General features: G+C 72.4%; 94 protein-coding genes and 5 pseudogenes (2 of these 99 running past the window's edge). 39 read left to right on the top strand and 60 right to left on the bottom strand.

Annotation, left to right across the window (positions count from 1 at the left end; translation table 11 throughout):
• Together FH609_RS08785 and FH609_RS08780 are read right to left on the bottom strand one after the other, a co-directional pair.
• Window positions 1-401 carry the 5' end (the start) of an AtzH-like domain-containing protein gene (locus FH609_RS08785; protein ID WP_139666319.1) on the bottom strand. The gene continues 1213 nt to the left of window position 1, outside the view, so only the first 401 of its 1614 coding nucleotides appear in the window; the start codon lies at window positions 399-401; its stop codon lies beyond the left edge, outside the window.
• The gene (locus FH609_RS08780) at window positions 398-1645 is read right to left on the bottom strand and encodes an acetamidase/formamidase family protein (protein ID WP_139666320.1); all 1248 of its coding nucleotides are present in this window, start codon (window positions 1643-1645) and stop codon (window positions 398-400) included. The genes FH609_RS08785 and FH609_RS08780 overlap by 4 nt, the downstream gene beginning before the upstream one ends.
• A 298-nt stretch (window positions 1646-1943) precedes the next feature.
• Between FH609_RS08780 and FH609_RS08775 the strand changes: the two genes are divergently transcribed.
• Entirely contained in the window at window positions 1944-2639 is a 696-nt protein-coding gene (locus FH609_RS08775) for a FadR/GntR family transcriptional regulator (protein ID WP_139666321.1), read from the top strand.
• A 280-nt stretch (window positions 2640-2919) separates the two neighbouring features.
• Window positions 2920-4731: pseudogene (locus FH609_RS08765) on the top strand (transposase).
• A gap of 78 nt (window positions 4732-4809) precedes the next feature.
• On the opposite strand, the gene FH609_RS08760 reads toward FH609_RS08765, so the two are convergent.
• Window positions 4810-5469 (bottom strand): hypothetical protein, encoded by a 660-nt coding sequence (locus FH609_RS08760; protein WP_139666322.1) that lies wholly within the window; start codon window positions 5467-5469, stop codon window positions 4810-4812.
• The gene (locus FH609_RS08755) at window positions 5466-6296 is read right to left on the bottom strand and encodes an ATP-binding cassette domain-containing protein (RefSeq protein ID WP_226961498.1); all 831 of its coding nucleotides are present in this window, start codon (window positions 6294-6296) and stop codon (window positions 5466-5468) included. The genes FH609_RS08760 and FH609_RS08755 overlap by 4 nt, the downstream gene beginning before the upstream one ends.
• 250 nt (window positions 6297-6546) lie before the next feature.
• On the opposite strand from FH609_RS08755, the gene FH609_RS08750 reads away from it, so the two are divergent.
• Both FH609_RS08750 and FH609_RS08740 read left to right on the top strand, forming a co-directional pair.
• Window positions 6547-7083 (top strand): hypothetical protein, encoded by a 537-nt coding sequence (locus FH609_RS08750; RefSeq protein ID WP_139666323.1) that lies wholly within the window; start codon window positions 6547-6549, stop codon window positions 7081-7083.
• Window positions 7084-7397: 314 nt separating this feature from the next.
• Window positions 7398-7925 (top strand): hypothetical protein, encoded by a 528-nt coding sequence (locus tag FH609_RS08740; RefSeq protein WP_193317797.1) that lies wholly within the window; start codon window positions 7398-7400, stop codon window positions 7923-7925.
• A 159-nt stretch (window positions 7926-8084) separates the two neighbouring features.
• Here FH609_RS08740 and FH609_RS08735 read toward each other — a convergent pair whose 3' ends face one another.
• From FH609_RS08735 to map, 6 genes are all read right to left on the bottom strand, one after another.
• A complete protein-coding gene (locus FH609_RS08735) occupies window positions 8085-9689 on the bottom strand; it encodes an alpha-amylase family glycosyl hydrolase (protein WP_139666324.1) in 1605 nt (534 codons plus the stop codon).
• 151 nt (window positions 9690-9840) lie between these two features.
• A complete protein-coding gene (locus FH609_RS08730) occupies window positions 9841-10677 on the bottom strand; it encodes a carbohydrate ABC transporter permease (RefSeq protein ID WP_139666325.1) in 837 nt (278 codons plus the stop codon).
• Entirely contained in the window at window positions 10674-11633 is a 960-nt protein-coding gene (locus FH609_RS08725) for a carbohydrate ABC transporter permease (protein WP_139666326.1), read from the bottom strand. The genes FH609_RS08730 and FH609_RS08725 overlap by 4 nt, the downstream gene beginning before the upstream one ends.
• Window positions 11630-12904 (bottom strand): ABC transporter substrate-binding protein, encoded by a 1275-nt coding sequence (locus FH609_RS08720; protein ID WP_193317798.1) that lies wholly within the window; start codon window positions 12902-12904, stop codon window positions 11630-11632. Before FH609_RS08720 ends, FH609_RS08725 begins: the two co-directional genes overlap by 4 nt.
• Window positions 12905-13119: 215 nt before the next feature.
• Window positions 13120-13782: a heme oxygenase (biliverdin-producing) gene (locus FH609_RS08715; protein ID WP_226961497.1), complete on the bottom strand. Its 663-nt coding sequence runs from the start codon at window positions 13780-13782 to the stop codon at window positions 13120-13122.
• A 146-nt stretch (window positions 13783-13928) separates the two neighbouring features.
• Entirely contained in the window at window positions 13929-14795 is an 867-nt protein-coding gene (gene map, locus FH609_RS08710) for a type I methionyl aminopeptidase (protein WP_139666329.1), read from the bottom strand.
• A gap of 34 nt (window positions 14796-14829) precedes the next feature.
• Between map and FH609_RS08705 the strand changes: the two genes are divergently transcribed.
• The 3 genes from FH609_RS08705 (at window position 14830) to FH609_RS08695 (ending at window position 16196) form a co-directional block, all read left to right on the top strand.
• Window positions 14830-15132, top strand: a complete 303-nt coding sequence (locus FH609_RS08705) for a hypothetical protein (RefSeq protein ID WP_139666330.1) — start codon at window positions 14830-14832, stop codon at window positions 15130-15132.
• Window positions 15133-15217: 85 nt separating this feature from the next.
• On the top strand, window positions 15218-15919 hold the full coding sequence (gene npdG / locus FH609_RS08700) for an NADPH-dependent F420 reductase (protein ID WP_139666331.1): 702 nt from the start codon (window positions 15218-15220) through the stop codon (window positions 15917-15919).
• Between the two features lie 79 nt (window positions 15920-15998).
• Window positions 15999-16196, top strand: coding sequence for a hypothetical protein (locus FH609_RS08695; RefSeq protein WP_139666332.1), 198 nt, complete (start codon window positions 15999-16001; stop codon window positions 16194-16196).
• Between the two features lie 22 nt (window positions 16197-16218).
• Here the strand turns inward: FH609_RS08695 and panB are convergent, their stop codons facing one another.
• The gene (gene panB / locus FH609_RS08690) at window positions 16219-17100 is read right to left on the bottom strand and encodes a 3-methyl-2-oxobutanoate hydroxymethyltransferase (RefSeq protein WP_139666333.1); all 882 of its coding nucleotides are present in this window, start codon (window positions 17098-17100) and stop codon (window positions 16219-16221) included.
• A gap of 280 nt (window positions 17101-17380) precedes the next feature.
• Here panB and FH609_RS08685 point away from each other — a divergent pair, with 280 nt between their 5' ends.
• Together FH609_RS08685 and FH609_RS08680 are read left to right on the top strand one after the other, a co-directional pair.
• On the top strand, window positions 17381-18409 hold the full coding sequence (locus tag FH609_RS08685; protein WP_139666334.1) for an endonuclease/exonuclease/phosphatase family protein: 1029 nt from the start codon (window positions 17381-17383) through the stop codon (window positions 18407-18409).
• The gene (locus FH609_RS08680; RefSeq protein WP_139666335.1) at window positions 18406-19329 is read left to right on the top strand and encodes a phosphotransferase family protein; all 924 of its coding nucleotides are present in this window, start codon (window positions 18406-18408) and stop codon (window positions 19327-19329) included. The genes FH609_RS08685 and FH609_RS08680 overlap by 4 nt, the downstream gene beginning before the upstream one ends.
• Before the next feature lie 40 nt (window positions 19330-19369).
• Here the strand turns inward: FH609_RS08680 and FH609_RS08675 are convergent, their stop codons facing one another.
• Window positions 19370-19939: a TetR/AcrR family transcriptional regulator gene (locus FH609_RS08675; protein ID WP_139666336.1), complete on the bottom strand. Its 570-nt coding sequence runs from the start codon at window positions 19937-19939 to the stop codon at window positions 19370-19372.
• A 102-nt stretch (window positions 19940-20041) separates the two neighbouring features.
• Between FH609_RS08675 and FH609_RS08670 the strand changes: the two genes are divergently transcribed.
• The 3 genes from FH609_RS08670 (at window position 20042) to pspAB (ending at window position 22641) form a co-directional block, all read left to right on the top strand.
• Window positions 20042-20953, top strand: a complete 912-nt coding sequence (locus tag FH609_RS08670; protein ID WP_139666337.1) for an alpha/beta hydrolase family protein — start codon at window positions 20042-20044, stop codon at window positions 20951-20953.
• Between the two features lie 142 nt (window positions 20954-21095).
• On the top strand, window positions 21096-21992 hold the full coding sequence (gene htpX / locus FH609_RS08665; protein ID WP_139666338.1) for a zinc metalloprotease HtpX: 897 nt from the start codon (window positions 21096-21098) through the stop codon (window positions 21990-21992).
• A gap of 43 nt (window positions 21993-22035) precedes the next feature.
• Window positions 22036-22641, top strand: coding sequence for a PspA-associated protein PspAB (gene pspAB / locus FH609_RS08660; protein ID WP_139666339.1), 606 nt, complete (start codon window positions 22036-22038; stop codon window positions 22639-22641).
• A gap of 67 nt (window positions 22642-22708) precedes the next feature.
• Here pspAB and FH609_RS08655 read toward each other — a convergent pair whose 3' ends face one another.
• A complete protein-coding gene (locus FH609_RS08655; RefSeq protein ID WP_139666340.1) occupies window positions 22709-23872 on the bottom strand; it encodes a S1 family peptidase in 1164 nt (387 codons plus the stop codon).
• Between the two features lie 184 nt (window positions 23873-24056).
• Window positions 24057-25811, bottom strand: a complete 1755-nt coding sequence (locus tag FH609_RS08650) for an NAD+ synthase (protein WP_139666341.1) — start codon at window positions 25809-25811, stop codon at window positions 24057-24059.
• Window positions 25812-26058: 247 nt separating this feature from the next.
• Between FH609_RS08650 and FH609_RS08645 the strand changes: the two genes are divergently transcribed.
• Complete coding sequence (locus FH609_RS08645; RefSeq protein WP_139666342.1) at window positions 26059-27276, top strand: terpene synthase family protein; 1218 nt, start codon at window positions 26059-26061, stop codon at window positions 27274-27276.
• Here FH609_RS08645 and FH609_RS08635 read toward each other — a convergent pair.
• The 5 genes and pseudogenes from FH609_RS08635 to FH609_RS08615 all read right to left on the bottom strand — a co-directional run bounded on the left by FH609_RS08635 (window position 27170) and on the right by FH609_RS08615 (window position 31762).
• Entirely contained in the window at window positions 27170-28657 is a 1488-nt protein-coding gene (locus FH609_RS08635) for a cytochrome P450 (RefSeq protein ID WP_226961496.1), read from the bottom strand. The genes FH609_RS08645 and FH609_RS08635 overlap by 107 nt on opposite strands.
• A 122-nt stretch (window positions 28658-28779) precedes the next feature.
• A pseudogene (locus FH609_RS08630) lies at window positions 28780-29409 on the bottom strand (GTP-binding protein); the annotation flags it as partial.
• A complete protein-coding gene (locus FH609_RS08625; protein WP_226961495.1) occupies window positions 29390-29785 on the bottom strand; it encodes a DUF742 domain-containing protein in 396 nt (131 codons plus the stop codon). The pseudogene FH609_RS08630 and the gene FH609_RS08625, both read right to left, overlap by 20 nt.
• The gene (locus tag FH609_RS08620; RefSeq protein WP_122400016.1) at window positions 29782-30171 is read right to left on the bottom strand and encodes a roadblock/LC7 domain-containing protein; all 390 of its coding nucleotides are present in this window, start codon (window positions 30169-30171) and stop codon (window positions 29782-29784) included. Before FH609_RS08620 ends, FH609_RS08625 begins: the two co-directional genes overlap by 4 nt.
• A gap of 97 nt (window positions 30172-30268) precedes the next feature.
• The gene (locus tag FH609_RS08615) at window positions 30269-31762 is read right to left on the bottom strand and encodes an ATP-binding protein (RefSeq protein WP_139666344.1); all 1494 of its coding nucleotides are present in this window, start codon (window positions 31760-31762) and stop codon (window positions 30269-30271) included.
• Window positions 31763-32291: 529 nt separating this feature from the next.
• On the opposite strand from FH609_RS08615, the gene glnA (FH609_RS08610) reads away from it, so the two are divergent.
• The 3 genes from glnA (FH609_RS08610) (at window position 32292) to FH609_RS08600 (ending at window position 38321) form a co-directional block, all read left to right on the top strand.
• The gene (glnA, locus tag FH609_RS08610; protein WP_139666345.1) at window positions 32292-33653 is read left to right on the top strand and encodes a type I glutamate--ammonia ligase; all 1362 of its coding nucleotides are present in this window, start codon (window positions 32292-32294) and stop codon (window positions 33651-33653) included.
• A 154-nt stretch (window positions 33654-33807) separates the two neighbouring features.
• Complete coding sequence (locus FH609_RS08605; RefSeq protein WP_139666346.1) at window positions 33808-35199, top strand: FAD-binding oxidoreductase; 1392 nt, start codon at window positions 33808-33810, stop codon at window positions 35197-35199.
• A gap of 122 nt (window positions 35200-35321) precedes the next feature.
• Entirely contained in the window at window positions 35322-38321 is a 3000-nt protein-coding gene (locus FH609_RS08600; RefSeq protein WP_139666347.1) for a bifunctional [glutamine synthetase] adenylyltransferase/[glutamine synthetase]-adenylyl-L-tyrosine phosphorylase, read from the top strand.
• A gap of 123 nt (window positions 38322-38444) precedes the next feature.
• On the opposite strand, the gene FH609_RS08595 is transcribed toward FH609_RS08600, so the two are convergent.
• Window positions 38445-39329: a phosphatase PAP2 family protein gene (locus tag FH609_RS08595; protein WP_139666348.1), complete on the bottom strand. Its 885-nt coding sequence runs from the start codon at window positions 39327-39329 to the stop codon at window positions 38445-38447.
• 141 nt (window positions 39330-39470) lie between these two features.
• The gene (locus tag FH609_RS08590) at window positions 39471-40496 is read right to left on the bottom strand and encodes a LacI family DNA-binding transcriptional regulator (RefSeq protein WP_139666349.1); all 1026 of its coding nucleotides are present in this window, start codon (window positions 40494-40496) and stop codon (window positions 39471-39473) included.
• A gap of 317 nt (window positions 40497-40813) precedes the next feature.
• On the opposite strand from FH609_RS08590, the gene FH609_RS08585 reads away from it, so the two are divergent.
• From FH609_RS08585 to FH609_RS08565, 5 genes are all read left to right on the top strand, one after another.
• On the top strand, window positions 40814-42073 hold the full coding sequence (locus tag FH609_RS08585) for an extracellular solute-binding protein (protein ID WP_139666350.1): 1260 nt from the start codon (window positions 40814-40816) through the stop codon (window positions 42071-42073).
• A 32-nt stretch (window positions 42074-42105) separates the two neighbouring features.
• The gene (locus tag FH609_RS08580) at window positions 42106-43143 is read left to right on the top strand and encodes a carbohydrate ABC transporter permease (protein ID WP_139666351.1); all 1038 of its coding nucleotides are present in this window, start codon (window positions 42106-42108) and stop codon (window positions 43141-43143) included.
• Window positions 43144-43145: 2 nt separating this feature from the next.
• Window positions 43146-44072 (top strand): sugar ABC transporter permease, encoded by a 927-nt coding sequence (locus FH609_RS08575; RefSeq protein ID WP_139666352.1) that lies wholly within the window; start codon window positions 43146-43148, stop codon window positions 44070-44072.
• Between the two features lie 114 nt (window positions 44073-44186).
• A complete protein-coding gene (locus FH609_RS08570; protein ID WP_139666353.1) occupies window positions 44187-45884 on the top strand; it encodes a glycoside hydrolase family 13 protein in 1698 nt (565 codons plus the stop codon).
• Window positions 45872-46930: a LacI family DNA-binding transcriptional regulator gene (locus FH609_RS08565; RefSeq protein WP_405378835.1), complete on the top strand. Its 1059-nt coding sequence runs from the start codon at window positions 45872-45874 to the stop codon at window positions 46928-46930. Before FH609_RS08570 ends, FH609_RS08565 begins: the two co-directional genes overlap by 13 nt.
• 41 nt (window positions 46931-46971) lie before the next feature.
• On the opposite strand, the gene FH609_RS08560 is transcribed toward FH609_RS08565, so the two are convergent.
• Window positions 46972-47406: a RidA family protein gene (locus tag FH609_RS08560; protein ID WP_139666354.1), complete on the bottom strand. Its 435-nt coding sequence runs from the start codon at window positions 47404-47406 to the stop codon at window positions 46972-46974.
• Window positions 47407-47527: 121 nt separating this feature from the next.
• Here FH609_RS08560 and FH609_RS08555 point away from each other — a divergent pair, with 121 nt between their 5' ends.
• Window positions 47528-49120 carry an N-acyl-D-amino-acid deacylase family protein gene (locus FH609_RS08555; protein ID WP_226961493.1) on the top strand — a complete coding sequence of 531 codons (1593 nt, stop codon included), beginning with the start codon at window positions 47528-47530 and terminating at the stop codon, window positions 49118-49120.
• Window positions 49121-49201: 81 nt separating this feature from the next.
• Here the strand turns inward: FH609_RS08555 and FH609_RS32380 are convergent.
• The 10 genes and pseudogenes from FH609_RS32380 to glnII all read right to left on the bottom strand — a co-directional run.
• Window positions 49202-49633 (bottom strand): annotated as a pseudogene (locus FH609_RS32380) (AbfB domain-containing protein); the annotation flags it as partial.
• Window positions 49634-49681: 48 nt separating this feature from the next.
• Window positions 49682-51988: pseudogene (locus tag FH609_RS08550) on the bottom strand (AbfB domain-containing protein); the annotation flags it as partial.
• Between the two features lie 130 nt (window positions 51989-52118).
• The gene (locus FH609_RS08545) at window positions 52119-54698 is read right to left on the bottom strand and encodes an MGH1-like glycoside hydrolase domain-containing protein (RefSeq protein WP_139666357.1); all 2580 of its coding nucleotides are present in this window, start codon (window positions 54696-54698) and stop codon (window positions 52119-52121) included.
• A gap of 292 nt (window positions 54699-54990) precedes the next feature.
• A complete protein-coding gene (locus tag FH609_RS08540; protein ID WP_139666358.1) occupies window positions 54991-56988 on the bottom strand; it encodes a hypothetical protein in 1998 nt (665 codons plus the stop codon).
• Between the two features lie 1083 nt (window positions 56989-58071).
• Entirely contained in the window at window positions 58072-58719 is a 648-nt protein-coding gene (locus FH609_RS08535) for a response regulator (RefSeq protein ID WP_122183593.1), read from the bottom strand.
• A gap of 180 nt (window positions 58720-58899) precedes the next feature.
• Window positions 58900-59970 carry a phosphatidylinositol-specific phospholipase C domain-containing protein gene (locus tag FH609_RS08530; protein ID WP_139666359.1) on the bottom strand — a complete coding sequence of 357 codons (1071 nt, stop codon included), beginning with the start codon at window positions 59968-59970 and terminating at the stop codon, window positions 58900-58902.
• Window positions 59971-60234: 264 nt separating this feature from the next.
• Window positions 60235-62331, bottom strand: coding sequence for a serine/threonine-protein kinase (locus tag FH609_RS30985; protein WP_226961514.1), 2097 nt, complete (start codon window positions 62329-62331; stop codon window positions 60235-60237).
• A 216-nt stretch (window positions 62332-62547) separates the two neighbouring features.
• Window positions 62548-63123, bottom strand: a complete 576-nt coding sequence (locus FH609_RS08520) for a GrpB family protein (protein ID WP_139666361.1) — start codon at window positions 63121-63123, stop codon at window positions 62548-62550.
• Window positions 63124-63210: 87 nt separating this feature from the next.
• The gene (locus tag FH609_RS08515) at window positions 63211-64509 is read right to left on the bottom strand and encodes a sensor histidine kinase (RefSeq protein WP_139666362.1); all 1299 of its coding nucleotides are present in this window, start codon (window positions 64507-64509) and stop codon (window positions 63211-63213) included.
• 773 nt (window positions 64510-65282) lie between these two features.
• Window positions 65283-66305, bottom strand: coding sequence for a glutamine synthetase (gene glnII, locus FH609_RS08510; protein ID WP_139666363.1), 1023 nt, complete (start codon window positions 66303-66305; stop codon window positions 65283-65285).
• A gap of 409 nt (window positions 66306-66714) precedes the next feature.
• Between glnII and FH609_RS08505 the strand changes: the two genes are divergently transcribed.
• Complete coding sequence (locus tag FH609_RS08505) at window positions 66715-67623, top strand: Gfo/Idh/MocA family protein (protein WP_139666364.1); 909 nt, start codon at window positions 66715-66717, stop codon at window positions 67621-67623.
• A 35-nt stretch (window positions 67624-67658) separates the two neighbouring features.
• Here the strand turns inward: FH609_RS08505 and FH609_RS08500 are convergent, their stop codons facing one another.
• From FH609_RS08500 to FH609_RS08475, 6 genes are all read right to left on the bottom strand, one after another.
• Window positions 67659-68657, bottom strand: a complete 999-nt coding sequence (locus FH609_RS08500; RefSeq protein WP_139666365.1) for a helix-turn-helix domain-containing GNAT family N-acetyltransferase — start codon at window positions 68655-68657, stop codon at window positions 67659-67661.
• Between the two features lie 165 nt (window positions 68658-68822).
• The gene (locus FH609_RS08495; protein ID WP_139666366.1) at window positions 68823-69224 is read right to left on the bottom strand and encodes a DUF2795 domain-containing protein; all 402 of its coding nucleotides are present in this window, start codon (window positions 69222-69224) and stop codon (window positions 68823-68825) included.
• A 291-nt stretch (window positions 69225-69515) separates the two neighbouring features.
• Window positions 69516-70094: a TetR/AcrR family transcriptional regulator gene (locus FH609_RS08490; protein WP_226961492.1), complete on the bottom strand. Its 579-nt coding sequence runs from the start codon at window positions 70092-70094 to the stop codon at window positions 69516-69518.
• Between the two features lie 243 nt (window positions 70095-70337).
• Window positions 70338-70907 (bottom strand): hypothetical protein, encoded by a 570-nt coding sequence (locus FH609_RS08485; protein WP_139666368.1) that lies wholly within the window; start codon window positions 70905-70907, stop codon window positions 70338-70340.
• Window positions 70908-71071: 164 nt separating this feature from the next.
• Window positions 71072-72223: a ribosome small subunit-dependent GTPase A gene (gene rsgA, locus FH609_RS08480; RefSeq protein ID WP_139666369.1), complete on the bottom strand. Its 1152-nt coding sequence runs from the start codon at window positions 72221-72223 to the stop codon at window positions 71072-71074.
• A 353-nt stretch (window positions 72224-72576) separates the two neighbouring features.
• Window positions 72577-73404: an alpha/beta fold hydrolase gene (locus tag FH609_RS08475; protein WP_139666370.1), complete on the bottom strand. Its 828-nt coding sequence runs from the start codon at window positions 73402-73404 to the stop codon at window positions 72577-72579.
• Window positions 73405-73701: 297 nt separating this feature from the next.
• Here FH609_RS08475 and FH609_RS08470 point away from each other — a divergent pair, with 297 nt between their 5' ends.
• On the top strand, window positions 73702-74607 hold the full coding sequence (locus tag FH609_RS08470) for a transglutaminase-like domain-containing protein (protein ID WP_139666371.1): 906 nt from the start codon (window positions 73702-73704) through the stop codon (window positions 74605-74607).
• A 115-nt stretch (window positions 74608-74722) separates the two neighbouring features.
• On the opposite strand, the gene glnA (FH609_RS08465) is transcribed toward FH609_RS08470, so the two are convergent.
• Window positions 74723-76138 carry a type I glutamate--ammonia ligase gene (gene glnA, locus FH609_RS08465; RefSeq protein ID WP_139666372.1) on the bottom strand — a complete coding sequence of 472 codons (1416 nt, stop codon included), beginning with the start codon at window positions 76136-76138 and terminating at the stop codon, window positions 74723-74725.
• A 197-nt stretch (window positions 76139-76335) separates the two neighbouring features.
• On the opposite strand from glnA (FH609_RS08465), the pseudogene FH609_RS08460 reads away from it, so the two are divergent.
• Window positions 76336-76797, top strand: a pseudogene (locus tag FH609_RS08460) (RDD family protein); the annotation flags it as partial.
• 212 nt (window positions 76798-77009) lie between these two features.
• On the opposite strand, the gene FH609_RS08455 reads toward FH609_RS08460, so the two are convergent.
• The 4 genes from FH609_RS08455 to lipB form a co-directional block, all read right to left on the bottom strand.
• Entirely contained in the window at window positions 77010-77723 is a 714-nt protein-coding gene (locus FH609_RS08455; RefSeq protein ID WP_122183579.1) for a DUF4191 domain-containing protein, read from the bottom strand.
• Window positions 77724-77765: 42 nt separating this feature from the next.
• Window positions 77766-77993, bottom strand: coding sequence for a hypothetical protein (locus FH609_RS08450; protein WP_139666374.1), 228 nt, complete (start codon window positions 77991-77993; stop codon window positions 77766-77768).
• A 190-nt stretch (window positions 77994-78183) separates the two neighbouring features.
• Window positions 78184-79125 (bottom strand): lipoyl synthase, encoded by a 942-nt coding sequence (gene lipA, locus FH609_RS08445; protein WP_139666375.1) that lies wholly within the window; start codon window positions 79123-79125, stop codon window positions 78184-78186.
• A 72-nt stretch (window positions 79126-79197) separates the two neighbouring features.
• Entirely contained in the window at window positions 79198-80040 is an 843-nt protein-coding gene (lipB, locus tag FH609_RS08440; protein WP_264372752.1) for a lipoyl(octanoyl) transferase LipB, read from the bottom strand.
• Window positions 80041-80206: 166 nt separating this feature from the next.
• Between lipB and FH609_RS08435 the strand changes: the two genes are divergently transcribed.
• Window positions 80207-81748 carry a regulator gene (locus FH609_RS08435; RefSeq protein WP_139666377.1) on the top strand — a complete coding sequence of 514 codons (1542 nt, stop codon included), beginning with the start codon at window positions 80207-80209 and terminating at the stop codon, window positions 81746-81748.
• A gap of 23 nt (window positions 81749-81771) precedes the next feature.
• Here FH609_RS08435 and FH609_RS08430 read toward each other — a convergent pair whose 3' ends face one another.
• The 3 genes from FH609_RS08430 to FH609_RS08420 form a co-directional block, all read right to left on the bottom strand.
• On the bottom strand, window positions 81772-83046 hold the full coding sequence (locus FH609_RS08430; RefSeq protein WP_139666378.1) for an FAD-dependent oxidoreductase: 1275 nt from the start codon (window positions 83044-83046) through the stop codon (window positions 81772-81774).
• Between the two features lie 716 nt (window positions 83047-83762).
• Window positions 83763-84758 (bottom strand): TIGR01777 family oxidoreductase, encoded by a 996-nt coding sequence (locus tag FH609_RS08425; RefSeq protein WP_139666379.1) that lies wholly within the window; start codon window positions 84756-84758, stop codon window positions 83763-83765.
• Between the two features lie 17 nt (window positions 84759-84775).
• Window positions 84776-85345: a DUF4240 domain-containing protein gene (locus FH609_RS08420; protein ID WP_139666663.1), complete on the bottom strand. Its 570-nt coding sequence runs from the start codon at window positions 85343-85345 to the stop codon at window positions 84776-84778.
• A 271-nt stretch (window positions 85346-85616) separates the two neighbouring features.
• Here FH609_RS08420 and FH609_RS08415 point away from each other — a divergent pair, with 271 nt between their 5' ends.
• Window positions 85617-86546 (top strand): SDR family oxidoreductase, encoded by a 930-nt coding sequence (locus tag FH609_RS08415; protein WP_226961491.1) that lies wholly within the window; start codon window positions 85617-85619, stop codon window positions 86544-86546.
• Between the two features lie 7 nt (window positions 86547-86553).
• On the opposite strand, the gene FH609_RS08410 is transcribed toward FH609_RS08415, so the two are convergent.
• On the bottom strand, window positions 86554-87195 hold the full coding sequence (locus FH609_RS08410) for a TetR/AcrR family transcriptional regulator (RefSeq protein ID WP_139666381.1): 642 nt from the start codon (window positions 87193-87195) through the stop codon (window positions 86554-86556).
• A gap of 213 nt (window positions 87196-87408) precedes the next feature.
• Between FH609_RS08410 and FH609_RS08405 the strand changes: the two genes are divergently transcribed.
• Window positions 87409-88398, top strand: a complete 990-nt coding sequence (locus FH609_RS08405) for a TIGR03620 family F420-dependent LLM class oxidoreductase (protein ID WP_139666382.1) — start codon at window positions 87409-87411, stop codon at window positions 88396-88398.
• A 548-nt stretch (window positions 88399-88946) separates the two neighbouring features.
• Here FH609_RS08405 and FH609_RS08400 read toward each other — a convergent pair.
• The 7 genes from FH609_RS08400 to FH609_RS08370 form a co-directional block, all read right to left on the bottom strand.
• A complete protein-coding gene (locus FH609_RS08400; RefSeq protein WP_139666383.1) occupies window positions 88947-89432 on the bottom strand; it encodes a nuclear transport factor 2 family protein in 486 nt (161 codons plus the stop codon).
• A gap of 33 nt (window positions 89433-89465) precedes the next feature.
• Window positions 89466-90464, bottom strand: coding sequence for a helix-turn-helix transcriptional regulator (locus tag FH609_RS08395; protein ID WP_139666384.1), 999 nt, complete (start codon window positions 90462-90464; stop codon window positions 89466-89468).
• Window positions 90465-90813: 349 nt separating this feature from the next.
• A complete protein-coding gene (locus FH609_RS08390; RefSeq protein WP_139666385.1) occupies window positions 90814-91437 on the bottom strand; it encodes a GntR family transcriptional regulator in 624 nt (207 codons plus the stop codon).
• A gap of 112 nt (window positions 91438-91549) precedes the next feature.
• Complete coding sequence (gene sucB, locus FH609_RS08385; RefSeq protein WP_139666386.1) at window positions 91550-93340, bottom strand: 2-oxoglutarate dehydrogenase, E2 component, dihydrolipoamide succinyltransferase; 1791 nt, start codon at window positions 93338-93340, stop codon at window positions 91550-91552.
• A gap of 65 nt (window positions 93341-93405) precedes the next feature.
• Complete coding sequence (lpdA, locus tag FH609_RS08380; RefSeq protein ID WP_139666664.1) at window positions 93406-94794, bottom strand: dihydrolipoyl dehydrogenase; 1389 nt, start codon at window positions 94792-94794, stop codon at window positions 93406-93408.
• 282 nt (window positions 94795-95076) lie between these two features.
• Window positions 95077-96600, bottom strand: a complete 1524-nt coding sequence (locus tag FH609_RS08375; RefSeq protein ID WP_139666387.1) for a leucyl aminopeptidase — start codon at window positions 96598-96600, stop codon at window positions 95077-95079.
• A gap of 119 nt (window positions 96601-96719) precedes the next feature.
• On the bottom strand, window positions 96720-97568 hold the full coding sequence (locus FH609_RS08370) for an adenosylcobinamide-GDP ribazoletransferase (protein WP_139666388.1): 849 nt from the start codon (window positions 97566-97568) through the stop codon (window positions 96720-96722).
• 35 nt (window positions 97569-97603) lie between these two features.
• On the opposite strand from FH609_RS08370, the gene FH609_RS08365 reads away from it, so the two are divergent.
• Window positions 97604-98356 (top strand): hypothetical protein, encoded by a 753-nt coding sequence (locus FH609_RS08365; protein WP_139666389.1) that lies wholly within the window; start codon window positions 97604-97606, stop codon window positions 98354-98356.
• An 801-nt stretch (window positions 98357-99157) separates the two neighbouring features.
• Here FH609_RS08365 and cobT read toward each other — a convergent pair.
• Entirely contained in the window at window positions 99158-100276 is a 1119-nt protein-coding gene (gene cobT / locus FH609_RS08360; RefSeq protein WP_139666390.1) for a nicotinate-nucleotide--dimethylbenzimidazole phosphoribosyltransferase, read from the bottom strand.
• A 103-nt stretch (window positions 100277-100379) separates the two neighbouring features.
• Here cobT and FH609_RS08355 point away from each other — a divergent pair, with 103 nt between their 5' ends.
• Both FH609_RS08355 and FH609_RS08350 read left to right on the top strand, forming a co-directional pair.
• Window positions 100380-100778 (top strand): VOC family protein, encoded by a 399-nt coding sequence (locus tag FH609_RS08355; protein WP_193317799.1) that lies wholly within the window; start codon window positions 100380-100382, stop codon window positions 100776-100778.
• Between the two features lie 102 nt (window positions 100779-100880).
• Window positions 100881-101093 carry a hypothetical protein gene (locus FH609_RS08350; RefSeq protein WP_122183775.1) on the top strand — a complete coding sequence of 71 codons (213 nt, stop codon included), beginning with the start codon at window positions 100881-100883 and terminating at the stop codon, window positions 101091-101093.
• Window positions 101094-101115: 22 nt separating this feature from the next.
• Here the strand turns inward: FH609_RS08350 and FH609_RS08345 are convergent, their stop codons facing one another.
• Window positions 101116-102168, bottom strand: a complete 1053-nt coding sequence (locus FH609_RS08345; protein ID WP_139666391.1) for a S1C family serine protease — start codon at window positions 102166-102168, stop codon at window positions 101116-101118.
• A gap of 110 nt (window positions 102169-102278) precedes the next feature.
• On the bottom strand, window positions 102279-102872 hold the full coding sequence (locus FH609_RS08340) for a DUF3043 domain-containing protein (RefSeq protein ID WP_139666392.1): 594 nt from the start codon (window positions 102870-102872) through the stop codon (window positions 102279-102281).
• A 303-nt stretch (window positions 102873-103175) separates the two neighbouring features.
• Between FH609_RS08340 and FH609_RS08335 the strand changes: the two genes are divergently transcribed.
• Both FH609_RS08335 and pspAA read left to right on the top strand, forming a co-directional pair.
• On the top strand, window positions 103176-103973 hold the full coding sequence (locus tag FH609_RS08335) for a PspA/IM30 family protein (protein WP_122183778.1): 798 nt from the start codon (window positions 103176-103178) through the stop codon (window positions 103971-103973).
• A 65-nt stretch (window positions 103974-104038) separates the two neighbouring features.
• The gene (gene pspAA / locus FH609_RS08330; protein ID WP_122183797.1) at window positions 104039-104317 is read left to right on the top strand and encodes a PspA-associated protein PspAA; all 279 of its coding nucleotides are present in this window, start codon (window positions 104039-104041) and stop codon (window positions 104315-104317) included.
• Between the two features lie 98 nt (window positions 104318-104415).
• Here the strand turns inward: pspAA and nadA are convergent, their stop codons facing one another.
• Complete coding sequence (gene nadA, locus FH609_RS08325) at window positions 104416-105603, bottom strand: quinolinate synthase NadA (protein ID WP_139666393.1); 1188 nt, start codon at window positions 105601-105603, stop codon at window positions 104416-104418.
• Between the two features lie 276 nt (window positions 105604-105879).
• Between nadA and FH609_RS08320 the strand changes: the two genes are divergently transcribed.
• Window positions 105880-106233, top strand: a complete 354-nt coding sequence (locus FH609_RS08320) for a HesB/IscA family protein (protein ID WP_122183780.1) — start codon at window positions 105880-105882, stop codon at window positions 106231-106233.
• Between the two features lie 139 nt (window positions 106234-106372).
• Here FH609_RS08320 and FH609_RS08315 read toward each other — a convergent pair whose 3' ends face one another.
• On the bottom strand, window positions 106373-107995 hold the full coding sequence (locus FH609_RS08315) for a hypothetical protein (protein ID WP_139666394.1): 1623 nt from the start codon (window positions 107993-107995) through the stop codon (window positions 106373-106375).
• 116 nt (window positions 107996-108111) lie between these two features.
• Between FH609_RS08315 and FH609_RS08310 the strand changes: the two genes are divergently transcribed.
• Window positions 108112-109086, top strand: coding sequence for a carbohydrate kinase family protein (locus FH609_RS08310; RefSeq protein ID WP_139666395.1), 975 nt, complete (start codon window positions 108112-108114; stop codon window positions 109084-109086).
• Window positions 109087-109134: 48 nt separating this feature from the next.
• Here the strand turns inward: FH609_RS08310 and FH609_RS08305 are convergent, their stop codons facing one another.
• Window positions 109135-110583: a cysteine desulfurase/sulfurtransferase TusA family protein gene (locus FH609_RS08305; protein ID WP_139666396.1), complete on the bottom strand. Its 1449-nt coding sequence runs from the start codon at window positions 110581-110583 to the stop codon at window positions 109135-109137.
• Window positions 110584-110790: 207 nt separating this feature from the next.
• Between FH609_RS08305 and coxB the strand changes: the two genes are divergently transcribed.
• From coxB to FH609_RS08285, 4 genes are all read left to right on the top strand, one after another.
• Window positions 110791-111756: a cytochrome c oxidase subunit II gene (gene coxB / locus FH609_RS08300; protein ID WP_139666397.1), complete on the top strand. Its 966-nt coding sequence runs from the start codon at window positions 110791-110793 to the stop codon at window positions 111754-111756.
• 86 nt (window positions 111757-111842) lie between these two features.
• Window positions 111843-113489 carry a cytochrome c oxidase subunit I gene (ctaD, locus tag FH609_RS08295; RefSeq protein ID WP_226961490.1) on the top strand — a complete coding sequence of 549 codons (1647 nt, stop codon included), beginning with the start codon at window positions 111843-111845 and terminating at the stop codon, window positions 113487-113489.
• Window positions 113486-113884: a cytochrome c oxidase subunit 4 gene (locus FH609_RS08290; RefSeq protein WP_139666399.1), complete on the top strand. Its 399-nt coding sequence runs from the start codon at window positions 113486-113488 to the stop codon at window positions 113882-113884. Before ctaD ends, FH609_RS08290 begins: the two co-directional genes overlap by 4 nt.
• Before the next feature lie 108 nt (window positions 113885-113992).
• Window positions 113993-114788, top strand: partial view of a L,D-transpeptidase gene (locus tag FH609_RS08285; RefSeq protein WP_139666400.1) — the 5' portion only. 464 nt of this gene lie beyond the right edge of the window; 796 of the gene's 1260 nt are visible here — the first part of the coding sequence; the start codon lies at window positions 113993-113995; its stop codon lies beyond the right edge, outside the window.

Raw genomic sequence — 114788 nt, 5'->3', positions numbered from 1 at the left:
GCCGTGACATGGGCCGCCGCCACCCGCCACCGGCCCTCGACCCGTTGCCACAGCTGCGTCTGGAGCCCGGGCGCCCCGGTCGGCGACGCGACCTCCGCCACCAGCAGCGCCACCCCATCGGCCGGCAGCCGCACATGCACCCGCACCAGCCGCCGGTCGGGCGCCGCCGGCCGGGCGGCCCGGAACGCGGCGATGGTGGCGTGCCCGCGCGACACCCCGGTCCCGTCGGCGCGCAGCGTCGCGTCGCCGGGCGCGAAGGCCGCGTCCAGCGCGGGCACGTCGTTGCCCAACAGGGCCCGGTCATAGGCGAGGAACGCCTCCCACAGCCCCGGCGGCAGCGGCCCGTCACCGAGCACCTCGGGATGCGTGGAGGTGCGGTCGGGATGCCACAGCGTGCTCATCGCGCACGCTCCAGAATTCGCCGCGCCACCGGGCCCGGCGCGTTCTCGACCGCGAAGTCCGCGACCCGCAGCTCCCCGTGCACCCCGGCGACCAGGTCCACGGCCTGCGAGACCTGGAAGTCGGCCGCCGCGCTCAGATACAGGTACGCCTGCCGCGCCTCCAGGCCGGAGACCGCGCCCAGCAGCGCCACCGCGTTGCGCACACAGCGCCGCAGCGCCTCGTTCAGGTCGGCGTCCAGGCCGGTCGGCACCAGCAGCCCGTGCCCGGCGGCGAACGGGCCCGCCACGCCCGCGAGTTCCTCGGCCACCAGCTCGCGCGGCAGCAGGTCCACGCCGAGCTGGGCGCGCAGCGGCGCCTCGAACGCGGTCAGCGCCACCTCGCCGTTGCCCTGCGCGTAGTGCGGGTCCCCGACGTAGAGCAGCGCCTCGGGCACCTGCACCGGCAGGAAGAGCGTGGACCCCGGGGTGAGCAGCCGAATGTCGACATTGCCGCCGTGCGGCCCGGGCGGAACCGAGTTGGCCCGAGTCGGGGTGTCCGTCGCCACGCCCACGATGCCCAGAAACGGAGCCAGCGGGAAACTCACCTGCCCGGTCCGGGCGTTCGGGTCCCGCCGCTCGGGCAGCGTGCCCAGCCAGCGGCCGTCCGGGCCCGCCGTCACCGAGCAGAACGTGTGGTAGTCGCCGCCCAGTTGAGGGTCGTCGGCCAGCACCCCGCGCCCGTGGCGGGTGGAGATCACCCCGTAGGGCGCGCGCAGTTCGAGCCGTTCGGTGCGCACCGCCAGCAGGTCTCCGGGGCGCGCGCCGGCCACGGCGATCGGTCCGGTCACCACGTGCGGTCCGTCCCCGGGGGAGCGGCGCCCGCGCGCGGTGATCTCGACGGCGTCCGCGAGCACCTGCCCCGGCTCGACCCCGTACCGGCCGAAGAACGCCACCGGGTCCGAACCCTGGTCGGCGAGGATGCCCTCGTGGCTGACGGTGTCCACCACGATCCGCTCGCCCGGTGCCACCACCGCGACCGGCTTGTCGCCGGCGCACGGCAGCCGGCCCCAGAGCACGTGCTCGGGGTCGGCGGGCAGGTAGTCGATGCCCGAGGGGAGCCGTTCGCCCCGCTGGAGAACGGGGAACGCCCCCGCTGCCGCTGTCGCCGTCACCGCTGCTCGTGCCCCCTGAAGTCCCGCTGAAGTCCCGCTGAAGTCCCGGTTGAAGTCCCGGTGCTGGATGGCCGTGGTGATTGGTCTGACCATCCGATGTCCTGGCCACAGTGCGGGGCGCGGCCGGTCGAAGTCCAGGGTGGGCGGGTAGACGTCACGCCTCTTTTACGTGGCTTTACCTGGCCGAAACGCCGCCCCCGGAACGGGCGTTGTGGCAGCTCAGCGCGAAACACGCCGGATACGGACGCTTCTCGGCCAACCCCGGACGGGTCCGTCAACACGCCTTGCGGCGCGCCGAATCGGGGTGGTACTCATTGGTCAGACCACCGGGCCGACCCGGCTCCGCTGGTTGGGGCCCGAGGGGTCCGACTCTCGAAGGGGGGAGCCGCCGATGAGCTTCGCTTCCATTCCGCCGATGGTGCGCCGCTCGCGCAGCGTGGGCGCCGAGGTGGCCGCCCACCTGGAGCGGCTGATCACCAGCGGCGAGCTGCGGGCCGGCGACCGCCTGCCCGCCGAGCGGGACCTGGCGGCCAGCCTCAACGTCTCCCGGGCCTCGCTGCGGGAGGCCATGTTCGAGCTGGAGTCCAAGAAGCTGATCGAGCGTCACCAGGGGCGCGGCAGCGTGGTCGCCGAGCAGCCCGAGGGCGTCAGCCAACTCTACGAGGGGCTCTCGGAGTTGGACGTGGAGATCGCCAACGCCACGGAGCTGAGGGATCTGGTGGAGCCCCGGATAGCCCAGCTGGCGGCGGTGCGGGCGGCCGACTCCAACCTGCTGTCCCTGGAGGAGGTGCTGGCCCGCTCGCACGAGGAGCTGAGCCCGGAGGAGTCGCTGGCGCTGGACGTCGAGTTCCACACGCTGCTGGCCCACGCCGCGCAGAACCCGCTGCTGGTGACACTCTGCACCATGACCACGGACTGGACGCGGCGGACCCGTGAGCTGTCCCACCGGACGCTGGAGGGCCGGCGGATATCCGTGCGCGGCCACCGCGCGATCTTCGAAGCGGTGGTCGCCCGCCGGGCGGTGCCGGCCGGTGCGGCGATGGAACGTCACCTGCGGGAGATCCGCGAGGTCAGCACGCGTGCCTGAGGCTCGCGTGTAGGTACTCAGAATCTGCGTCATGTTCTCGCGAGCGATGACCTCTGAATAGCACTTATGACGCGGTATTGAGATTCCCAGATCGGAATGACCACCCTTTCGAGTTATCGAAAGTGCGTGTGATCGTTCGCACCCCAGTGCCCGTGCAACTGTCCTGTGATCAAGGTCAGTTACACGGGCACTGGGGTGGACGGTGGATGTAGAGGTGTGTGTTCGGCTTGCCGAGGATGAGGCGTCTGAAGGTCTCGTCTGGGGGTCGGTGCCGTTGGAGATGCTGTACGCGGCCGAGCCGTGGCGGACGTTCCGCTGGTACGCCGGGCAGAAGCACTACTCGGGTTCGTACTGGTCGAGTACGCAGTCGGATCACGTGATCTACGAGTCGCGGCTGGAGCTGGCGCGGTTGCTCTACGCGGACTTCGACCGGGATGTGACCGCGATCGTGGCCCAGCCCTTCTTGCGGGCCGGGGCCGGCCTCCGACGATCCGCAGGAGATGGCGGCGGTCGTGCTGGACCGGCTGGACGCCGGTGAGCGGGAGCGGGTCCTGGAGCGGGCCGCGCATGTCAGGGAGGTGCTCACTGGGTTCCGCAGCGGCAGCGAGGAACTGCCGGCCGCAGGGGAGCCTCGTGGTGCCTACGCGGCGGGTGAGCCGATGGAGAGCAGGTACGCGGCGAAGGCGGCCGAGCTCGAGGTGGCGACCCGCACGGTCAAGCGGTGGGTCGCGGCCTTCCGCCAGGACGGCGAGGCGGGGCTGGTGCCGGCCCGCAGCGGACCGCGCTCGGGGCACCGGAACGCGGAGGTGTGGTCGGAGGCAGCGCTGGAGGTGATGGTCGAGCACACGGGCCAGTCCAAGCCGTCGCGCAAGATGGTCATCGAGCGGACGCGGGCCCGGCTGCTGGCCAGGGGTTTCGACGAGGAGGACCTGCCCAGCCGGGCGACGTCCTATCGCCTCCTGGAGGATCTGGAGCGGCGTCATCCGACGTTCCAGCTGAGTACGAAGCGAAACCGGGACATCGCCGCCCGGCCCGGCGGGGTCTACGGGAAGCTGCGGCCGACCCGGCCAGGCGAGTACCTGCTGATGGACACCAACCGGCTGGACGTCTTCGCCCTGGACCCGGTCACGTTGCAGTGGCTGCAGGCGGAGCTGACCGTCGCGATGGACTGGTACACGCGCTGCGTCTTGGGGATCAGGATCACACCGGTGTCGACGAAGGTCGTCGACGCCAGCGTCGCCCTTTACCAGGCGTTCCGTCCCCGGCCCGCTGGGGAGGACTGGCCGGTGCACGCTCTCTGGCCTGAGCACGGCATTCCGCGGGCGGTGCTGATCGATGTCACCGCGTTGGAGGGGCCGATGCGTTCGGCTGCGTCGCCGGCGCTGGTGCCGGAGACGGTGCTGGTCGATCACGGCAAGGTGTTCGTCTCGGAGCATCTGACCAGCGTCTGCCGCCGGTTGGGGATCTCGGTGCAGCCGGCCCGGCTGCGGACGGGCCGCGACAAGGGCCCGCTGGAGAGGTTCTTTCTGACCCTGCGCGAAGATCTGCTGCAGGCCCTGCCCGGTTACAAGGGTCCTGATCTGCACTCGCGCGGCGAGCGTCCCGAGAGGGAGGCGTTCTTCTTCCTTCTGAGCTTGAGGCGATCATCCGGGAGTGGGTGGCCTGCGTCTATCACCACCGGCCGCACACGAGTCTGGTCGATCCGTGGGTGCCGGGGCTGCGGATGTCGCCGGCGGCGATGTTCGAGCACGGGCTGAACCGGGCCGGTTACATCGAGGCCCCGCGCGATCCGGACCTGGCATTTGAGTTCCTGCGGGTGGAATGGCGCAGGATCCAGCACTACGGCATCGACCTGGACGCCCGCCGCTACAACGGCGCCGCCCTGGACCCCTACCGCGGTCTGCTCAGCGGCAAAGCGACCCGCTGGCGGCAGATCGATCTCGACTGGCTCCGTGACCAACGCGCCGCTGGACGCACCTGCCGCGAACTCGCGGCGGAGACCGGCTTCTCACCCGGAATGATCAGCTACCTGGGCCGGCAGCACGACCTGCCTGGTTGCCGGACAAGGGCCGAACCGCCCGTCAGTAGTTGATCAGGAAGCGTCCGACAGGCCCGCCACGGTCACCACGTGCCCAGCGGCAGGCCCCTGGGGCGGATGAGAGCCGGCGGTCTATTCCCTGCGCCCGGCGACGAACTGCGCGGCGGCGGTGAACACGGCAAGGATCAGCGCGGAGATCGCCAGCATGACGCCGGTGGGGGCGAGCAGTTTCGTCGCGTCGGGGGTGGTGGCCATCAGGGTGAACAGACGGTTGACCGGAGGCATGCCCTTGGTGAAGAGGGCTCCCATCACCAGCGCGAGGGCGGCGGCCAGCGCGTACCCCTGCCGTTTGAAGACCAGCCGTGAGCACAGCACGCCGATGGCGGTGCCGACGAGGGCGCAGGTGAGCTGGGCCTCGATGCCCAGCAAGAGGTCGGTTGTGGTGACCACGTAGTCGCCCATCCACAAGGGGAAGAACAGTCCGAAGACCATCAGGACGAGACAGCTCAGTAGGGCCGTGCCGATCGCCGCGAGCAGCACCGTGAGCGACCGGCCGCCCGCGGTGACGACGACGATCGCCCGCTGCGGCGGGTCGTCCAAGCTCATCAGCGCGATCGTCAGCCAGGTCGAGCAGACGAACAGGGCGCCGGCGGAGGAGGCGTAGGCGGGGGGCAGCGGGCCGCTGCCGTTGACGGTCAGCACGCCCATGAGGCCCATGAACAGGAGCAGCGGGGCGAGGTAGCGCTGCGTGTGCAGCACAGTGGCGAAGGTGTAGCGGATGAGCGCGATCACCGCATGTCTCCGTTCGTCGCGGCGTTCGGCGTCCGGTGGTGGTCCGTGGTCGTTTCGGTGACGCGTTCGACGGACCAGCCATGCTGGAGCGCGGTGAACAGCAGGGCGTCGGTGGACTCGCGTCCCACGCGGACCTTGACGCCCGTGACGTTCCGGCTCACCGCCAGTACGCCGTCCAGCTTTTCCCAGGCAAGGCCCTGCGGTACGCGGCCGTCCCGGCCCGCGGTCAGGACGACGTCGGACGCGGGCCGCTGCTCGGTGGTCCACGGCTCCGGTCCCTGCAACGAAACGCGGCCCTTGCCGACCGTGTAGGTCCGGGTGGCACGGGCCCGGGTGACCGACTCGCGGTGGTCAGTGAACACGACTGTGCCGCCGGAGGCCGCGACCTCGGTCATGATCTCGGCGAGCACGCCGTGGGCGTCGGCGTCCAGCCCGGACCATGGCTCGTCCAGGACGAGCAGTCCGGGTTCCACCAGGAGGGCCTGGGCCAGCGCGACCTTCTGCGCGTTGCCCTTCGACAGGCTCCGCAGGGGGGCGTGCTTGCCGCCCACCAGGGCGAGTCGGTCCAGCAGCTGGCCGGCCCGCGCCGAGGCGACCGAGGTGGTCAACCCGCGGACGCGGCCCATGTGCGTCAGGTACGCCGCGGCCGACATGCGTTCTTGGGGGGAGAAGCGGTCCGGGACGTACCCAACAACGGGTGGCCGGGCGGCCACTGTGCCGCGGGTCGGCCGGGACAGGCCCACCGCGATCCGCAGCAGCGTCGACTTCCCCGATCCGTTCCCGCCTGCGAACGCCACGACCTCGCCGGCCGGGGCCTCCACGTCCACGTCTCTCAGGATCCAATCGCCACGGCCATAGCGCTTGCTCACTGATTGAAGACGTAACAACTGATCTCCTTCGTCCGGCACAACACCCCCAGATGCTCGCAGATCCCGGGGCCCGTCCGCTCCGCATCCAGGATGCCGACTGTCCTCTGCAAGAAGGCCGTGATACCCCGTTACAACGGGGATGCATGGTATGCGCTGAATGGGCTGCCTCAGCCATTCCGGCCACGAGGCAACCTCGCAGGGAGGCGCGATGATTCAGATCACTCTCGGCAAGCAAAAGGACGTCGACCCGAACAGTGATCCCCTCCAGCGCTCGCAGATCGGCTGGAGCGACGGGCTGCCCGACCAGCAGCTGTACGAGATCGCCCGCGGAGTCTGGGTGATGCCCGGAACGCGCGTTGAACGTGAGCGATTCGCGGTCGTCAATGGCGGCGGAGTCATCCGCCTGGCCATGGAGATCGAACGGGTTGTCGACGTCCCTGGTGGGCGCCGGTCCTTCGAAGGCCGCATCCTCGGACCTGGGCATTCGGTTCACGACTACTACGTTGGCAAGCCCGCCCCGAACGGCGCCCAGCAGAACCCGATCACCTACCTCAAGTCCCCACTGGACAACCGGAAGTGCAACTGTGGCTGCGGCAAACTGATCGAACGCGGTGACTTCCTCCCCGGACACGACCAGCGGGCCATCCACGAGAGAATCGCCCGCATCGGAACCGTGAAGGACTTCATCGCCTGGTTCGACCAGACCTGGACGCCCGACGAAGCCCAGCAAGGCGAAGCCGCGTGAGGAAATGCCACCGAACTGAGACGGAAACTGCGGGACATCTGGTGAGACAGCAATACAAGCAGCAGGTCACCGCGGTCCGTAATGACACTGGCGGCGCGAACCTACAGCTGGCAGGCGGGGCACGGTGGGCGCCGGCCCAGCAGCAGAGGTGGGCAGCGGGGGACCGGTTCGGCTTCGCCGTCCTCGCAGCACAACTCCGGTCCGGTGCGCCTCGTTCGAAGTGAGCCCCGGCACGGACCAGAGCGACGCGGTGGGGTACGTTCACAGCCCGCCAGCGGGCCTGGGCCGCCCCACCCCGACCGGAGGTCATCTCGATGTTCCCCGCGCGTGTGCTCGCCATCGCCCGGCCGGCTCTGGTGGTTCTCGCCCTGTCCGGCTGCTCTTCGTGGATCTGCTCGGACACGACGGCGGAGCGCGGTAGGGCCGACGTCAGGGTGCAGGTCGTGGGCACGGACGGGCAGCCTCTCGGATTCACCGCCGCGATCGTTGACTGGAGCCTTGAACCCCACCCGCAGGTGCCCTCCGAAGGTGACCAGGTCCACTTCCGCTTCCGCTTCGACGGCGTCGACGAGTTTTCCGACCCCGTAGTGGACGCCTGCGCGGTCGACAGCGAGCGCGTGACGTTGGGGTGTCAGACGGTCTCCTCGTCCCAGGCGTTCGGGCCGGCCGACGATCCCCTCACGGGCGACGACTGGCTCGCCGTCGAGCACCCTGGGCAGGTTGACGGAGTGCTGTTGATCCCCAATGACCAGTCCTACGCCCGACGCACCTGCGAAGAGGACATGAAGGACGGCGGCGGGACGCATCCTCCGGAACCACCCGGCAGGGGGGACCAGCTGTAGGGACGTCAGGGCGGTCGAGCGCGCGAGGCACAGGCTGCCGGCGCCCCGGCGTTCGCGCGGTTCGGTGGTCTGGTGGGGCGTTGGTCAGCGTGCGCCCGGATGTCCCGTGCCCCGGGGCCTCGCGGCCCCCAGGGCCGCGGGCCCCTCCCGTTCGCCCGGCTAGGGCCGCAGGTCGAGGACGCCGTAGCCGAAGCCGGCGGCCGCGACCCCGTCGGGTCCCACCGTCACGCCGTCGCCCAACACCAGCCGCGCCGTCGCCATGTCCGGCCGGGGCAGCGGGTGTTCCGCGCGCTCGCGGCGCGGGTTGACGACCACCAGGAAGCGGTCACCCCGCAGATACACCAGCGGATAGCCGGTGTGGAACACCTCGACGCCACACCGCGCGCCCAGCTCCGCGTGCGAGCGGCGCAGCGCGATCAGCCGCCGCACCAGGTGCAACAGCGAGCCCTCGTCGGCCCGTTGGGCCGCCACGTTGGGCCGCTGCGGGTCCGGGTCGATCGGCAGATACAGCTTCTCTGCCGGCGCGGTGGAGAAGCCGGCGTTGGGGGAGCCGTCCCACTGCATCGGGGTGCGCGAGCCGGCCCGGTTGTAGCGCGGGCCCAGCCGGCTGCCCTCGTGGTCCGGCAGGTCAGGGATGAAGCGCATCCCGATCTCGTCGCCGTAGTAGATCGCCGGCAGCGTCGGCCAGGTCAGCTGGAACGCGAACGCCGCCGGCAGCTGCTCCGCTGTCCGCGTGCCGCAGGCCAGCCGGGAGAAGTCGTGGTTGGCGCTGGGCAGCGTGACGAAGCCCTGGTCGCCGACGACCGCGTTCACCGACTCGAAGGCGCTGACGAAGGTGCCGGCCGAGGCCAGGCCCTGCTCGTCGAAGTAGCAGTGTTCCTGCGTCCAGTGCTCGGCCACGGTGCCCTGGCCGTTGTTCCACAGCGAGCGCAGCGGCAGCCCGTCCGAGGGCCCGCCGAACTGGAGGAAGAAGTCGGAGTGGAAGCCGGCCGGCACCGAGACCGAGGGGTCGCCCCACTCGGCGAGCAGCGCCGCGTGCGGGTGGGCGTCGTCCAGCCAGCGGCGCAGCTCGGTCCACAGGATGCCGGTCTCCTTCATCCCCGGGTCGTCCTTGACCAGCGAGTGCGCCATGTCCACGCGGAAGCCGGCCAGCCCCAGGCCCAGCCAGTGGTCCATCACCTCCCGCAGCGCGGCCCGGTTGGCCTTCGGGCCCGGCGCGTCCACGGGCTGCCGCCAGGGCTCGTTCGGATCGGTGCGGGCATAGCCGAAGTTCAACGCGGGCTGGCTATCGAAGAAGTTGGGCAGGTAGCCGCCGGGCCGGCTGCCCGGCGAGGTGACGAAGCCCTTGGGCAGCTCCTCGTCCATCCGCTCGGTCCAGATGTAGCGGTGGTCGTCCGGGTCGTCGACGGCCCGCTGGAACCAGGGGTGCTGGTCCGAGGTGTGCCCGGCGACCAGGTCGAGCATGACCCGGATCGAGCGCCGCGCCGCCGCCTCGACCAGCTCGGCCAGCTGCTCCTCCGTGCCGTAGCGCGGCGCGACGCTCAGATAGTCCGAGACGTCGTAGCCGGCGTCGTTGAACGGCGAGGCGAAGCACGGGTTGAGCCAGACCGTGTTGACGCCGAGCCACGCCAGATGGTCCAGGTGCTCGGTGACCCCGGCGAAGTCGCCGATGCCGTCGCCGTTGGAGTCGGCGAAGCTCTGCGGATAGATCTGGTAGAGGACGGCGTCGGCCAGCCAGCTGGGAGCGGGGCGGAACGGCGACATGCGGGACGACCTTTCTTACGGGTCATACGGCTCATGCGGGTACGGGCCGCGTCGCGCGGCGGTCTCGGACGTTCGACACGGTTTCAGACGTTCCATGGAAACCCGACGATCATCGCCGAACAAGCCACCACCCGATCAACCCGCCGCGACGTCAGCCCTTGACCGCGCCCGAGGTCAGCCCCGAGACGACGGCCCGGCGGAACACCAGCACCAGCAGCGCGATCGGCAGCACCGAGACCGTCGCGGCGGCGAAGATCGTGCCGTAGGGGACGGTGAACGTGGAGCCGAAGAGCGCCACGCCGACCGGCATCGTCCGGTAGTCGTCGGCGGTGTTGAGGGTCAGTCCGATCAGGAACTCGGTCCAGCACGCCGTGAAGGTGAAGATCGCCGCCGTGAACATCCCGGGCAGCGCCTGCGGCAGGATCACGCCCAGCACGGTCCGCACCGGGGAGGCGCCGTCCACCCAGGCGACCTCCTCCATCTCCTTGGGGATCTGGAGGAAGAAGTTCCGCAGAATCCAGATGGCGAACGGGATGTTGAGCGCCGTGTAGACGAGGATCAGGCCCTGGTAGCTGTTGAGCCAGCCGATCTCCCGCATCAGCAGGAACAGCGGCGCGGCCAGCGCGATCGTCGGGAAGAGCGAGATCATCAGCAGCGCGATCATGATCGGCGACTTGCCGCGCAGCGGCAGTCGCGCCAGCGCGTAGCCGGCGAACGCGCTCAGGCTCAGCACCAGGGCGGTCGCTAGCAGCGAGACCAGCGCCGAGTTCAGCAGGTAGCGGCCGAAGTTGTTGTCGGCGAACGCCTGCCGGTAGTTCTCGAAGGTCAGGCTCTCCGGCCAGGCCGTCGGCGGGTTGGCGCCCACCTCCTCCATCGGCTTGAGGGAACTGACGGCCATCCAGTAGAGCGGCGCGGCCACGAACAGCGCGACCAGCAGCGCCGCCAGGTGCACCCAGCGGAAGTGGAAGTGGATACGGGGTCGGATCATGCCTGCGTCTCCTCGTCGCCCACCCGGGCCTTGAAGGCCCGCAGGAAGATCAGACAGCCCACCAGCACCAGCGCCGCCGTGCTGGCCGCCACCGCCGCGCCGGGGCCGAAGTCCAGGTTGGTGAACATCACCTGCCAGCCGAGCAGCGCCAGCGACTCGGTGGCGTCGCCGGGGCCGCCGCCGGTGAGCACGAAGGGCAGGTCGAAGATGCCGAACGCCTGGAGGATGCGGAACAGCACCGCGATGACCAACGCCGGCCGTAGCAGCGGGAGTCGGACCTTCCAGAACGCGGTCCACGCGTTGGCCCCGTCCACCCGGGCCGCCTCCACCACGTCGCTGGGCAGCATCATCAGCCCCGCGAGCACGATGATCGCCACAAACGGAGTGGTCTTCCACACGTCGGCCGCCGCCATCGAGAGCACGGCCGGCGTCGGCGTGCCGAGGAACTGGAACGGTGTTCCGGTCAGCCCCTCGGTCAGCGCGGTGAGCACCCCGTAGACGCCGTTGTACATGTACGCCCACAGCTGCGCCGAGACCACCGTGATCATGGCCCAGGGCAGCAGCAGCAGCGCCATCATCCAGCCCCGGCCACCGGAGAGCTGCTCCAGTACGAGGGCGATCAGGGTGCCCAGCACCAGCTCGGCGACCACCGTGCCGATGGTGTAGAGCACGGTGAAGACGAGGGCGTGGCGCCAGCGGTCGGACTTCAGCAGCAGCTCGTAGTGCTCGCCGGTGGTGCCGGAGAGCTGGAACCCGTCGGCGGAGACCGTCACATGGCTCAGGCTCATCGCCACCGAGAAGGCGATGGGGAAGAGGGTGATGGCGAGCACCACCAGCAGCGCCGGCGTGGCGAAGCCCCACCCCAGGCGCGCGAACTTCCGGTCCAGACTGGAGCGCCCGTCCGTTTCCTGGGGCGTCGCCCGTCGGGGCTCGGTCCGCGCTGTGGCTCCGCTCATAGGGCCCGGTCCTCCAGTGCGCGTTGGATGTCGGCCGCCGCCGCCCGCAGCGCGCTCGCGGTGGAACCGGAGCCGGCCAGGGAGCCGTTGATGTTGGTGTAGATGCCGTGGCTGATCTGCGGGTAGCGCGGGGTGTGCGCGGGCCGGGCGACCATGTCCAGGTCGGCGGCCACCTCCAGCACCGGGTTCTCCCGCTGCAACTCCTCGTCGTGCAGGACCTCTTCGTTGGCCGGCAGGACGGAGTTCTGCGCCATCATCCGCTGGGCCTCGGGGCCGGTCATCCAGTCCATGAAGACCAGCGAGGCGCCGATCCGCTTGCTGTGCGGGTTGACCATCAGGTTCCAGCCGCCGGCCGCCGAGGGCCCGACCTCCTCGCCGCCCTCGAAGCCGGGCAGCGGCATCACGCCGACCTTGTCGACGATCCCCGAGGCCAGCGGGTCGTTGGCCATGCCCCAGCCGTGCGACCAGTTGCGGTGGAAGGCGGCCTCGCCCTCCACGAACGTCTGGAGGGACTGCTGCTCCTGGAAGCTGGTGGAGGCCGAGGGCACGACGCCGCTGTCCAGCAGCTGCCGCATGAAGTCCAGCGCCTCGCGGTTCTCGGGCGAGTCGATGGCGGCCTCGGAGTCGTCCGCCGAGACGCTGCGGCCGCCGGCGGCGGCGGACAGCTCGGTCCAGTTGACCGTCAGGCCCTCGTAGTTGGCCCACTGCCCGACATAGCCGTAGTCGACCTCGCCGTCGTCCTGGAGCCGCTTCGCCGTCTCGGCCAGCTCCTGCCAGGTCTTCGGGACCGGCAGGTCGTGCTTCTCCAGCAGGTCCTTGCGGTAGTAGAGGAAGCCGGAGTCCACATAGAGCGGCGCCGCCAGATGGGTGTCGCCGTACTCGGTGAGCCGGGCGCGCTCCTCCGGGTAGCGGTCCCAGAAGTCGTCGGGCAGGTGCTCGTCCAGTGGCATCGCCAGCTGGGCGTCGCCGAACTGCGCCGGCCACACCAGGTCGCCGTTGTAGACGTCGATCGCGTCCGAGCCGCCGGTGATCTCGGTGGTGAGCGTCGCCCGCATGGTGTCGGTGTTGTTGGGCGCCGGCTGGAAGTCCACGTTGATCTCGGGATGGGCCTTCTCGAAGGCCGCGATCAGCTGCTCGGGAAAGCCCTCCGGTCCGAAGTTGATGGCGTACCAGGTGATGTCGCCGCTGGCCGGACCGACCCTTCGGGGATCGACCGATGCCGCGTCGGCACCGGCCGATCCACAGGCGGTGGTGGCCAGTAGAACGGACACGGCCCAGAACGCCCTTGCGCTGCTGCCGATCGACGTACTCAGGACGTGCTCCCTCAGAAGACCCCGCGTTCCAAGGGCCTCAGAGTCCCGTGTCCTCCAGCACACACCAAGCTAAAAACGCGCTTATCGGAAATATTCACCGGAAAGGTCTCCGCGCGGTGGCGAACCGCGCGGAGAGGTGCTCCGGATGTTCTCGGGGTTCCCGGGTGGGTGCCTCAGCGGGCGACGGCGTCCAGCTCGCTCAGCAGCGCGATGTTCAGCCCGAACGCCAGCCGGCACTCGCCCACCACGCGCTCCCGCTCGGCCTCGTCCACGGCTATCGCGTCCAGCGCCGTCCGGTACTCCCGCTTGAAGGCGGCCGGGTTGGGCACCTCGTCGAAGACGTAGAACCGCACGCCGTCGCCCCGGCGCTCAAGGCCCCAGGTCTTCTCGGCGACGCTCCGCACCACCTGGCCGCCGGAGAGGTCGCCCAGATAGCGCGTGTAGTGGTGGGCGACATAGCCGCCCGGCCAGGTCTCGGCCACCTCGCGCACCCGCGCCGCGTACCGCTCGGTGGTGGGCAGCGCGTGGACGGTGGCGCGCCAGTCGGCACCGCCGTGCAGATGGTCGAGGTCGCGCTCCAGCGCGGGGACGCGGAACAGCTCGGGCCGCAGGAAGGGCCCGGCCACCGGGTCGGCGGCCAGCCGCTCGGCGCCCTCCTCCAACGCCCGGTAGACGAACCAGAGTTGCTCCGTGTACCGGCGGAAGGCGTCGATCCCGAGCCGGCCGCCCAGCAGGTCGTCCATGAAGGTGGAGTCGTGGGCTGCCTCGTGCTGGGCGTGCGAGGCCTGGCGGATCAGGGTGGAGAACGGGGCGGGGGTGGCGTCGAGAACGGTCACGCGTGACCTCCAGGGCCTCAGGGCGACGGGGCGCGGCAGAACGTCGCGCCCCGCCATAGTGTCTACTTAGGCTTACCTAAGTCAAGAACTTGCCGACAGCCCGTCGGTAAAACCGTGCCCCCGGTACCGATCCCCGTCCCGCGCGCTCAGGGCAGCGTCAGCACCTCGGCCCCGCCCTCGGTGACGACCAGGGTGTGCTCGAACTGGGCCGAACGCTTACGGTCCTTGGTCACCACGGTCCACTCGTCCGCCCACATCTCCCATTCATGGGTGCCGAGGTTGAGCATCGGCTCGATGGTGAACGTCATCCCCGGCAGCAGCACCGTGTCCGCGCCCGGGTCGTCGAAGTGCGGCACGATCAGGCCGGAGTGAAAGGCCGTGTGCACGCCATGACCGGTGAAGTCCCGCACCACGCCATAGCCGAAACGTTTCGCATAGGACTCGATCACCCGGCCGATCACATTGATCCGCCGCCCCGGGCGCACCGCGCGGATCGCCCGGTCCAGCGCCTCCCGCGTCCGCTCCACCAGCAGCCGCGACTCCTCGTCCAGCGCCTCGGGACCGCCCACCGCGTACGTCGCGTTGGTGTCCCCGTGCACCCCGCCGACGAAGGCCGTGATGTCGAGGTTGACGATGTCTCCCTCCCTCAGCACCGTCGAGTCCGGGATGCCGTGGCAGATCACCTCGTTCACCGAGGTGCACAGCGACTTGGGGAACCCCCGGTACCCCAGCGTCGACGGATAGGCACCGTGGTCGCAGAGGAAGGCGTGCGCCACCGCGTCCAACGCGTCGGTGGTGACGCCGGGTTCGATGTGCCGCGCGGTCTCGGCCAGCGCCCGCGCCGCGATCCGGCCCGCCACCCGCATCCGCTCGACGGTCTCCGCGTCCTGCACGTCGGACCCGGTGTAGCGGGCCGGACCCGCCTGACCCACGTACGCGGGGCGGGGAATGGCGGAGGGCACGGAGCGCCGAGGCGAGATCCTGCCGGGCTGAAGAAGTGACTGGCCAGACATGCGTCCGAGTCTACGGGCGGGCAGGATAAGGAACATGGCTCTCTTCAAGCGCAAGCCAAGCGGCAAGGCGGGCGAGTGGTACTACTGCCTGCGGCACGGGAAGGTCGAGGAGGGGCTGGAGTGCCCCGCCAAGGACCGGATGGGCCCCTACGCCAACCGTGAGGAGGCGGCCCGCGCCATCGAGATCGCCAGGGACCGCGACGACAGCTGGCGCCAGGACCCCCGCTGGAACGACGACCCCGACCGCGCGGACCCCGACGGCGCCGACCCCGACCGCGCGGACCCCGACCGCCCCGAGCGCCGCCGTCCCGAAGGCGAGGACCCCGGCCCCTGGTGAACGCGCGCCAGCCGCCGCGTTCCCCGGGCGTGAGCAACGCGACATCCGCCGGGGAAACCCGGCGGCCGGTGGCAGGATCGGGCGTATGACGACACGTGACGACTCCTCACCAGCCCGCCGCGACCCCTGGGAACTGCCCGACGTCTCCGATCTGACGATCGGCGTGCTCGGCGGCACCGGCGACCAGGGCCGGGGCCTGGCCTACCGGTTGGCCCGCGCGGGCCAGAAGGTGATCATCGGCTCCCGTGCCGCCGAACGCGCCCGGGCGGCGGCCGAGGAGATCGGCCACGGCGTCGAGGGCGCCGACAACGCGGAGTGCGCCCGGCGTTCCGACGTGGTGATCGTGGCCGTGCCCTGGGAGGGCCACGCCCGCACCCTGTCCGCGCTCACCGCCGAGTTGGCCGGCAAGCTCGTGGTGGACTGCGTCAACCCGCTCGGCTTCGACAAGCGCGGCGCCTACCCGATCGTCCCCGAGGAGGGCAGCGCCGCCGAGCAGGCCGCCGCGCTGCTGCCCGACTCCCGGGTGACCGCCGCGTTCCACCACCTCTCGGCCGTCCTCCTCCAGAACCCCGAGCTGGAGAAGATCGACACCGATGTGATGGTCCTCGGCGAGGACCGCGAGGACTGCGCCACCGTGCAGGCCATCGCCCAGCTGATCCCCGGGATGCGCGGGGTCTTCGCCGGCCGGCTGCGCAACGCGCACCAGGTCGAGGCGCTGGTCGCCAACCTGATCGCCGTGAACCGCCGCTACCGGGCACACGCCGGCATCCGCCTCACCGACATCTGACCCGCCGGGGGAGAATGGCGGTCGTGCCCGGCGCCCACCGGACACGACCGTCGCACCCTCGTTCCCGGAAGGCCCGCCCATGGCAGCCCCGAACTCCGCCACCCAGGCGCGCCGGCTCAGCCGCTACGCGCTCCTGCTCTGCCTGCTGACCGTGGCGGCCGCCGTGATCTCGTTCGCCCGAGGCGACTGGTTCGGCATCATCTGGGTGCTGCTGGCCGGGGTCTCCTCCAACATGGCCTGGTACTACGCGCGTCGGGCCAGGTCCCAGTCCTCCTGAGGGGCCCGGCGGGCGGGCGCGCTCAGTGGAAGCTGTGCTCCTCCGCCGGGTAGGCGCCCTGGACCACGTCCTCGGCGAACGCCTTCGCCGCGTCGCCCAGCGCCGCCCGCAGCTGCCCGTACTGCTTGACGAAGCGCGGCAGCCGGCCGCCCGGCCACTCCGTCATCCCCGCCATGTCCGTCCAGACCAGCACCTGCGCGTCACACTCGGGCCCGGCGCCGATCCCGACCGTCGGGATGTAGAGGCTGCGCGTCACCTCGGCGGCCAGCTCGGCCGTCACCAGCTCCAGCACCACCGCGAACGCGCCCGCGTCCTGCACGGCCTTGGCGTCCCGCAGCAGCTGCGCCGCCGCCTCGTCGCCCCTGCCCTGCACCGGGTGGCCGCCGAACGCGTTGACCGACTGCGGGGTCAGCCCCACGTGCGCCATCACCGGGATGCCGGACTCCACCAGCAGCCTGATCTGGTCGGCCGAACGCTCGCCGCCCTCCAGCTTGACCGCGCCGACCCCGGCCTCCTTGACCAGATGGGTGGCGCTGCGCAGCGCCTGCACCGGGCCCTCCTGGAACGAGCCGAACGGCAGGTCCCCGACGATCAGCGCCCGCCGGGTGCCCCGCACCACGGCCGCCGCCAGCATCGTCATCTCCTCCAGGGTGACCGGCACCGTGGAGTCGTACCCCAGGGCCGTGTTCCCCATCGAGTCGCCCACCAGCATCACGGGGATGCCGGCCTCGTCGAAGACGGAGGCGGTCATCGCGTCGTAGGCGGTGAGCATGGGCCACCGCTCGCCACGCCGCTTGGCCGCCGCGATGTCCCGGACCGTGATCCTGCGGCTGCTCTTGCCGCCGTAGAGCCCGGTGCGCTCCGCTGTGGCGGCCGGCGCCTGGGCAGGAGTGGACTGCGTCATCACGCTGCTCCTGTTCTCGTGATCTCGAGGCGCCTCAAGCGGCGTCCCCGGACTCCTCCCAGCATCGCACCGACCGGCGCGGGCGGGAAGTGGGGGGCGAAGATCGCGGCTGATATAACGGGAACCCCGCGCCGCGCCTCGACCGTCCTCCCCTTCGAGGCCCCGCGCAGGTGGATGCGCGGAGCCCGGACAGCGGCACCAACCCGGCGGCACCGACCCGGCGGCACCGACCCGGCGGCAATGACCAGGACCAAGGCACGATCGGTCAGCGAGGGCGCGAATGGCACAGCTGGACACCCCGACGCCGAGCGGAGGAGCCTCGGCCGACGAGCCGAACGGCCCCGACGGGCCGGGGGCCGGGACACCGCGCTGGAGCGACCGGACCGGCCGCTGGCGGCGCGGCCTGTGGCCGGCCGGCCTGGCCCTCGCGCTGGCGCTGCTGCTGACCCTGCACTCCCGGCTGCCCAACCGGATCGGCAACGTCGGCAGCCTGCTGGAGACGTTCCTCCCCTGGTGCGGGCTGGCCATCCCGGTGCTCGCCGGCTGCGCGCTGCTGCGCCGCTCGGCGACGGCGCTGGTCGCGCTGCTGGTGCCGGCGCTGGTGTGGACCAACCTCTTCGGCGGCCTGCTGTTGGACAAGACCGCCGGCGGCGGCGAGTTGATGGTGGTCAGCCACAACGTGGACGCCGACAACGCCGACCACGCCGGCACCGCCCGGCAGATCTCGGAGAGCGGCGCCGACGTGGTCGCGCTCCAGGAGGTGCCGCAGCGCGCGCTGCGCACCTACGAGGCGGAGCTGGCCGACGCCTACCCGTACCACGCGGTCGAGGGCACCATCGGGCTGTGGAGCCGCTACCCGCTGGCCGACGTGGCGCCGGTGGACACCGGGATGGGCTGGACGCGGGCGCTGCGCGGCACGGTCAACGCCGAACGCGGTCCGGTCGCCGTCTATGTCGCGCATCTCCCCTCGGTGCGGGTGCAGTTCAGGGCCGGGTTCACCGCCGAGCGGCGGGACCGCTCGGCCGAGCTGCTCGGCGAGGCGATCGCCGCCGAGCGGGTGGACCACGCGGTGCTGCTCGGTGACCTCAACGGGACCATGAACGACCGGGCGCTCGCCCCGCTCACCTCCCAGCTGCGCTCCACCCAGGGCGCGGCCGGGGCGGGCTTCGGCTTCAGCTGGCCGGCGACCTTCCCGATGGCCAGAATCGACCAGATCCTGGTGCGTTCCCTGGAGCCGGTGTCCTCCTGGACGCTGTCGGCGACCGGAAGCGATCACCTGCCGGTCGCGGCCCGGGTGGACTTCCGGTGAACGTCGCGCATCTCGGGACGCCGACCGGGCCGATGACCCGCGTCCATGGCGGGTTCGCCAACCGGATGTACCGGCTCGACACCGACCGGGGGTCGTTCGCCGTGAAGGAGTTGAACCTGGTCGACCGCCGTTGGACCTACCGCGTCGAGGACGTGTTCCGGTTCGAGCGGGCGGCCTTCGCCGCCGGCGTTCCGATGCCGGAGCCGGTCTCGGCGGACCGGGGCACGCTCGTTCACCGGTGGGTCGAGGGCGAGCGGGTGCCCGAGGCGCCGGTGTCGGCGGCGTACGCGGTCGAGATCGGCGGGATCCTCGCGCGCCTCCACGCCCTCGACGTCCCGTGGCCCGAGGCGTCGGCCGAGGAGCCGGCGGCGCGGGACTGGCCCGAGCTGGCCGCGCGGGCGGCGGCGACCGGACAGCCGTGGGCCGACGAACTCGCCGCGCACGTCGAGACGTTCCTCGCGATGGCCCACTTCGTCGACACCTGCGAACGGCCCGGCCCCGTCGTGCTGACGCACCGGGACATCCAGCCGTGGAACCTGCTCGCCCGGGAGGGGCGGCCGGTGGTGCTCGACTGGGAACTCTCCGGGCTGCTCGACCTGTCCGGTGAGCTGGGCTCGACCGCGCTGAGCCTCGCCAAGGGGCCCGGCCTCGACGACATCGAGCCCGCCATCTTCCGCTCGGTTCTCGACGGCTATGTCGCGGGGGGCGGAGCGCTGCCGCCGGCGGGGCCGAACTGGTTCGTGTACATGATCGGCGGCTGGCTGGGGCACACGCGGTGGAACATCCTCCGGTGCCTGGCCGGCGTCGAGGCGGGCACCGGCCCCGATCTCGCGCTGTCGCACGAGGCCGCGCGGAACGGGGTGCGTGGCCTGCCCGACCTCTTCGGCCGACTTCCGCAGCTGGAGGCGCTGCTCCCGTGACGGTGGCCCGCACCGGCGGCCCCCGGCCCGGGCCGGGCCGCTATGCCGTGCGGCGGCAGCCGGCGAGGAGGACCGCGACCATGCGCCTGGCGTCGGCCCGGTCGTAGTCGGGGCCGGTGATGCAGAGGTTTCCGATGGCGCGCAGGAGCGGGTAGGCGGCGATGCCGGGGGCGAGGTCGCCGTCGGCGGCGCAGGCGTCGAGCAGCGTCGCGCAGGCCGGGACCAGGGTGTCGAGCATGAGGGCGTGCAGGTTCGCCAGCCCCGGATCGTCGGACCCCAGGGCCGCGCCGAGGCCGTGCTTGGTCACCAGGAAGTCCACGAACGCGTCCGCCCAGCCGGCCAGGGCGGTGAACGGGTCGGCGGACTCCGCCAGCAGCCGGGGCGCGAGCGCGGCGCAGGTGTCGATCTGGTGCCGGTAGACGGCGGTGACGAGGTCCGCCCGGGTCGGGAAGTGGCGGTAGATCGTCCCGACGCCGACCCCGGCGCGTTCGGCGATGTCGCGGATGGGGGCCTGGACGCCCTGGTCCACGAAGGCCGCCGCCGCGGCCGCCAGCACGGCGCCGCGCGTGCGTTGTGCCTGCGCCTGACGTGCCCCGACCGACTCCGGCATGGACCCTCCCTTTGCTCGCGGAACAATGTTCCGCTACTTTGGCGGAACATCGCTCCGCCAAAGTATGGCAGGGCGCCCCCAGGGAGAAAGCACAGGTCCCCCATGCCAACCGTTCCCCTCGACCGGCGGATCGTCGCGGTCAAGCCGATCACCGTTCCCGCCCCGGGCCGGGGCGTCGACCTCACCGTGAAGGTCACCGCGCCCCTGTCGGGCCCGGACCTTCCTGTCCTCGTGTTCTCCCACGGCAACGCGTGGTCCATGGACGGCTACGAGCCCCTCGTCGACCGGTGGGCGGCGGCCGGGTTCGTCGTCGTGCAGCCCACCCACCTGGACTCCCGCCGCAACGGCATCGGGTGGGACGACCCGCGCTTCGCCACCGTCTGGCGCGTCCGGATCGCCGACCTCCACGCGGTGCTCGACGGCCTCGGCGCCATCCTCCGCCAGGCGGGCGACCTGGAGACCCGCGCCGACCGGGACCGGGTCGCGGTCGTCGGCCACTCCTGGGGCGCGCAGACCGCCGGCACGCTCCTCGGCGCGCGGGTGCTCGACGCCGAGGGCGTGCCCGGGGAGGACTTCTCCCATCCGGCGGCCGCGGCCGGCGCACTCATCGCCGCGACCGGAACGGGCGAGACGCTCACCCCGTTCGCCGCCGAGCACCTTCCGTTCATGAGGCCGGACTACTCCACCATGACGGCTCCGACCCTGGTCGTCGCGGGCGGCAGAGACCAGTCCCAGCTCTCCACCCGGGGACCGGAGTGGTTCTCCGACGCCTACCACCTCAGCCCGTCCCCGAAGAGCCTGCTCACCATCGCCGAGGGCGAGCACACCCTGGGCGGCCTCGCCGGCGAGGCGGTCGCCGAGACCACCGACGAGGACCCCGCCCGCGTCGCCCTCGTAGCGGACACGATCTCCGCCTACCTCGGCGACGCCCTGGGGCTCGACGACGCCGCGTGGGCCGCGCTCCGCGACGCCGCCGCGGCCGGCGACGGCGGGTGGAGCATCACCAGCAGGTGAACCCGGCCGGCCCGCGCCGTCCGGCGAGCGGTCGCCGCCCCCGTTCGTCGCCGTTGATGCTCGTTGTCTCGGTTTTCCTCCGATTGATTTACTTTTGAGGGAGATCCCGACGCCCGGAGCCCCCGACGCCTGGAGGAACGGCATGGCGCGCACCCGGTTTGCCCCCGATCACGGGCTGACCCGACGCATGGGCCTCACCATGTTTCTGATCGGGCTCCTCTATGTGGTCTTCGTCGGCGTGCTGATCGCCGCCTTCGGCAAGGCGTGGCCGCTGATCCTGGTCCTCGCCGGCGGGCTGTTCTTCGTCCAGTTCTGGTTCAGCGACCGGATCGCCGCCTACAGCATGGGCGCCCGCGAGGTCACCCCCGAGCAGGCGCCCGAGCTGCACGGCGCCGTCGACCGGCTCTGCGCGCTCGCCGACATGCCCAAGCCGAAGGTCGCCATCGCCGACACCGACGTGCCCAACGCGTTCGCCACCGGCCGCAGCCAGAAGAAGTCCATGGTCTGCGCCACCACCGGGCTGCTGCGCCGCCTTGAGCGGGACGAGCTGGAGGGCGTGCTGGCGCACGAGCTGTCGCATGTGGCGCACCGGGATGTCGCGGTGATGACGGTGGCCGCGTTCCTCGGCGTGCTGGCCGGGCTGATCACCCGGATCGCCCTGTGGAGCGGGCTGACCCGAGGCGGTCGGAACAACAACAATGTGCTCTTTCTGCTGATCCCCCTGGTCAGTGCCGTGGTCTATGTGATCAGTTTCCTGCTCACCCGGCTGCTCTCCCGCTACCGCGAGCTGTCCGCCGACCGAACCGGGGCGCTGCTCACCGGCCGGCCGTCGGCGCTGGCCTCGGCGCTCACCAAGGTGTCCGGCCAGATGGCCCGCATCCCGACCAGGGACCTGCGGCAGGCCGAGCCGTTCAACGCGTTCTACTTCGCCCCCGCGCTCTCCGGCGACGGGCTGAGCCGGCTGTTCTCCTCGCACCCGACGCTGGAACAGCGGCTGGACCGGCTGGGCCGACTCTCCCAGGAGCTGGGCCGCCCCTGAGGGCGCGGTGGCAACGATAAGCAGCAGAGACAGGGGAGACCTCGTGGGCTTTCTCGACGCGATCCTGGGCCGGCGCAAGCCGGTCAAGCCTGATCTGGACCAGCTGTTCGCGGTCCCCTCGGCCGCCGTCACCCTCGCCGCCGGCGGCGGCTTCACGCCCACGGGAGCCGGCTCGGTCTGCTTCGCCAGCGTGGAGGGCGGCGCCTTCACCCGGGTGCGGGACGAGGTGCACGCGCTGCTCGACGCCGACCTCGACCTGGGCGCCCGGTCGGGGACCGGGGCCGGCCACCCCGTCGAGTTCAGCCAGGACGACTACGGCTACACCTGGCTGCTGGCCCGCCACCCGGCCGAGGAGTTGAACGCCCTGGTGAACGACCTGCACGCGGTCAACACCCTGCTCCAGGACGGCGGCTTCGGGCCCCAACTGCTGTGCTCGCTGGTCGGGTTCACCGACCCCGAGGGCCGCTCGCTGGCGCTGGTCTACCTCTACAAGCGCGGCACCTTCTACCCGTTCGCGCCGCTGCCCGGCGTCAAGGAGCGCCGGGACAACGGGCTTGAGCTGCGGGTGCGCGCCCTGCTCGCCGACGACCTGCGGGTGGAGGAGGACCTCTCCCGCTGGTTCCCGGTCTGGGGCGCCCCCGGGCTGTGAGGCGGAACGGCGGCCCGGTTCCGCGTGGAGAAGCGGAGAACGTCTCCGGGCCGCCGCCCGTTGCGCGTTACGCGGTGTGCAGGGTCAGCCCGTAGGCGCCCAGGATCTCGTTGATCGGCTGGTACCAGGTCTCACCGCCGCTGGAGCAGTTGCCCCAGCCGCCGGAGGTGACGCCCTGGGCCTGGTCGCCGCTGATGTAGGCGCCGCCCGAGTCGCCGGGCTCGGCGCAGACGCTGGTCTTGGTCATCTCGCGGACGACCGTTCCGTCGCTGTAGTTGACCGTCTCGTTCTTGGCCAGCACCGAGCCGCAGTGCCAGCCGGTGGTCGAGCCGGAGCGGCAGATCGAGGCGCCGATCGGGGCCTCGGCCGAGCCGCGCACCAACTGGTCGGGGGCGGCGCCCCAGCCGAGCACGACCGGCTCGGTCCACCAGCCGCTGCCCACGCTCACCCAGGCGTAGTCGTTCTCCGGGAACGAGGAGCCCTGGAACTGCCCGATGTGCGAGCGGTCCCAGCCGAACACGTCCTGCCCCTGGCCGCCGCAGTGGCCGGCGGTGACAAAGCCGCCGTGCACCGAGAAGCCGATGGAACAGCGGACGTTGCCGGTGTAGTACGGGTCGCCGCCCACGGTGCCGGCGGCGAAGGTGGCCGGGGCCTCCGGGACGGTGCCGACCGCGACCGGCCCCGCCTCCCCGGCGGCGGCCAGGAACTCGGCCACCTCGGCCGAGGACTCCTGGCCCTCGACGACGTCGACCACCACGCTGTTGGCGCGCGGGTCGACCCGCCAGCTGGCCACCGCGTCGGGCGCGCCGGCCTCGTCGGCGAGCGCGTCGATCGAGGCGAGCGTGGCGTCGAGGGCCGCCGCGTCGTGCTCGACGAGGGCGGTCTCGGCGCCGGTGGCCTCGACCTCGGCGGCCGCCGCCGCGTCGGTGACGGCGACCACCAGCGCGCCGCTGGCCGGGTCGAACCAGCTGCCGCCGAACGCCGCGCCAGCCGCCTGCCGGGCGTCTGGCGCGAGTTCGGTGGCGGCGGCCTCGTCGGCGAGCCGCTCGACGGCCTGCGCCTCGGTGAGGCCGAAGGTCTGCTGGAGGGCCGTCAACAGGCCCTCGGACGCGACAGGTTCGGCGGTGGGGTTCGTCGCGCTCGCGGAAGCGGTGGCCGCCGAGGTGCCGGCCAGCGCGCCGACGACCAGCAGCGCGGACAGGCCAAGGCGAATGCCGGGCTTACGTCTCATGTGGGGGTACTCCTTTGATGCTCTACCTGTGAGGGGGTGGAACAGCAAAGGACGGGAGCGCTCTCACCTCTGCGGGGGAGAGCGTACGGTCATGCCATGTACATGTCTAGACCAAGTGCGTCAACGAACCGGCGGCAGGGGCGGTTTACGGTCAGGAGCGGATGCCGGTCAGGAGCTGTTACGGTCAACGGCCCTCGCGCCAGCCGTTGGTGATCGGCAGCCTGCGGTCCTTGCCGAAGCCCTTGGGCGAGATCTTGGTGCCCGGCGGGTACTGGCGCCGCTTGTACTCCGCCCGGTCCACCAGCCGCAGCACCTCGGTGACCAACTCGGGCGGGTAGCCCGCCGCCACGATCTGCGACCAGCCCTGGTCCCGGTCCACATACCGCTCCAACACCGCGTCCAGCGTGTCGTAGTCCGGCAGCGAGTCCGTGTCCACCTGGCCCGGGCGCAGCTCGGCGCTCGGCGGCTTGACGATCGAGTTCTCCGGGATCGGCGGCGTCTCGCCCCGCGCCGCCGCCGCCTCGTTCCGCCAGCGCGCCAGCCGGTAGACGCCCGTCTTGTAGAGGTCCTTGATCGGGCCGTAGGCGCCCACCGAGTCCCCGTACAGCGTCGAGTAGCCGACCGCCAACTCGCTCTTGTTGCCCGGCGCCAGCACGATGTGGCCCTCCTGGTTGGAGACCGCCATCAGCAGCGTCCCGCGCAGCCGGGACTGGAGGTTCTCCTCGGCCAGCCCGGTCAGCCCCACCTGCGCCATGTACGCGTCGAACATCCCGCCGATCGGCACCGTCCGCAGGTCGAGCCCGGTCCGCCGGGCCAACTCCCGCGCGTCGTCCACCGAGTGTTCCGAGGAGTAGCGCGAGGGCATCGCCAGCCCGAACACCCGCTCGGCGCCCAGCGCGTCACACGCGATCGCCGCGCAGAGCGCCGAGTCGATCCCGCCGGAGAGCCCGAGCAGCACCGAGGGGAAGCCGTTCTTCTCCACATACGCCCGCACCCCGGTGACCAGCGCCCGGTACATCTCCTCGGCGTCGTCCAGGCGCTCGGCCTCGCCGCCCGGATACGCCGGCGCGTAGGCGGGCAACGGCTCGGCTGTCAGCGTCAGATGGTCGATCGTCATCCCGTCCTCGACCCGGCCGGCCGGCGGCTCGTCGGCAGCGGCCGGCAGCGTCAGGTCCAGCAGCAGGCACTCCTCGGCGAACTGCGGGCCCCGCGCCAGCACCGCGCCGTCCCGGTCGACGACCAGCGAGTCCCCGTCGAAGACCAACTCGTCCTGCCCGCCGACCATCGCCAGATACGCCAGCGCGCAGCCGGCCTCCTGGGCGCGCTTGCGGACCAGCTCCAGGCGGGTGTCGTCCTTGGCCACCTCGTACGGCGAGGCGTTGATCGCCAGCAGCAGCCCCGCGCCCGCCGCCCTGGTCGCCGGCACCCGGCCGCCGTCCTGCCACAGGTCCTCGCAGATCGCCAGCGCCACGTCCACGCCCCGCACCCGCACCACCGGCAGCGTGTCGCCCGGCACGAAGTACCGGTACTCGTCGAACACCCCGTAGTTCGGCAGATGGTGCTTGGCGAAGGTGAGCGCGACCCGGCCCTCGTGCAGCACCGCCGCCGCGTTCCGGGGCGAGCCGGCCGGCTGCCCCAGGTGCTCGCGGGCGTGCTCGGTGCGGTCCAGATAGCCGACCACCACCGGCACCCCGCCCAGGCCCTCGGCCGCCAGCCGCTCGGCCAGCTCGCCCAGCGCCCGCCGGCTGGCGGCGGCGAACGAGGAGCGCAGCGCCAGGTCCTCGACCGGGTAGCCGGTGAGCATCATCTCGGGGAACGCCACCAGATGGGCACCGTGCTCCACGCCGTGCCGGGTCCAGCGCAGCACCGCTTCCGCGTTGCCGGCCAGATCGCCGACCCTCGCGTCGATCTGGTTCAGGGCGAGTCGTAGCTGAGGCATGGTGGCGAGTGTAATCGTCCAACTGACGCGATGGGGGGCGGCGGGAGCGGCGGCGGCCGTCCGGTTCCGGCCGTTGTGGCGAGCCGTGCCCGACGCGTCACCAGCGGTGATCTCCGGGGCGGCGGGCAGTTTCGGCCACCGTCCGCCGGAATGTCCGATTGCCGCACCTGCGGTCGGGGCAGAGCTTGGTGGGCGCCGGCAACACGCGGACGACACCCGGACACCGTCCGGACTGAGGGGAGCGGCCATGCCGCAGGACGTGCGGTTCTTCCTGCCGTTCGAGACCCGGACCAATCCCTCGGCCGACGGAGCCAGGGCCCACCACCTGGCCTGGGTGCGGGCCCACGGGCTGGTCGCCGACGGCGCCCCGCTGCGCGCCTACGCCGACTGGCGCCTCACCGACCTGGCCGCCCACGCCTACCCCGACGCCGCCCCCCAGGACCTGGAACTGGCCACCGACGCGGTCTGCCTCGGCTTTCCCCTCGACGACCAGTTCGACGGCGAGTTGGGGCGCCGCCCGGAGCGCGTCGCCCGGCTCACCACCGCCCTGGCCGCCGTCGCCTACCGCCCGCCCGGCGCGCCCCCCACCCTCGACCTGCCGCTGACCCGCGCCTACGCCGACATGTGGCGGCGCGCCGCCGACGGCATGTCGCCGGCCTGGCGGGAGCGCGCGGCGCGCCATCTCACCCGCTTCTTCCGCTCCTATGTGCGCGAGGCGCGCAACCGCCTGGCCGGCGCGCCCCTGGACGAGCACGCCTATCTCGCGGTGCGCCGGCAGGCGGTGGGCACCGCGCCCTGCTTCGACCTGATCGAACGCGCCGGCCGGTTCGAGGTGCCGGTCCGCGCCTACTGGAGCACCGAGGTGCAGATCCTCACCCGCTGCGCCGGCGACGTGATCTTCCTCTGCAACGACGTCCACTCGCTGGAGCGCGAGGAGGCGTCCGGCGACCCGCACAACCTGGTGCTGATCCGCCGGCGCGCCCAGGGCTGCTCCCGCGAGGCGGCGGTGCGGCAGGTCGTCGACCTGGTGCGCGGCCGGGTCGAGTTGTTCCAACGGGCCGCCTCCCGGCTGCCGGACCTCGCCGCCCGGCTGGCCCTGGACGCGGCGGGCCGGGAGGCCGTCGAGCGCTATGTCGACGGGCTGCGCTGCTGGATGGCGGGCAACCAGCGGTGGGGTGTGGCCTCGGCCCGCTACGCCGGGGGCGCGGCCGGCCGAGGCGTTGTCGGAGACCTCGCCGGCCACCTCTCCCACGACCTCAGCCACGACCTCGCCGCCGGCCCGGCCGGCGGCCGCACGAGCGGCCACACCACGGGCCAGGCCGCCGACCGCGCCGCGCCCGGGCGTCCGCCGGCCCAGCTCAGCGGTCCCGGCGGCCGCCCGTCCGCTCCGCGCCGGCCGGCCGCCGGCCCGGGCGACGCCACCAGCGCCGCAACCCCGCCCAGAGCGAGGGCCGTTCGTCCCTAGCGGGCTCGCCCCGCTCCGGGCCGCCCGGCGGCCTGGGCCGCTGCCGCCCCGGCGCCGACCTGCGGCCCGGCGCCGGCGGCACCAGCGGAATCCGCTCGGCGCGGGCCCGAGGCGTGAACTCGACGGGCAGCGCCACCAGATGGCGCGACCAGGTGGAGGCCGACCAGCTCAGCTCGTCGGGCTCCAGCGTCAGCCGCAGGTCAGGCAGCCGGGACAGCAGCACCTCGATCCCGGTCACCGTGATCGCCCGGCCGATGTCCTGGCCCGGGCACTCGTGCGGGCCCGAGGTGAACGACAGATGCGAACGGTTGCCGTGCATCGGCGCCCCGGGAGCCGGCCGGATCGCCGGATCGGCGTTCGCGGCCGCGAGACCCAGAAGTAAGATGTCCCCCTTGCGGATGTTCTGTCCGCCCAACTCCACGTCGTCGCTGGCGAATCCACCCGGGCAGACCGAGATCGGCGGCTCGTCCCAGAGCACCTGCTCCACCGCGGCCGGCAGCGTCATCCGCCCGCCGTGCAGCGAGCCACGGAACCGGGGATGGGTGAAGACCACCCGCAGCGTGTTGACGATCAGGTTGGTCGTCGTCTCGTTCGCCGCGACCAGCACCAGCCGCAGATGGTGGAGCACCTCCTCGTCCGACAGGTCCGCCGGGTGCGCGATCAGCCAGGACGCCAGGTCGTGCCCGGGCGTCGCGTGCTTGGCGGCCACCAGCTCCGTCAACGTCCGCTGGATGTAACGGTCCGCCGCGACCGCCTTCTCCGTGCCGATCAGCAGTTGCCGGCTGGCCTCCACCAGCCGGGGCCCCTCCTCCTCGGGCAGCCCCAGCACCACCGACAGCACCAGCATCGGCAGCTGCTGCGCGTACTGGCTGAGGATCTCGGCCCGGCCCTCGGTCGCGAACTGGTCGATCAACTGGTGCCCGTAGAGCTGCACATAGCGCCGCAGGCCACGCCGGTCGAAGCGCTCCAGCGACTCGTTGACCGCGCCGCGCAGCCGCTGGTGCGTCCCGCCGTCCTGGTGGGTGCAGTCCGGGCCCCAGCGCAGCACCGGCGCGATGGGGGAGTCGGCGCCGATCTCGCCCCGCTGCCAGGGCGACCAGGCGCGGCCGTCCCTGCGGAAGCGGCGCGGGTTCCGCGTGACCTGGAGGATCTCGTTGTAGCCGAGCACCAGCCAGGCCGGCACGTCGCCCTCCAGCAACACCGGCGCGACCGCGCCGTGTTCGGTGCGCAGCCGCTCGTAGAGGCCCATCGGGTCGCCGGAGGCCGCCGGGCCGTAGAGGCGCTGCACGCCCTCGGGCCCGGTGCCGGCGTGCGCCGGGCAGCCCGGCGGCGGGGTGCCCAACGAGGCGGGGGCGCGGGGTGGTTCGGGGGTGGTGGTCACGGTGCCTCCGAGGGGTGCGGGGGAGCGGCAACGGGCGAGGGCGCCGGGGCGGGGGAGCCAGGCGCCGGCGCGGGGGAGTCCGAGGACGGGGCCTGGCCGGGCGGTGGGTCCTCCGCCGCCCTGGCCTCCGTCGCCCGGGTGTAGAGGTGGCGCAGCAGCGTCAGCAGCACCTCGCGGCTGGAGTCGAAGACCCGCGCGTCGCAGGTGACCACCGGCACCCCGGCCGGCAGGTCGAGGGCGTTCCGCAGCTCGGGCGCGGGGTGCAGCGGGGCGTCGGGGAAGGTGTTGACCGCCACCACGAAGGGCACGCCGCACTCCTCCAGGCGGTCCATCGCCTGGAAGCTGTCCTCCAGCCGGCGGGTGTCGACCAGCACCACGGCGCCCAGCGCGCCCTCGATCACCCCATTCCACAGGAACCAGAACCGCTGCTGCCCCGGGGTGCCGAAGAGATAGAGGACCAGCCGCTCGTTGAGGGTGATCCGGCCGAAGTCCATCGCCACGGTGGTCTCGGTCTTGCGCTCGATCCCCTCCAGGTCGTCGACGCCCGCGCCGGCCTGGGTCATGGTCTCCTCGGTGGTCAGCGGCCGGATCTCACTGACCGAGCCGACCATGGTGGTCTTACCCACGCCGAAGCCGCCGACCACCACCACCTTGACCGACTGCTCGGCCGAGCTGGGCAACAGGTCCTCCTCGCGGGGACCCCCGGAGAACGCGGCGAGCCGCTCGGCGGAGTCAGAGTCGTTGTAGGCCATCGATCAGTGCCCTCAGGGTGTCGAGATCGGGATCGGCCGCGGCCTGGCGCTGGTCCACCCTGGTCTGCCTGACCTCCACCTGGGAGCTGTCCAGCAGGTCCATCAGCAGCACGGTCACCGCGCTGAACGGCAGGCCGAGATAGGCCGAGATCTCCGCGACCGAGATCGGGTAGCGGCACATCCGCAGCAGCGCGGCGTGCTCGGGGGACTGGCCGGCGTGCGGGTCGGCCCTGGCGACCACGAGGGTCACCAGGTCCAACGCCATGGCGTCGGCGGACTCGCTGCGGCCGCCGGTGACCACATAGAGCGGAACGGGCTGGTCGTCGTCCGGCTTCCGGCGGGCCGGCTCCTCCTCCGCCTCCTCGGGCACGGTCACGGCGCGGCCCGTTCCGGCGTCCGGGAACCGGTGGACAGGTGCTCGCCGATCCGCAGGACCAGGTCGCGCATCCGGTGGCTGATCAGCCCCGGGTCGACCTCGGCGTCGGCGGTCACCGCGAGATAGGACCGCTCGCCGGCCGACATCAGATAGAAGAAGCCGCCGGTCAGTTCCAGCAGCACCATCTTCACGTCGCCCTCGTCGCCGGGGAGTTCGGAGGCGATCGACTGGGCCAGGCTCTTGATCCCGGAGGCGGCGGCGGCCAGCCGGTCCCCGCTGTCCCGCTCGTCGCCGTGCTGCGCCATGCACAGCCCGTCTGCCGACAGCACCACGATGTGCCGGATACACGGGACGGAGGCGGCCAGGTCCCTGAGCATCCAGTCCATGTCCTTGAACCGACGCTGTGTCACGTGCTTCTCACCTTGTCTCGGAGGTTGCCGACGTTGCCGACGTGATCGGGGGAGTCTTGGGCGCGCGGCCGGGTCAGGGGCTCGGGCGCTCGGCCTCGCCGGGACCCGGGCCGGGGTCGTCGGCGGGGGCTGACCCGTCCGGCTCCGACCTGATCCCGGCGAAGAACGCGTCCACCCACAGGCCCGACTCGCGGCGCTCCGGCGTGGGCCGCCGCTGGGCCGGCGCGGCCGGGGCCGTGGCCGCCGGCGCGTGCCCGCCGCCGCCCGCGTGCCCGCCGCCCGCGTGCCCGCCGCCCGCCGGCCCGCCGGCGGTGCGCCCGCCGGCCGCGTGTCGCCGCCTGCGGCGCTGCGGCAGGCCGTTGGCGTTGCGCTCGTACTGCGGCTCCTCGTCCAACTCGCCGATCGGCAGGTGCCACTGGGGCGTCGGCCGGATCGCCGGCACCGGGTACTTGGGCGGGGGAACGGCGGTCAGCAGGTCGTCGGGGATGAAGACGACGGCGCGCACGCCCTCGCAGGTGGAGGGGCGCAGCGAGATCTTGACGCCGTGGTGGCTGGCCAGGATGCCGGCGACGCGCAGCCCGATCCTGGCGGTCTCGCCCAGGTCCTCCAGGTCGAGGCCGTCCACGCCCTGCTGGAGCAGGAACTCGGCGCGGCGCCGCGACTCCTCGGTGAGCCCCGCGCCCTTGTCCTCGATGGAGACCTCGACGCCCGAGGCGACCTCCTCGGTGTTCATCACCACGGTGCTGGTGGGCGGCGAGTAGCGGGTCGCGTTGTCCAGCAGCTCGCCCATGATCATGATCAGCGGCTCGACGGCGTGGCCGACGACGGCCGTCTCGATCACCCGGTGCTGCTCGACGCGCAGGTACTCGTTGATCGGGCCGGAGCCGGCGCGCATCACGTCGTGCAGCGAGATGGGCCTGGCCCAGCGCCGCACGGGGGCGCCGCCGCCGACCACGGCCAGGCTGGTGGCGAACCGGCCGGTGACGTTGATCCGGTGCTCCAGGTGCATCAGGTCGCTGAGCACCTCGGGCGTGCCGTGCCGGAACTGCATCGTGGCGATGTCGTCCTGGAGGCGGTGGATCTCGGACTGGATGCGGTGCGCGATGTTGACGATCGCCCGCTTCGCCGAGTCCCGCTGCAACTCCTTCTCCCGCAGCACGTCGAGGATGCCGTAGGCCATCCCCTCGAAGGCGGCGACGAGTTGGGGGTCGGAGGAGGTCTCCTCGGGGAGCGAGGGGATGACGTCGTCCTCCAGGTCGCCGTTCTTCATCCGGTCCAGGGCGACGGGGAGCAGGTCGTACGCCATCAGGTCGGCGTCGGCGACATGCTGGTGGAGGCGGGCCTTCAGCAGCTCGACGGCCCGGCCGCGCCGGGCGGTCTCGCCGGCGATCAGCAGCACCGCGAGGGTGGCCAGGGCGCCGCACCACGCCACGGCGAGGCGGGCGTCGGCCGGCACCAGGAACCCGGCGCCCAGCGCGCCGAGCGCCACCAGGGCGGGCGGCGCGAACCACCGTCCGGTGGGCAGGACCGGTCGGCTGGTTCGCTCTAATGAACCGACGTGCACCATGGGCTTCCTCACTGGCTTGCGACGGACGGGGACGGAACGGGAGGGGACCGGGTTGGAAGGGACCGGGGTTGTAGGAGAGGGGACGGGACGGTCGGGGTACGACGGTGGCCCATGCCGCTGACATGTGCGCCGGCGCGCGGCCGCGACTAGCCGTAGCTGTCACAACTCGCTATGTGACACAGGAGAGTAGAGGTCTTCCGGCGGGTGCCGCAGGCACTTGCGCAAAGCTCCCCCGATCGAGCGGCCGGCGCCGGGTTCCGGCCGGGTGACAACGCGTTGGGACCGGCGCTGACCTGCGGGTTCCCGGTCGGGCGCGGGGAGTTGTCGGTCTGTGAAGCCATGGCCAAGGGTCGCTTTCCGGCGCCCCGCCCCCGGTGCTCCACAATGGAGCCAACGGCCCCGGGACGTCCGGTCGCCGAACCGCAACGCGTCGGAAATCCTGTGATGGGATGCTCGGGAGTCCCCCGTGCCGTCCCGTCCGCCGCGCGGCCGGGGACGAGAGCCGTCTGACCAGCGAGGATGGGTGGAAATGGAGAAGCAGCAGGAGTTCGTGCTCCGCACGCTGGAGGAGCGGGACATCCGTTTTGTGCGGCTGTGGTTCACCGACGTGTTGGGCTTCCTCAAGTCCGTGGCGGTCGCCCCCGCCGAGCTGGAGCAGGCCTTCGAGGAGGGCATCGGCTTCGACGGCTCGGCCATCGAGGGCTTCGCCCGGGTCCACGAGTCCGACATGATCGCCAAGCCCTCGCCCGGCACCTTCCAGATCCTGCCCTGGCGGGCCGAATCCCCGGGCACCGCGCGGATGTTCTGCGACATCCTGATGCCGGACGGCTCCCCCTCCTACGCCGACCCGCGCTATGTCCTCAAGCGGGCGCTGGCCAAGAGTTCCGACCTGGGCTTCACCTTCTACACGCACCCCGAGATCGAGTTCTTCCTGCTGAACCAGAAGCCCGTGGACGGCAGCCGGCCCACCCCGGCCGACTCCTCCGGGTACTTCGACCACACACCGCAGAACGTGGGCATGGACTTCCGCCGCCAGGCCATCACCATGCTGGAGTCGATGGGCATCTCCGTCGAGTTCTCCCACCACGAGGGCGCCCCCGGCCAGCAGGAGATCGACCTTCGGTACGCGGACGCGCTCTCCACGGCCGACAACATCATGACGTTCCGGCTGGTGATGAAGCAGGTCGCGCTGGAGCAGGGCGTGCAGGCGACGTTCATGCCCAAGCCGTTCTCCGAGTACCCGGGCTCGGGGATGCACACCCACCTCTCGCTCTTCGAGGGTGACCGCAACGCCTTCCACGAGACCGGCGCCGAGTACCAACTCTCCAAGGTCGGCCGGTCGTTCATCGCCGGGCTGCTGCGGCACGCCGGGGAGATCTCGGCCATCACCAACCAGTGGGTCAACTCCTACAAGCGGATCTGGGGCGGCGCCCAGCGCACCGCCGGCGCCGGCGGCGAGGCGCCCTCCTACATCTGCTGGGGCCACAACAACCGCTCCGCGCTGATCCGGGTGCCGATGTACAAGCCGGGCAAGACCGTCTCCACCCGGGTCGAGGTCCGCTCGCTGGACTCCGGGGCCAACCCCTACCTCGCCTACGCGGTGCTGCTGGCCGCCGGGCTCAAGGGCGTCGAGGAGGGCTACGAGCTGCCGCCGGGCGCCGAGGACGACGTCTGGGCGCTGACCGACCGGGAGCGCAGCGCGCTGGGCATCGAGCCGCTGCCGCAGAACCTGGGGGAAGCCATTCAGCTGATGCAGCGCAGCGAGCTGGTCGCCGAGACCCTCGGCGAACATGTCTTTGATTTCTTCCTCCGCAACAAGCGCCAGGAGTGGGAGGAGTACCGCTCCGAGGTGACGGCCTTCGAGCTGCGCAAGAACCTGCCGGTCCTCTGAAGGGGCAGCCAGACGGCGGACAGAGGTGAATGGGGGCGCGCGAATGATCCCGCGCGCCTCCGGGTGATCCGGCGACGCTCATACGAGGGATGTAAGAAGGGCCCCCGGACCTCAAGACTGTGTGCTTCCCAGCGCACAGCCGAGAGGACCTCACGTGGCCGCCCATCCGCTCGCCCGGCAGCTCGCCCGGCATCTGCGCGGCGCCGTCTTCGACCCCGGCGACGCCGCCAGCGCCGCCGCCGAACCGGCCGCCCCGCCCGCCCCGTTCAACGGCGTCGCCCGACACGACCCGGAGCTGACCGTCGCCGCCGCCGACCGGGACGACGTCCGCACCGCCGTCGTGCACGCCGCCGAACGTGGCCTGCCGGTCGCCGTCCGCGCCACCGGACACGGCATCACCCGGCCCGCCGACGGCGGACTGCTGCTCAGCACCCACCGGATGACCGACGTCCACATCGACCCCGCCACCAGGACCGCCAGGGTCGGCGCCGGCGCGCGCTGGGAGCAGGTGATCAGGGCCGCCTGGGCGCACGGCCTCGCCCCGCTCAACGGCTCATCCCCGCAGGTCGGCGTCGTCGGCTACACCCTGGGCGGCGGCCTCGGCCCGCTGGCCAGGCGGTACGGCTACGCCGCCGACCTGGTCACCCGCCTGGAGGTGGTCACGGCGGACGGCACCGTCCGGGAGGCGGGACCCGAGCGCGAACCCGACCTCTACTGGGGCCTGCGCGGCAGCAAGGACAACCTGGGCGTGGTCACCGAGCTGGAGTTCGGCCTGGTGCCGGTCGACCGCTTCTACGGCGGCGGCATCTTCTTCCCCGGTTGGGCGGCGGCGGAGGTCACCCACACCTGGCGGGAGTGGACGGCCACCGTGCCCGAGACCATGACCACCTCGCTCGCCCTGGTCCGCTTCCCCGACATGCCGCCGTTCCCCGAACCGCTGCGCGGCGCCCACGTGTTGCACCTGCGGGTCGCCCACACCGGGCCCATCGCCGAGGGCGAGGCGCTGCTCGCCCCGCTGCGCGCCGTCACCGCGCCGCTGCTGGACACCGTCACCGAACGCCCCTACCTGGAGATCGCCCGGGTCCACGACGACCCCGTCGAGCCGCTGGACCACCACGCGCACTCGGTGATGCTGCGCGGCCTGGACGCCGCCGCCGTCGACCAGGTCCTCACCCTCGTCGGGCCCGAGGTCTCCCAGTGCCCCGCCTACATGCTGGAGCTGCGCCACCTCGGCGGCGCCGCCGGCCGGCCGCCAGCCGCGCCCAGCGCCGTCGGCAACCGGGACGCCGTCTTCAGCCTGATGGTGATCTCCCCGCCCGAGTCCACCGGCTCCTACGCCGACGCCCTGATCAAGCGGATGATCCCCTGGTCAACGGGCCGCTCCTACGTCAACTTCCTCACCGGCCCGCTGGCCGTCGCCGCCGCCCCCGACGTGCACGACCCGGCCGACGTCCCCCGGCTGGCCGAGCTGAAGCGCCGCTTCGACCCCGACAACATGTTCCGCTTCAACCACAACATCACCCCCGCCCCGGCGCGCGGCAGCTGAACGCCCCGACCGGGACGCCGGCGAACGCCCCGGGGCGGGCGTGGCTAGGCTTCGTTCCGACAGGACCGGCCGCGCGCCACGGCGGCCGGTCGCCAGGTCAGGACCGAGAGGGGACGACCACGGTGCCGGTGGGAGGACGAAGAGACAGCCGCTTCGGACAACTGCTGCGCCGGGGGTTCACCGACCCCTCGGCGGCCGACCGCCTGCTCGACACCCCGGCCCTGCGGCCCGTCGCCCAACACCCCGCCCTGCTGGACGCGTTCGGCTCGGTCGCCGACCCCGACCAGGCGCTGCGCGCGCTCGCCCGGCTGGTCGAGGCCCAGCCCGAGGCCGAACGCCCCCGGCTGCTGGACACCCTGCTCGCCGCCAAGCCGCTGCGGGACCGGCTGCTGGCCGTGCTCGGCGCCTCCGACGGCCTCGCCGACGAACTGGTGCGCCACCCCGCCACCTGGCAGGCGCTGGTCGCCTTCGAGACCAGCGACCTGCACCCCGGCACCGAGGAGTTCACCGCCGCGCTCGCCGACGCCCACGACCGGGACGCGCTGCGCGTCCACTACCACCGGGCGCTGCTCACCATCGCCGCCCGCGACCTCACCGGCAGCAGCGACCTCGCCGAGACCGCCGCCGAACTGGCCGACCTCGCCACCGCCACGCTCCGCGCCGCGCTGCGGATCGCGGAGGCCGGCGCCCCGGGCGACGCCGCCCAGTGCCGGCTCGCGGTCATCGGCATGGGCAAGTGCGGCGGCCGCGAGCTGAACTACGTCTCCGACGTCGACGTGATCTTCGTCGCCGAGCCCGTCGAGGGCGTCCCCGAGGAGACCGCGCTGCGCGCCGCCACCCGGCTGGCCTCCGCCATGATGCGGATCTGCTCCGACAGCACCGCCGAGGGCACGATCTGGCCCGTCGACGCCAACCTCCGCCCCGAGGGCCGCAACGGCCCGCTGGTCCGCACCCTGAGCAGCCACCTCGCCTACTACCAACGCTGGGCCAAGACCTGGGAGTTCCAGGCGCTCCTCAAGGCCCGGCCCATCGCCGGCGACCTCACCCTCGGCGAGGAGTACCGCGCGGCGGTCGACCCGCTGGTGTGGCGGGCCTCCGAACGGGAGAACTTCGTCCCCGACGTGCAACAGATGCGCCGCCGCGTCGAGCGTTCCATCCCCGCCGCCCAGCTGGAGCGGGAACTCAAGCTCGGGCCCGGCGGGTTGCGCGACGTCGAGTTCGCCGTCCAGCTGCTCCAGCTGGTGCACGGCAGGACCGACCCCGAGCTGCGGCACGCCCCGACCCTCCAGGCGCTGGCCGCGCTCGCCGAGGGCGGCTATGTCGGCCGCGCCGACGCCGCCGAACTGGACCGCTCCTACCGCTTCCTGCGCACCGTCGAACACCGGATACAGCTCCACCGGCTGCGCCGCACCCATCTGATGCCGACCGACGAGGCCGAGCTGCGGCGCCTGGGCCGCTCCCTCGGCTTCACCGGCGACCCGGTCAGGGAGCTGACCGACGCCTGGCGCCGGCACACCTCGGGCGTGCGCCGGCTGCACGAGAAGCTGTTCTACCGGCCGCTGCTGGAGGCCGTCGCCCGGCTGGAGGCGGGACAGGCCAGGCTCGGCGAGGGCGCGGCCAAGGAACGCCTCGAAGCCCTCGGCTACACCGACCCGACCGCCGCGCTGCGCCACCTGACCGCGCTGGCCTCCGGCGTGAGCCGCAAGGCCGCCATCCAACGCACGCTGCTGCCCGTGCTGTTGGACCGGTTCGCCGACTCGGCCGACCCGGACGCCGGGCTGCTCGGCTTCCGCAAGGTCTCCGACGCGCTGGGATCGAGCCCCTGGTACCTGCGGCTGCTGCGCGACGAGGGCGCCGCGGCCGAGAACCTCGCCCGGGTGCTGTCCGCCGGCCGGCTCGCCCCCGACCTGCTGCTGCGCGCCCCCGAGGCGGTCGCCCTGCTCGGCGACCGCGCGGGGCTCGCGCCGCGCGGCCGGGCCGCGCTCACCCAGGAGGTGCGCGCGGCCGTCGGCCGGGCCGGCTCCCCGGAGGACGCGGCCGCAGCGGCGCGGGGCGTGCGCCGGCGCGAGATGTTCCGCACGGCCGCCGCCGACATCATCGGCGCCTACGCCCCCGAGGACAGCCCGGACGCCCTCACCGACCACGGCGCCGCCCTCGACCTGGTCGGCGACGCGCTCACCGACATCAACGCGGCCACCCTGGTCGGCGCCCTGGAGACCGCGACCGCAGCGCGTCGCGCCGGGGGCGAGGAGCCGCTGACCCGGCTCGCGGTGATCGCGATGGGGCGCTTCGGCGGGCGCGAGCTGAGCTACGGCTCGGACGCGGACGTGGTCCTCGTGCACGACCCGCTGCCCGGCGCCGACGAGTCGGCCGCCGCCAACCAGGCCAGGGCGCTGGCCAACGAGATGATCCGGCTGCTCCAACTGCCCAGCGTGGACCCGCCGCTGCTGGTCGACACCGACCTGCGTCCCGAGGGCCGCAACGGGCCGCTGGTCCGCTCGCTGGCCAGCTATGCCGCGTACTACCGGCGCTGGTCGCTGGTCTGGGAGAGCCAGGCGCTGCTGCGCGCCGAGCCGGTCGCCGGGGACGAGGACCTGGGCCGTCGCTTCGTCGAACTCGTCGACCCGCTGCGCTATCCGGCCGACGGCCTGGCCCAGAAGGACGTCTTCGAGATCCGGAAGCTGAAGGCCAGGATGGAGGCGGAGCGGCTGCCGCGCGGCGCCGACCCGACGACCCACACCAAGCTGGGGCGGGGCGGGCTCTCCGACATCGAGTGGACGGTCCAGCTGGTGCAGCTCCGCCACGCGGCGGAGCTGCCCGCGCTGCGGACCACCGGCACCCGCGCGGCGCTGGCCGCCGCGACGGGGGCCGGGCTGCTGTCGGCGGACGACGCGGAGATCCTCGACGAGGCGTGGGTGCTGGCCTCCCGGGTCCGGAACGCGGTGATGCTGGTGCGCGGCCGGCCGCTGGACACGTTCCCCACGGACAGCAGGGAGACGGCGGCGGTGGCCCGTTACCTCGGCTACGAACCGGGCACGGCGGGGCGCATGTTGGACGACTACCGCCGCGTGACGCGGCGGGCGCGGGGGGTTGTGGAGCGGGTGTTCTACGAGGGGGAGTAACAGAAGGGGTGGGTGGTGCGCGGTGCCGGTGGGCGCTCGCGGGCGTCCCGCGTGTGCTGCGCCGTCGCGGTTTTCCCACCCGCCCACCCTTGTTCCGGCTGCGCCGGAGGGGGTCCCGGGCCGCTAGGCCCGGGCCTCCGCCTCCTCCGGAGGAGCCTGCGCATCCTCCCGAGGGACCTCCCGGGGGAGCCGGTAGCACAGCCGCCCGAACCACAGCCGGGAGACCAGGTAGCCGACGCTCAGGCACACCAGCCCACCCACCGCGTCCAGCCAGAAGTGGTTCGCCGTGGCCACGATCACCAGCAGCGTCGCGATCGGGTACAGCGCCCCCAGCAGCTTGATCCACAGCGGCCTGGCCAGCACGGCTATCGTGATCCCGCACCACACCGACCAGCCGATGTGCATCGACGGCATGGCCGCGTACTGGTTGGAGACCGAGGCCATCGCGCTGTCCTCGGCGGAGAGCGAGCCCCAGGTCTGGTGGACGCTGGCCGTGTCGATGAAGTCCATGCCCTCCATCAGCCTCGGTGGCGCCAGCGGGAAGAAGTAGTACCCGATCAGCGCCACCCCGGTGGTGACGAAGAGCACCAGCCGCGTCGGCCCGTACCGCCCGGGGTGGCTGCGGAACAGCCACACCAGCACCGCGATGGTGACCACGAAGTGCAATGTGGCGTAGTAGTAGTTCATCGTCACCACGAGCCACGTGATGCCCTCGACCGCGTGGTTGACCGAGCGCTCGAAGGCCAGGCCCAGATGGCCCTGGAGGTCCCAGATCCAGCGGGCGTGCTTCTGCGCGTCGGAGACCCGGTCGGGTGCCGCGTTGCGGATCGCGGAGTAGACCGCGTAACTGACGGCGATCAGCAGCAGTTCGAACCAGATCCGGGGGCGCGCGGGAAGCCGGGGACGGGAGAAGCGTCTGCCGGGGGCGGACAGGGTGTTGTGTCGGTCGGTCACGGACACGGCCGCTTCCACTCGTTCATCGCTCGGACTGATGCTGGTTGCCCCCATGGGCCACTAGTCTGCCAGAGCGACTCCGTCCGCCCGATCATCCTCCGGTCTGGTCTTCGGCCCGGTGCGTCTCCATCGTTCGATGGATGCCACCCCGCAGAGCCGGCCCAGGGATCTCCCCGAGCCCGCCGGAGCGCCCCGTCACCGCCCCGCCGCCGGCGCGGCCGCCGTCGAGCCGCGCACCACCAGCTCGGGCATGAAGACGAACTCGCTGGGCGGCGCCGGCGTCCCGCCCAGCTCCTCCAGCAGCGCCCGCACGGCGGCCTGGCCCATCGCTGGCACCGGCTGGCGGATGGTGGTCAACGGCGGGTCGGTGAACGCGATCAGCGGCGAGTCGTCGAAGCCGATCACCGAGCAGTCCTCGGGCACCGCGAGCCCGCGTTGCCGCGCCGCGCGGATCGCGCCCAGCGCCATCATGTCGCTGGCGCAGATCACCGCGGTGCAGCCCTTCTCCAGCAACGCGGAGGCCGCCGCCTGCCCGCCCTCCAGGGTGAAGAGGGAGTGCTGGACCCACTCCTCGGCCCGCTCGGCCGGCAGGCCCAGCTCGGCGGCCATGCCCTCCAGGAAGCCGGCCAACTTCCGTCGCACCGGAACGAACCTGATCGGTCCGAGCGCCAGGCCGATCCTGCGGTGGCCCAGCGACACCAGGTGCGTCACGGCCAGCCGCATCGCCGCCCGGTCATCCGGCGACACGAAGGGGGCGCGAACGCTCGGCGCATAGCCGTTGATCAGAACGAAGGGGACGCCGCTCGCGCGGAGTCGGTCATAGCGCTCCATGTCGGCGGAGGTGTCCGCGTGCAGCCCGGAGACGAAGATGATCCCGGTCACACCGCGCTCCACCAACATCCCGGTCAGCTCGTCCTCGGTCGAGCCGCCCGGGGTCTGGGTGGCCAGCACCGGGGTGTAGCCCTGACGGGTGAGTGCCTGGCAGATGACCTGCGCGAAGGCGGGGAAGATCGGGTTCTCCAGCTCGGGGGTGATCAGCCCGACGAGGCCGGCGCTGCGCTTGGTCAGCCGTGCGGGCCGCTCGTAACCCAGCAGGTCGAGGGCGGCAAGGACGGATTCGCGGGTGGCCGTGGCGACGCCGGGCTTGCCGTTCAACACCCGGCTGACGGTCGCCTCACTGACCCCCGCCTGGGCTGCGATGTCGGCTAGCCGCGCGGTCACAGTCCCGGACCTTACCCGGCGCCGCCGACACTGCCTACCGCGGCCTGGGACAACGGGACCTTCGGGCGGAGATACGGGGACGTTCCGCCCACGACAAGCGCCGCGCGCCGGCCGCCGACGGCCCGTCCGCCGGGCGGTCGCGGGTGCGCTCCGTGGTGGGAAAAGTCCTGTCCAGCGCACTCTTGCAGAAATTTGCCGCAAGGTCTTTCCAAAGTCTTGCGCCACTGTTACGTTCCTGCTCGGCCCGGCGCCGCAGTGGCGCGGCGCATAGGGTGGTTATACCGCCCCAAATCGGGCGAACGGTTGAAGGAGTTCACATGCGGCGCAGCATAGGGACCACGGCCGTGCTGGCAGCACTGGCTGTTGCGGCAACAGCTTGCGGCGGGGACGACGGTGGGGACAACGGGGGCGGGAGTGGCGAGGGCGGGGAGCTTTCCGGCACCGTCACCTACTGGGACACCTCCAACGAGACCGAGGCCGCGGTCTTCGAGGCCGTCGCCAAGGAGTTCGAGGACCAGCACCCGGGCGTCACGGTCGAGTACGTCAACGTCGGCTTCGACGACGCCCAGAACCGCTTCAAGAACGCCGCAGGCGCCAACGAGGCTCCCGATGTGATGCGCACCGAGGTGGCGTGGGTCGCCGACTTCGCCAGCCTCGGCTACCTCTACCCGCTGGACGACACCGCCGCGCTGGAGGACCAGGAGGACTTCCTGGCCGAGCCCTGGGCGAGCACCCAGTACGAGGGCCAGACCTACGCGGTGCCGCAGGTCACCGACACCCTCGCGCTCTTCTACAACCGCGCCCTGCTGGACGAGGCCGGCGTCGAGGTGCCCGAGTCCCTCGACCAGATCCGCGAGGACGCCGCCGCCTACGAGGACGCCGGCACCACCCCGCTCTATGTGCGCGGCGACGACCCGTACTGGTTCCTGCCGTTCCTCTACGGCGAGGGCGGCGACCTGGTGGACGCCGAGGCGCAGGAGGTCACCGTCGACGACGCGGCCGGCGTGGCCGCGTTCGAGCAGATGAACGACCTGGTCGAGTCGGGCGTCGCGATCACCGACACCAGCGACGGCTGGGAGAACATGATGTCCGCCTTCGCCGCCGGCGACATCGCCATGATGATCAACGGCCCCTGGGCCATCGCCGACGCCCAGAACGCGCTCGGCGACGACCTGGGCGTGGCCCCCGTCCCCGCCGGCGGCGAGGCGGCGGGCTCCCCGCTCGGCGGCTGGAACTACGGCGTCTACGCCGGCACCCCGGACGCCGACGCCTCCTTCGAGTTCGTGAAGTACATGGCGTCCGCCGAGACCCAGGCCAGGATCACCGAGGAGCTGAGCCTCCTGCCGACCCGCGAGTCCGTCTACGCGGAGCCGGCGGTCGAGGGCAACGAGATGGTGCAGTTCTTCAAGCCGGCCGTGGACGTCGCCCACGAGCGCCCCTGGATTCCGCAGGCCCAGTCGCTCTTCGAGCCGCTGCGGATCTCCATCGAGGCCATGCTCACCGGCTCCGCCTCCCCCGAGCAGGCGGCCAACGACACCGGCGACGCCTACCGTGACCTGCTCGAAGACTGGCAGTGAGCACGGGCCCCACGGGACGGAGGGCCGACACCATGGCTGACGCGGCACCCATCGACACCACCCCGAACCCGCAGGGCACGCCCGCGTCCCCGGTCCCGGCCAGCGCCGGGGTCGGGGCGCCCGGCGGCGCCCCGCGCGTCCGCCGCCGCTCGGTGCGGCAGCGGCTGGCGGACTACTGGTACGCCTGGGCGATGATCACGCCGGTGGTCGCGGTGATCACCGTGATCATCGGCTATCCGCTGGTCCGGGGCATCTACCTCTCGCTGACCGACGCCGACGAGGCCAACGTCGAGCGCACCATCGGCGTCAACACCATCGAGGCGACCTACGAGTTCGTCGGCCTGGAGAACTACCGCGACGTCCTCACCGACGACGTGTTCTGGGACCGGCTCGGCTGGACCGTGGTGTGGACGGTGGCCTGCGTCGGCATCACGTTCGTCATCGGGCTGGCCCTGGCCAACATGCTCAACCGCACGTTCCGGGGCCGCACCCTCTACCGGATGGCGCTGATCCTGCCCTGGGCGATCCCGGCGTTCGTGTCGATCTTCGCCTGGCGGATGCTGTTCAACGAGCGCAACGGCATCCTCAACGGGGTGCTGGACTCCGGCGGCATCGAGGGCATCGCCTGGCTGTCCGACCCCACCTGGGCCAAGGTCGCGGTCATCGCGGTCAACGTCTGGCTGGGCGTGCCGTTCATGCTGATCGCGATGCTGGGCGCGCTCCAGTCCATCCCCGCCGAGCAGTACGAGGCGGCCGAGATGGACGGCGCCAACGCCTGGCAGCGCTTCGTCAACATCACGCTGCCCGGGGTGCGTTCGGTCAGCATGACGGTGGTGCTGCTCTCCACCATCTGGACGTTCAACATGTTCCCGGTGATCTTCCTGTTGACCCGGGGCGGGCCGGCGGGCTCCACGGACATCCTGGTGACCGAGGCGTTCCGGCTGGCGTTCGTCTCCAGCCCCCGCGACTTCGCCGGCTCGGCGACCTGGGGCGTGCTGATCCTGCTGCTGCTGGTGCTGTTCGCGATCGCCTACCGCAGGGCGCTGCGGCGGCAGGGAGAGGTGTGGTGACCATGGCGACCGATACCACCAGGGTCGACGGGACCGAGCCGCTGCCGGTGCCGGGCCCCGCGGGTCCCGGAACGAACGGACGCCCGCGCGGGCGGGTCCGGCGGCGCGGCGAGCGCGGACCGCTGGCCTCGTTCGGGCTCCATCTCACGCTGCTGGTGGCCGCGTTCATCGCGCTCTTCCCGCCGCTGTGGCTGCTGGTGACCTCGTTCAAGCCGAAGAGCGAGACCTTCTCGCTCTCGCTGGTCGCCGACTTCACGCTCGACAACTACGACCATGTGGTCAACGACACGGAGTTCCTGACCTGGTTCGGCAACTCCGTGCTGATCGTCGTCGTCACCACCGTGATCGGCGTGCTGATCTCCTCGACCACCGGCTACGCGCTCAGCCGCTTCCGCTTCCCCGGGATGCGGCCGCTGTTGTGGACGCTGCTGGTCACCCAGATGTTCCCGATGGCGGTGCTGATCGTGCCGCTGTACAACCTGATGTCGCGCTACGGCCTGCTCAACCAGCCGGTCGCGCTGATCGTCACCTACCTCACCATCGCGGTGCCGTTCTGCGCCTGGATGATGAAGGGCTTCTTCGACACCATCCCGGTCTCCATCGACGAGTCGGGCCGGGTCGACGGGCTCAACCCGTTCGGCACCTTCTGGCGGCTGATCATGCCGCTGGCCCGGCCGGGGCTCGCCGTCACCGGGTTCTACACCTTCGTGACGGCCTGGGCCGAGGTGGCCTACGCGACCGCCTTCATGACCGGCGAGGACAACCTCACCCTCGCCGGCGGCCTCCAGACCTTCGTCAACCAGCACACCCAGGACTGGCACCTGATGACGGCGGCCGCCGTGCTGATCGCGGTGCCGGCGACGGTGGTCTTCGGCTACGCGCAACGGCACCTCCAGTCCGGCCTCACCGCCGGCGCCACCAAGTCCTGAACCCACCAGGTCCTGAACCAGGTTCCGCGACCCGAGAACGTCCCGACGGCGGCGCGCGCCCCCCACCGCGACCCCACCCGTCACCCGTCAACCGCCCCGAGAACCAGGGATGTCATGACCCAGCACCTCGCTGACCGCACCCGGCCGACCAGCGAAGCCAGCGCCCCGCGCCCCACGCCCGAGCCGGGGGCGGCGCCCCGCCCGCCCGAGTGGTGGCGGGACGCGGTGATCTACCAGGTGTATCCGCGTTCCTTCGCCGACGGCAACGGCGACGGGATGGGCGACCTGGCCGGCATCAGGGCCCGGCTGCCGTATCTGGCGCGGCTCGGCGTCGACGCCGTCTGGCTCAGCCCGTTCTACGCCTCGCCGCAGGCCGACGCCGGCTACGACGTGGCCGACTACCGGGCCATCGACCCGATGTTCGGCGACCTGCACGACGCCGACGCGCTGATCCGCGACGCCCACGACCTGGGCCTGCGGATCATCGTCGACCTGGTGCCCAACCACTCCTCCGACCGGCACGAGTGGTTCCAGCGCGCGCTGCGCGAGGGCCCCGGCTCGCCGCTGCGGGACCGCTACCACTTCCGGCCCGGGCGGGGCAGCGGTGGCGAACTGCCGCCCAACGACTGGGAGTCCATCTTCGGCGGCCCCGCCTGGACCCGGCTGCCGGAGCCGGACGGCGAATGGTACCTGCACCTGTTCGCGCCCGAGCAGCCCGACTTCAACTGGGAGAACCCGGCCGTCCGCGACGAGTTCCGCTCGGTGCTGCGGTTCTGGCTGGACATTGGCGTGGACGGCTTCCGGATCGACGTGGCTCACGGCCTGGTCAAGGCGCCCGGCCTGCCCGACATGGGGCACGCCGGGCAGCTGCGGCTGCTGGGCACCCAGGTGCTGCCGTTCTTCGACCAGGACGGCGTCCACGAGATCTACCGCGCCTGGCGGCAGATCCTCGACGAGTACCCGAACCAGCGGATCGGCGTGGCCGAGGCGTGGACGCCCAACGAGAGCCGCACGGCGCTCTATGTGCGGCCAGACGAGCTGCACCAGGCGTTCAACTTCCACTATCTGAACACCCCGTGGGACGCCGCCGAGCTGCGGCGGGTCGTCGACTCCTCGCTGGACTCGATGCGCCCGGTCGGCGCGCCCACCACCTGGGTGCTCTCCAACCACGACGTGGTCCGGCACCGCACCCGGCTCGGCGGCGGGCTGGCGCGGGCGCGCGCGGCGACGCTGCTGATGCTGGCGCTGCCCGGCTCGGCCTATGTCTACCAGGGCGAGGAGCTGGGGCTGCCCGAGGTCACCGACCTGCCGGACGAGGCGCGGCAGGACCCGGCGTTCTTCCGGCGGGGCAGCGGCGGCGACGGGGGAGGCGACGGGCAAGAGGGCCAGGATGGGTTGCGCGACGGCTGCCGGGTGCCGATCCCGTGGACCAGGGAAGGGGCCTCGTTCGGCTTCGGCGGCGCCGCGGGCTGGCTGCCGCAGCCGGCCGGCTGGGGCGAGCTGTCGGTGCAGGCGCAGGAGGGCGACCCCGACTCGACGCTGGAGCTGTACCGTTCGGCGCTGGCGGTGCGCCGGAAGCAGGCGGCGCTGGGCGCGGGCGACGGCGTGGAGTGGCTGGAGGCGCCCGAGGGCGTGCTGGCCTTCCGCCGCCGGGGCGCGGACGGCAGCGCGGTGCTGGTGGTGGCCAACACCACCGAGGCGCCCGTGGAGTTGCCGGCCGGCTGCGCCGGGGCGCGGCTGCTGCTGGCCAGCGGCCCGTGCCGGGCGGACGGGCCGCTGCCGGCGGACACCACCGCCTGGTGGCAGGGGTGAGTCAGCCGGGTTCGCCCGTTCCGGCCCGGCTGGCGGACATCGCGCAGCAGGCGCGGGTCAGCGAGGCCACCGTCAGCCGGGTGCTCAACGGCAGGTCGGGCGTGGCGTCGGCGACCCGGCAGCGGGTGCTGGCAGCGCTGGACATCCTGGGCTACGAACGGCCGGTGCGGCTGCGGCAACGCAGCGCCGGGCTGGTCGGGTTGGTGATCCCGGAGCTGACCAACCCGATCTTCCCGGCGTTCGCGCAGGTCATCGAGCGGGCGTTGGCCGGCTACGGCTACACGCCCGTGCTGTGCACCCAGACCCCGGGCGGCGCCACCGAGGACGAGCTGGTGGAGCAGCTGGTGGAGCGCGGCGTCACCGGCGTCGTCTTCCTGTCGGGGCTGCACGCCGACACCTCGGCCGACCCGGCCCGCTACACCCGACTCGCCGGCAGGGGCGTGCCGTTCGTGCTGATCAACGGCTTCAACGAGCGGATCGGCGCGCCCTTCGTCTCCCCGGACGACGCGGCGGCCAGCCGGATGGCGGTGCGGCACCTGCGGGAGCTGGGCCACCGCAGGATCGGGCTGGCCGTCGGGCCGCACCGCTTCGTCCCGGTGCGGCGGAAGGTCGCCGGCTTCGAGGCGGCCGTGGCCGAGGAGAACGCGCGCGGCTCGGCGGACGGGCGGCCGGTGACGGGCGTGGTGCGGCACACCCTCTTCAGTCTGGAGGGCGGACAGGCCGCCACCGCCGCCCTGTTGGACGACGGCTGCACGGGCGTGGTGTGCGGCAGCGACATGATGGCGCTGGGCGCGATCCGGGCGGTGCGGCAGCGGGGCCTCGCGGTGCCGGGCGACGTGTCGGTGATCGGCTTCGACGACTCGCAGCTGATCGCGTTCACCGACCCGCCGTTGACGACGGTGCGGCAGCCGGTCGCCGCGATGGCCTCGGCGGCCGTGCACGCGCTGCTGGAGGAGATCAACGGAAACCCCGTGCAGCACACGGAGTTCGTCTTCCAGCCCGAGCTGGTGGTGCGCGGCTCCACGGCCGCCGCGCCCGCCGGCTGACGGCCGCCGCCGCGCCGGGTCCTGGGCAGGCGGCCCTGAGTTCAGACGGCGGCCAGCGCGTCGATCTCCACCAGCATGTCCGGGTGCGGGAGTTCGACGAAGATGGTGGTGCGGCAGGGCAGCACCCCGCTCGGGCAGTGCTCGCGGACGAACGCGCCGTATGCCTCGTTCATCGCGGCGAAGTCCTCCCGGCGGGTGAGGTAGACGCGGAACATCAGCACGTCCTCGACGCCGGCGCCGCCCGCCGCCAGGACGGCCCGCACGTTCTCCAGGGTGCGGGCCGTCTGCGCCCGCACGTCGCCGTGGTGGACGTAGGCGCCGGTGGCCGGGTCCTGGGGGCCCTGGCCCGAGACCTGGAGCAGCGGGCCCCTGCGCAGCCCCTGGGAGAAGTTCCAGGCGGGCGCGGGCGCCGCGTCGGTGCGCACCGCCGTCTTGGCCGGCCACGTGGGGTCAGTCGGTTCCTTGGGGTTGCTCATGGGGGTTTCGCCTTCCGCCGGGGTGGGTGCCGGCGGCAGGGTAGACCACGCGGGCCCGCGCGCGGTACGGCGGGCGGGACGTTCGGGCGCGCGGGCGTGCCCGTGGACGGGAGGAGCGGCGGTGGCCGAGCTGCTGATCAGGGGCGCGCTGGTGGTGGACGGCACCGGCGCGGCGCCGTTCACCGCCGATGTGGCGGTGGACGGCGGCCGCATCGCCGCCGTGGGCGGCCCCGGGCTGACCGGCCGGCGGACGGTGGACGCCGACGGGCTGGCGCTCGCGCCCGGCTTTGTCGACATGCACGCCCACTCGGACCTGGCGCTGCTGACCGAGCCCGACCACCCGGCCAAGGTCGCCCAGGGCGTGACCTGCGAGGTGCTGGGCCAGGACGGCCTGTCCTACGCGCCCGTGGACGACGCCACGCTGCCCCAGGTGCGGCAGGCCATAGCCGGCTGGAACGGCGATCCGCCGGGTTTCGACTGGAGTTGGCGCGACGTGGCGGGCTATCTGGACCGGCTGGACGCCGGCATCGCGGTCAACGCCTGCTATCTGGTGCCGCACGGCTCGGTGCGGATGGTGGCGATGGGCTGGGACGCCCGGCCGGCGACCGGGGCCGAGCTGAACGCCCAACGGGCCCTGCTCGCCGAGGGGTTGGCGCAGGGCGCCGTCGGCCTGTCGGCGGGGCTGACCTATCCGCCGGGGATGTACGCACCCACCGACGAGCTGGTCGCGCTCTGCCGGGTCGTCGCGGAGCACGGCGGGTTCTTCGCGCCGCACCACCGCTCCTACGGCGCGGGCGCGTTGGCCGCCTACGCCGAGATGGTCGCGGTGGCGCGCCGCTCGGGCTGCGCCCTGCACCTGGCCCATGCCACCCTCAACTTCGCGGTGAACCGGGGCCGTTCGGGCGAGCTGCTGGCGCTGCTCGACGCGGCGGAGCGGGACGGCGTCGACCTCACCCTGGACAGCTACCCCTATCTGCCGGGCTCCACCACGCTGGCGGCGCTGCTGCCCAGCTGGGCCGCCGAGGGCGGCCCCGCCGCGACCCTGGCCCGGCTGCGGGACCCGGCCGCGCTGGCCCGCATCCGGCACGACCTGGAGGTGGCCGGCTCCGACGGCTGCCACGGGGTGCCGGTGGCGTGGGAGACCGTCCGCATCGCCGGCTCCCGCGACCCGGCGGCGGTCGGGTGCACCGTCGCCGAGCTGGCCGCGCGGGCCGGCCGGCCGCCGTTCGAGACGGCCCGCGCGCTGCTGCTGGCCGACGAACTGTCCACCGGCATCCTCCAGTTGGTGGGCAACGAGGAGAACGTCCGCGCCCTGATGCGGCATCCGGCGCACACCGGCGGCAGCGACGGGCTGCTGGCGACGGCCCGCCCGCACCCCAGGGCCTATGGCACGTTCCCCCGCTATCTGGCCCGCTATGTACGGGAGTTGGGAGTGCTGGGGCTGGCCGAGTGCGTGGCCCATCTGGCCGGCACCCCGGCGCGGCGGCTGAGGCTGGCGGGCCGGGGCCTGGTCCGCGCCGGCTACCACGCGGACCTGGTGCTCTTCGACCCGGAGACGGTGGCCGACACCGCGACGTTCGAGCGGCCCAGGCAACTGCCGCGCGGCCTCCCGTATGTGCTGGTCGGCGGCGTTCCCGTGATCGACGACGGGCGGCCGACGGGCGCGCTGCCCGGCCGGGCGCTGCGCCGCCGCCCCGACGGGACGGTGGCGTGAGCGCCGGGGCGCGAGCCGGGACGGACGTGGCGCCCCTCCCTGCCGGGGAGGGGCGCCACGCGTTCGGAACGCCGGACGGTGCTACGGCGCCAGCGCCGGAACCACCTGCCAGCTGACGTCGGCCTCGTAGGACTCGGGCCGGTCGTAGTCGTGGCCGCCGCCCTTCACGGCCACCCACACCTCCTCGGCGAAGTGCCGTATGTTCCCGTCGAGTTCGTTGACCGAGGCGAGCCGGACGCTGCTCGCCGAGGCACCGGGCTGGGCGCAGAACGTGGCGTCCCGGTCGAACAGCTCGCTGCCGTCGTCCGGGTCGAGCCGCACCCGGAACCCGGCGTGCCGCAGATAGCTGCCGGGCTGGTTGGCCGCCTCCAGCGAGTAGCAGGACGGGTCGGCCAGGCCCCGGCGCACCACGAAGGTGGCGTCCTCGCGGTCCTGCTGCGCGCTGTCCCCGGCGATCACGTCGGTCCTGGCCAGCGACTCGCGGTGGCGCAGCACCCGGTCGGTGAACCCGTCCGAGGTCACCTGGAACGAGACCCGCTCGTCCAGGGGCAGCTCGGCGCCGCTGCGCCACAGCGGCAGGGCCACCGCCCAGGTCGCGTCGGCGGCGAAGGACGTCGGGTTGTCCCACGGCTGGTCGCCGCCCTCGCTCGCCAGGTACACGCCCTCCTCGAAGTGCCGTATGAACGAACCCGGTTCACTGAAGGACTCCAGCGAGGTGCCGCCCCCGCCGAGCCCCGGCGTCGGGCAGAAGGTCGCCTCGGGGCCGCCCTCGCCCAGCACCAGCCGGTCGTCGGCGCCGGGCCGCAGATAGCTGCCCGGCTGGTTGCTCGCCTCGAACGAGACACAGGACTCGTCGGCCAGCCCGGGCCGGCTGAAGAAGACCGTGTCCCGCCGGTCGGTGTCCGAGCTGCCCTCGTCCACGACGTCGGTGCGCGCGACGCCGCCCTCGTGCCGCAGATAGCGGTCGTCGAACCCTTCCGTGGTCACCCGCAGCGACACGGGCTCCCCCGTGCGGACGTTCCCGCCGCTCGCCTCGGCCCGCACCCGTTCGTTGACCGCCCGCACCTGGTCGGCGTTGACCTTGAGCACCTGCCGGTCATAGGTGTAGAAGCCGTTGACCTCGTTCTCCAGGTCGTAGGGCTCCGTGTAGACGGAGCCCGACAGGCCCCGGCCGTGCACGAACCGGCCGACCTCCTCGGTGATGGTCACATAGCGGCTGGTCAGCGACGCCTCGTCCGGGTAGAGCGCGCCATAGCCGAAGCCGGCGCCCGGCTCCCACTCGTGGCCCTCGATCGCCCGGCCCAGGCCGCCGTACTCGCCCAGCACCGCGAACCGGTTGTCGTCCGGCAGCCGGGTGCCGCCCGACATCTGGTAGGCGTGGTCGTCGATCACGTCGCCGTTGCCCGGATCGGGGTCCGACATGCAGCAGTTGGAGCCGGAGTTGTGGTTGATCGGCCGGGTGTCGTCCAACTCCCGGATCTGGTCCACGATCCGGCCCGCGTCGTACTCGCCCCAGCCCTCGTTGAACGGAACCCACTGGACGATCGACGTGATGCCCCTCAGGTTCTCGACCATCCGGGCCAGCTCGGCCTCGTAGTTGGCCTTGCCCTCGGCGCTGGGCTCGTCCACGGTGTTGGGCGAGGGCATGTCCTGCCAGACCAGCAGGCCCAGCCGGTCCGCGTGGTAGAACCAGCGTGCCGGCTCCACCTTGATGTGCTTGCGGACCATGTTGAAGCCGAGCGCCTTCTGCGCCTCCAGGTCCCAGGCCAGCGCCTCGTCGGTGGGCGCGGTGTAGAGCCCGTCCGGCCAGTAGCCCTGGTCCAGGGTGCCCATCTGGAAGACGAACTCCCCGTTGAGCAGCGGGCGCGTCACGCCGCCGACCTGGCCGACGCCCAGCGAGCGCATCCCGAAGTAGCCGCCGACGCTGTCGCCCGGCGTGGCGCCGTCCGGACCGGTGAGGGTGACCCGCAGGTCGTAGAGGAACGGGTCCTCGGGCGACCAGAGCCGGGCGTCCGGCACCGGGACGGACAGCTCGCCGCCGGCCTCGCCGGTGGCGCTGCCCACCACGGTGTCGCCGTCCAGGACCTCGGCCACCACCTGGTGGCCCTCGGCGCCCTCGGCCCGCACCACCAGGTCCAGCTCGCCGTTCGGCACGTCGGGCGTGGTGTCCAGGCGGGTGATGTGCGCCGCCGGCACCGGTTCCAGCCAGACGGTCTGCCAGATACCGGAGTTGGCGGTGTAGAAGATGCCGTCCGGGTTGAGGCGCTGCTTGCCGATGGGGAAGTCGCCGGCGTCCACGGGGGAGTGGACCCCCACCACGATCTCGTTCTCGCCGCCGTTCAGCGCGTCGGTGATGTCGAAGGAGAACGGGTCGAAGCCGCCGGTGTGGCCGCCGACCTCGGTGCCGTTGACCCAGACCCTGGTCTCCCAGGTGACGGCGCCGAAGTTGAGCTTGATCCGCTCGCCCGACCAGTCCTGGGGCACGGTGAAGGCGCGCCGGTAGAACATGGTGTCCTCGTGGCGCTGGATACCCGAGAGGGCGGACTCGATCGGGTAGGGCACCAGCACGGCCTCGTCCAACTCCTGGCCGATCGGCGGGGTGTTGAGGTCGCTCGCCCCGGTGAACTCCCAGACGCCGTTCAGGTTCAGCCAGTCGGGGCGGGTGAGTTGGGGGCGCGGGTACTCGGGCAGGGCGTTGTCCGGGCCGACCTCGTCGGTCCAGGGGGTGGTCAGCCGGGGCTCCTTGGGCTCCCAGACGGGCGCGCCGGACGCCGATGGCGCCAGGGCGACCGCCAACGAGACGGGCAGCAGAAGTGCCAGCAGCACTCCCACCAGCCGTCTGGCGGCTCGGTTCGCTGACAGGGACATGGGGGTGAACTCCCGTGTGATGTGGGGGTGTTGATGACGGGGTGGTGCGTTGTGGTGCTCCAGTGCGGTGTGCGGTGTGCGGTGTGCGTGGTGCGGGTGGAGCGGTGGTGCGGGGTGGTGCGGTGGTGCCTCAGCGGAGGACGAAGCGTTGGCAGTCGTTGGCCAGGTTGGTCCACTGCTGAAGTGGGAGGTCGGCGTCGGCCCGGCAGCCCGGCACGTCCAGCGCCTTGCTGCTGGCCCGCGACACCAGGGTCCAGCCGCCGTAGCCGTCCGGCATCGGCCGCCACTGCTGCTCGGGCAGGCCGGCCCAGGTCGTCGTGACGGCGGGTGCCTCGTTCTCCTGACCGCCGCCGGCGATGGTCAACACCTGACCGCTGTGCTCGGCGACCAGCCGGTGGTAGCCGGAGTCGGTGGGCTCGAACGCGAAGCGCTGCGCGGGCTGGTCGGCGCACGGCGCCTGGGTGACGGCCGAGCCCTCGGCCGTCGAGCCGTCCCGCACGCCGACGCACAGCTCGCTGCTGGCGTTGACCAACTGGACTGCTTCTTCCGGGAGTTGGGGCGGGTGCCCGGGGTCGAACGCCTCGACCTCGGTCAGCCCGACCGCGAGCCCCGGCCGTGGGGCGACCACCACCCTGATCCGCTGGGCCTCGATCCGCTCGAAGTCCAGTTGGGTGACGTCGTTGGCGACCGGCGCCGGCGGCTCGCCGGGCAGCGGAGTCCAGCCGTCGCCGCCGTCGTACTCCACCCGGTAGTCGGCTGGCAGCGCCACCTCGCGCTCGTCCACATAGAAGTGCAGCCGCAGCCGGCTCAGCGGCGTCGGCCGGCCGAAGTCCACGGCGAGCCAGTCCTCCGCGTTGGGCGAACCCCAGTTCGTCCAGCGGGAGTTGGGGCCGTAGCCGACCGGGTCGTACCAGACCGAGCCGTCGACGGCGCGCAGCGGGCTGTCGTGCGGGCTGGTGTGGGAGGCGGTGGCCGCCGGGAACGCGTGGGCCGGGATGTCCTCGTGGTCGTCGAACGGGTTGCTGGCCAGGTTGGTCTCGGGCTCGTAGGGGGCCACCTCCGGCGTCGGCGCCGCCACCGTCAGGGCGCCGACGTCCGTCCTGGAGGCCGCCAACTCCCCGTCGATCCGCACCTGGAGGCCCGCGCCCACGCCATAGCGTTCGCCGGTCCTGTCCCAGACCACGCTCAGCTCGTGGCCCCGGAACGGCACGTGCTCCAGCGCGAAGTACTCCCAGTCGTCGGGGATCAGCGGGTCGACCAGCAGCGTGTCGTCCTCCTGGGGGCGCACGCCCAGCAGGCCGTTGATCACGTGGTCGGGGTAACCGGAGTGGTTGTAGTGCTCGCTGTGGTCGGGCGCGTCATAGATCCACTCCCCGGTGGTCGAGTCGGCGGCCTCGGCGACATAGGGGCGGCCGTCCCGGTACTGCACCCGGGTGTAGGAGCGCAGGAGCTGGTAGAAGTCGTCCCTGGTGACGGCCGTGTTGTTCGCGTACTCGTGGAGCAGGTTGGCCATCGCCACCAGCGTCTGGCTGGTGCCCATCGGCCAGTGCGGGCCGTTCCAGCGGCAACAGCCGTCGTCCGCCTCGTGGTCGAAGAGCCGGTGCCGCCGCTCGGCGGTCGCCGGGCCCGCCGGGGTCGCGAAGCCCTCGGGGTCGGTCAGCTGCTCCCAGGCGGCGGAGAACTCCTCCGTATCGTCCGGGAGGTGGAACATCCACGGGATGTAGCCGGTCAGTTCGCGGCCGTCCAGCAGCGTTCCCTCGGGCAGGATCGGCAGGCTCGGGTCGCGCGGCCCGCCGTTCGGGTGCTGCCCGTACTCCTGCGCCTCGTTGTCCCGCATCTGCTGGAAGAAGAACGACCGCTCGGGGTCCCAGAGTTGGTCCACCACGGCCGTCTTCAGCGCCGCAGCCTCGGCGTCGAACTCGGCGGCCAACTCCTCGTCCCCGACCAGGCGGGCGATCCGGGCGATCGCCAACGCGTCGCCGTACTGGTAGGAGTTGACCGTCGGCCGGTAGCCGACGCCGCCGGCGAACGGGTCGTCGGTCTGGTAGGAACCGATGGTGAACTCGGTGCCGTCCGCGATCGGCGCCTCCCAGTACAGCCCGCGGTCCGGCGCGAAGCGGCGGCTCTCCATCTTCCGGAAGAAGGTGACCAGGCCCGGGAGTTGGGCGGTCAGATAGTCGCGATCGCCGGTGACCAGGTAGCGCTGCCAGACGGAGTCGGCGGCCGCGCCCGTGTAGTTCTGGTTCTCGTCGGTGCCGACCCCGTTGATCCAGTACTCGGTGTCCTGGTCGAGGTACTGGCGGTTCCACAGCCAGCGGCCGTCGCGGTTGTTGTGCCACTGGTTGAGCCCGATCCCGCCGTAGCGCGCCGACCACTCGACCGGCACCTGGAACTCGTTGATCACATAGCCGGTGCCCGGCCTGGTGCTCTTCAGGGCCCTGCGCAGGGTGGACCAGCGGTAGTAGTAGATCTCCTGGATCTGCGCGTCGGGCACTTCCAGGAACGGGATGTTCTCCAGGTACCAGCCCGTGGTGTCCAGGTCGGCGACCAGCGCCCGGTGGTCCAGCAGGTCCTCGTCGAACGTGGCGGGCGGCGCGGGCGTTGACGGTGCGGGCGTTGGCCGGGCCGCCGAGGCCGCCGGGCCCGTGAGCAGGCCGACGGCGACTCCGAGAACGAGAGCCGTCCCAACGGCTCGACGGCGCTTGCTCATGCTCGACTCCTCAGCGAAACGGCAACAGAGTCACACAGAACATCGAGGGAACGCCCCAGAAGTTAACGGAAGAACGCGGGTCTGCCTAGATAACTCGTTTGAATTAGTTGATAGTTGATCGCATGGCCGATTGTGATCGATCACCACCCAGCGGCGTCCGCGCAGCGGAGAGCCCCGGCCGAGCGGGCGCGTGAGGCCCGAGACGGCCCTCCGCTCGGCCGGGGCATGCGGGCAAAATAGCAACCCGCAAGAACTTGCGAAAGAGCTTGCACGGCTCCTTCGGCGACCGGGCTCAGTCGCCCAGCATCGCCAACTCGCCGCCGTCGGCCAGCGTCGCCGTCAACCGCGCCTGGGCGCCTTCCTCGGCCGGCAGCGCCACCGTCCTGCCCTCGCCCCGGCCCGTCACCGCGCCGCCCGCCGCGATCTCGACGACCTCCTCGCTGCCGGCCGCCAACAGGAACCAGCCCGCGTCCTGCGAGCGCCACAACATCCCGCTCAGCACGGCCGGTTGACGCTCGCCGCAGGACGGAACGTCCTCGGCCGCCGCCGTCTTCACCGCCCCGTCGTCCTCCTCGTGCGAGGGGTCGAGGAACTGCGTCCAGACCCGCGCGCCCGTGCCGCGCCAGGTCTCCGCCCGGCCACAGACCCAGCGCGCGGTCCCGCCGTCCTCCGGCAGCGACTGCTCGGCGAACTCCCACGCGTTCACCGACCGCACCCCGGCACCACCGATCGACGCCAGCTGGCAGGCCAGCGGGCCCCACGCCTCCCGGGTCGCGGCCACCGAACCGCCGTCGCCCGCGACGCCGGGCGCGCCACGGGTCAGCAGCGCCGGCGTCAACTCGCCCAGATCCGCGAGGAGGAGAGGTCCTCCGCTTTCGGCCCCGCCGCTCCCCGCCGCGCCGTCCGCCGTCAGATGGAGCGCCGGCACCTCGGTGCACGCCCCGTCCTGGCGCGCGGAGTGCAGGGGGCCGCTCACCCCGTGTTCGTCCACCGGCAGTTCGGCGGCCGGCCGGCCCGGGACCAACAGGTCCGCCGAGGCCGCCTCCGTCACCCAGGGTGCCAGCAGATAGCGGGTGTTGCCGTCCCCGCGCTGCACCACCACGGCCGAGGCACCCGAAAGGCCGGCGCCGTCCACCCGCGCCAGATCCAACACCACCTCGCCCTCCCGCGCGCCCGTCGGCTCCGCGTACCGCACCAGCCGCAGCCCGTCGTGCAGCAGTACCACGGAGATCCCGCCGACCTCCCCGGCGAAGAGCAACTGCGCCGGGCCCGGCGGCGGACCGGTCTGCGTTCCGGGCGTCGCCGAGACCCGCACCTCGTCACCCGGGCGCGCCCACACCGCCAACGCCCGCCGCAGCAGGCCCGTGTCGTCCAGCGCCGAACCGCGCGCCGGCCACACGGAGAAGTCCGTCCGCGCCGCCTGCCGCCAGGCGTCGGCCGGCATCCGCCGCAGGCTCGCCGGGTCGAGCGCCGCCTGCGCCGCCGCGTTCTCGCTGTACGGCGGGGCGGCGGCGCCGTCCGGGCCCCAGCCGTCGGGGAACACGGCGAAGCCGCAGCCCACCACGGCCACCGCCACCGCGCCGACCAGCGCGGTCCTGGTGCGCTGCCGGCGCCGCAACAGGTCGGTCGGGCGCGCCTGGAGGGCGCACGGGTCGACCAGCGGCGCCTCGCTCTCCACGGCGTCGGCGGCGGCCATCGCCGCCTCGATCCGCTGCTCGGGCTCCCCGGCGCCGGCCAGCAGCAGCCGGATCTCGGCCGGGCTCAACTCGTCGATCCTGCGCAGCGCGTAGGCGGCGCGGGCGGTCGCTGACAGCGCCCCGAGGCGCTGGTCGAGCGCCACCTCCTCCGGCTCGCCGGCGCGCGGGAAGAGGCGCAGGCCCCACACCCGGGGCAACGAGAGCGGCAGCGGCGCCCTCGGTGGCCAGCCGAACTCGCGGCCGGCGAACCGCACCGGCCGCTGCGCCGCCAACGCCGCCCGCACGACTCGCAGTCGCAGCAGCGCGTAGCCGGCGTCCGTGGCGGGCGCGGGCGCCGGCGCGGTGCCGCCGGCGCGCTGCGCCGGCAGCACCGGCGGCGTCTCCTCGGCGGACCGGCCGCGCGGCAGGGCCCGTTGGGCGACGGCGTGCGCGCCGAGCACCCGCCGGTGGCGGCCCAACGACGGCGGCAGAATCAGGTAACCGAGCCTGACCAGCCGGGGATAGTGCTCGACCAGCACGGCCTCGGCCTGGTCGATGGCCAACGCGGGCGCGGCCCGCCGGGCGTCGCTGGGGGAGATGTCACTGGAAGGCACAACCGGCAGAACGATCCGCACCACGGACGGTTACGCACCGCACGCGGAGCGTGTTGGCGCGCCGGGGGCGCGTGCCGGGACCGGCGAGAGCCGTCCCGGGCGGGACTTTTCTACGGGCACGGCGCGGGGATGAGGGTGCGCCGGCCGGCTTTCGGAGAGGCGCTCCGCTTGGGTGGTTGTGCGGTGGCGGGAAGTGTGGAGGTGGAGAGGTGTTCCGGTTCGGCGGCTGCGTGGGCGTGCGGGGGCGTGCTGGTGCGTGGGCCTGCTGGTGGCGAACGGCGGTCGGGGATGCTGGTGTTGCGGGCCGCAGCGATCCGGAGAGGCGGTCCGGTTGAGGCCGGCTTTCGGAGAGGCGCTCCGCTTGGGTGGTTGTGCGGTGGCGGGGAGTGTGGAGGTGGAGAGGTGTTCCGGTTCGGCGGGTGTGTGGGCGTGCGGGGGCGTGCTGGTGCGTGGGCCTGCTGGTGGCGAACGGCGGTTGCGGACACCAATGTTGCGGGCCACAGGTAACCGGAGAGGCGGTCCGGTTGGCCAGGGGCGCGACGGTGGTCGTGGGTGGGGGTTACGCGGGCCAAATGGAGTGCGGAGGCGTTCTCCGGTTGGCCGTGCCGCCGATGCGCGCCGGCTGTGAACGGCGGCCGGTGTGCGGGGCGCGGAGAAGGTCTCCGCCTGGCCGTGCCCCGGCGGCAGGCCGCCCGCGTCGAAGTCTCGCCGCGCGGCGGCCCGTTCGCCCGGCCCTTGCCGCGCCAGGCGACGGCGGCCGGGGTCCGTGCTCAGGTGGTTCGCCCGTGCGGCCGGGCCAACTGTCGGGCAACCCCCGTCCGCCGGCGGCCCCTTGCTCTGCGACTCCGCCGCCGCATCGGCCGAGCCGCGCCAACGCCCGGCCCCAGGCCCGGCCGACCCGCAATGCCCGAGTCCAGCCGGCGGCCCGCCTCCGGGCCCGGCACCACGCACCACACTCCCCGAGAGAAGCACCCCGGCAGGGCCGCGGCCGCCACCACGAACCGTCCCGGCGGGTGCGGCCCCCGGGGCCGCACCCCACCAGAACCCCGCTGCGCCGCCCGCGCCGAGGGCTTTCGTCGAGGGCTACCGCTCCAGGTAGGCCAACACCGCGAGCACGCGACGGTTGTCGTCGTCGGACGGCGGAAGGCCGAGCTTGGCGAAGATGTTGGACGTGTGTTTCGCGACCGCCCGTTCCGTGACCACCAGACGTTCGGCGATGGCGGCGTTCGACCGGCCCTGGGCCATCAGCTCGATCACCTCCAGCTCGCGCGGCGTCAGCTTCTCCAGCGGCGAACCGTGGCTGCTGCGCTGCGCCAGCAGCTGCTGAATGACCTGCGGGTCCATCGCCGTGCCGCCGCTGGCGACCCGGCGCACCGCGTCCACGAACTGGTCGGCGTCGAAGACCCGGTCCTTGAGCAGGTAGCCGACGCCGCCGGCGCCGTCGGCCAGCAGCTCGCGCGCGTACAGCTGCTCCACATGCTGGGACAGGACCAGCACCGGCAGCCCCGGTTGCTCGCGGCGCGCCTGGAGCGCGCACTGGAGGCCCTCGTCGGTGAACGACGGCGGCAGCCGCACGTCCACCACGGCCACGTCCGGCTTCAACTCGGCGAGGGCCCGGGTGAGTTCGGGCCCGTTGTCCACGGCGGCCGCCAGTTGGAAACCGTGTGCCTCCAGGAGCCGGACGAGACCATCCCTGAGTAGAAACAGGTCTTCGGCGACAACTACCCGCACGGAACTCTCCGTCTCCTGAACGTTTGCCGACCAGTGGAGCAGGGCCCCAGTGGAGCAGGGCCCCGGTGGGGCCCGGCCGGCCCCTAGCCTATGCCGTTCGAGGCCAGGCCAGGCCCTACCGGCCCGACCCGAAGGGGCCCGGCCCACCGGCGCGGTCGCCCGGGTGGTCGGGGTGGCGCGTCAGTGGGGGACGACCGTGGAGAGCACCGAGGGCAGGCCGGTCCAGTCGGAGCTGGCGACCGCCGCGCCGCCGGCGGCCAGCCGGTTGACGCGCTCCAGCGCCTCCGCCTCGCTCGGGTCGGTGTTCGAGATGGGTGGGGCGACATTGTGGGCGTCGGTCATCACCAGCAGGTAGTTCCGGTCGGTGTACCAGCCGGTGTCCACCGAGCCGAGGAACGTGGCGGCGTCCCCGTCGAAGACCACGAACCACGGGCGGATCGACTCTTCGTACCGGTTCACCCGGGGGTCGTCGCCGGCCTCGGCGCCGTGCACGGCGGGGAAGGCCACCGCCTGCCCCAGGTTGCCCGAGGCGGACAGGTCCCGCAGGTGGCGGCCGTACTCGACGTCCGTCCACAGGTTGTCGAGGGGATTCCCCTCCTCGACGGTTCCGGGAATCAGATGGATGAGGAACTTTCCGGCCAACGCGTCGCGGCTGGGCCAGCCGTCGGCGGTGACGGCCGCGTCCAGCGTGGGGTGGTCGCCGGTCAGGTCGGCCGGCCGGAGGAGCGCGTCGCCGAGCGCTTCGTTGACCAGCGCGTCGAAGGCGGCGGGCCCGCGCCCGAGATTGTCGGCGAAGCCGTCCTTCATCTCGAGCTTCAACAGGATCGGCCGATGGCCGGGGTTGGCGTCGTGCCAGGTCCGAAGGTCGGCCAGGCAGGCGGCCAGGTTCTGGTCGCGGTCTCCGCTGCGCAGGCCGTCGGGGGTGGTGGCGCCGACGCAGTTGTTCTCGTTGGTGAACGGGCTGTTGTGGCCGACCCGCCAGCCTGAGCCGAAGAAGTTGGTCCAGACGTCGATCTCGATCATGCCGGCGCCGGAGTCCAGGGCGTCGGCGAGATAGGGGAACGCGCTCTGGAGATAGGCGTTGTGCACGCCGACCGAGGTGCTCGCCGAGTAGGGCGCCTGTCCGGGCTCGGCGGCTTGCACCCCGCCCGCGCCCACCAGCAGAACGCCGACCCCGCCGACGGCCACCGCGCCGCCGCCGAACCACCTTCGCGGGCCCGTCCCGTTCGCCGTCCGGTGCCTTGACCTCATCGACCTGTTCATCCGCGCCACCTTCGCTGGGTGAGGAGGAGCTGTGGGGGCGTGCGCGCGTCCACGACGCACAACACGGCGCCAGCGTAGGCGAGTTGTCATGCACGCGCGATGATCCGAGGGCGAACTCCGGTGGCACGGCGGATGGCCGCTCCGCTTGGAGCCGGCGGGGCGAATGCGGAGAAGCGGCCCGGCGGCCTGCGGGAACGGAAACGGAGATCGCGTCCGTTTCGGCTCCCGTCCCGGTCGACCGCCGAGCCGCCCTCAGTCGTCGCCGCCCCCGCCGCCCCCACCGTTCACCGAGGCCGTGTCGATGGCGCACTCGGGGATGCCCCAGCGGTCCAGCAGCGTCGCGTAGGTCCCGTCCTCGATCAGCAGGTCGATCGCCTCGGCGACGGCGTCGCGCAGCGTCGTCTGGTCCGGCGGGACGCCGACGCCACGGAACCCCCTCTCGGCCGAGTCGAGCGCGACGGTCAGGCCAGTGCCGGGGTGCTCATGGAGATAGCGCGCGCCCTGCGAGTAGAGCAGCACCGCCACGTCCGCCTCGTTCTCCTGGAGTGCCTCGACCATGTCGTCCCTGCTGGGGACGGGCAGCAGTTCCACCGGCTCCGCGCAGTGCGCGGTCGACTCGGTGACGACCTCCTGGAGATAGGCGTCGTCATAGGAGGTGACCCGCAGCCCGCACAGCTCCGCCAACTCGCCCGAGCGCTGCGGGTCGTCGCTCATCACCGCGAAGCCGTCACCGAAGTGGTTGACGAAGTCCAGGCCCAGGTCGCGGCGTCGCTCGGCGGTGTCGGTGAACCCCGACATCACGACGTGCCCCGGCGTCTCCGCGCTGTTCCGCAGCGCTCCCTCGACGGCGGTCGGTCGGTCGTCGGTCAGGGTGAACACCGCCTCGACGCCGAGTCGTTGGGCCATCGCCACCGCGAGGTCCATTTCGAAGCCGACCGGCTCGCCGTCCTCCTCGTAGAGGACCGGGTTGTGGCGTTCGGTCACCCAGAAGGTGAGTTCGCCCGCCTCCCGCGCCTCGGCCGGCAGCAGGCCGGCCAGCGGGGCGTCGTCGCTCGGACCGTCTGCGCCGCCGGCCGGGCCGTCCGGGTCCTCGGCGGCCGTGCCGCCCGTCTCGTCCCCCGTGCCGCCGTCGTCGCCGGAGGCGGCGAGGACGATCAGCGGTACGGCCACCACCAGGGCCGCGACGCCGGCCACCGCCGCCAGCACCGAACGCCGGCGCCGCGCGGGGTCGTTCGCGGCCGTGGTGCCGGCGGGCGCGTTCGGCGGGAACGTGGGCGCGGCGGCCGGCGGGGGAGAGACGCCCGGTGGGGGAGAGGCGTCCGCCGAGGGAGGGAAACCCGGTGGCGGAGAGGCGCTCCGGTACGGGGCCGGCGGCGGGGTGCCCGGCGGGGTCGGGCTCCCCCAGGCCGGCGGGCCGCTCACCGGCGCGTCGAAGTCGAGCAGCGCGGCGGCATCCTGACCGAGCCGTGCGGTCAACGCCGCCGGCAGCCAGAAGTCGTCTCCGGATCGCTCCCGGGCCACCGCCTCGATCTCGTCGACCGTGGGGCGCAGCCCCGGGTCCTTGGCCAGGCAACGCGCCACCAGCGCGCGCAGCTCACCGTGCAACGGGCCGTCGCTCGGCCCGAGTTGGGGCTCCTCGTGGAGCACCCGGTAGAGCACCGTGTGGGTGGAAGCGCCGTCCCAACTGAACGGGGCCCGCCCCGTCGCCGCATACGCCAGCACCGCGCCCAGCGCGAACACGTCGGTGGCGCCGCCGAGTTGGTCGCCCCTGATCTGCTCGGGCGGCATATAGCCGGGGGAGCCAACCAGCGAACCGGTGCGGGTCACCACGCTGGCGTCCGCCGCCCGGGCGATCCCGAAGTCGATGACCTTCGGGCCCTCAAGCGTCACCATGACGTTCGACGGCTTGAGGTCGCGGTGGATCAGGTCGCTGCCGTGGATGTCCCTCAGCGCCAGGGCCAGCCCGAACGCCAGCGCCCACACCGAGGTCGCCGGCAGCGGCCCGTGCAGTGACTCCACCACCTGCCGCAGCGGCGGCCCCGCCACATAGCCGGTGGCGACCCATGGCACCGCCGACTCCGTGTCGCTGTCCAACACGGGCGCCGTCCACAGCCCGCCGACCCGCCGCGCCGCCCGCACCTCGGCGCGGAACCGCAGCCGGAACTCCGGTTCGCGCGCCAGGTCTCCGCGCACCACCTTGAGCGCCACCATCCGGCCGCCCGTCGAACGCCCCAGATAGACCTGGCCCATTCCACCGGCGCCCAGCCGCCCCAACAGCCGATACGGACCGACGGCCGCCGGGTCGTCGGGGCCCAGGGGCGCGGGGCCGAGAGCCCCACCCGGCCGCATCTCCGCCACGTGCCGCCTCCTCGAAGCGTTCACCGCGCCCGCCCCTCGACGAGCGTCACGATCGTAACCGCCCGACTCCTCAGCGCAGGGGCGCTCCACAAAGCCCCACTCGGATAGGCACAGTTGACCGAAAAGCCATGCCGCGCCGTCGGTGGCTGAACCGGAGATGGTCTCCGAAAGACCCGCCGGCTCGTCAGCCGCCGCCCGGTCCTCCCGTCAGCTCTCCCGCCAGCCGGTCGTCGCGGCCCAACGTTCCGCCGCCCCCATCAGCACCGCCGTGGCCGGTGCCTTGATCTGGCCGTAGTCCGTCAGGTCGCGAACGCTCCCGGCTAGCCGGATCTTGAACGCTCCCCACGCGTCGCGCGCCGCCGCGTCCGCCAGCAGATAGTCGCGGAACAGCAGCGCGAACCGGGCGTTGGGGCCGCCGTGCGCCCGCACATGGACGTTGCAACGCTCCGCCGCGCCGACCGGCGGCGCGAACACCAGCTTGGGGTGGGTCGCCCCGTTCGCCGTCTCACTCCGGTTCCACGGCTCGGGCCGCAACCGGTAGCCGAGGGCGGTCAACGGCGGGACCAGCGACGCCGGTTGGGGCGGGCCGGCGACCCTGATCTGAAGGTCGACGCAGTCCTTGGCGGCCAGCCCGGGCACCGATGTCGACCCCACATGGTCGATCGCCAACGCCAACGGGCCGAGCGCGCCGCCCAGTTCGACCGCCAGCCGGGCGAACCTCGTCGCCCACGCGGCCCGGTGGGGCACCACCTCGACCGGCGCCACCTCGTCGGGAAACGGCATCCGTAACACCTCTCCGCTTGCCGTCCCGCACGTGACCGCCGTCCCGCACGTGACCCTCGCCCCGCGTCCGGGCCCCGCGCCTGGCCGCTACTCGGCCCGTACCTGGCCGCGCCGGGCCAGGCTGCACGGGATCTCGATGGTGACCAGTGTCGGCCCGCCCTCGGGGCTGCTGATGGCCAGCACCCCGTCGAACGCGCCCAGCCGCCGTTGCAGGCCGCGCAGCCCGCTGCCACCCTCCAGCGATGCGCCGCCCCTGCCGTTGTCGGTGATCGCGACCCGCAGGGTGCGTTCCTTGCGGTTGTAGTAGATGTCCAGCCAGATCCGCTCGGCCCGCGCGTGCTTGGCCGCGTTGGTCAGCACCTCGCTGATCGCGAAGTAGGCGGCGGACTCCACCGGTTCCTCCAAGCGGCCCGGCAACTCCACGTCCACCTCGACCGGAACCTGCATCCGCAGGGCCAACGCCCGCGCCGCGTCGCCCAGTCCGCGCTCGGCCAGCACCGGCGGGTGGATGCCGCGCACCAAGTCGCGCAGCTCGGTCAGCGCCTCGGCGGAGTTGGCCCGCGCCTGCGCCAGCATCCGCTTCGCCTCGTTCGGGTCCTTCTCGATCAGCGCCTCCACCGCGCCCAGGCTCATGCCCATCGCCACCAGCCGAGCCTGCGCCCCGTCGTGCAGGTCGCGTTCGATGCGCCGCAGCTCGGCCGCGGAGTCGTCCACCGCGTCGTGGCGGGTCTCCTGGAGCCTGGCCACCCGCTGCGCCAGCAACTGTTTCTCCGGCGCCCCGATCATCACCCGCACGAAGTGGAAGTGCAGCGCGATCAGCCGGGTGTTGTAGCGCAGCCCCAGCACGATGAACGCGAGCCCGACCAGCCCCGCCAGCATCGCCGTGAAGAAGCCGGAGACCGGGACGAACGCCCACCAGAACGTGCCCACCGTGTTCACGATGGGCACCCAGACGCCGGCCGCGAAGACCAGGCCCCACAGGCCGTAGGAGAGCAGCCCGAACGGCAGCAGCGCCAGCACGAAGCCGACCACCCCGTCGGGCAGCAGCCACAGCACGTCACGCCAGGTGGCGGGGTCCTTCAGCAGTTGGATCGCGCGGTAGACCTGGCCAGCGATGCCGCCGCGCGGATCGTGCGGCAGCGGCCGGTAGGCGTCGGGGATCGAGATCCCGCACCAGGAGTCGGCGAACTGCCGTCGCTGGTTGGCGTTGGCCCGGATCGCGGGCACCAGCACCGGGACGGCCAGCAGTCCCACGCCCAGGGGCACCAGCACCAGGGACACCACGAAGAGGGCGAACAGCGTCAGCGACGCGCCTAGCGACAGCAGCATCAGCAGCAGCCCCTGGGCCGCCGCCAGCAGGCCGTTCCCCGGCCGTTCCCGTCTCATCTCGTCGTTGACCCTTCCACTCACTCGCACCGCCCCCGTGTGCCCACAAGTCTCACTCGCTGAAAGGGGGAGCGTAACGGGGGCAGACCCCGAAAGCCCGGTGGCGCTGGATACACCTCGCGCACCGTCCGAGACCGGAAGCCCCGTCGCGATCTTGCGGAGAGGTTCTCCGGGGCGGCTTTCCGACGGGTACCCAGGGCAGGTTCCGGAGGGGTTCTCCGAGAGGGCCCGTTCGCAACGGTCTCCCGAGCGGCTTCCGGAGACGTTCTCCGGCAGGACCTTCCGGAGGGCGCCCCGGGGAGGCCTGGTGGAGAGGGTCTCCGGAACCGGGTCCCCGGTGGGAGCGGGAACTCCTCTCGGACGGCATTCCGGAGCGGTTCTCCGCAACCGCCCTCCGGCGCCCCTCCCGGCAGTAGCGTTCCGGAGAAGCTCTCCGCAACGGCCACACGGAGCGGGCTCAGCGGAGCGGTTCTCCGGAAGCGACCTCCTGGAGGCAACCTTCCGGAGAGGCGCTCCGAAACCGTCTTCCGGAGAGGTGCTCCGGAAAAGCCTGCCGGGAGTTGGGACCTCGCAGGGCGGCCGTCCGTGGAGCGACTTTCCGGAGCGGTTCTCCGTTCAAGGGGCCGGGCGCACACCGAAGGCGCCCGCCTCGGACGAGCGCCTTCGATGTGATTCCCCCGATGCCACGCCCGAGCTGTTGGCCGTGGGCCGAGGGAGTTCGTGGGGCCGGTCGAACTGACCCGGGCCTGACCGGAGAACCGCTCCGGCGACGGTCAGACCTGGCCGGCCTGCTCCAGGTCGGTGCAGCAGGTCTCCACCATCAGGCGGGTTACCACATACGGGTCGCAGTTGGCGTTCGGACGGCGGTCCTCGATGTAGCCCTTCTTGTCCCGCTCCACCTGCCAGGGGATGCGGACCGAGGCGCCACGGTTGGAGACCCCGTAGCTGTACTCGTTCCACGGCGCGGTCTCGTGCGCCCCGGTCAGCCGGTCCTCGACACCGGTCCCGTAGTTGCGCACGTGGTGCAGCGGCTTGCCCTCCTTGCCGAGAGCGTCACACGCGGTGATGATCGCGTCATAGCCCTCGCGCATCGCCTTCGTCGAGAAGTTGGTGTGCGCGCCGGCGCCGTTCCAGTCCCCCTTGGCAGGCTTGGGGTCCAGCGTCGCGGAGACCCCGAAGTCCTCGGCCGTGCGGTACAGCAGCCAACGGGCCACCCACAGCTGGTCGGAGACCTCCAGCGGGGAGAGCGGCCCCACCTGGAACTCCCACTGGCCCGGCATCACCTCGGCGTTGATGCCGGAGATGCCCAGGCCGGCCGCCAGACAGTTCTCCAGGTGCGCCTCGACGATGTCCCGACCGTAGATCTCGTCGGCGCCGACGCCGCAGTAGTAGCCGCCCTGCGGCGCGGGGAAGCCGTTCTCCGGAAAGCCCAGCGGGCGCGAGCCCTTGAAGAAGGTGTACTCCTGCTCGATGCCGAAGATCGGCTCCTGAGCGGAGAACCTCTCCGCCACCGGCCGCAGCTGCGCCCGGGTGTTGGAGACATGCGGGGAGTCGTCCTCGGTGTTGTAGACCTCGCACAGCACCAGCAGGTGGTTTCGGCCCCGGATCGGGTCCGGGTAGCTGGCCACCGGCTTGAGCACACAGTCCGAGTCGTGCCCCTCGGCCTGGTTGGTGCTCGACCCGTCGAAGCCCCACACCGGCGGCTCCGCGCCGTCCGCCAGGATCTTGGTCTTGGAACGCAGCTTGGCGGTCGGCTCCGTGCCGTCGATCCAGATGTACTCGGCCTTGTAGCTCACGGTGGGGACTCCTTGGGAGGTCAACGCGGTTGCTTCGCGGGTGCTTGCGCGGGACTTCACGGGACTGCGCGGGGGGCGTCCGCCGGCGCCTTCGCCTGCGCGCCTCGCCGGTGTGGATGGCGTGCCGCTTCGAACGTTGGGCACACCATCGCCAGCGGCGATTGCCCTTCCGTTGCCCGGTTGTTAAGCCACTGTGAACGAGTTGCCGATCCGGCCCGGGGCCGGCTGTGCGGGCCCGGGAGCGAGATCGTTAGGGTGGGGCGGCGCCTCCGGCCGCCGGGCCCCGGCGCCTCGGCGCCGCCACGGCAGCACCGTGGCACGGCGCGACGGCGGACGGCGTGGCGAACAACGCGTGGTCGCGGCGTCACGGCAGACGAAGCGCCGAACAAGCGAGAGAGGCGTGCACAGGATGAGGATTGGCCTGCTCGGCACCGGCCCCTGGGCCGGCGTCACCCACGGCCCCGGCCTGGCGGAGCATCCCGAGGTCGAACTGGTCGGCGTCTGGGGCCGCAGGCCCGAGGCGGCCGCCGAGTTGGCGACCACGCTGCGCACCCGCCCCTACGACACCCCCGAGGCGCTCTTCGCCGACTGCGAGGCGGTCGCCTTCGCGCTGCCGCCCGACGTGCAGGCGCCGCTCGCGGTGCGCGCCGCCGAGGCCGGCTGTCACCTGCTGCTGGAGAAGCCGGTGGCCACCACCGTCGACGGCGCCCGCGCGGTGGCCGAAGCCGTGGCCGCGCACGACCGCGCCTCGGTGGTCTTCTGCACCTTCCGCTTCGCGCCGGAGACCTCCTCCTGGGTGGCGGCGCAGAGCGGCACCGAGGGCTGGCTGACCGGCAGCGTCCAGGCGTTCGCCGCGCTCTTCGGCGGCCCCGAGGAGCCGGAGTCGGCCACGCCCTGGCGCCGCGAACGCGGCGCGCTGTGGGACATCGGGCCGCACGCCCTCTCGCTGCTGCTGCCCCCGCTGGGCGACGTCGACCTCGCCTCGATCCGTGCCGCGCGGGGCCCGGACGACATGGTGCACGCGGTGCTTCGCCACGCATCGGGCGCCACCAGCACCCTGACCCTCAGCCTCTCGATGCCACCGCAGGCCGCCGGCTTCCAGGCCGAACTGCGCGGCGCCGCAGGCGTCTCGACCCTCCCCGAGTCGAGTGGCGGCACCCCGCTCCGCCCGTTCCAGCGTGCCGTTGACGCCCTGATCCAGGCGGCGAACGGCGGCCAACCCCACCCGTGCGACGCCCGGTTCGGCCTCCGCGTCACCGAGATCCTGGCGGCGATCGAGTCCGCGCTGGAGACCTCGCCGTCGGGCCGGAACGCCTAGAGCGCCGGACCCCGGACCGCTGAACTGCCGGACCGCTAGGCCGGGTTCCGGACTCCGTCGACCGGCCGGGTCAGGTCCAACGACCAGGTCTGGCCGGTCTCCCGGGGCCCGAAGCGGGTGTGCGGCGCGCTGTCCGTGAGCGTGAAGCCGGCCGCCTGGTAGAGCCGGCGGGCGCTGGCCAGGCACTCGTTGGTCCACAGCACCATCCGGCGGTAGCCGGCCCCGCGCGCGAAGTCGAGGCAACAGGCGACCAGCGCGCCCCCGATGCCGAGGCCGCGCGCGTGCGGCTCGACCAACAGCAGCCGTAGCCGCGCCGTTTCGGGATCGTCCGGTTCGGCGACGCAGAGGATCGACCCGACCGGTTCGCCGTCCCACTCCGCGATCCACGCGGCCTCGCGCGCCGCGTCCTGCTCGCGGGCGAACGTGGCCACGACATCGGCGACCAGCGCCTCGAAGGCCGCGTTCCAGCCGTACTCGGCGGTGTAGAGCGCGCCGTGCCGCTGGATCACCCACCCCAACTCGCCGGGCCCCGGCGGCCGGAGAAGGTGTCCGGTTGGGCGTCGGCGCAGTCCCAGCAGCAGCGTGACCACGCGCAGCGCGGCGCCGAGGCGCTCGCGTTCGGCGGCCGACAGGTCGCGGACCAGGGCTCCGGTTGTCTCCTGCGCCCTCCGGTCCAGCAGCCGAGCCGCCTCCCGGCCGGCGCCGGTCAGAGCGACCAACTGCCGGCGTGAGTCGGCCGGATCGTTCTGCCTGCCGACCAGGCCCCTGGCCTCGGAGCGCGACAGCAACCTGCTGAGCTGCCCGGCGTCCATGTCCAACCGTTCGCGGAGCGCCGCCACCGGCACCCGGCGCCCGGCGGCCAACTCGTAGAGCACCCGGGCCTCCGGCAGCGAGTGCCGGGTGCCCAGTCGGTGGCGGTAGTCCAGGGCGCCGATCAGCCGGGTGTACTCGCGGCTGAACTCCCGCAGCGAGCGCACCAGTTCCTCGTCGACCGGTTCCTCGGCGGAGCCGGCCGGCCTCGTTTGAGCATTCATTGACTCAGTCAAACGTATACGGCGCCCGCCCCACAACCCCCCGAGCGTCGCTGCCCGTCACCGAGCCCGCGAGCCCGCGAGCCCCCGAGCCCCGCCGGGCGCACAACGCCTCCGACGGGGCTCGGTTCGAGGTCTCCGGGGCTCGTTCGGGCCTCGGGGCCCCGTTCAGGCCCGGGGGTGGTGGCCCAGGGCGACCGCGACCTCCTGCACGTTCTGGTAGGCCAGCTCCTCGGGCAGGTCGGCGCGCACCGTCTCGATCAACGGCTCGGGCGCGTGGTTCTGGTCGAGCGCCGCGAGCACCTCGGGCCGGTCGGCGGGGAAGTCGGTCCGCCGCAGATAGCGGGCCAGCTCGAAGCGGAACGCCTCGTCGTCCCACTCCTCGGCGTTCGCCCCGGTGCCCGGTCGCACGGGCCCGTCCGCCAGCGGCGGATCGTCGTCGGCCGCCGGCTCGGGGTCGTGCCACTCCTCGACCCTCGACGGTCGCTCGCCGCGCAACATGCCCTGAAGCTCATGCTTCATCTCGTCGTCGCGACGCGGGCTGTACTGGTCGCTCCCACGCTGCTGCATGGCTTCCTCCTCACCACGTCGGGAGCGCCTCGGGTACCCGTCGCGGCCCTTCCCACACCGCGTACCGGGGACGGGAGGAGGGGCCGGGTGGTTTGCCGTCCCTCCGGGCGGGGAACTCGGTCAGTCCGGGTCGGTGAGCGGCCTGGCACAGGGAAAACGCACAAGCTCCGGGTCGGGGAAATCAGGGGCCCCGCCCGGAGTGTTCTCGCGCCCGCCATCCGCCACCGGTCCGTACCCCTTCTCCGTTTCCACCGGTCCACGGCCGGGGAACGGGTCACGCCCGTTGAACGGTCACGGCTGGGGTTCGCCGGCCGTCGCGCCCAGCAGGGAGTGCCAGGCGGAGTCGAGGCAGGTCTCCTCGTCATGGGCCGCCTCCGGCAGCACCGTGGGTATGGCGCGCGCCAGTTGGGCCCGGCCCAGCTGGTCGCAGTAGACGCGCAGGGCACGGTGGCGCGCCTCCTCCTCGGGGAGGGACAACGTGGCCCGCAGCAACGCGGTCAGCGCGTCCAGCCGTCGACTTATCACCCGTTCCAGCACCGCCGCCACGCGTGGCTGTCCGGCCTCGGCGAGCAGCGCGAGTTCGGTCGGGTCCCGGTGCGCGAGACCGGTCATGGTGCGCAGCAACTCCCGCCCCCGCGCGGCCGGTTCGCGTTCCCCGACGGAGACGGCCTCGCGCAGCTCGCGGGTGGAGCGGGCCTCCCAGCCGGCCAGCGCGGCGTCGATCAGGGCGTCACGATTGGTGAAGTGCCAGTAGAAGCTGCCCTTGGTCGCGCCGAGACGCGCGGCAAGCGGCTCGATGGCGATGGCGCTGAGACTTCCCTCGTCCCGCAGCGCGTCGAGCGCCGCTTCGGCCCAGTCCGCAGCCGTCAAACGGCGTCGGGCTCCCCGTCGTTGTGGCATGGGAGAAAGGTAACGTAAAGTTAAAACCATGCGGCGGCGTATGGTGATATGCCCCATAGGTTCGCCCACCGCAACCCGAGTTGTGCCCGGGGTCGGTCGGCCCCCCCCGTCGACCGACCCCGAAACACCCCCCACCGGCCCCCCTCGGGCCGCCTCCCCCGCTTCCCCCCTGTCTGTGCGCCCCAGACCCCCCCCAGCCCTCGGTCGGCCGCGCTACTTCTCGGCCTTCTCCAGGGAGCTGCCTTCCAGGCCGTCCTCGGTGGCGGGCGCCGGCCCCTTGGTGCGCACGCGCTCGACCTCATGCAGCGACTCGCGTAGATCGGCGAGCCAGGAGTCGGCGTTGCGCTCCACCAGCCGCACGCACCATGCCAGCGCGTCGCTCCGGCTGCGGGCCACGCCGCCGGCGATCAGCGTGTCGAGCACCAGCCGTTCCGGCTGCTTGAGGCGGGTCATCACCGGGGCCGAGATGTGGGTGAACATCTCCTGGCTGTGGCCGCAACGTGCCCCCCAGGACAGCTGTCGCCGGAAGCGGATCTGCGCCTCGCGCGCCACCTCGACCCGCTGCGCCCTGGTGCGCTCGCGGAACTCGGTGATGCGCCCCTGGCAGGCCGCCTCGTACTCGGTGATCGATGCCCCGGCGGGGAGGTCCGGCTCCGCTATCCGGCCGATCACCGTGATCTCCTCGCGGTCGGCCGAGACCTCGACCAGCTCGGTGAACCAGGACTCCGGCAGTCGACCGACGAACCAGCCGTGCAGCTCCTGCCGCCCCTTGTCTGTAATCATGTAATCAATATTACGCCTCGGCCGGGCCCCTCGGTCCAGCACCCCGTGTCACGGAACGGTCCCAACGCGCCAGAGGCGTCCGACAGTTGGTAGAAAACGGTCGAACGCCCCCGACGTCTCCCCGCGCACGTTGACCGGCGGGCCGGCGCCGCCGGCAGGACCGGTCAGCGCTGACGGTCGCGGAACCGGTAGGCCGCGCGCTGTGTGCGGGTGATCGACTTCCGGCGGTTGGCCTCCTCGGCGCGCAGCCGGGCGTCGGTGCGGGCCGCCGCCCAGGCGTTCTCGCGCAACAGCTTGCGATAGCTGGTCAGTCGACGCTCGGGCAGGGCGCCCGACTCGATCGCGGCCAGCACCGCACAGCCCGGCTCCGCCTGGTGCGCGCAGTCGGCGAAACGGCACTCCTCGGCCAACCCCTCGATGTCGGCGAAGACCTGGCCCAGGCCGTCGGAGGCCTCGAAGAGGCCGACCCCGCGCAGCCCCGGGGTGTCGATCAACACCCCGCCCTGCGGCAGCGGCAGCAACTCGCGGCGCACGGTGGTGTGTCGACCCTTGTCGTCCACGGCGCGGATGTCGCCGGTGGCGAGCGCCTCCTCGCCCAACAGGGCGTTGCCCAGCGTGGACTTGCCGGCGCCCGAGGTGCCCAGGAGCACCACCGTGCCGCTCAGCAGGGCGGCGAGCGCGTCCAGGCCCTCGCCGTTGAGCGCGCTGGTCGCCAGCACGTCGGCGCCCGGGGCGAGCGCGGCCGCCTCGTCCAACACCGCGTCGGGGTCGGCGGCCCGGTCGATCTTGGTGAGCGCCACCACCGGGCGGGCGCCGCTCTCCCAGGCCAGCGCCAGCAGGCGCTCCAACCGGCCGGCGTCCAGGGAACCGCCGGCCGGGACCGCGAGGACGACGGTGTCGACATTGGCGGCCAACACCTGGCTGTGGGAGTCGCGGGAAACCGTGGCCCGCACGATCGCGGTGCGGCGCGGGAGCAACGCCTCGAGGCGCGGCTGGGCGCCGTCCCGCAGCGCGGCCCAGTCGCCGGTGCAGGCGCCGGGCACGGCCGTGCTCTCGGCGCGCGTCGGGCCGGCGGCGGTGACCAGGTCGCACCGGCCCCGGTCGACCCGGACCACCCGGGCCGGCACCAGCCCGTCGTGCCCGTCGAACGCGGCGGCCCAGCCGTCGTCCCAACCGTGCGCGGCCAGCAGGCCGTTGGGGTCGAGGGGATCGACGGGGCCGTCAGGGCCGGCGGCGTCGTTGGCCTCACCGGACTCGTGGAGGGTGTTGAAGTCGTTGAAATCGTCGGTGGAACGCGAGAAGGAACGCGAACTCATGACAGCTGAGAACCCTTTGTGAAAGGGGCCCGCGCGACGGCGTGACGTCGGAACGCGTCGTCGGTCAGGCGGCGGCCGGGACCCGGGGGAGGAGAAGGACGGTCCGTGCGCTGCTCGGGGCAGGCTTCATCACCACAGCCATCAACCTCACCTCCCGCTCTCGGGGCCCTCAACGGGCCAGCGTCACAAGCGCGGTCACTGTACCACCGGGCACCGACACCCGACCCGCGCGAAAGCCGCCCAGGGGTCGGGCGAGGCCACACGAGGGCAGGGGCGAGGGCCGGGCGCCGGTGAGCGACGGCCGCCCGACCCCTCGCTTTCCACCGATCCCGGACCCCGCCCGCTCCGAGACGTCAGTGCTTCAGGAACACCAGCAGGTCCTCGTGGAACTTCTCCTTGAAGCCGGGCACGTTGGCCAGCCCGTGCGGCGCCCCCTCGTAGACATGGAGGGTCGCGTCCGGGATGATCTCGGCCGACTTCCGGCCGGCGGCGTCGATCGGCACGATCTGGTCGTCGTCGCCGTGGATCACCAGGGTCGGCACGTCGATGCGCCGCAGGTCCTCCGTGAAGTCGGTCTCGGAGAACGCCGCGACGCAGTCCAGCGCGCCCCGCACGCCGAGTTGCATGGCCATCAGCCAGAACGCGTACTTGTTGCCCTCCGTCACGTTGTTGTTCGGCCGGTTGGCGCCGAAGAACATCTCGGTCAGATCCAGATAGAACTGCGACCGCTCCTTGCGGATGCCGTCCCGGATCTGATCGAAGGCGTCGATCGGGGTGCCCTCGGGGTTCTGCGGGGTCCTGAGCATCAGCGGCGGCACCGCGCCCAGCAGCAGGAGCCGGCTGACCCGGTCGGTGCCGTGGCGGCCGATGTAGCGCGTCACCTCGCCGCCGCCCGTGGAGTGCCCCACCAGCGTGATGTCCCGCAGGTCGAGCTGCTCGATCACCTCGGCCAGGTCGTCGGCGTAGGTGTCCATGTTGTTGCCGTGCCAGGTCTGGGTGGAACGGCCGTGGCCGCGCCGGTCGTGGGCGATCCCGCGGTAGCCGTTCTCGGCCACGAGGTTGAGCTGGTCGTCCCAGACGTCGGCCTGGAGCGGCCAGCCGTGCGAGAAGACCACGGGCGGCCCGATGCCCCAGTCCTTGTAGTAGATGTGCGCTCCGTCGCGGGTCTTCACAAAGCTCATTGGTGCCTCCTCGGCTGCCTGCGCGCGGGCAGGCGCATACGGCTCGGCCGGCCCGGACCGCCGGGGCGCGAGGCCCCGATGCGGGCCGCTTCTTCGAACGTAGGCCGATAGGCCATTCGGTGCAAAAGCAGCCAAACCGCCCGGTAACCTCCGGCCCCCGGACCGTGCTCCCCGTCCCGCCGCGTGCGTCTCCGGAGCGAGTGGACCGCGCGAATCGGGGTGGACAGGAGGCGGCGAAATTTGCCACGCTGGGCCACCCTCCGTTATCGAACGAATTTACGAGGAAGTGGAGCGTTCATGCCCGTCCCCGCCCCCCTCGCGCCCGAGGTCGCCGCCTTCTACACCGCCCAGACCTCCTTCAGCGACCCGGGCCCGTTCGGCGAGGCATATGCCGCGCTCCCCGCCGACCCCGGCCAACTGGCCCGGGTCGCCCGCGGGTTGGTCATCCATCGGCTGGAGGGCGAACACCGGAACTACGCGATACCCGAGGACCGCCTCCACCACGAAGCCGAGACCCGCTACCTCGACGACATCCTCCGGATCATCCTCGACCGGAACGGCGCACCCCTGACCGAGGAACGCAGCAACGACGACCGTTTCGTCGGCATCTGCCGCGACTTCGCGTTGCTGCTCTGCTCGTTCCTGCGCCATGCGGGCATCCCCGCGCGGATGCGGTACGGCTTCGCCGACTACTTCGCCGACGACGGCTTCCACGCCGACCACGCCGTCACCGAGTACTGGGACGAGCGACGCGGCTGGCTGCTCGCCGACGCCAACGTCGCCACCGAACCCCCCGCCGGCATCGACCCGTTGGACGTTCCCCGCGACCGCTTCCTGACCGCCGGCGCTGCCTGGCGCGCGGTGCGGGCCGGCGAGGCCGACCCGGCGACCTTCGGCGTGCGCACCCCCGAGGTGACCATGGCGGGGGAGTGGTTCGTCAGCGCGGTCCTCTGCCTCGATCTGGCCATGCTCAACGGCACCGAGCCCCTGCTGTGGGACGTCTGGGGCGAGGACCCCACCGACGACGCCGACCTCACGGACGCCCTGCGCGCCCTCAACGACCGCATCGCCCAACTCACCGACCCCGAGGTCGACTTCGCGGCAGCGCGCGAGCTGTACCTCACCACCCCCGAGCTGCGCGCGCCACGGACCGTCCTCTCCCTGGCCTCCTTCCTCGGCCCCCGCGAGGTGACGCTGCGTTGAGCCGTGCCGCGCCCGTGGTCCACAACGGCGAGGGCCGCCACCCCCAGCCGTGGGGTGGCGGCCCTCGCCGTTGACCGTTCGCCGGCCTCGTCGTGCTCGCCGGCCTCGACGCGGCTTAGACGTCGAAGTACAGCTCGAACTCGTGCGGGTGCGGCCGGAGCTGCATCGGGGCGATCTCCTTCTCCCGCTTGAAGTCGATCCACGTCTCGATCAGGTCGGCGGTGAACACACCACCGGCCTGGAGGTACTCGTTGTCGCCCTCCAGCGCCTCCAGCACGGCCGGCAGCGAGGTCGGGACCTGCGGCACTCCGGCGTGCTCCTCCGGGGCCAGCTCGTAGAGGTCCTTGTCGATCGGCTCGGCCGGCTCGATCTTGTTCTTGATGCCGTCCAGACCCGCCAACATCAGCGCCGAGAAGGCGAGATACGGGTTGGAGGACGGGTCGGGCGCGCGGAACTCGACCCGCTTGGCCTTCGGGTTGGAGCCGGTGATCGGGATGCGCATCGCGGCGGAGCGGTTCCGCTGCGAGTACACCAGGTTGACCGGCGCCTCGAAGCCGGGGACGAGGCGGTGGTAGGAGTTCACCGTCGGGTTGGTGAACGCCAGCAGCGACGGGGCGTGCCTGAGGATGCCGCCGATGTAGTAGCGGGCGATGTCCGACAGCCCGGCGTAGCCCTGCTCGTCGTAGAAGAGCGGGGTCTCGCCCTGCCACAGCGACTGGTGGACGTGCATCCCGGAGCCGTTGTCGCCGAAGATCGGCTTGGGCATGAAGGTGGCGGTCTTGCCGTTGCGCCAGGCGACGTTCTTCACGATGTACTTGAAGAGCATCAGGTCGTCGGCGGCGGCCAGCAGGGTGTTGTACTTGTAGTTGATCTCGGCCTGGCCGGCGGTGCCGACCTCGTGGTGCTGGCGCTCGACCTTCAGGCCGGCGGCGGCCAACTCCAGGGAGATCTCGGCCCGCAGGTCCGCGAAGTGGTCGACGGGCGGGGCCGGGAAGTAACCACCCTTGTAACGGACCTTGTAACCCCGGTTGCCGCCCTCCTCGATGGCGCCGGTGTTCCAGGCGCCGGCCTCGGAGTCGATGTAGTAGTAGCCGGCGTTGGAACGGGTCTCGAAGCGCACGTCGTCGAAGACGTAGAACTCGGCCTCGGGGCCGAAGAACGCGGTGTCGGCGATGCCGGAGGAGGCCAGGTAGGCCTCGGCCTTCTTCGCCACGTTCCGCGGGTCGCGGCTGTACGCCTCGCCCGTGATCGGGTCGTGGATGAAGAAGTTGATGTTGATGGTCTTGTCCTTGCGGAACGGATCGACCCGCGCCGTGGACAGATCGGGAACCAGCGCCATGTCGGACTCGTGGATGGCCTGGAAGCCGCGGATCGACGATCCGTCGAACATCAGGTTCTCCGTCGGGTCGAAGGCCTCGACCGGAACGGTGACGTGCTGCATGATGCCCGGCAGGTCGCAGAAGCGGACGTCAATGAACTTGACGTCGTTGTCCGCGATGTACTTCTTGATCTCGTCGGCGTTTCGGAACATCCGATGTCCTCCTAGCCCCGACCCGGCAGGGCGGGGGATGTGCAGCTCGGGAATGGCCCGTCGCGAGGGCCTGCCGGGGCCGACCCTAGGTAGAGGCCATTTCTCGGGCATGACCCACTTGTTTCCCCAGTGTTAACCGGACTTCTCGCCGGATAGCCGGCGGCACGCCGGCACGGCGGCCGCGCTACCGTGGAGGCGTGGACAACCGGCAGGCAATAGGTTCGTGGCTCTCCGGCCCCCGTGCGGCGGCCGAGGACATGGGGATCGACTTCGGTTACCGGGGCGAGCGGTTGGGACTCCCCAGGGAGGGCCCGGGATCGGTCGCGACGGTGGGGCGGCGGGCCGCCGCCATCTGTGTGGACTGGGCGCTGTGCGCCGTGATCGCATACGGTCTGCTCGCCGGCGGGGACGTCGCCACGGCCAACAACTGGACGTTGGTGGTCTTCACGCTGATGTGTGTCCTCACCGTGGGCACGGTCGGGATGACGCCGGGCAAGCGGCTGTTGGGGCTGCGGGTGCTGCACCTGTCGGGGCAGCGCCTCTCGTTCCCCCGCGCGGCGCTCCGCTCGCTGCTGCTGTCGCTGGCGATCCCGGCCCTGGTCTGGGACCGCGACGGCCGTGGCCTGCACGACCGCGCGGCGGGCGCGGTCCAGGTGCGCTTCACCGGACAGGCCCCGGAGAGCCTCTCCGGACCGGCTGCGGACTCCGGACGGGCCCCGGAGGCCTCGGAGACCCCGGAGAAGAAGTAGCCGACATGGGTGGGAGGCCTCGGAGACCCCGGAGAAGAAGTAGCCGACATGGGTGTGGGGTGGGACGACGCCCGTCGTCCCACCCCACACCCATGTCGGCCGGGCTGGCCGCCGGTCGGCCCTCAGCGTCCGCGCCGGGGCGCCTGGTTGTTCCCCTTGAGTCGCATTCCGCCCTTGGGGAGAGGCCCCTTCGGGATCGGCATGTTGTTCATCAAATCCCCCATGGCGCGCAGCCGGTCGTTGACCTCGGTGACCCGAGGACCGGCCAGCACCTTGGGGTACTTCACGATCCGGCGCCGCAGCTCCTTCAGCTCCACCTGGCCCTCGCCCTTGCCCACGACCAGGTCGTGGACGGGGACATCGGAGACCACCCGGTTCATCCGGCGCTTCTCGGCGGCCATCAGGGTCTTGAGACGGTTCGGGTTCCCCTCGCCGACCAGGACCACACCGCACTTGCCGACCGCCCTGTGCACCACGTCCTGCTGCCGGTTGACCGCGATGGCCGGGGTGAAGACGATGCCCCGCCGCATGTTCTCCAGCACGGCGGCCGCCGCACCCGGCTGGCCCTCCATCTGGCTGAAGGCGGCCCGCTCGGCCCGGCGGCCGAACACGATGGCCGTGGTCAACAGCGCGACCAGGAAGCCCAGGATGCCCAGGTAGACCGGGTGTCCCCAGAGAATGCCAATGCCGAGAACGATCCCGAACGTGACAAGAAAGACCAGAGCCAGCCACAGGCCGATCCATCGATCGACCCGCTTGGCCATCTTGTAGGTCAGACCGATCTGCTTCAGCCGGCCTGGGTTCTCGGAATCCTGTTCCTTTTCCTTCCGCGCCATGCCGGTCAGTCTACGGCGCTCCCGGCCCCGCGCTCCCCCGGGTCAGGCACCCGGAGTGGGCAGCGCGGGCGGCGCCTGGCCGGCGTCGGCCGCGCGCAGGGCGCGCTCCGCCTCCCGGTGAGCGGCCGCCCGCTCCTGGTCCTCCCGCACCGCGGACCAGGCGTTCTCCAGAGCCGTGCGCCGACCGCCGGCCAACAGCCGTTCGTCCAGCGCCCGTAGGGCCCGGCCGACCCTCGGCCGCTCCCGGTGCACCAGCTCAACCAGACCCATCACAGCGCCCCTCCCCGTCGCCCCGGACCAGCCGGATCGGACCATCCCCGGTGCGTCCGCCCGCACCCCACGAACCCGCCATGGCTCGGCCATGGATGACGTCCCCCTCAATCGTTGCCCAACGGTATTTCCGCCCCGTGACCCCGGGGTCAACAGCCGGCGGCGCATCGCCGCCCCCGAGGTGCCGCTCCTACGCCACCTTCGGGGTGCCGCGCCGCTCGACGGCCTGACGGTAGAGCCGGCCGGCCCGGTAGGAGGACCGCACCAGCGGTCCCGACATCACCCCGGCGAACCCGATCTCCTCGGCCTCCTGCTGGAGTTCGACGAACTCGTCCGGCTTCACCCACCGCTCCACCGGGTGGTGCCGGGGGGTGGGCCGCAGGTACTGGGTGATGGTGATCAGCTCGCAGCCGGCCTCGTGCAGGTCGCGCAGCGCCTGGCTGACCTCCTCCCGGGTCTCGCCGAGGCCCAGGATCAGGTTCGACTTGGTGACGAGCCCCGCCTCGCGGGAGAGGGTCAGCACCCGCAGCGAACGCTCGTAGCGGAAGGCGGGACGGATGCGCTTGAAGATCCGCGGCACCGTCTCCACGTTGTGCGCCAGCACCTCGGGGCGGGTGGCGAAGACCTCGTCCAGCTGCTCGGGAACGGCGTTGAAATCGGGGATCAGCAACTCGACCCCGGTGCCCGGCATGGCCTGGTGGATCTGGCGCACAGTCTCGGCGTAGAGCCAGGCGCCGCCGTCGGGCAGGTCGTCCCGGGCGACGCCGGTGACCGTGGCGTACTTCAGGCCCATCTGGCGCACCGACTCGGCCACCCGCCGGGGCTCGTCCCGGTCGAGATCGGCCGGCTTCCCGGTGTCGATCTGGCAGAAGTCACAGCGCCTGGTGCACTGTTCGCCGCCGATGAGGAAGGTCGCCTCGCGGTCCTCCCAGCACTCGAAGATGTTGGGACAGCCGGCCTCCTGGCAGACCGTGTGGAGGCCCTCGCGCTTCACCAGCCCGTGCAGCGCCTGATACTCCGGGCCCATACGGGCACGGGTTTTGATCCACTCCGGCTTGCGTTCGATCGGCGTCTGACTGTTCCGGACCTCAAGACGCAGCATCTTGCGACCGTCTGGTGCGACAGCGGACACGTCCGGCTCCCTACGGCTTTCGATTCTTTGGCGTTCCCCAGCGTACGCCTCGGGAAGTGGGGGTGATCCCGGTCACACGGCCCTGGGCAGTGGGGTGGCCGCCGACCACACGGCGGTCAGGTGCTTCTCCACCACGGGCAGCACCTCGGCGACCGTGACGGGGCGGCCCAGCTCCTGGGAGAGCGAGGTCACCCCGGCGTCCCTGATGCCGCATGGCACGATCCGATCGAACCAGGTGTTGTCCGGATCGCAGTTGAGCGCGAAGCCATGCATGGTGACGCCCTTGGCCACGCGGATGCCGATCTGGGCCAGCTTGCGGTCCTCGTGACGCTGCCCGGCGTTGGACGGGGCGTACTCGGGGCCGCTGAGCCTGGGGTCGAACTCCTCGTCGTGCCGCCGTGGGTCGAAGTCCAGCGAGAGACCGCCGAGGCCGGCCCGGGCGCCCGCCACCTCGTCGCCCAGCACCCACACCCCGCTGCGGCCCTCGACCCGGGTGGTCTCCAGACCGAACTCGGCACAGACCCCGATCAACGCCTCCTCGAGACGGCGCACATGGGCCACCACATCGACCGGACGTGGCAACTTCATGATCGGATAGCCCACCAACTGGCCCGGCCCATGCCAGGTGATCTTTCCGCCGCGATCGACATCGATCACCGGGGTGCCGTCGAGGGGGCGCTCGCTGTCCTCCGTGCGCCGCCCGGCTGTGTACACCGACTGGTGCTCCAGGAGCAGGCAGGTGTCGGGGATCTCGTCCGCGAAGCGAGCGGTGTGCACCCGACGCTGCTCCTGCCAGGCGGCGTGGTACTCCACCGCCTCGGCTCCGAACCCCAGATGGACAAAGCGCAGCTCGTCCACTGCAACTCTCGCTTTCCGTACACGTGCTTGGCATACACGTTCTGGTGTGAGACGCACTGGCGCCTCGCACCAACTCTAAGCCCGGCCGACAACCACGAGGGGGGTGGCCTCCGGCTCACACATACGGATGAATCATCCGCCGTCGCGGCGTTGCGACCTGGCAGGACCGTTACATTCACGCCGTTCCAGCCGCACAGCCGTAAGGCAGGAGACCGCATCGCCGATGTCTACGGAACGACCCGGAGGCCCGGCCTCCCCGCAGTCCACCACGCCGCGCAACCCGAACCGACAGTTGGCCGCCCTGATCACCGAGGCGGGCTTCTCCCACGCCGGGCTCGCCAGACGCGTGGATCAACTTGGCCTCGAACACGGCCTCGACCTCCGGTATGACAAGACCTCGGTCACCCGCTGGCTGCGCGGTCAGCGCCCGCGTGGCACGACCCCGGCACTGATTGCCGAGGTGTTCACCCGCCGGCTGGGCCGCCGGCTCTCCGCCCAGGACCTGGGGCTCGAAGCCTGCGCCCCGGTCTACGCGGGCTTGGAGTTCGCCGGCAGCCCGGCCGAGGCGATCGACATCGTCGCCGGCCTCTGGCGGAAGGACACCGGGGGGTACGCGGAGCTGCGCAAGATCGCGTTCACCCCGGCCGGCCTCGTGGTGCCCAGTCGGGACTGGCTGATCGGCCGCCCCGACGAACGCGTCGCCCGGGGCGAGTCCCCGGACGGCGGCCCCGCGCACGATCCCCCCTCGCCCACCGTGCGAGTGCCCGAGCAACTGCGTGGCCACGGCCCGCTCGGCGCCGCCCGCGCCAACCCACGGATGCCACGCCCCAGCCGGATCGACCGGGTGGAGCGAGGGCCGGGCCAGCGGGTGACGGTGGGCGACATCGCCGCCCTGCGCTCGGTGGCCGACCTGTTCCGAGGTCTTGACCAGGCCTACGGGGGCGGCCACGCCCGACAGGCGCTGGTCCGCTACCTGGAGCACGAGTTGGAGCCCATGCTCCGGGGCAGCTACGGCGAGCAGACCGGCCGCAAGCTGTTCTCGGCCGCCGCTGAGCTGACCCGGCTCGCCGGGTGGACGGCCTACGACATCGCGGCCCACGGCCTCGCCCAGCGGTACTTCGTCCAGGCGCTGCGTCTGGCCCAGGCGGCGGGGGACCGCGGGTATGGGAGCTATGTCCTGGTGTCGATGAGTCGACAGGCCATCTACCTCGGTCACGGTCGGGAGGCCGTGCAGCTGGCCAGGGTGGCGCAGCAGGGGATCGCCAGCTCGGTGGCGCCGGTGGTCCAGGCGCTGCTGCACGCGGTGGAGGCGCGTGGCCACGGGCTGCTGGGTGAGGTCAGGTCATGCACCGCCGCCATGGCCAGGGCGGAACGGGCGCTGGAGGCGGCCCGGTCGGCGGAGGACGCGCCGCCATGGGCGCGCTTCTTCGACGAAGCGCAACTGGCCGACGAGTTCGGCCACTGCAACCGGGATCTGAAGCAGTACCGGGCAGCCGCCCGGCACGCGGAGCGCTCGCTTCAGCTGAGGCCCCCCGAGTACGCCCGCAGCCGGCTCTTCTGCCGGGTGGTGCTGGCGTCGGCCCGGCTGGGCCTGGGCGACGTGGAGCAGGCGTGCGCGCTCGCGGCGGAGGCGGCGCAGCAGGCCAACGAGATGCGCTCGGCACGCGCCCACGAGTACGTCCAGGACTTCGAACGTCGCCTGGAGCCGTTCCGGGACGCGGCGGCCGTCCGGGCCTACCGCGAGAAGACGGCGGTGCTGCGGTAGGCCCGGCCGGGCGGCGGCGGGGATCAGCCGACGGCCATGCTGGCGCCCGTGGCCGCCCGGGCGCAGCCGAGGTCCTCCAGGACGGCGAGGCTGGCCCGTCGGGCGGAGACGAGGTCCCCGGTGATGCCCGGCAGGTCCCGGTGGTCGCCGCAGACGTAGAGCCCGTCCAACAGGCGCACCGGCCGACGCCGCCGGTAGGGCGGTGGCAGCACGGGCACCGCCTGCCGGTCGTGGTGGGCGGCAAGCAGCCGCCAGCCGTCGGCAGACGCCCCGTGGAGTTCGCCGAGTTGGGGCCGGGCCACCTTGTCCAGCAGCTCGGCGGGCTCCGCCGCCTGCGGGCCGATGATCACCGAGGTCAGCAGCGTCTGGCCGGCGGGGGCCCGGCTCGGATCGGCGGCGGAGGCGGCCACCGAGTGGGCCACCGGGCCACGCGTGCCGGCCTCCACCAGCAGCGCGGGGCGGGGCGTTGGCAGCGTCGGTGCCGCGTGGTGGAGGACGGTCACCTGGTGGAAGCGCGGCATCCGCAGGCCCGGCAGTAGCCGTCCCGCCGTCGCCGCGCCGGTGGCCACCACCACGGCCCGGCAGCGGAAGACGCCGTGGGCCGCCGTCTCGACCCGGGTGGTGGCGACGGAGGTCACCCTGACCCCAGTGCGCAGCGACCCCGCCGGCAGCTCGGCCGCCAGCGCCGACGGAAGCGCCGCCGAGCCGCCCTCGGGCAGCGCGAGACCGTGGCGGGCGAAGGCCCGCAGCACGGCGTCGCTCAGCCGGCTCGACGTCGCCAACTCCGGGTCGTGGAGCAGGGCGGCGAGCGTCGGCCGGAGCATGGCGTCGGCGATCCGGGCTGGGATGTCGCGCTGCGTCAGCGCCTGGGCGGCCGTCACCTCCGGCCGGCGGGAGAGCTGCTCCTCGGTCAGCCGACCCAGCCTGGCCAGGTTGGCCCGGAGCCAGATCTGGTCGAAGGACTCGGCGGGCGGGTTGTCCGCCTCGCTCTCGCCGCCGAGGTGGCAGACCGGGCCCGCGCCGTGCAGTTGGACCCCGCCGGTCAGCGGACGTAGTGCCACCGGCCGGGGCAGTTCGGCCAGTGCGGGGGACTGGGGAAGGGTCAGCTGGCTGGAGCGGTCCAGCAGGAAGCCGTCCCGTTGTTCGGTGGCCATCCGGCCGCCGATCCGGTCGCTGGCCTCCAGCACGGTGATCGCCAGACCGGCCGCGCTCAGCCGGTGGGCCGCTGACAGCCCGGCGGTCCCTGCTCCGATGATGACAACGTCGGTGTCCGTGTGGCGTGTTCGGCTGCTGAGCACTGGGCCTCCCTGGTGAGGTGGTCGGTGCGTCGGAGCGGCGGTCGGTCCTCGGCGGGTGAGCCTTGGTACCTGATGCCCGCTGCGGCGCGAGCAATGCCTTCCGAACCGGAGCCGACCCTCTCACGACGTCCCGAAAGCGGCAGAGCGCACGGACCGGGTATCGGCGCACAAGGAGGGCGCAGACCCCCGACGGGGTGCCCCCGCCGCCCGCCCGGCGGCCGTTGGCGGCGGTGCCCGGCCCGGGAACATGGGGCGCAGCGCCGACCCCACGCCCCCGGACGAGACGTCGGAGAAGGCGTCGGGCGAGACGCCGGAGGAGGGGCTGGAGGAGCCGTTGAACCAGGCGCCGGGTGAGGCGTTGGGCGAGGAATCCGAGGCGTCGCAGCGCCTCCCCGAGCCGGCGACCGGGGGAGGCGCTGCCGTCCCGTGGCGCGAAGCGGCCGGGCGGGAGCAGGGACACGAACGGGATCGGCTCCCACGGGGGTTGGCGCCGGCGCAGGAGACGGCCGATACCGGGCAGCCTGGTGAGACGGCGGGCGGCAATGGTCATCCTTGTGGCGAAGCGGTCACGGAGAGTCAGAGAGAGCATGGTCCAAACCGTACAGCCCGCCACTGACAGTGACCAATCGGCTCCTTATCGCAGCCTTACCGCTTGGGGTCTCGTGGCGGCGGCGCCCCCTCGCGTCGTCGGGATCGCGCCGCCGCGCCCCGGCCGTTCAGTCGAGCGCCGCGCGGATCGCGGCCTCGACCGTGGGGTGCTGAAAGGTGAACCCCGAGGTCTGGAGGCGGGCCGGGAGCACCCGCTGGCTGCCCACGATGTCCTCGGCGAACTCGCCGACCACCACGCGCAGGACGAACTTCGGCACCGGCAGGATCGCGGGCCGGTGCAGCACCCGGCCCATGGTGCGGGTGACCTCGCGGTTGGTGACGGGCTCGGGGCCGGTGAGGTTGACCGGGCCCGTCAGTTCGTTCCCCTCCGTCATCAGGAACCGCATCGCCGCCAGATGGTCGGCGAGCGAGATCACGCTCCAGTACTGCCGACCGTTGCCCAGCGGCCCGCCGATGCCGGCCCGGAAGATCGGGAAGAGCCGTCCCCACGCGCCGCCCTTGCGGGCCACGACATGGCCGGTGCGCAGGTGGAGGGTGCGCACCCCGGCCCGGCGGGCCGCCTCGGCCGCGCCCTCCCAGTCCCGGCAGACGTCCGCCAGAAACCCTTCGCCCGCGGCGGCGTCCTCGTCCACCGCGCGCTGCCCGGTGTCCCCGTAGTACCCGATCGCGCTGCCGCACAGAAAGACCCGGGGCGGGGTCGCCTGGGCCGCGATGGCCTCGGCGATCGCCGTGGTGCCCAGCACCCGGCTGTCCTTGATCACTCTCTTGTAGCGGGCCGTCCACCGATGGTCGCCGACCCCGGCACCGGCCAGGTGCACCACCGCGTCGCAGCCGGCCAGCGCGGCGACGTTCGTCGCCCGGTCCTGGCCCGAAGGGTCCCAACGCGCCTCGTCGTGCGCCCCGGGCGCACGGCGGACCAGGCGCACCACCTCACACCCCGAGGCGCGGAGCGAGTCGGCCAACGCGCCCCCGAGCAGGCCCGAGGTGCCGGTGACCGCGACGCGGCGCGGGAGGCCGTCGGAGGAATCCTCCTCCGGTGTCGGAGCGGGTGCGGGACCTGAGGAGGAGGGCGAGGGGACGTCGGAGGAGGAGTCAGCTGCCATGGGGCCATCCTGATCGATCACACCTGGGCCGGGCCACCCGCGAGGCCCTGCGGGTCGGCCGCCCGGCGGCGCGCCCCGAACCGCGCCCACAGCTCGGGGAGGGCGGCGGCGAGCGCCTCCTCGTCCTCCAGGTCGATCGGGACGCCCTGCGGCTCCACACCGGGGTCGCCGAGTCCGAGATCGGGCAGCTCCACGCCGGTGAGGTGCTCGTAGGCGTCGAACGCGGCATATCCGATCTCCTCGGCCTCCCCCTCGGTCCGCTCGTCGAAGTCGGGCAGCAGCTCGGCTAGCGCGTCCGGGTCGGCGAGCGCCCCCTCGAAGACGGTTCGGCCCTGACTGATGAGCCAGCAGCGGAAGTTCTCGAAGGCGTCGTCGCCCGCGCCGTTCAGCAGCACGCAGGCGGCGCCCCACAGATCCCAGCGGTAGGCACGGCTGAAGCGGGCCTCGAAGTGCCGCGCGAAGTCGTGAACGGCCTCGGGGTCCAGCCCGGTGAGGCGCTCCACCAGCAGTTCGGCGTGTAGGTCCGGATCGCGCCCGGCGGCGAGTCGCGTGCCGTCGACCAGCGCCCAGAACTCCGTCTCGTCCATCACGGCATCAGGATCGGCGGGCGGGGCCCGCTCCGCACCTCGGAGGTCCCCCGGACGAGTGGTCGCGGCCGCACGGTGTCGGCGGGGGCGCGATAAACCCGACAGAGGGTGTCTGGATTGGCTGTCAGGGTCGGAACGGCCGGGAGCGGTACGGCTCTCCGGTTATCCATCGATGAATCGACTTCGGCGGCTCATGCGATGGATGGACCAGGGGACACAGTCGTCCGGGTGCACGAGGACCCGGGTGAACGAACAGGCGGAGGACGCACGCGTGACAACACAGGACGGACCACTGGCCGGACGGATCGCGCTGGTTGCGGGGGCGACCAGGGGCGCGGGACGCGCGATGGCCGTGGAGTTGGGCCGGGCGGGGGCGACGGTCTATGTCACCGGCCGCACCACCCGGTCCTCGGTGAGCGAGGTCGGGCGCGCCACCGAAACGATCGAGGAAACCGGAGAACTGGTCACCCAGGCGGGCGGCGAGGGCATCGCCGTGCCCACGGACCACCTCGAGGCGGAGCAGGTGCGGGCGCTGGTGGAACGGATCGACCGGGAACACGGCCGGTTGGACGTCCTGATCAACGACGTCTGGGGCGGCGAGCACCTGATCGACATCTCCGGCGGGAAGAAGATGTGGGAGTTCGGCCTGGAGCCGGGGATGCGGATGCTCCGCCTGGGCGTCGAGTCGCACATCATCACCAGCCACTTCGCCCTGCCGCTGCTGGTGCGGAACGAGGGCGGGCTGCTGGTCGAGGTCACCGACGGCACGGCCGAGTCCAACGCCGACTACCGGGGGTCGTTCTACTACGACCTGACCAAGTACGCGCCGATCCGCATGGCGGCCGGGCTCGGACAGGAGCTGAAGGGGTTCGGCTGCGCGGCGGTCAGTGTGACGCCGGGCTTCCTCCGGTCCGAGCAGATGCTGGAATCCGCCTTCGGCGTCACCGAGGAGAACTGGCGCGATGCGATCGCCAAGGAGCCGTACTTCGCGATCTCCGAGACCCCGACCTATCTGGGGCGGGGGGTGGCGGCGCTGGCCGCCGACCCGGAGCGTGCGCGGTTCAACGGGCGCTCGTTGGACAGCGCCACGCTGGCGCGCGAGTACGGGGTGACCGACGTGGACGGCTCACGCCCGGACTGCTGGGCCTTCCTGAAGCGGGCGTTGGCGGGGGAGGAGGTGGACGCGGCCGACTACCGCTGATCGGCCGTTAACGCCGGGCCTTGGACGGGCGGCGGCGCAGGGCGTCGAGCACGAGGGCGAGCAGCCGCTCGGGGCGCGCGGCCTCGCCGCCGTCCTCGTCCGTCACCCCGCCCGAGGTGGCGAGCGCGATGCCGACGACCAGCCGCAGCATCTCCTCGGTGGTGAGGTCGGGGCGGGTGGTGCCGCGGCCCTGGGCGCGGGCCAGGAGTTCGCCGGCGGCTTCGCGCAGCCGCTGGTGGCAGTCGAAGCCGAGCTCCGACTTGGTCAGCAACAGGGCGCTGCCCAGGCCCTGTTGGGCCTGTGCGTGGTCGAGGAAGGCGTGTAGCCAGTCGGCCAGCGCCCGATCGGGGTCGGGTTCGGCGAGCAGGGCATCGGCCCGTTGCGTCAGCCGCTCGATCCGTTCGGTGAGCACGGCCGCCAGCAGGGCCTCGCGGGTTGGGAAGTGGCGATAGAGGGTGCCCGCGCCGACGCCGGCCTGGCGGGCGATCTGGTTGAGCGAGGCCTCGGGGCCGGCCGAGGCGAAGACGCTCTCGGCGGCTGCGAGCAGCCGGGCCCGGTTGCGCAGCGCGTCCGAGCGGGCGTTGGGCCGCGGGCCGGCCTGCGCTCCACTCGGCTGGTTCTTCTGCCCGCTCTCCCTCGTGTCCGTCATGCCCCCATCCTCCCCGAGGCTGGCGCCCGTTCGAACCGGATCGGCCACCCACGCCATCGGAGATGTTCTCCGAAGTGGTCGGACAGCCCAGGGGGCCGATACGGAGAGGTTCTCCGAATCGGCCGAGTCCGGTGTACGGTGGCCGAGTGAAGCGGAGAGGTTCTCCGCTTTCTGGGCGGCCGATGCCCGCCCGGCGGTAACGAGAGGTGGATCATGACCGTTGCGTCGACCGAGACAACGGGAGTGGCGAAGCTGCGACGGGCAACCGGACCGCTCGGCCTGTGGACAACCGCCTTTGAGGCCCAACCAGCCGGCCCGGTGCAGGAGACCGTGGCGGAACTGGAGGAACTAAGGTGGGGCGCGATCTGGTTCGGAGAGGCGTTCGGCCGGGACACCGTGAGCCAGTCCTGGCTGGTGCTGTCGGCCACCCGGCGCCTCACGGTCGCCTCCGGCATCGCCAACATCGCCTTCCGCGATCCCGTCGCCCTGGTCGGCGCCGAACGGGCCCTGCACGACGCCTTCCCCGGCCGCTACCTCCTGGGGCTCGGTGGCCACCGGGTGGATGACACGGTCCACCACGTGGACGGCTATCGGATTCCCGGGCGAGGGCGTCCCGTGGCCGCCATGCGCGCCTATCTGGACTCGATGGACGCGGTTCCCGCGCATGGACCCGCGCCGGTGGACCCGCCGGCACGGGTCCTCGCGGCGCTCGGCCCGCGCATGATGGCGCTCGCTGGCGAACGCACGCTAGGGGCGCATCCGTACTTCGTGCCGGTCGAACACACGGCGAGGGCGCGGGAGATCCTGGGGCCCGATTCCTATCTGGCGGTCGAGCAGGCCGTGGTGCTCGACCAGAACCGCGACCGGGCACGGGAGCTTGCCACCGCCCATGTCGCCGGGTATCTGGTGGCGCCGCACCAGCAGCGGAGCCTGCGCACGCTGGGCTTCACCGACGCTGATCTCGATGCCGCGGCCCCCAGCCGCCGGCTGGTTGACGCCATCGTGGCGTATGGCGATCTCGCGGCCGTGGAGCGTCGGGTCGCCGACCATCTCGCCGCCGGCGCCGACCACGTCTGCCTTCAGGTGCTCACGGCCGACCCGACCGCGCTCCCGCTCACCGCCTGGCGCGAGTTGGCGCCCGCGCTGCTCGGCCGCTTCCCCAACGATGGCTCCGACGTGGAGACCTCTTCCGGCCAGGGCTGATTCCCTGGTGCGGAGACCCCCTCCGCTTCGACGTCGGGAGAGGGCCCGATGTGGAGTGGTTCTCCGGGGCGGAGCACTGCGCATGGGGCGGCGGCTGATTCCGGGGGCTGGTGACCGACTCCCGGGGGCGGTGCGGCTCGAAGTGGAGAGACCTTCCGGTTCTGGGGGCGGTTTGATGCGGAGATCGTCTCCGGAGCGTTGAGCGCGGCCGTATGCGGGGAGCCTCTCCGGTTGGTGAAGGGCGCGCGAGACGGAGAACTTCTCCGGTCCGCCGGGGGCCAGTCAGGCGGAAAGGTTCTCCGTCGGGCGCCCCGGAGTGGCGCGCTTTCCTTCCGGGGCGGAGCGTGCCCGAGGCGGAGCGGCCCTCCGTTTCGAGATCGTCCCCGGCACGGTGGGCGGTTTCGAGGGGCGGAGTCACCTGGTCCATGCAGATAACCCCTCCGGTTGGCCCGTCCCGCTGCGTTCCCCGGGCGCTCGCCCCGTCCCGCCCCCGCCCCGCCCCCGGCGCCCCGTGCCGGGGGCGCCTGGGGCCGGTCCTCGGCCGGGGTTCAGCCCAACGTGGGGGGCTCGCCTCTGCTCCACACGCGTTCGACGGTCAGGGTGTGGAAGCGCCAGCCGTGTGCGGTGCGGACGAGTTCGCAGTGCCAGCGGCCGCCGACCACGAACAGGGGGTCGGCCCCGGGGCCGCGTTGGCGGAGCGTCGAGTCATGGTGGACATGGGTCATCAGGGCGTTCCAGGCGGCCGTCGCCGTCGCGCCGTCCGGCGCCAGCTCCACCAGCACGTCGGTCGCCTGGTGTTGGGTGCCGGCGAACCGTCCCAGCGCCTCCGCGTTCAGGCGGGTCACCTCGGCCAGCCCCTCGGCGGTGCCGACCGGCGTGGTGACCCTGACGTTCTCGGTCAGGAAACGGGCGGCCGTCTCCTCGGAGTGGTCGTGCGCGTCGAAGGAGTGGAACATTCGGCTGATGGCGTCGGTGACGGCGCGCTGGTCCAGCGCCGCCCGAAGCTCCGAAGAGTCCGGCAGGTCTGAGGTCATGATCCGATGCTGCGCCTTCAAGCACGGTTGAGGTCAAGTACCGGACGACGTCTCCGCCTCGCCGTAGAGCGCCGCCAGCGCGGCGGCCGAGCGGACGAAGCGGGCCCGCAGCTCCGGCGGCTGGAGAACCTCCACCTCGGGTCCCAGGCCCAGCAGCTGCTCGTAGGCCACGTCCAGCGACTCCACGGCCAGTGTGACCGTGACCCAGCCCCGTTCGTCCGGCCCCTCGCCGCCGGCCAGCGCCTCCTCGGCGGCCGTTCGGTCGGTGTGGGCGCGTAGCCGGCGGGCGCCGTTCTCGCTCAGTCGCAGCCGGACGCTCTCCCGCAGGATCGCCCGGGCGAACGCCGCCGCCCGTTCCGCCCAGAAGGACGGCAGGTCGAACTCCGGGTCGCGGTCGAAGCGTTCGTCGGTCACCGTCACCTCGGAGAAGCGGGCCACCCGGTAGACGCGGTGCTCCCGCCCGCCCACCGGCCGGGCCGCCAGGTACCAGGCGCCCGCCTTGAGCACCAGGCCGTGTGGCTCCCAGGAGCGGGTGACCGTCGAGCCGTCGCCGCGTCGGTAGGCGGCCGTCATCCGGGTCTCGCCCCAGACGGCCTCGGCGACCGCCGGCAGCGCCTCGGGCGTCTCGGGCGGCTGCCACCAGTGCGGTGCGTCCAGGTGGAACCGTTGCGCGGCGCTGTGTTCGGCGTCCCTCAGCTCCGGCAGGAGCGCGGCCGAGACCTTCAGCCGGGCGGCGGAGGCCGTGTCCGCCAGGCCCATGTCCCGCAGCGCGGACGGCACTCCGGACAGGAAGAGCGCTTCGGCCTCGTCGCGTCCCAGGCCCGTCAGCCGGGTGCGGTAGCCGCCGACCAGGCGGTACCCGCCGGCGCGGCCCCGGTCCGCGTAGACCGGGACGCCGGCCTCGGAGAGGGCCTCCACATCCCTGGCCACCGTTCGTTCGGAGACCTCCAGCTCGGCGGCCAGTTCCCCGGCCGTCATGCTCTGTCGGGACTGCAACAACAGGACCAGCCTGATCAATCGAGCCGCACGCACCCGTCCAGCCTCCACGATCGACCGCGCGATGGGAAACCAGGGCGAGAGCGACGGCCGAGGGCGGGAAACCGGGTGACGAGAACCCGAAACCCGGTGGTGGGAATCCGCGCCGGCGGTTCGCGCCGTCTGGCAGCATGAGGGCAACCGTGAGGGCCGGGTCCCGTAGGTTCGTTGGCGCGACATCGGGGACCCGGGCCTCGGGTAGAGCCACGCCACAGGGCAGGACAGGTGCTTGCTGTGGCGCGGTTCTGTCTTCCCTTGAACCATAGGGCCCTGATCGATGATCGATCAAAGCATTCGCGAAAATTGACACCCTGTGCCAGGGCAAATCGGGGCGAACCGGGGAAGATCAGGCACGCGGTGCACAGTTCAGGACATGCTCCTTGACCAGTTCCCCGATCCTCGGATCGCGGCGGAGGAACGCGTCGATCAACTCCTGGTGCTCCTCCGCGTAGGACCGCTGGCGCGTGCCGAGCCAGCGGATCGACAGCGCGGTCCAGATCTCGATGCCCAGCGACTCCCAGGTGTGCAGCAGCACGCTGTTGCCCGAGGCCATCACCAGCTTGTGGTGGAACGCCACGGTGTGCCCCACCTGCGCCTCGGCGTCGTTCTCCCGGTCGGCAGTCCGCAGCGCCGCCACCTCCGGCACCAGCGCCGAGGCGTCCGAGGCGAGCCGCTCGGCGGCCAGCTCGGCGGCGATCTGTTCCAGCCCGGCCCGAACGGGATAGATCTCCTCCAGGTCGCTTGCGGTCAACTTCCGCACGCGAACGCCCTTGTTGGGGGCAGACTCGATCAGCCGCAGCGTCTCCAGCTCCCGCAGCGCCTCCCGCACCGGCGTCTGGCTGACCTCCAGCTCCACCGCGATCCGGCGCTCCACGATCCGCTCGCCGGGCTGCCAACGGCCGCTGACGATGCCCTCCACGATGTGCTCACGGATCTGCTGCCGCAGCGAGTGGACGATGGGCGGGCTCATCACTTCTCCTGTCGGGCCGTTGGCGACCGCATGGCTTGACCTGTTCTTGACCCGGGGAGAACGGGCCGCGCCCCGCCCGGGAGAACACGGGCGGGGCGCGGCCGACGTCGGCTCAGAGGCCGAGTTCACCCTCGAACTCACCGGCTTCCAGCCGGGCCTTGACCTCCGTCAGGTAACGGGCCGCGTCCGCGCCGTCCACCAGCTGGTGGTCGTAGGACAGGGTCAGGTAGACCATGTCCCGGATCGCGATGGTCTCGCCCAGCTCCGGGTGGTTGACGACCACCGGGCGGCGCACCGTGGCGCCGATGCCCAGCTCGGCGACCTGCGGGTAGTTCACGATGATGGTGTCGAACAGCGCGCCGCGCGAACCGGTGTTGCTGATCGTGAACGTGCCGCCCGCCATGTCGTCGGGCGCCAGCCCGCCCTTGCGGACCTTGCCCGCCAACTCGGCGGTCTTCTTGGCGATCCCCGCGATCGACAGGTCACCGGCGTTCTTGATCACCGGGACCATCAGGCCCTTCTCGGAGTCCACCGCGATGCCCACGTGCTCGACGTCGTGGTAGGTGATGGTGCCGTCGTCGTTGATCCTGGCGTTGATCACCGGGTGCAGCTTGAGCGCCTCCGCCGCCGCCTTGACGAAGAACGGCATCGGGGAGAGCTTCACGCCCTCGCGCGCCAGGAAGGACTCCTTGGCCCGCGCCCGCAGCCGCATCACCCTGGTGACGTCGACCTCGACCACCGAGGAGAGCTGCGCCTGGTTCTGGAGGGCGCGCATCATGTTCTCGCCGATGACCTTGCGGATGCGCGGCATCTTGACCGTCTGCCCGCGCAGCGGCGAGGGCTGGGCCGGGGACGGCGCCTTGGCCGAGGGCGCGGCCTGGGCCGGCGCGGCGGCCGCGGCCTTCGCGGCCTCGGCGGCGGCCAGCACATCCTGCTTGCGGATGCGGCCGCCCACGCCCGAGCCCTTGACCTGGCCCAGGTCGACGCCGTTCTCGCTGGCCAACTTGCGCACCAGCGGGGTGACATACGCGCCGTCCGTGGCCGGCGCCGCCGGGCCAGGCGCCGTCGTGGCGCGCGGCGCGGCCGCCGGGGCGGGAGCCGCCTTCGGCTGCGCGGGCGCGGGTGCGGGCGCCGGCGCGGGGGCCTGCGCCTGCGCCGGCTCGGGCGCCGGCTTGGGCTGCTCGGCTGGCTTCGCCGGCGCCTGCGGCGCGGCGGCCTGCGGCGCGGGCTCCGCCTTCGGCTGCGCGGGCGCAGGGGCGGCACCGGCCGCACCGATCACGCCCAGCTTGGCACCGACCTCGGCGGTCTCGTCCTCGCCGACGGTGATTTCCAGCAACGTGCCGCTGGCCGGGGCGGGGATCTCGGTGTCGACCTTGTCCGTGGAGACCTCGAGCAGCGGCTCGTCGGCCTCGACCTCCTCGCCGACCTCCTTCAGCCACCGCGTGACGGTGCCCTCGGTGACGCTCTCGCCGAGCGCCGGGAGCACCACGTCGGTGCCCTCCGCCGCGCCGCCACCCGAGGACGAGGACGGCGCCTCGGCCTGCGCCGGCGCGGCCTGGGGCGCGGACGGCTGCGCCTGAGCCGGCGCGGGCGCCGGCTCAGGAGCGGGCTCGGGCGCCGGCGCGGACTCGGCGGCGGGCGCCGGTGCCTCGGCGGGCGCGCCCGAGCCATCGTCGATCACGGCCAACTCGGCGCCGACCTCGACGGTCTCGTCCTCCGCCACCTTGATGGAGGAGAGCACGCCGGCGGCCGGGGCCGGGATCTCGGTGTCGACCTTGTCGGTGGAGACCTCAAGCAACGGCTCGTCGGCCTCGACGTGTTCGCCCTCCGACTTGAGCCAGCGGGTGACGGTGCCCTCGGTCACGCTCTCGCCGAGCGCCGGAAGGGTTACGGAAACCGCCATGGTTTCTGTTGCTCCTTACGAAATGTGGCAGTGGGTTACGCGCGCTCTGGGTCAACGCGGCCGGGTCAGTCGTGGGAATGCAGTGGCTTGCCGGCGAGGGCCAGATGGGCCTCGCCCAGCGCCTCGTTCTGGGTCGGGTGGGCGTGGATGAGCTGCGCCACCTCGGCCGGCAGCGCCTCCCAGTTGTAGATCAACTGAGCCTCGCCCACCTGCTCGCCGAGCCGGTCGCCCACCATGTGCACGCCGACCACGGCGCCGTCCCTGACCCGCACGAGCTTGATCTCGCCCGCCGTCTTCAGGATCTTGCTCTTGCCGTTGCCCGCGAGGTTGTACTTGAGGGTGACCACCTGGTCGGCGCCGTACAGCTCCTTGGCGCGCGCCTCGGTGACCCCCACCGAGGCCACCTCCGGGTGGCAGTACGTCACCCGGGGCACCCCGTCGTAGTCGATCGGCACCGGGGAGAGCCCGGCCAGCCGCTCGGCGACCAGGATGCCCTCGGCGAAACCGACATGGGCCAGCTGGAGGGTGGGGATCAGGTCGCCGACCGCCGAGATCGTCGGCACATTGGTCCGGCAGTACTCGTCCACCTGCACGAAGCCGCGCTCGATGGCGACCCCGGCCTCCTCGTATCCCAGTCCCTGGGAGACGGGCCCCCGGCCGATGGCCACCAGCAGCAGCTCGGCCTCGAAGGTCTTGCCGTTCTCCAGGGTGACGCGCACCCCGTCGTCGGTGTACTCGGCGCCCTGGAAGAAGGAGCCGAGCGAGAAGTTGATGCCGCGCTTGCGGAAGGCGCGCTCCAGCAGCTTGGAGCTGTTCTCGTCCTCCACCGGCACCAGGTGCGGCAGGCCCTCGACGATGGTCACGTCCGCGCCGAAGGACTTCCAGACGGAGGCGAACTCCACGCCGATCACGCCGCCGCCCAGCACGATCGCCGACTTGGGCACCCGGTCCAGGACTAGGGCGTGGTCGGAGGAGATGATCCGGTCGCCGTCTATCGTCAGGCCCGGCAGGGAACGGGGTACGGAGCCCGTCGCCAGCAGGATGTGCCGGCCGGTGTAGCGCTGCCCGTTCACGTCGACGGAGGTCGGCGACGACAGCCGGCCCTCGCCCTCCACATAGGTGATCTTCCGGGAGGCGACCAGCCCCTGGAGCCCCTTGTAGAGCCCTGCGACCACGCCGTCCTTGTACTTGTGGACCCCCGCGATGTCGATGCCGTCGAAGGTGGTCCGCACGCCGAACTCGGCGCCCTCGCGCGCCGCGTCGGCGATCTCGCCGGCGTGCAGCAGCGCCTTGGTGGGAATGCATCCCTGGTGCAGACAGGTGCCGCCCAGCTTGTTCTTCTCGATCAGGGCCACGTCGAGACCCAGCTGGGAGGCGCGCAGGGCTGCGGCGTAGCCACCGCTGCCGCCTCCGAGGATCACTAGGTCGAAAACGGTGCTGGCGTCGTTCGCCACGTCACGTTCCTCCATGGATGGGGTACACCTGGCCGGTCTGCGCTGACCGGTCGGTGTCGTCTGTCAGCCGCGGGTCGTGCGGCTTGTTGTGGCTCGCCTGGGTGGTTGAGCCTGGCCCTGTCCTGCCGGATGACCATCTTCGCACCTGTTGGACCGTGGTGGGACGGCGGGCCGGTGACGACCGCGACACATCCGCCCCACCACGCGACGACCGCCCGCCGACCGTCCGCCGGCCCGACGCGCCCCCGCGCGCGGCCGGCGGCCGGCCGGCGGACCCGGGCGTCAGCCCAGGTCACCGTCCGCCGTGCGCTCGGCGAGGCGCACCAGGGTGCGCACCGCGAAGCCCGTGCCGCCCTTGGGCGTGTAGCCGTGCGGGGAGCCGTCGTTGTACGCCGGGCCCGCGATGTCCAGGTGCGCCCAGCGCAGGTCGGCCGGCACGAACTCGCGCAGGAAGACGCCGGCGAACAGCCCGCCGCCCATCCGGCCCGCGACGTTGGCCAGGTCGGCGACCGGCGACTTCAGGCCCTCCGACAGCTCGGCCGGCATCGGCAGCGGCCACGACGGCTCGCCGACCTCGTCCGCCGTCTCGTGCAGCAGGTCGCGGAACGCGTCGGTGCCCAGCACGCCCATGGTCCGCTCGCCCAGCGCCACCACCATCGCCCCGGTCAGCGTGGCCACGTCGACCACCCCGTCCGGCTCCTCCTCGCTGGCGCGCACCAGCGCGTCACCGAGCACCAGCCGGCCCTCGGCGTCCGTGTTCAGCACCTCGACGGTCTTCCCGCCGTAGAGGGAGAGCACATCGCCGGGCTTGGTCGCCGAGCCGGACGGCATGTTCTCGGCCAGCGCCAGCCAGCCGGTGAGGTTGACCGCCAGGCCCAGCCGCGCGGCGGCCAGCACCGCTGTGTAGACGGCGGCGGCGCCGCTCATGTCGCACTTCATCGTCTCGTTGTGGCCGGCCGGCTTGAGCGAGATGCCGCCCGAGTCATAGGTGATGCCCTTGCCGACCAGCGCGAGGGTCCGGCTGGCCGCCGGGTTGCGGTAGGCCAGGCGCACCAGCCGGGGCGGGTTGACCGAGCCACGGCCCACGCCCAACAGGCCGCCGAAGCCGCCCTCCTCCAGCGCCGCCTCGTCCCAGACCGTCACGTCCACGCCGTAACCGGGCGCGGTCTCCTCGGCCAGCGCGGCGAAGCCGGCCGGTGTCAGGTCGGCGGGGGGCGTGTTGATCAGATCGCGCGCCCGGCGCACCTCCTCGGCCACCACCAGCGCGCGCTCCGCCGCCTCGGTGTGGGCGTCGTCAGCGGCCGCCTCGTCGAGCACGGTGAACCGGCTGGGCGGCGCGCCCTCCGAGGCGTCGAAGTCACGGCCACGGAACGCGGTGAAACGGTAGGCACCCAGCAGCGCGCCCTCCGCCACCGCCGCAACGGCCGCAGCGTCGGCGACCGGCAGCGCGAACGCCACGTGCTCCCGCCCGCTCAGTGCCCTGGACGCGGCGCCCGCCGCCTTCCGCAGCTGCTCCGGGTCGAACGCGGCCCCCTCATCGGGCACCGCGCCGAGCCCGACCGCCACCAGCAGCGGCGCGGAGACGCCCTCGGGCGTCGGCACCTTGGTGATCTCCAGCTCGGCGCCCTTGGCGCCCAGCGTGGTCAGGGTCGCGGTCAGCGTTCCGCCCGTCGCGGCGTCCACGGCCGCCGCCGGAGCCGAGCCGGCGGCCAGCACCGGCCCCGAGTCGCTCTGGGCGACGCCGATCACAACGGCGTCCGCCGGCACGGTCGCCGCGGAGAGATTGCTGAGGGTCAGTGCAGTCACGGTGTGGGATTCCGTCCTTGTGAGCGTCACATGCTGGAGTGCCTGGACCTGGCCGGAAAGCGTCGGCCACCGACCATCCGGCACAGAAGACTACGCCGCACCCCTACCCGGCACCGGGATCAGGTCGCGCCCACCACCAGGGTGACCAGAGCGACGGCGGTGACGGTCTCGCTGACCGCCCCCAACACCCCCTCGGTCAACCCGCCCAGCCGGGCGCGCGCCTGCCAGAGCACCAACTCCGCCGCGCTCAGCCCCAACGCCACCGTTGCCACCCCGATCACCGCCCCGGCCCCCGGCTCCCCGGCGGCCAACGACCCCACGCCGCCCGCGAACAGCGCGGTCAACGCCGCCAACGGCAGCGCCACCGACGTCGGCACGGCGCGGGCCACCAGCGCGCCGAACCCGTCCCCCTCGGCCGCCGGCACCTCGCGGCACGCCCAGGCCACCCCGGCCCGCGCGGTCACCACCGCGACCAGCACCGCGCCCGCCGCGTAGTCCCTGCCATGCCCGGCGAGTTCGTGCACGGCGGCGACCTGGACGAGCACCGCGAAGAGCAACGCCAACCCGCCGGACCGGCCCAGCCCGGGACCCCGCGCCACGGCCAGCGCCTCGGCGGGGGAACGGCGGGAGGCCAACGCGTCGGCGAATCCCGCCAGGCCCTCCAACGGCAAGCCCCGGGTGAGCAGGGCCAGCAGCGCGACCGTCAGCACCGCCGTCAGCAGCCAGCCGGCCTCCAGCTCCAGCAGCACCCAGCACAGCCCGCCGGCCAGCGCGCCGAGCGCCAGGCCCACGAGCGGGGCCAGCCGCATCCCCGCCGTCGCGGCCGGGCGGTCAACGCGCCGGCCCGCCGGCTGCCAGGCCGTCAGGGCGCCCACCGCGAACCGGAGCCCGTCCGGCAGTGCCGCCATCCCGGTGGCCGGGGGAGGGCCAGCGGGCGGCAGGGGCGGCAACGGCGGCGTGGCGTTCATCAGTTCGCAGGGTAGCCCGACAACGCTGGGCCGTCATGGAGGACTGGTGGTATCGGAACATCGTCGAACCGGGCAAGCAGCCGTTGCTCTTCGCGCTGCTCGCCTTCGTGCTGACCTTCGCGATCACCCGCTGCGTGACCCGCATGATCCGCGCGGGCAAGGGTCCCTTCCACGACGTCTCGGCCGGCGGGCACCACGTTCACCATGTGGTGCCCGGGGTGCTGCTGATGCTGGTCGGCGGCTTCGGCGGGGTGGCGACCGGCGGGCGCGGCTGGGCGGCCGGGGTGCTTGCGGTGCTCTTCGGGATCGGCGCGGGACTGGTCCTGGACGAGTTCGCGCTGATCCTCTACATGCAGGACGTCTACTGGTCCGAGCAGGGCCGACAGAGCGTCGAGATCGTGCTGATCACCAGTGCGCTGGGCGGGATGCTGCTGCTCGGCTTCCTGCCGCTGGGAGTTGACGGCCTGTCGCCCGACGACCGCGACAACCGGGGCGGACTCATCGGCACGCTGCTGCTGCACTTCGTGTGCGCGCTGATCTGCCTGGTCAAGGGCAAGCCGAAGCTCGCGGTCTTCGGCGTGCTGGTGCCGCTGATCGCGATCTTCGGCGCGCTGCGCCTGGCCCGCCCCGACTCGCCGTGGGCGCGCCGCGTCTACCGCCACCACCCCCGCTTCGCGGCCCGCGCCGCCCGCCGCGCCCGCCGCCACGACCGGCGCTGGGCCAGACCCAACCGCAAGATCCAGGACTGGCTGGGCGGCACGCCGACGGGGGAACGGGAGGGAACGTGACGCTGGGCGCTGTGCCTTCCGGGAGGCGCGCCGGCGCTGCGCGCCGCGCCGGGGAGCGCGAGCGCTCCGCGCCGGGCGTGCGCGCCGGGCGCGCTGTCCGCTCGTGCGGGGCCGCTGGCCCGACTTCTCGTCAGCGGCTCCGGCCGCCCCTGGCGATGGTGGGGGGCAGCGGACGAACGGGATGTGCGGTGGGGCGCGCCGCGCGGCGACGCCGGGGCCCGGCGCGGGCTTCGGCGCTTCCTTACGGACGGGCCCTGGGCAGCGCCGAATCGTGCCCGGTGCCTGAGGCCCGGGTGATCGCTGTCGCGAAAGGGAACGCGGTGCGTCCCTGCGGAGCGGGTGTCCGTTTCGCGTCGCGCCGGGGAGTTCGCGCTTCGTGAACGCCCTCGGCGGGAGGGCCCGCTTCCTCCCGGAGTGCCGGGCCTGGGCAGCGGAGCTTCGCATCCGGAACGGTCCTCCGGTTGTGCGCGGGGCGACGCCTCGCGGGTCGTCCGTGCCATGCCGGGCACCGACCGTTGACGCGCCAGCTGTCCGTGTTCCGCGTCAGGGAACGAAGTGCCGATGCTGCAACGGTCGTTACTCGCCCGCCGCCACCGCCACCGGTGCTGCCGGAGCCGGGCCGATGAGGAACGGCCCTCGGCGGACGGAAGCCTGGTAGGAGCACGCGGCGCTCGGGGGCGGTGCCGCTCGGCGCAACGGTGCGGAAGACACGGAAGCGGAGCCCCTCTCCGCCGTAACCGCGGCCGCCGCCGGGGGCCCCGGCCCCGGCGCCGCAGGCGCCTACGCCCGACCACCCGCCGCCTACGCCGTACCGCTCCCCGCCGGAGGCGCCTGCGCCTCCGCGCCGTCCGCCCGCGCCGCCGGAGGCTCCGGCGCCGGGGGCAGCTCCGCTGCCAGGGCGGCCGCCGCGCGGACGAGGGGGAGAGCGAGCAGCGCGCCGCTGCCCTCGCCGATGGTGACGCCGTGGTCGAGCAGCGGGTCCAGCGTCATCCGTTCCAGCGCCTTGGCCTGCGCCGGCTCGCCGCTGCGCTGGCCGGCCAGCCACCAGTCGGGGGCGCGGAACGCGATCCGCTGGCCGACCAGCGCGCAGGCCACCGAGACCACCCCGTCGAGGATCACCGGAGTGCGGCGCACCGCGCACTGGAGGAGGAAGCCCGTCATCGCGGTCAGGTCGGCACCCGCGAGGGTGCCCAGCAGGCGGAGTTGGTCGCCCAGCACCGGCCGGGCCCGGCGCAGGCCGTCCCTGATCGCCGCGCACTTGCGCATCCAGGCGAGGTCGTCGATGCGCACCGCGCCCCGCCCGGTGACCACCGAGGCGTCCGTTCCGCACATCGCCGCCACCAGGGCGCCGGCGGCCGTGGTGCCGCCCACCGAGAGGTCGCCGAGGACCAGCAGGTCGGTGCCGGCGTCGGCCTCCTCGTCCGCGATCGCCATCCCGGCGCGGAAGGCGGCCTCCGTCTCCTCCTCGGTCAGGGTGTCCTCGATGTCCAGCCGGCCCGAGCCGCGCCGCACCCGGTGCCGGGTGACCTCGGCGGGCAGCTCGTCGGCCGGGCAGTCCACGGAGAGGTCGATCACCCGCAGTGGAACGCCGAGTTGACGGGCCAGCACCGCCGCCGGGCCCGTGCCGTCGAGCGTGGCGCGCACCAACTCCACGGTGGAGCCGGCCGGTCGGCCGGAGACGCCCAGTTCGGCGACCCCGTGGTCGCCGGCGAACAGCAGCGCCCTGGGGCGTTCGACGGGCCGCACCGGCACCTGGCCCTGGGCGGCCGCCAGCCAGGCGGCGATCTCGTCGAGCCGGCCCAACGCCTTGGGCGGCACGGTCAGTGTGGCCCGCCGCGCCTCCGCCTGTCGGCGGAGCCTGGCGCTGGGACGTTCGATCAGTTCGCCGAAGTCGTCGAGTCGCAGACCGCCCTCACTCATGCGCACGAGGGTACCGCCGCCCCTCCGGTCCCACGCGGGCGGAGCCTGCCGACGGGCGGCCGACTTCAGCTGACTGTCAGTGGTCGCGGCTACGCTCCGAACCATGCTGCGGATGGGACTTCTGGTACTGGGCGCTGATGACGTCGAACGGGCCGCCGCCTTCTGGACGGAGGCGCTTGGCTTCGTCAGGCGGCCGCCCCGCTTCCCCGGGGAGGTGGTGACCCTTCAGCCGCGCCCCGGCGAGGCGGGGGTGCCGATAGCGCTGCCCGCCAGCGGGAGTCCGCCGGAGCCGCTGCCCCGGCTCCATCTCGATCTCCTCGCGGAGAGCGCTGAGGCCCAGGAGGCGGAGGTGGCGCGGCTCGTGGCGCTGGGCGCCACCCGGGTCGACTGGTGTCACTTTCCACCCGATCCGGACTTCGTGGTGTTGGCCGACCCGGAGGGGAACAGGTTCTGTGTGGTGGACGAGAGTCATGTCCCGGTGGAGCTGGGGTCGTCCGGATGACGCCGGCGTGCGCGGGTGGTGCGCGGCGCGCGGTGGTGCGTCCCGGCGCGGGGTGTGATCTAGTCTGCGAGCAGTCAGTCACGGTGTGAGCGGAGGCTTTGCATGGCGTGGGAGTGGCGCTTCGAGAAGGCGGACGGCTCGGCGACCGAACCGCCGCAGGACCCGGGGGACTTCGGGACGCAGGGCGACGCCGAGTCCTGGATCGGCGAGATCTGGCCGGAGCTGCTCGACGGCGGCATCGACCAGGTGACGCTGCTGGAGGACGGCTCCAAGGTCTACGGGCCGATGAGCCTGCACAGCGCCGTCGAGGACTGACCCCCGCCGGCCGGGGCGGGGCTCAGGCCTCGCCCAACTCGACGTCGGCGGTGCGTCGTTCGTCGTTGCGCAGGTAGGCGACGGAGACGGTCTGGTCGGGGCGGTGGGTGGCCAGCGCCTCGGCCAGCGAGACCACGTCGGTGACCTCGTCGCCCGCCAGCTCCACGAGCACGTCCCCGGCCCGCAGCCCGGCGCGTTCGGCGGGACCGCCTTCGGTGGCCTCGACGATGGCGGCGCCGGCCGGCTGGAACCCGTCGCCCAGCACGGTGCGCACCGAGACACCGAGGGCCGCCCGCCCGGAGTCCACGACCCGGCGGTGTTCGATGAGTTGGTCGGCGATGAACGTCACGGTTGAGGCCGGGATGGCGAAGCCGATGCCGGGCGCCGTGCCGCCCCCCATGCCGGGGTCGCGGGCGGAGAGGGTGGGGATGCCGATCACCTGCCCGGAGAGGTTGACCAGCGCGCCCCCGCTGTTCCCCGGGTTGATGGCCGCCGAGGTCTGCACCATGTTCCCGAGGGTGGCCTCGCCCTCGCCCTCGCTGACGGCCCGGCCCACGGCCGAGACGATGCCCTGGGTGACGCTGGAGGACAGGCCCAGCGGGTTGCCCATGGCGAGCACGATCTGGCCGACGCGCACGCTGGACGAGTCGCCGAAGGTGGCCGGCCGCAACTGGTCGGGCGGGTCGGTCAGTTCGAGGACGGCGAGATCCTGCTCGGGGTAGGCGCTGACCAGCTCGGCCTCCAGCGGGCGCTGCCCGGTCGCCAGCGTCACGTCGAAGGACTCCTCGCTGGCGACGACGTGAGCGTTGGTGACGATGTGGCCCTCGTCGTCGTAGACGATGCCCGAGCCCTGCTGGTTCTCCGTGGTGATCTGCACGACCGAGGGCAGCACGTCGTTGACCACGTCCTGGTAGGTCTGCTCCAGCTCGCCGGTGACCGTGGGCTCGGGCGCCTCGGCCTGCGGGTGGTCGGGGCCCGAGGCGTCGGACTCGGTGGTGCAGCCGGCGGCGCCGGCCAGCAGCGCCACCGCACAGAGCGGGACCAGCACGGGACGGAACGGGAGCGGGGTGGCCATAACGGGCATTGTGGCCGCTGCCCGTGCCGGCGCGGGGGAGGGGCGCTACGCCGTTGCGGGCCAGAAGGCGCGGCCCGCCCCGCGCGGGTCAGCGCCCCGCCCCGCCGAGGTCAGCGGGGCTCTTCGCCGCGCTTGATCTGCGGCTTGGGCAGCCGCATCCGCCGCATCTGGAGCGTCCGCATCAGCGCGTAGGCGCTGGAGCCGCGCAGGTTCTCGTCCGGGTAGCGCTCGCGCAGCCGCTTCTTGAGCCGGCGGGTGAGCAGGACCGAGTCGAGGACGATGCCCACGATCACGGCCATCCACAGCATCAGCGCGAAGCCCATGGTCGCCGGGATCATGCTCATCACCAGGATCAGCACGGCGATCGGCAGGAAGAACTCGGCGATGTGCCAGCCGCTGTCCACGAAGTCCCGCGCGTAGCGGCGCACCGGGCCGCGGTCGCGCGCCGGGAGGTGCTTCTCGTCGCCGGTCAGCAGCGCCTGGCGCTGCTTGTCCAGCGCCGCGCGGCGGGCCTTCTTGGCGCGCTGCGCGGCCTCCTTGCGGCTCGTGGCGGGCTTGGCCACGGCCTTGCGCAGGGCCTCGGCCTCGCTGCGCTTGGGCGTGGGGCGACCCTTGGGCGCCTGAGGGTCCCGCTCGGGGCGGGTCTCGGCCGCCTCGTTCGCGGACTCGGTCTTGGCGTCTTCTTTGGCACGACTTCGGAACACGTGTCCCAGACTACGGCCCCCAGACGGGTTGCCGGCCGGGTCTGCCGGGAACGATCTCGCAACGTCCCGTTCACGCACCCGGTCGCGGACCCCGGGACGGTCCGGTGGGAACCACCCGTAGGCGTCCCCTCGTCCCTGGGCGGGAGAGCCGCGCGGCGTGATCGTCCTTGGGGAGGACCCATTCGCGGCCGAGCGGTGCGCTAATGGATAGGGGCCCCGTAGGGTAGTAGGGGATCAGCAGTTCAAGCGGCTGGACAGACGGCCATCGGTTCGAGCCCGGCGAGAAGGGGGCGCGCGAAGCCCATGAGCGGTGTCATGAAGCGGATGGGGATGATCTTCCGCGCGAAGGCGAACAAGGCCCTGGATCGGGCCGAGGACCCGCGCGAGACTCTCGACTACTCGTACCAGAAGCAGCTGGAGCTCCTGCAGAAGGTGCGCCGTGGGGTGGCCGACGTGGCCACCTCGCGCAAGCGGCTCGAACTCCAGCTCAACCAGCTCAACACCCAGTCCGGCAAGCTGGAGGAGCAGGGCAAGAAGGCCCTGGCCCTGGGCCGGGAGGATCTGGCCCGCGAGGCGCTGACCCGCAGGGCCGCGCTCTCGCAGCAGATCAGCGACCTCCAGCAGCAGCACGAGACGCTCCAGACGGAGGAGAACAAGCTCACCCTGGCCGCCCAGCGACTCCAGGCCAAGGTCGACGCGTTCCGCACCCGCAAGGAGACCATCAAGGCCACCTACACGGCGGCCCAGGCGCAGACCAGGATCGGCGAGGCGTTCTCCGGCATCTCCGAGGAGATGGGCGACGTCGGCATGGCGATCCAGCGCGCCGAGGACAAGACCGCCCAGCTCCAGGCGCGCTCCGGCGCGATCGACGAGCTGCTGGCGTCCGGCGCCCTGGACGACCAGACGGGCACCTCCAGGGACGACCTCACCGCCGAGCTGGACCGCATCTCGGGGAACGCGGACGTCGAGTTCGAGCTGGAGCGGATGAAGGCCGAGCTGGCCGGCGGCAGCTCCGCGCAGCGCCAGGCGATCGAGGGCGGCGACGCGGCTGCCCCCCAGACGCAGGAGCAGGAGCAGTCCCCGAAGTTCGACAAGCAGTGACCGATGAGATCGTTGGCTGACCACCTTCGACCGATGTGTGTGAGCGCGAGAGCCGGGAGAACGACATGATCGTGCGGATCATGGGGGAGGGCCAGGTGAAGCTGGACGACAGCCACTTCCCCACCCTCAACGAGCTGGACGACGAACTGCTCGCGGAGGTGGAGTCGGGGGACGAGGCCGGCTTCCGTCGCACGCTCACGGCCCTGTTGGAGGCCGTCCGCACCCTGGGCGCGCCGCTTCCCGAGGACTCGCTTGAGCCCTCGGAGCTGATCCTGCCCGCACCCGAGGCGACCATCGACGAGGTGCGGGCCATGCTGACCGAGGACGGGCTGATTCCCGACTGAGGGCTCGCCGCGCCGCTCGCGCGCTGATCAAGGCTTCGGGCCCGGACCCTCCACGCGGAGGTCCGGGCCCGAATGCGTCGCTCGACGCGAACGGTGGCTCAGGGGAGGGCCAGCATCCGCTCCAGGGCCAGCTTGGCGTCGTGTTCGGTGGCGCGGTCCACCTCGATGCGGTTGATCACCTTGCCGGCGGCCAGCGACTCCAACGACCAGACCAGGTGCGGCAGATCGATCCGGTTCATGGTGGAGCAGAAGCAGACCGTGCGGTCCAGGAAGACGATCTCCTTGCCCTGCTCGGCGTAGCGGTTGGCGAGCCGGCGCACCAGGTTCAGCTCGGTGCCCACCGCCCACCGGCTGCCCTCGGGCGCGGCGTCCAGGGTTGCGATGATGTGCTCGGTCGAGCCCACCTGGTCGGCTGCGGCGACGACCTCGTAGCGGCACTCGGGGTGCACCAGGACGTTGACGCCCGGGATGCGCTCGCGGACCTCGTTGACCGAGTCCAGGGAGAAGCGGCCGTGCACCGAGCAGTGGCCGCGCCACAGGATCATCTTCGCCCGCCGCAGCTGGTCGACGGTGAGGCCGCCGCCGGGGCGGTGCGGGTTGTAGACCACGCAGTCGTCGAGCGAGAGGCCCAGGTCGCGCACGGCGGTGTTGCGGCCCAGGTGCTGGTCGGGCAGGAAGAGCACCTTGCCGTTCTCGCCGACCTGCTCGAACGCCCAGGTCAGGGCGCGCCTGGCGTTGGACGAGGTGCAGATGGTGCCGCCGTGGCGGCCGGTGAACGCCTTGATGTCGGCCGAGGAGTTCATGTAGCTGACCGGCACCGTGTCGCCGGCCACGCCTGCCTCGGTGAGGACGTCCCAAGCCTCGGCGACCTGCTCGGCGGTGGCCATGTCGGCCATGGAGCAGCCGGCCGCCAGATCGGGCAGGATCACCCGCTGGTCGTCGCCGGTCAGAATGTCGGCGGACTCGGCCATGAAGTGAACGCCGCAGAACACGATGAACTCCGCCTCGGGGCGGGCGGCGGCGTCCCTGGCCAGCTTGAAGGAGTCGCCGGTGACGTCGGCGAACTGGATGACCTCGTCGCGCTGGTAGTGGTGCCCGAGGACGAAGACGCGGTCCCCGAGGGCCTCCTTGGCGGCCCGCGCCCGCGCTACCAGGTCGGGGTCGGAGGGGGCCGGCAGGTCCCCCGGGCAGTCGACGCCGCGCTCGCTGGCCGGATCGGACTCCCGGCCGAGCAGCAGCAGCGCCAACGGGGTGGGCTCGACGTCAAGGGGCTGGGCGCTGGTCACGACAGGCACCCTTTCTTCAGTGGGTCGTGCGGGGGTCTTTCCCTGACTTTTCGTCGTACTGACGTTATGGAGCATAACTCCTTCGCGTCAGTTTGACGATGCCGATCGCCTGCGGAACGCGTCACTCTCCCCGGGCCCGTGTGCGCGCGCCGCCCGGTGTGCGAGCATGAGGGGAGAACGACAGGGGAAGAAGGCGCGGCGGGCCGGGAATAACATCGGCGGGCCGGCCGTTCCCGCCCTCGGCAGAGCATTCCGAACTACCCGGGAGATACGCAGATGTCCGTAACGGAAGAGGCCGCTGTAAGCGACGGCATCATCGTTTCCGACGCGGCCGTGGCCAAGGTCAGGGGCCTGCTGGAGCAGGAAGGGCGTGACGATCTGGCGCTGCGCGTGGCGGTCCAGCCCGGCGGGTGTTCCGGTCTGCGCTACCAGCTCTTCTTCGACGAGCGCTCGCTCGACGGCGACGTGGTCAAGGACTTCGACGGCGTCAAGGTCGTCACCGACCGGATGAGCGCCCCCTACCTCGGCGGCGCCTCCATCGACTTCGTCGACACCATCGAGAAGCAGGGCTTCACCATCGACAACCCCAACGCCACCGGCTCCTGCGCCTGTGGCGACTCCTTCAGCTGAGCCGGCCGCCGGCCCGCCCCGCTGCGGGCGGCCGGCGTCGACCGCCACCGTGACGAGGGGCGGTGCCAGGAACTCTCCGGGCACCGCCCCTCGTTCGTGTGCGCGATGCGGAGTAAGGGTGCCCCGGCGGGGCGCTGGCTCAGTGCGCCGCCACCGTCCGGCCCTGCGCGTCGACCAGCCGCCGGTCGCCGACCGGGGCCTGGAGGGTCACCTCGTCCGTCTGCTGCTCGGCCAGCATGATGCAGACCTCGTCGGAGTCGGGGTTCGTCGCCTCGACGCCGAGCACGACCTCGTCCGCCGACTCCGTGGCCGTCACCTCGTAGGTGTCGCAGACCCCGGCCCAGAAGTGCACGGTCAGGGTGGTCGCCTCGGGGGAGTGGTCGGCCACCCACAGGCCGGCGGTCGGCTGCTCGACCGGCTCGGTCGGCGCCACCTCCTCGGTGCCCTCGGCGCCGTCCTCGCCCGCGCCCGCGTCACCAGGACGCGCGTCGGAGGCGTCCTCGTCCACGTCGCCCGAGGAGTCGCCCGAGGCGTCGTCCCCGGCCTCGCCCGAGGAGTCGGCCGAGGCGGAGGAGAGGACGTGCTCCACCGCCGGCTCGCCCACCGCGTAGCGCTGCCCGTCGGCGCCCTCGGCGCGGAAGATCCACGCCGGCACCAGCAGCGGCTCGCCCGCCGAGCGCTCCAGGGACAGCCCCAACTCAACGGTGGCCGGCGTCGGTTCGCCCGCGTCGGGCTGCCCGTCGCAGGGCAGGTCGGGCAGGGCCGGCTCGACGCCCTCGGCCTCGGGCAGCGCGCCGGGCTCCGGCTGCTGGAGGCAGGGCCGGCCGATGTCCCGGGCGGCGGCCGTCTCGGCGGCCTCGTTGATCCGCTCCAGCGCGGCGAGCGCGTCGGTCACCGCCCGCTCCTCGCCGGCCGACGGCACCCCGAGCGTCCCCGAGGCCGAGACCACCTCGCCGTCCGGGCCCACGGTCGCCACCAGGTCCATGCCGGCCACCGGCAAACCGTCCACCACCGGCTCGGCCACCACCAGGCGGTGGGGGCCCGACACCGTGGCGGCGTCGACCGCGCCGTCGCCGAGATCCAGCGCGCTCAGCAGCGGCTCGGCGGCCTGGAGCGCCACCTCCTCCGAGACGGCGGGCGGCTGGTCGGCCGGCGGCATCTCGTCCGACGAGACCGAGGAGTCCGGGTCCAACCCGCCGCCCGAGGGGTCGGGCTCGCCCGGGGCTATGCCGGGGTCGGCCGGCCGCTCGGCGACCTCGCCGCCGTCCGGCACCGCGCCGTCCAGGGAGTAGAACCAGTGCCCCGGCGCCTCGTCGGCGACCAGCAGCGCGCCCCGCCGCGTCCCCTCCGGCGTGCCGACCACCGACCAACTGCCGCCCGCCGCCTCGGGTTCGCCGACCAGGCCGAGGTCGGCGGCCAGCCCGGCCACCCGCTCGGCGTCCACGCCCGCCTCCTCGAAGCGGTAGACGGCGGCCGCATCGGGCGCCGACGGCGGGTCCTCGCCCAGCACCAGCGGGCCCGGAAGCGCGCTCCGCTCGGCGGGCGAGACCGTCAGCTCGTCACGCGCCAGCTCGCCGGCGCCGCTCCCGGCGTCGAGCGCCAGCGGCTCGTCCCCCGAGCGCCCCGCGTCGGCCTGGTCCCCGTCCCTCGCGAGGCCGACGCCGTAGAGCGCGCCGGCGAGCAGGACCATGCCGGCCGCCACCGCCGTCACGGTGGGCCACCGGCGGCGGGTCTCCTCGTGGCTCTCGTCCGTCTCCGTCACGGGTGCGCTCCTCGGCTCGGTCGGCGGTCTCACCCGTGTGACGACGGCCCCTCACCGAAGGTTCCACCCGGGGTAGCCTGACGCTGACTCTCGCCGCCCAGCACTGGAGTGCCCTCGTGCGCATCGCTGTCTCAGGTTCGATCGCCAACGACCATCTGATGACTTTTCCCGGCCGGTTCGCCGACCAGCTGGTAGGCGACCAACTGCACACGGTCTCCCTCTCCTTCCTGGTGGACGGCCTGGAGGTGCGACGCGGCGGGGTCGCGGCCAACATCTGTTACGGCATGGGCCAGTTGGGCGCCCGGCCGATCCTCGTCGGCGCGGCGGGCCAGGACTTCGACGAGTACCGCGTCTGGCTGGAGCGGCACGGCGTGGACTGCGAGTCCGTCCGGATCTCCGAGATGCTGCACACCGCCCGCTTCGTCTGCACGACCGATGCCGACCACAACCAGATCGGTTCCTTCTATACCGGGGCCATGAGCGAGGCGCGGCTGATCGAACTCCAGCTGGTCGCCGAGCGGGTCGGCGGTCTCGACCTCGCGCACATCGGCGCCGACGATCCCGAGGCGATGCTCCGCCACACCGAGGAGTGCCGCACCAGGAACATCCCGTTCGCCGCCGACTTCTCCCAGCAGCTGGCCCGGATGGAGGGCGACGAGATCCGGCTGCTGACCGAGGGCGCGGCCTATCTCTTCAGCAACGAGTACGAGAAGGCCCTCATCGAGAGCAAGACCGGCTGGAGCGACGAGGAGGTGCTCGCCAAGGTCGGCACCCGCGTCACCACCCTGGGCGCGCGGGGCGTGCGCGTGGAGCGCGCCGGCCAGCCCGCCGTCGAGGTCGGCTGCCCCGAGGAGAACGCCAAGGCCGACCCCACCGGCGTCGGCGACGCCTTCCGCGCCGGCTTCCTCTCCGGCCTCAGCTGGGGCACCTCGCTGGAACGCGCGGCCCAACTCGGCTGCATGGTGGCCACGTTGGTCATCGAGACCGTGGGCACCCAGGAGTACACCCTCAACCGTGGCGCCTTCGTCGAGCGCTTCACCAAGGCCTACGGGATCGACGCCGCCGAGGAGATCCGCCCCTTCATCCGCTGAGCCGGCACGTTCATCCGCTGGGCCGGCACGCCGCCGGGCCCGCGCGGCTCAGGCCAGCCGCCGCACCCGGTAGGCCGAGCCGCCCGGCCCGCCGTCCGCCTCCCGCGCCGTCTCGCCCAGATACTCCTGGCCGCGCATCTCGCACCAGGCCGGGATGTCCAGCCGGGCGGCGACGTCGTCGGCCAGCACCGTGATCGTCCCGCCCACCGGGACCCGCCCGATCGCGCGGGCCAGCTCGATCACCGGGATCGGGCAGCGCTTCCCCAGCGAGTCGATCACCAGCTCCCCGGCCGGCCCCTCGCCAGAGGTCTCCCCGGCCGCCGGTTCCGCCGGCGGCCTGGTCGGGTCAGCGCCCGCGCCCGGTGCCGCCAGCTGCGCCCGCACCCCGGCCACCACCCCGGGCAGCACGTCGAGAAAGCGGTCCACCTCCTCCGGCGCGGTGCCCGGCGGCAGCGACACCCGCACGTTCCCCTCCGACAACACCCCCATCGCCCGCAGCACATGGCTGGGCGTCAGGGTGCTCGACGTGCACGAGGAGCCGGAGGAGACCGAGAACCCCGCCCGGTCCAGGGCGTGCAGCAACGCCTCACCGTCGACATGGAGACAGGAGAACGTCACCAGGTGCGGCAGCCGGCGCACCGGGTCGCCCACCACCTCCACGTCGGGCACCAGTTCGGGCACCCGAGTGCGCACCCGTTCCACCAGCGCCGTCAGCCGGGTCGCCTCGGCCGCCGCCTCCGCCCGCACCGCGCGCAGCGAGGCGGCGGCCGCCACGACGGCGGGGATGTTCTCGAAGCCGGGCACCCGCCCGGACTCCCGCTCGTCCACCGGGGCCACCGGCGCGAACCGCGTGCCCTTCCGCACCGCCAACAGGCCGACCCCCGAAGGGCCGCCCCACTTGTGCGCGCTCGCCGCCAACAGCGACCAGTCGCCCCCGACCCGCCCCCACGCCAACGACTGCGCCGCGTCCACCAGCAGCGGCACGCCGGCGGCCCGGCACTCCGCCGCGATCTCGGCCACCGGCTGCGCCGTGCCCACCTCGTGGTTGGCGGACTGCACACACACCAGAGCCGTCGGGCCAGGCGCCGCGCCCAGCGCCTCGGCCACCGCCCCGGGAGTCACCCGCCCGAGGCGGTCCACCGGGATCTCCGCCGTGGTGCCGCCCGCCGCCCCGTGCGCCTCGGCCGCGTGCAGCACCGCCGAGTGCTCCACGGCCGAGACCAGCAGATGCCGCCCGGCCCTGGCCCGACCGGCCAACGCCCCGGCAACCCCCCGGTGCAGCGCCGCCGTCCCCGACGAGGTGAAGACCAACTCGTCCGGGCGACACCCGACCGCCTCCGCCGCCGTCTCCCTGGCCGCGTCCAGCAACAGCCGCGCCCGGCGGCCCTCCCGGTGCGGTCGGGCCGGATCGGCCCAGCCGTCCGCGACGGCGGCCACCAGGGCCTGTTGGGCGACCGGGTGAAGAGGCAGCGCCGACGCCGCGTCGAAGTAAGCCACGAGCGCCACGCTAACAACCCCGGAACAGCGGCCCAGCACGCCCTTCGTGGCCCCTCGCGGCGCGTTGGGCACCCTCCCCGCGTGGCGCCCGGGGACGTCCAGTAGGGTTTGGTCCGCATAAACATCCAAACCCTGCCCGTGCCAGGGCCGGCCCCGCTCCGTGCGATGGCAGCCCGGACATGGGCGAGACTCTCGGGAAGGCGCTACGTGAGTCCCAACGGCTCCGACCGCTCGTCGCGGCGCCCGATGCGGCGGGTTCTGCCGCAGGCGCTGATCGCGGGCCTGGTCCTGGCAACCGCGACAGGTTGCACATCCGAGGACTTCCCCCGACTCGGTATGCCCACCCCGGTCACGGAGGAGGCGCCCCGCATCCTGGCCCTGTGGCAGGGTTCCTGGGCCGCCGCACTGGCAACCGGGGTGCTGGTCTGGGGCCTGATCCTGTGGAGTGTCTTCTTCCACCGGCGGTCGCGGACCAAGGTCGAGATTCCCCCGCAGAACCGCTACAACGTGCCCATCGAGGCGCTCTACACGCTCGTGCCGCTGCTCATCGTCTCGGTGCTCTTCTACTTCACCGCGCGGGACCAGACCGAGCTGCTGGAGACCTCCGACGAGCCGGACCACGTGATCAACGTGGTGGGCTTCCAGTGGAGTTGGGCGTTCAACTACCTGGAGCCCGTGGGCGTCTCGGACGACTACGCCCACGACGCCGAGGAGTTGGCCTCCATCCCGGACCGGATGATGGAGCGGGTTCCGGAGAACGCGGACGGCGTCTACGAGATCGGCACCCCCGCCGACCGTGACCCCGAGACCGGGAACCCGGGCCCGACGCTGGTCCTCCCCGAGGGTGAGACCGTGCAGTTCATCATCACGTCCAGGGACGTGGTGCACTCCTTCTGGGTGGTTCCGTTCCTGATGAAGCAGGACGCGATCCCCGGGCACGTCAACACCTTCGAGGTGACCCCGGACCGCCAGGGCACCTTCCTGGGCAAGTGCGCCGAGATGTGCGGCGTCGACCACTCGCGGATGCTCTTCAACGTCCGGGTCGTGTCGCCCGAGGAGTACGACGCCTACCTCCAGGAACTGGCAGAGAGGGGCCAGACCGGCTTCGCGCCGGCCGGCATCGAGCAGACCGAGGCGGCCGTGAACGCCGAGACCAACGAGGGCCGATCGTGACTTCCGTCGAGGAATCCCCCAGCGCGCTCAGCAAGGCGTCGGACCAGGCCGCTGGTCCACCACGGCGTCAGCCGCAGCGCGGTGCCATGGTCGTGAAGTGGCTCACCACCACCGACCACAAGACCATCGGCACGATGTACCTGCTGACGTCCTTCATCTTCTTCATCGCCGCCGGCGTGATGGCCCTCATCATGCGGGCGGAGCTGGCCAGGCCGGGCACGCAGGTCGTCTCCAACGAGCAGTTCAACCAGCTGTTCACCATGCACGGCACGGTGATGCTGCTGCTCTTCGCGACCCCGCTCTTCGCCGGCTTCGCCAACTGGATCATGCCGCTCCAGATCGGCGCGCCCGACGTGGCGTTCCCCCGGCTGAACATGCTGGCCTACTGGCTCTACCTGTTCGGCGGCCTGATCGCGGTCGGCGGCTTCTTCACGCCCAACGGCGCCGCCAGCTTCGGCTGGTTCGCCTACTCGCCGCTCTCCGACGCCATCCGGAGCCCCGGAGTCGGCGCCGACATGTGGGTGATGGGCCTGGCGCTCTCCGGCTTCGGCACCATCCTGGGCGCGGTCAACTTCATCACCACCATCATCTGTATGCGCGCCCCGGGCATGACCATGTTCCGGATGCCGATCTTCACCTGGAACGTGCTGCTCACCGGCGTGCTGGTGCTGCTGGCCTTCCCGGTGCTCGCGGCGGCGCTCTTCGGACTGGCGGCCGACCGGCTCTTCGACGCGCACATCTTCGACGCGGCCAACGGCGGCGCCATCCTGTGGCAACACCTCTTCTGGTTCTTCGGCCACCCCGAGGTGTACATCATCGCGCTGCCGTTCTTCGGCATCGTCTCGGAGATCATCCCGGTCTTCAGCCGCAAGCCGATCTTCGGCTACATCGGCCTGGTGGCCGCGACCATCACCATCGCCGGCCTGTCGGTGACGGTCTGGGCGCACCACATGTACGTCACAGGAGCGGTGCTGCTGCCGTTCTTCTCCTTCATGACGTTCCTGATCGCGGTGCCGACGGGCGTGAAGTTCTTCAACTGGATCGGCACCATGTGGAAGGGCTCGCTCAGCTTCGAGACCCCGATGCTGTGGTCGGTCGGCTTCCTCGTCACCTTCCTCTTCGGCGGTCTGACGGGCGTCATCCTGGCCTCGCCGCCGCTGGACTTCCACGTCTCCGACACCTACTTCGTGGTGGCCCACTTCCACTACGTGGTCTTCGGCACCGTCGTCTTCGCGATGTTCGCCGGCTTCCACTTCTGGTGGCCCAAGTGGACCGGGAAGATGCTCGACGAGCGGCTCGGCAAGATCACCTTCTGGACGCTGTTCATCGGCTTCCACGGCACCTTCCTGGTGCAGCACTGGCTGGGCGCCGAGGGAATGCCCCGGCGGTACGCCGACTACCTGGCGGCCGACGGGTTCACCACGCTCAACACCATCTCCACCATCAGCTCGTTCCTGCTGGGCATGTCGATGCTGCCGTTCTTCTACAACGTCTGGAAGACGTGGAAGTACGGCGAGTACGTCAACACCGACGACCCCTGGGGCTACGGGCGTTCGCTGGAGTGGGCGACCTCCTCGCCGCCGCCGAGGCACAACTTCGTCACCCTGCCCAAGATCCGCTCCGAGTCGCCGGCGTTCGACCTGCACCACCCCGAGGTCGCCGCGCTCGACCAGCTGGAGAACGAGGCCCGCCACGAGGCCGAGGCGCTCACCGGCAAGGAGGCCGGCGCATGAGGATTCAGGGACACCTCTTCACCTGGCTCGCCGTCTTCCTGCTGGCCGTGGCCGCCGTCTACGGCCTCTGGTCCCAGGAGCCGGTGGGCACCACGGCGCTGTTCCTGTCGTTCGCCCTCTCCGCGATGATCGGGTTCTACCTGATCTTCACGGCCCGCCGGGTGGACGTCGGCGCCCAGGACAACAAGGACGCGGACGTCGCCGACGACGCGGGCGAGGTCGGCTTCTTCAGCCCGCACAGCTGGGCCCCGCTGCTGCTGGGCGCCGGCGCCGCGCTGGCCTTCCTCGGCCCGGTCTTCGGCTGGTGGTTCCTCATCTTCACCATCCCGGTGATGTTCATCGGGCTGTGGCTGTGGGTCTTCGAGTACTACCGGGGCGAGAACCAGACGCAGTGACCCTCGTCCGAACGGTCGGACCGGGCCCCCGGAGCGCGCGCTCCGGGGGCCCACCCGTTTGCCGGCGACCGCCGGGCTGTTTCGGGGCATTCTCCGTATTTTGTGGCTATGACCTACTCGAAGATCCTCCCCACGCGGACCACCCTCCGGTGCACGCTGATACTCGCCCCGCTGCTGGCCGGCCTCACCGCGTGCGGTGGTGACGCCAGGTCACTGAGCGACCAGCCCTATGACGCCCTCGAACACCTTTCCTTCGGCGGCGCCGCCGAAGGCGCCGAGGTCAATCCCGACGCCCCGCTGAAGATCTCCGCCCGCGCGGCCGGCGCCCGCATCACCGACGTCGTGGCCACCGACGCGGCTGGCCGCCGCCTCGACGGTGAACTCGCCGCCGACGGCCGCTCCTGGCGCAGCAGCGCCCTGCTGACCGCCGGCGCCAAGTACACCGTTCGGGTGAGCACGGAGAACGGCGACGGCGAGCCGGGCCGGGGCGAGCACAGCTTCCGCACCGGCTCGTCGGAGGCGGACCGCGTCGACGTGACGTTCGGCCCCGAGCCGGGCACCTACGGCGTCGCTCAGCCCATCACCGCCGAGCTGAGCGAGGAGGTGACCGGGGCGCGCGAACGGGCCCTGGTGGAGGCCGCGTTGCAGGTCTCCAGCGAGCCCGAGGTGAAGGGCGCCTGGCACTGGGTCGACGACAAGGAGCTGCACTACCGGCCGCGCGACTACTGGCCGTCCGACACCAGGATCTCCGTCAGCTCCCAGCTGGAGGGCCTCGCCATAGCCGACGGACTGCGCGGCGGCGGCGCCGATCCCGTGGAACTGCGCACCGGGGAGCGGGTGGAGGCGGTGGCCGACATCCAGGCCCACACCATGACCGTCTACCAGGACGGCGAGGCGGTGCGCA

The sequence above is a fragment of the Streptomyces sp. 3MP-14 genome, assembly GCF_006334905.2.
Taxonomy (GTDB): Bacteria; Actinomycetota; Actinomycetes; order Streptomycetales; family Streptomycetaceae; genus Streptomyces; species Streptomyces triticirhizae.
The sequence above is the reverse complement of the archived record's forward strand: the minus strand, read 5'-3'. Positions and strand labels throughout refer to the sequence as shown.

What these genes read in the sequence shown, in the direction of transcription:
- glnA (WP_139666372.1), bottom strand. Translation starts at nt 76,138, where the DNA reads ATGTTCCGAAACGCCGACGAGATCAAGAAGTACATCGCGGACAACGAC.
- FH609_RS08515 (WP_139666362.1), bottom strand. Translation starts at nt 64,509, where the DNA reads ATGAGACGGGAACGGCCGGGGAACGGCCTGCTGGCGGCGGCCCAGGGG.
- glnA (WP_139666345.1), top strand. Translation starts at nt 32,292, where the DNA reads ATGGAGAAGCAGCAGGAGTTCGTGCTCCGCACGCTGGAGGAGCGGGAC.
- FH609_RS08585 (WP_139666350.1), top strand. Translation starts at nt 40,814, where the DNA reads ATGCGGCGCAGCATAGGGACCACGGCCGTGCTGGCAGCACTGGCTGTT.
- sucB (WP_139666386.1), bottom strand. Translation starts at nt 93,340, where the DNA reads ATGGCGGTTTCCGTAACCCTTCCGGCGCTCGGCGAGAGCGTGACCGAG.
- FH609_RS08560 (WP_139666354.1), bottom strand. Translation starts at nt 47,406, where the DNA reads ATGAGCAACCCCAAGGAACCGACTGACCCCACGTGGCCGGCCAAGACG.
- FH609_RS08595 (WP_139666348.1), bottom strand. Translation starts at nt 39,329, where the DNA reads ATGGGGGCAACCAGCATCAGTCCGAGCGATGAACGAGTGGAAGCGGCC.
- FH609_RS08670 (WP_139666337.1), top strand. Translation starts at nt 20,042, where the DNA reads ATGCCAACCGTTCCCCTCGACCGGCGGATCGTCGCGGTCAAGCCGATC.
- FH609_RS08775 (WP_139666321.1), top strand. Translation starts at nt 1,944, where the DNA reads ATGAGCTTCGCTTCCATTCCGCCGATGGTGCGCCGCTCGCGCAGCGTG.
- FH609_RS08575 (WP_139666352.1), top strand. Translation starts at nt 43,146, where the DNA reads ATGGCGACCGATACCACCAGGGTCGACGGGACCGAGCCGCTGCCGGTG.
- FH609_RS08485 (WP_139666368.1), bottom strand. Translation starts at nt 70,907, where the DNA reads ATGATTACAGACAAGGGGCGGCAGGAGCTGCACGGCTGGTTCGTCGGT.
- FH609_RS08450 (WP_139666374.1), bottom strand. Translation starts at nt 77,993, where the DNA reads ATGGGTCTGGTTGAGCTGGTGCACCGGGAGCGGCCGAGGGTCGGCCGG.
- FH609_RS08520 (WP_139666361.1), bottom strand. Translation starts at nt 63,123, where the DNA reads ATGCCGTTTCCCGACGAGGTGGCGCCGGTCGAGGTGGTGCCCCACCGG.
- map (WP_139666329.1), bottom strand. Translation starts at nt 14,795, where the DNA reads ATGTCTGGCCAGTCACTTCTTCAGCCCGGCAGGATCTCGCCTCGGCGC.
- FH609_RS08390 (WP_139666385.1), bottom strand. Translation starts at nt 91,437, where the DNA reads ATGAGCCCGCCCATCGTCCACTCGCTGCGGCAGCAGATCCGTGAGCAC.
- pspAA (WP_122183797.1), top strand. Translation starts at nt 104,039, where the DNA reads ATGATCGTGCGGATCATGGGGGAGGGCCAGGTGAAGCTGGACGACAGC.
- panB (WP_139666333.1), bottom strand. Translation starts at nt 17,100, where the DNA reads ATGACGCAGTCCACTCCTGCCCAGGCGCCGGCCGCCACAGCGGAGCGC.
- FH609_RS08320 (WP_122183780.1), top strand. Translation starts at nt 105,880, where the DNA reads ATGTCCGTAACGGAAGAGGCCGCTGTAAGCGACGGCATCATCGTTTCC.
- cobT (WP_139666390.1), bottom strand. Translation starts at nt 100,276, where the DNA reads ATGAGTGAGGGCGGTCTGCGACTCGACGACTTCGGCGAACTGATCGAA.
- FH609_RS08370 (WP_139666388.1), bottom strand. Translation starts at nt 97,568, where the DNA reads ATGAACGCCACGCCGCCGTTGCCGCCCCTGCCGCCCGCTGGCCCTCCC.
- FH609_RS08420 (WP_139666663.1), bottom strand. Translation starts at nt 85,345, where the DNA reads ATGGACGAGACGGAGTTCTGGGCGCTGGTCGACGGCACGCGACTCGCC.
- FH609_RS08505 (WP_139666364.1), top strand. Translation starts at nt 66,715, where the DNA reads ATGAGGATTGGCCTGCTCGGCACCGGCCCCTGGGCCGGCGTCACCCAC.
- FH609_RS08750 (WP_139666323.1), top strand. Translation starts at nt 6,547, where the DNA reads ATGATTCAGATCACTCTCGGCAAGCAAAAGGACGTCGACCCGAACAGT.
- FH609_RS08470 (WP_139666371.1), top strand. Translation starts at nt 73,702, where the DNA reads ATGCCCGTCCCCGCCCCCCTCGCGCCCGAGGTCGCCGCCTTCTACACC.
- FH609_RS08455 (WP_122183579.1), bottom strand. Translation starts at nt 77,723, where the DNA reads ATGGCGCGGAAGGAAAAGGAACAGGATTCCGAGAACCCAGGCCGGCTG.
- FH609_RS08695 (WP_139666332.1), top strand. Translation starts at nt 15,999, where the DNA reads ATGGCAGCCCCGAACTCCGCCACCCAGGCGCGCCGGCTCAGCCGCTAC.
- FH609_RS08500 (WP_139666365.1), bottom strand. Translation starts at nt 68,657, where the DNA reads ATGAATGCTCAAACGAGGCCGGCCGGCTCCGCCGAGGAACCGGTCGAC.
- FH609_RS08580 (WP_139666351.1), top strand. Translation starts at nt 42,106, where the DNA reads ATGGCTGACGCGGCACCCATCGACACCACCCCGAACCCGCAGGGCACG.
- FH609_RS08675 (WP_139666336.1), bottom strand. Translation starts at nt 19,939, where the DNA reads ATGCCGGAGTCGGTCGGGGCACGTCAGGCGCAGGCACAACGCACGCGC.
- rsgA (WP_139666369.1), bottom strand. Translation starts at nt 72,223, where the DNA reads ATGAGTTCGCGTTCCTTCTCGCGTTCCACCGACGATTTCAACGACTTC.
- FH609_RS08655 (WP_139666340.1), bottom strand. Translation starts at nt 23,872, where the DNA reads ATGAGACGTAAGCCCGGCATTCGCCTTGGCCTGTCCGCGCTGCTGGTC.
- FH609_RS08705 (WP_139666330.1), top strand. Translation starts at nt 14,830, where the DNA reads ATGGCTCTCTTCAAGCGCAAGCCAAGCGGCAAGGCGGGCGAGTGGTAC.
- FH609_RS08740 (WP_193317797.1), top strand. Translation starts at nt 7,398, where the DNA reads ATGTTCCCCGCGCGTGTGCTCGCCATCGCCCGGCCGGCTCTGGTGGTT.
- FH609_RS08290 (WP_139666399.1), top strand. Translation starts at nt 113,486, where the DNA reads ATGAGGATTCAGGGACACCTCTTCACCTGGCTCGCCGTCTTCCTGCTG.
- FH609_RS08355 (WP_193317799.1), top strand. Translation starts at nt 100,380, where the DNA reads ATGCTGCGGATGGGACTTCTGGTACTGGGCGCTGATGACGTCGAACGG.
- FH609_RS08570 (WP_139666353.1), top strand. Translation starts at nt 44,187, where the DNA reads ATGACCCAGCACCTCGCTGACCGCACCCGGCCGACCAGCGAAGCCAGC.
- FH609_RS08650 (WP_139666341.1), bottom strand. Translation starts at nt 25,811, where the DNA reads ATGCCTCAGCTACGACTCGCCCTGAACCAGATCGACGCGAGGGTCGGC.
- FH609_RS08365 (WP_139666389.1), top strand. Translation starts at nt 97,604, where the DNA reads ATGGAGGACTGGTGGTATCGGAACATCGTCGAACCGGGCAAGCAGCCG.
- FH609_RS08685 (WP_139666334.1), top strand. Translation starts at nt 17,381, where the DNA reads ATGGCACAGCTGGACACCCCGACGCCGAGCGGAGGAGCCTCGGCCGAC.
- FH609_RS08475 (WP_139666370.1), bottom strand. Translation starts at nt 73,404, where the DNA reads ATGAGCTTTGTGAAGACCCGCGACGGAGCGCACATCTACTACAAGGAC.
- FH609_RS08780 (WP_139666320.1), bottom strand. Translation starts at nt 1,645, where the DNA reads ATGGTCAGACCAATCACCACGGCCATCCAGCACCGGGACTTCAACCGG.
- FH609_RS08615 (WP_139666344.1), bottom strand. Translation starts at nt 31,762, where the DNA reads ATGGTGCACGTCGGTTCATTAGAGCGAACCAGCCGACCGGTCCTGCCC.
- FH609_RS08425 (WP_139666379.1), bottom strand. Translation starts at nt 84,758, where the DNA reads ATGGCAGCTGACTCCTCCTCCGACGTCCCCTCGCCCTCCTCCTCAGGT.
- FH609_RS08400 (WP_139666383.1), bottom strand. Translation starts at nt 89,432, where the DNA reads ATGACCTCAGACCTGCCGGACTCTTCGGAGCTTCGGGCGGCGCTGGAC.
- FH609_RS08345 (WP_139666391.1), bottom strand. Translation starts at nt 102,168, where the DNA reads ATGGCCACCCCGCTCCCGTTCCGTCCCGTGCTGGTCCCGCTCTGTGCG.
- FH609_RS08350 (WP_122183775.1), top strand. Translation starts at nt 100,881, where the DNA reads ATGGCGTGGGAGTGGCGCTTCGAGAAGGCGGACGGCTCGGCGACCGAA.
- ctaD (WP_226961490.1), top strand. Translation starts at nt 111,843, where the DNA reads ATGGTCGTGAAGTGGCTCACCACCACCGACCACAAGACCATCGGCACG.
- FH609_RS08545 (WP_139666357.1), bottom strand. Translation starts at nt 54,698, where the DNA reads ATGAGCAAGCGCCGTCGAGCCGTTGGGACGGCTCTCGTTCTCGGAGTC.
- FH609_RS08435 (WP_139666377.1), top strand. Translation starts at nt 80,207, where the DNA reads ATGTCTACGGAACGACCCGGAGGCCCGGCCTCCCCGCAGTCCACCACG.
- FH609_RS08735 (WP_139666324.1), bottom strand. Translation starts at nt 9,689, where the DNA reads ATGTCGCCGTTCCGCCCCGCTCCCAGCTGGCTGGCCGACGCCGTCCTC.
- FH609_RS08725 (WP_139666326.1), bottom strand. Translation starts at nt 11,633, where the DNA reads ATGAGCGGAGCCACAGCGCGGACCGAGCCCCGACGGGCGACGCCCCAG.
- FH609_RS08620 (WP_122400016.1), bottom strand. Translation starts at nt 30,171, where the DNA reads ATGGACTGGATGCTCAGGGACCTGGCCGCCTCCGTCCCGTGTATCCGG.
- FH609_RS08410 (WP_139666381.1), bottom strand. Translation starts at nt 87,195, where the DNA reads ATGACGGACACGAGGGAGAGCGGGCAGAAGAACCAGCCGAGTGGAGCG.
- FH609_RS08405 (WP_139666382.1), top strand. Translation starts at nt 87,409, where the DNA reads ATGACCGTTGCGTCGACCGAGACAACGGGAGTGGCGAAGCTGCGACGG.
- FH609_RS08530 (WP_139666359.1), bottom strand. Translation starts at nt 59,970, where the DNA reads ATGAGGTCAAGGCACCGGACGGCGAACGGGACGGGCCCGCGAAGGTGG.
- FH609_RS08495 (WP_139666366.1), bottom strand. Translation starts at nt 69,224, where the DNA reads ATGCAGCAGCGTGGGAGCGACCAGTACAGCCCGCGTCGCGACGACGAG.
- FH609_RS30985 (WP_226961514.1), bottom strand. Translation starts at nt 62,331, where the DNA reads ATGCGGCCGGGTGGGGCTCTCGGCCCCGCGCCCCTGGGCCCCGACGAC.
- npdG (WP_139666331.1), top strand. Translation starts at nt 15,218, where the DNA reads ATGACGACACGTGACGACTCCTCACCAGCCCGCCGCGACCCCTGGGAA.
- htpX (WP_139666338.1), top strand. Translation starts at nt 21,096, where the DNA reads ATGGCGCGCACCCGGTTTGCCCCCGATCACGGGCTGACCCGACGCATG.
- FH609_RS08730 (WP_139666325.1), bottom strand. Translation starts at nt 10,677, where the DNA reads ATGATCCGACCCCGTATCCACTTCCACTTCCGCTGGGTGCACCTGGCG.
- FH609_RS08335 (WP_122183778.1), top strand. Translation starts at nt 103,176, where the DNA reads ATGAGCGGTGTCATGAAGCGGATGGGGATGATCTTCCGCGCGAAGGCG.
- FH609_RS08645 (WP_139666342.1), top strand. Translation starts at nt 26,059, where the DNA reads ATGCCGCAGGACGTGCGGTTCTTCCTGCCGTTCGAGACCCGGACCAAT.